The organism is Orbaceae bacterium lpD01, assembly GCA_036251705.1.
Taxonomy (GTDB): domain Bacteria; phylum Pseudomonadota; class Gammaproteobacteria; order Enterobacterales; family Orbaceae; genus Utexia; species Utexia brackfieldae.
Genome location: CP133959.1, coordinates 2,249,188 through 2,364,530 on the forward strand (window position 1 = coordinate 2,249,188; position 115,343 = coordinate 2,364,530).

At 40.7% G+C, this 115,343-nt stretch carries 98 protein-coding genes and 3 tRNA genes (2 of these 101 only partly in view); 51 read left to right on the top strand and 50 right to left on the bottom strand.

Annotation, left to right across the window (positions count from 1 at the left end; all coding sequences use genetic code 11):
- Both RHO15_10225 and RHO15_10230 read right to left on the bottom strand, forming a co-directional pair.
- A protein-coding gene (locus RHO15_10225) for a PFL family protein (protein WVD63824.1) crosses the window boundary here: on the bottom strand, positions 1 to 649 show its 5' end (the start). 707 nt of this gene lie to the left of the window's left edge; only the first 649 of its 1,356 coding nucleotides appear in the window; the start codon lies at positions 647 to 649; the stop codon falls past the left edge of the window.
- Positions 650 to 772: 123 nt separating this feature from the next.
- A complete protein-coding gene (locus RHO15_10230) occupies positions 773 to 1,042 on the bottom strand; it encodes an ACT domain-containing protein (GenBank protein WVD63825.1) in 270 nt (89 codons plus the stop codon).
- Between the two features lie 136 nt (positions 1,043 to 1,178).
- On the opposite strand from RHO15_10230, the gene RHO15_10235 reads away from it, so the two are divergent.
- The 4 genes from RHO15_10235 to RHO15_10250 all read left to right on the top strand — a co-directional run bounded on the left by RHO15_10235 (position 1,179) and on the right by RHO15_10250 (position 8,375).
- Positions 1,179 to 2,393, top strand: a complete 1,215-nt coding sequence (locus RHO15_10235; GenBank protein ID WVD63826.1) for a pyridoxal phosphate-dependent aminotransferase — start codon at positions 1,179 to 1,181, stop codon at positions 2,391 to 2,393.
- Positions 2,394 to 2,862: 469 nt separating this feature from the next.
- On the top strand, positions 2,863 to 5,145 hold the full coding sequence (gene nrdA, locus RHO15_10240; GenBank protein ID WVD63827.1) for a class 1a ribonucleoside-diphosphate reductase subunit alpha: 2,283 nt from the start codon (positions 2,863 to 2,865) through the stop codon (positions 5,143 to 5,145).
- Between the two features lie 104 nt (positions 5,146 to 5,249).
- The gene (gene nrdB, locus RHO15_10245) at positions 5,250 to 6,386 is read left to right on the top strand and encodes a class Ia ribonucleoside-diphosphate reductase subunit beta (GenBank protein ID WVD63828.1); all 1,137 of its coding nucleotides are present in this window, start codon (positions 5,250 to 5,252) and stop codon (positions 6,384 to 6,386) included.
- Between the two features lie 273 nt (positions 6,387 to 6,659).
- Positions 6,660 to 8,375 (top strand): thiamine pyrophosphate-binding protein, encoded by a 1,716-nt coding sequence (locus RHO15_10250; protein WVD63829.1) that lies wholly within the window; start codon positions 6,660 to 6,662, stop codon positions 8,373 to 8,375.
- Positions 8,376 to 8,454: 79 nt separating this feature from the next.
- On the opposite strand, the gene RHO15_10255 is transcribed toward RHO15_10250, so the two are convergent.
- The 3 genes from RHO15_10255 to RHO15_10265 form a co-directional block, all read right to left on the bottom strand.
- On the bottom strand, positions 8,455 to 10,605 hold the full coding sequence (locus RHO15_10255; protein ID WVD63830.1) for a carbon starvation CstA family protein: 2,151 nt from the start codon (positions 10,603 to 10,605) through the stop codon (positions 8,455 to 8,457).
- A gap of 389 nt (positions 10,606 to 10,994) precedes the next feature.
- Positions 10,995 to 11,717, bottom strand: coding sequence for a two-component system response regulator BtsR (btsR, locus tag RHO15_10260; protein ID WVD63831.1), 723 nt, complete (start codon positions 11,715 to 11,717; stop codon positions 10,995 to 10,997).
- Positions 11,718 to 11,720: 3 nt separating this feature from the next.
- A complete protein-coding gene (locus RHO15_10265; protein ID WVD63832.1) occupies positions 11,721 to 13,415 on the bottom strand; it encodes a sensor histidine kinase in 1,695 nt (564 codons plus the stop codon).
- 276 nt (positions 13,416 to 13,691) lie between these two features.
- On the opposite strand from RHO15_10265, the gene glnD reads away from it, so the two are divergent.
- The 3 genes from glnD to RHO15_10280 all read left to right on the top strand — a co-directional run bounded on the left by glnD (position 13,692) and on the right by RHO15_10280 (position 18,743).
- Entirely contained in the window at positions 13,692 to 16,385 is a 2,694-nt protein-coding gene (gene glnD / locus RHO15_10270; GenBank protein WVD63833.1) for a bifunctional uridylyltransferase/uridylyl-removing protein GlnD, read from the top strand.
- A complete protein-coding gene (locus RHO15_10275) occupies positions 16,382 to 17,305 on the top strand; it encodes an AEC family transporter (protein WVD63834.1) in 924 nt (307 codons plus the stop codon). Before glnD ends, RHO15_10275 begins: the two co-directional genes overlap by 4 nt.
- A 694-nt stretch (positions 17,306 to 17,999) precedes the next feature.
- Positions 18,000 to 18,743, top strand: coding sequence for a M20/M25/M40 family metallo-hydrolase (locus RHO15_10280; protein ID WVD63835.1), 744 nt, complete (start codon positions 18,000 to 18,002; stop codon positions 18,741 to 18,743).
- On the opposite strand, the gene RHO15_10285 is transcribed toward RHO15_10280, so the two are convergent.
- From RHO15_10285 to RHO15_10300, 4 genes are all read right to left on the bottom strand, one after another.
- Positions 18,700 to 19,509 (bottom strand): LysR family transcriptional regulator, encoded by an 810-nt coding sequence (locus tag RHO15_10285; protein WVD64999.1) that lies wholly within the window; start codon positions 19,507 to 19,509, stop codon positions 18,700 to 18,702. The genes RHO15_10280 and RHO15_10285 overlap by 44 nt on opposite strands.
- 42 nt (positions 19,510 to 19,551) lie before the next feature.
- Positions 19,552 to 20,295: a hypothetical protein gene (locus RHO15_10290; protein ID WVD63836.1), complete on the bottom strand. Its 744-nt coding sequence runs from the start codon at positions 20,293 to 20,295 to the stop codon at positions 19,552 to 19,554.
- Between the two features lie 120 nt (positions 20,296 to 20,415).
- Positions 20,416 to 20,784: an MFS transporter gene (locus tag RHO15_10295; GenBank protein ID WVD63837.1), complete on the bottom strand. Its 369-nt coding sequence runs from the start codon at positions 20,782 to 20,784 to the stop codon at positions 20,416 to 20,418.
- A 642-nt stretch (positions 20,785 to 21,426) separates the two neighbouring features.
- Complete coding sequence (locus RHO15_10300; GenBank protein ID WVD63838.1) at positions 21,427 to 22,269, bottom strand: aldo/keto reductase; 843 nt, start codon at positions 22,267 to 22,269, stop codon at positions 21,427 to 21,429.
- A gap of 402 nt (positions 22,270 to 22,671) precedes the next feature.
- On the opposite strand from RHO15_10300, the gene gstA reads away from it, so the two are divergent.
- On the top strand, positions 22,672 to 23,271 hold the full coding sequence (gene gstA, locus RHO15_10305; GenBank protein ID WVD63839.1) for a glutathione transferase GstA: 600 nt from the start codon (positions 22,672 to 22,674) through the stop codon (positions 23,269 to 23,271).
- Between the two features lie 116 nt (positions 23,272 to 23,387).
- Here gstA and RHO15_10310 read toward each other — a convergent pair whose 3' ends face one another.
- From RHO15_10310 to secG, 9 genes are all read right to left on the bottom strand, one after another.
- Positions 23,388 to 24,245, bottom strand: a complete 858-nt coding sequence (locus RHO15_10310; protein WVD63840.1) for an EamA family transporter — start codon at positions 24,243 to 24,245, stop codon at positions 23,388 to 23,390.
- A gap of 156 nt (positions 24,246 to 24,401) precedes the next feature.
- Complete coding sequence (truB, locus tag RHO15_10315) at positions 24,402 to 25,316, bottom strand: tRNA pseudouridine(55) synthase TruB (protein WVD63841.1); 915 nt, start codon at positions 25,314 to 25,316, stop codon at positions 24,402 to 24,404.
- A 90-nt stretch (positions 25,317 to 25,406) separates the two neighbouring features.
- Positions 25,407 to 25,787, bottom strand: a complete 381-nt coding sequence (rbfA, locus tag RHO15_10320; protein WVD63842.1) for a 30S ribosome-binding factor RbfA — start codon at positions 25,785 to 25,787, stop codon at positions 25,407 to 25,409.
- Between the two features lie 234 nt (positions 25,788 to 26,021).
- Positions 26,022 to 28,688: a translation initiation factor IF-2 gene (infB, locus tag RHO15_10325; protein ID WVD63843.1), complete on the bottom strand. Its 2,667-nt coding sequence runs from the start codon at positions 28,686 to 28,688 to the stop codon at positions 26,022 to 26,024.
- A 24-nt stretch (positions 28,689 to 28,712) separates the two neighbouring features.
- Positions 28,713 to 30,191: a transcription termination factor NusA gene (nusA, locus tag RHO15_10330; protein ID WVD63844.1), complete on the bottom strand. Its 1,479-nt coding sequence runs from the start codon at positions 30,189 to 30,191 to the stop codon at positions 28,713 to 28,715.
- Between the two features lie 19 nt (positions 30,192 to 30,210).
- On the bottom strand, positions 30,211 to 30,663 hold the full coding sequence (gene rimP / locus RHO15_10335) for a ribosome maturation factor RimP (protein ID WVD63845.1): 453 nt from the start codon (positions 30,661 to 30,663) through the stop codon (positions 30,211 to 30,213).
- Positions 30,664 to 30,807: 144 nt separating this feature from the next.
- Positions 30,808 to 30,884: transfer RNA gene (locus tag RHO15_10340), tRNA-Met, on the bottom strand.
- A gap of 206 nt (positions 30,885 to 31,090) precedes the next feature.
- Positions 31,091 to 31,177, bottom strand: a tRNA-Leu gene (locus RHO15_10345).
- A 14-nt stretch (positions 31,178 to 31,191) separates the two neighbouring features.
- On the bottom strand, positions 31,192 to 31,560 hold the full coding sequence (secG, locus tag RHO15_10350; GenBank protein WVD63846.1) for a preprotein translocase subunit SecG: 369 nt from the start codon (positions 31,558 to 31,560) through the stop codon (positions 31,192 to 31,194).
- Between the two features lie 222 nt (positions 31,561 to 31,782).
- Between secG and thiI the strand changes: the two genes are divergently transcribed.
- On the top strand, positions 31,783 to 33,234 hold the full coding sequence (gene thiI / locus RHO15_10355) for a tRNA uracil 4-sulfurtransferase ThiI (GenBank protein WVD63847.1): 1,452 nt from the start codon (positions 31,783 to 31,785) through the stop codon (positions 33,232 to 33,234).
- A gap of 71 nt (positions 33,235 to 33,305) precedes the next feature.
- Here thiI and RHO15_10360 read toward each other — a convergent pair whose 3' ends face one another.
- The 10 genes from RHO15_10360 to pepN form a co-directional block, all read right to left on the bottom strand.
- Entirely contained in the window at positions 33,306 to 33,881 is a 576-nt protein-coding gene (locus tag RHO15_10360; GenBank protein ID WVD63848.1) for a DJ-1/PfpI family protein, read from the bottom strand.
- Positions 33,882 to 34,116: 235 nt separating this feature from the next.
- A complete protein-coding gene (gene murA / locus RHO15_10365) occupies positions 34,117 to 35,370 on the bottom strand; it encodes a UDP-N-acetylglucosamine 1-carboxyvinyltransferase (GenBank protein ID WVD63849.1) in 1,254 nt (417 codons plus the stop codon).
- Between the two features lie 305 nt (positions 35,371 to 35,675).
- Positions 35,676 to 35,936 (bottom strand): BolA/IbaG family iron-sulfur metabolism protein, encoded by a 261-nt coding sequence (locus RHO15_10370; protein ID WVD63850.1) that lies wholly within the window; start codon positions 35,934 to 35,936, stop codon positions 35,676 to 35,678.
- Positions 35,936 to 36,205 carry a hypothetical protein gene (locus tag RHO15_10375; protein ID WVD63851.1) on the bottom strand — a complete coding sequence of 90 codons (270 nt, stop codon included), beginning with the start codon at positions 36,203 to 36,205 and terminating at the stop codon, positions 35,936 to 35,938. The genes RHO15_10370 and RHO15_10375 overlap by 1 nt, the downstream gene beginning before the upstream one ends.
- 13 nt (positions 36,206 to 36,218) lie before the next feature.
- Positions 36,219 to 36,854, bottom strand: coding sequence for a phospholipid-binding protein MlaC (gene mlaC, locus RHO15_10380; protein WVD63852.1), 636 nt, complete (start codon positions 36,852 to 36,854; stop codon positions 36,219 to 36,221).
- Between the two features lie 95 nt (positions 36,855 to 36,949).
- On the bottom strand, positions 36,950 to 37,525 hold the full coding sequence (gene mlaD / locus RHO15_10385) for an outer membrane lipid asymmetry maintenance protein MlaD (GenBank protein WVD63853.1): 576 nt from the start codon (positions 37,523 to 37,525) through the stop codon (positions 36,950 to 36,952).
- A gap of 9 nt (positions 37,526 to 37,534) precedes the next feature.
- Entirely contained in the window at positions 37,535 to 38,311 is a 777-nt protein-coding gene (mlaE, locus tag RHO15_10390; protein ID WVD63854.1) for a lipid asymmetry maintenance ABC transporter permease subunit MlaE, read from the bottom strand.
- Positions 38,304 to 39,149: a phospholipid ABC transporter ATP-binding protein MlaF gene (mlaF, locus tag RHO15_10395; GenBank protein ID WVD63855.1), complete on the bottom strand. Its 846-nt coding sequence runs from the start codon at positions 39,147 to 39,149 to the stop codon at positions 38,304 to 38,306. Before mlaF ends, mlaE begins: the two co-directional genes overlap by 8 nt.
- A gap of 210 nt (positions 39,150 to 39,359) precedes the next feature.
- Positions 39,360 to 39,701, bottom strand: a complete 342-nt coding sequence (locus RHO15_10400; protein WVD63856.1) for a rhodanese-like domain-containing protein — start codon at positions 39,699 to 39,701, stop codon at positions 39,360 to 39,362.
- A gap of 9 nt (positions 39,702 to 39,710) precedes the next feature.
- Complete coding sequence (gene pepN / locus RHO15_10405) at positions 39,711 to 42,332, bottom strand: aminopeptidase N (protein WVD63857.1); 2,622 nt, start codon at positions 42,330 to 42,332, stop codon at positions 39,711 to 39,713.
- Positions 42,333 to 42,472: 140 nt separating this feature from the next.
- Here pepN and pncB point away from each other — a divergent pair, with 140 nt between their 5' ends.
- The 9 genes from pncB (at position 42,473) to fba (ending at position 51,542) form a co-directional block, all read left to right on the top strand.
- Complete coding sequence (gene pncB / locus RHO15_10410; GenBank protein WVD63858.1) at positions 42,473 to 43,693, top strand: nicotinate phosphoribosyltransferase; 1,221 nt, start codon at positions 42,473 to 42,475, stop codon at positions 43,691 to 43,693.
- Positions 43,694 to 43,754: 61 nt separating this feature from the next.
- On the top strand, positions 43,755 to 45,155 hold the full coding sequence (gene asnS, locus RHO15_10415; protein ID WVD63859.1) for an asparagine--tRNA ligase: 1,401 nt from the start codon (positions 43,755 to 43,757) through the stop codon (positions 45,153 to 45,155).
- A 242-nt stretch (positions 45,156 to 45,397) separates the two neighbouring features.
- The gene (locus RHO15_10420; GenBank protein WVD63860.1) at positions 45,398 to 46,453 is read left to right on the top strand and encodes a porin; all 1,056 of its coding nucleotides are present in this window, start codon (positions 45,398 to 45,400) and stop codon (positions 46,451 to 46,453) included.
- 133 nt (positions 46,454 to 46,586) lie between these two features.
- Positions 46,587 to 47,048, top strand: coding sequence for a methylglyoxal synthase (locus RHO15_10425; protein ID WVD63861.1), 462 nt, complete (start codon positions 46,587 to 46,589; stop codon positions 47,046 to 47,048).
- A gap of 368 nt (positions 47,049 to 47,416) precedes the next feature.
- Positions 47,417 to 47,662 carry a PTS sugar transporter subunit IIA gene (locus tag RHO15_10430; GenBank protein ID WVD63862.1) on the top strand — a complete coding sequence of 82 codons (246 nt, stop codon included), beginning with the start codon at positions 47,417 to 47,419 and terminating at the stop codon, positions 47,660 to 47,662.
- 219 nt (positions 47,663 to 47,881) lie between these two features.
- A complete protein-coding gene (locus RHO15_10435) occupies positions 47,882 to 48,163 on the top strand; it encodes a PTS sugar transporter subunit IIB (GenBank protein WVD63863.1) in 282 nt (93 codons plus the stop codon).
- A gap of 26 nt (positions 48,164 to 48,189) precedes the next feature.
- Positions 48,190 to 49,575, top strand: coding sequence for a PTS ascorbate transporter subunit IIC (locus RHO15_10440; protein ID WVD63864.1), 1,386 nt, complete (start codon positions 48,190 to 48,192; stop codon positions 49,573 to 49,575).
- A gap of 99 nt (positions 49,576 to 49,674) precedes the next feature.
- Positions 49,675 to 50,631 carry a PfkB family carbohydrate kinase gene (locus RHO15_10445; GenBank protein WVD63865.1) on the top strand — a complete coding sequence of 319 codons (957 nt, stop codon included), beginning with the start codon at positions 49,675 to 49,677 and terminating at the stop codon, positions 50,629 to 50,631.
- Positions 50,632 to 50,681: 50 nt separating this feature from the next.
- Entirely contained in the window at positions 50,682 to 51,542 is an 861-nt protein-coding gene (fba, locus tag RHO15_10450; protein ID WVD63866.1) for a class II fructose-1,6-bisphosphate aldolase, read from the top strand.
- 152 nt (positions 51,543 to 51,694) lie between these two features.
- On the opposite strand, the gene RHO15_10455 is transcribed toward fba, so the two are convergent.
- Positions 51,695 to 52,462 carry a class II glutamine amidotransferase gene (locus tag RHO15_10455; protein ID WVD63867.1) on the bottom strand — a complete coding sequence of 256 codons (768 nt, stop codon included), beginning with the start codon at positions 52,460 to 52,462 and terminating at the stop codon, positions 51,695 to 51,697.
- Between the two features lie 21 nt (positions 52,463 to 52,483).
- Positions 52,484 to 53,062 carry a D-sedoheptulose 7-phosphate isomerase gene (gene lpcA / locus RHO15_10460; protein ID WVD63868.1) on the bottom strand — a complete coding sequence of 193 codons (579 nt, stop codon included), beginning with the start codon at positions 53,060 to 53,062 and terminating at the stop codon, positions 52,484 to 52,486.
- A gap of 108 nt (positions 53,063 to 53,170) precedes the next feature.
- On the opposite strand from lpcA, the gene chaA reads away from it, so the two are divergent.
- A complete protein-coding gene (gene chaA, locus RHO15_10465) occupies positions 53,171 to 54,262 on the top strand; it encodes a sodium-potassium/proton antiporter ChaA (GenBank protein ID WVD63869.1) in 1,092 nt (363 codons plus the stop codon).
- Between the two features lie 211 nt (positions 54,263 to 54,473).
- Here chaA and RHO15_10470 read toward each other — a convergent pair.
- From RHO15_10470 to proQ, 3 genes are all read right to left on the bottom strand, one after another.
- Positions 54,474 to 54,561, bottom strand: a tRNA-Ser gene (locus RHO15_10470).
- A 244-nt stretch (positions 54,562 to 54,805) separates the two neighbouring features.
- The gene (gene prc / locus RHO15_10475; GenBank protein WVD63870.1) at positions 54,806 to 56,830 is read right to left on the bottom strand and encodes a carboxy terminal-processing peptidase; all 2,025 of its coding nucleotides are present in this window, start codon (positions 56,828 to 56,830) and stop codon (positions 54,806 to 54,808) included.
- 43 nt (positions 56,831 to 56,873) lie between these two features.
- Positions 56,874 to 57,536 (bottom strand): RNA chaperone ProQ, encoded by a 663-nt coding sequence (proQ, locus tag RHO15_10480; protein WVD63871.1) that lies wholly within the window; start codon positions 57,534 to 57,536, stop codon positions 56,874 to 56,876.
- 624 nt (positions 57,537 to 58,160) lie between these two features.
- On the opposite strand from proQ, the gene RHO15_10485 reads away from it, so the two are divergent.
- Positions 58,161 to 58,721, top strand: coding sequence for an HdeD family acid-resistance protein (locus RHO15_10485; protein WVD63872.1), 561 nt, complete (start codon positions 58,161 to 58,163; stop codon positions 58,719 to 58,721).
- 136 nt (positions 58,722 to 58,857) lie between these two features.
- Here RHO15_10485 and rsgA read toward each other — a convergent pair whose 3' ends face one another.
- Positions 58,858 to 59,922 carry a small ribosomal subunit biogenesis GTPase RsgA gene (gene rsgA / locus RHO15_10490; GenBank protein ID WVD63873.1) on the bottom strand — a complete coding sequence of 355 codons (1,065 nt, stop codon included), beginning with the start codon at positions 59,920 to 59,922 and terminating at the stop codon, positions 58,858 to 58,860.
- Positions 59,923 to 60,014: 92 nt separating this feature from the next.
- Between rsgA and orn the strand changes: the two genes are divergently transcribed.
- From orn to hemH, 3 genes are read left to right on the top strand one after another with little or no spacing between them, the layout of a single operon-like run.
- Positions 60,015 to 60,572, top strand: coding sequence for an oligoribonuclease (gene orn / locus RHO15_10495; protein ID WVD63874.1), 558 nt, complete (start codon positions 60,015 to 60,017; stop codon positions 60,570 to 60,572).
- Between the two features lie 9 nt (positions 60,573 to 60,581).
- Positions 60,582 to 61,853, top strand: coding sequence for a lipid IV(A) 3-deoxy-D-manno-octulosonic acid transferase (gene waaA, locus RHO15_10500; GenBank protein WVD63875.1), 1,272 nt, complete (start codon positions 60,582 to 60,584; stop codon positions 61,851 to 61,853).
- Positions 61,846 to 62,826 (top strand): ferrochelatase, encoded by a 981-nt coding sequence (gene hemH, locus RHO15_10505; protein WVD63876.1) that lies wholly within the window; start codon positions 61,846 to 61,848, stop codon positions 62,824 to 62,826. The genes waaA and hemH overlap by 8 nt, the downstream gene beginning before the upstream one ends.
- Before the next feature lie 161 nt (positions 62,827 to 62,987).
- Here hemH and galU read toward each other — a convergent pair whose 3' ends face one another.
- The 4 genes from galU to RHO15_10525 all read right to left on the bottom strand — a co-directional run bounded on the left by galU (position 62,988) and on the right by RHO15_10525 (position 67,148).
- Positions 62,988 to 63,908 (bottom strand): UTP--glucose-1-phosphate uridylyltransferase GalU, encoded by a 921-nt coding sequence (galU, locus tag RHO15_10510; GenBank protein ID WVD63877.1) that lies wholly within the window; start codon positions 63,906 to 63,908, stop codon positions 62,988 to 62,990.
- Between the two features lie 123 nt (positions 63,909 to 64,031).
- The gene (locus RHO15_10515; GenBank protein WVD63878.1) at positions 64,032 to 64,559 is read right to left on the bottom strand and encodes a hypothetical protein; all 528 of its coding nucleotides are present in this window, start codon (positions 64,557 to 64,559) and stop codon (positions 64,032 to 64,034) included.
- 478 nt (positions 64,560 to 65,037) lie between these two features.
- Complete coding sequence (locus tag RHO15_10520) at positions 65,038 to 66,228, bottom strand: amino acid aminotransferase (protein WVD63879.1); 1,191 nt, start codon at positions 66,226 to 66,228, stop codon at positions 65,038 to 65,040.
- A gap of 257 nt (positions 66,229 to 66,485) precedes the next feature.
- The gene (locus tag RHO15_10525) at positions 66,486 to 67,148 is read right to left on the bottom strand and encodes an HD domain-containing protein (GenBank protein WVD63880.1); all 663 of its coding nucleotides are present in this window, start codon (positions 67,146 to 67,148) and stop codon (positions 66,486 to 66,488) included.
- A 216-nt stretch (positions 67,149 to 67,364) separates the two neighbouring features.
- Between RHO15_10525 and RHO15_10530 the strand changes: the two genes are divergently transcribed.
- Complete coding sequence (locus RHO15_10530; GenBank protein WVD63881.1) at positions 67,365 to 67,631, top strand: hypothetical protein; 267 nt, start codon at positions 67,365 to 67,367, stop codon at positions 67,629 to 67,631.
- Between the two features lie 283 nt (positions 67,632 to 67,914).
- Positions 67,915 to 68,796 (top strand): EamA family transporter RarD, encoded by an 882-nt coding sequence (rarD, locus tag RHO15_10535; GenBank protein ID WVD63882.1) that lies wholly within the window; start codon positions 67,915 to 67,917, stop codon positions 68,794 to 68,796.
- 165 nt (positions 68,797 to 68,961) lie between these two features.
- On the opposite strand, the gene mnmE is transcribed toward rarD, so the two are convergent.
- Positions 68,962 to 70,323, bottom strand: a complete 1,362-nt coding sequence (mnmE, locus tag RHO15_10540) for a tRNA uridine-5-carboxymethylaminomethyl(34) synthesis GTPase MnmE (GenBank protein ID WVD63883.1) — start codon at positions 70,321 to 70,323, stop codon at positions 68,962 to 68,964.
- A 151-nt stretch (positions 70,324 to 70,474) separates the two neighbouring features.
- Positions 70,475 to 71,023, bottom strand: a complete 549-nt coding sequence (locus RHO15_10545; protein ID WVD63884.1) for a DNA-3-methyladenine glycosylase I — start codon at positions 71,021 to 71,023, stop codon at positions 70,475 to 70,477.
- A 142-nt stretch (positions 71,024 to 71,165) separates the two neighbouring features.
- On the opposite strand from RHO15_10545, the gene glyQ reads away from it, so the two are divergent.
- The 15 genes from glyQ (at position 71,166) to RHO15_10620 (ending at position 89,017) form a co-directional block, all read left to right on the top strand.
- Positions 71,166 to 72,095, top strand: a complete 930-nt coding sequence (gene glyQ, locus RHO15_10550) for a glycine--tRNA ligase subunit alpha (GenBank protein ID WVD63885.1) — start codon at positions 71,166 to 71,168, stop codon at positions 72,093 to 72,095.
- A complete protein-coding gene (gene glyS / locus RHO15_10555; protein WVD63886.1) occupies positions 72,095 to 74,164 on the top strand; it encodes a glycine--tRNA ligase subunit beta in 2,070 nt (689 codons plus the stop codon). The genes glyQ and glyS overlap by 1 nt, the downstream gene beginning before the upstream one ends.
- An 84-nt stretch (positions 74,165 to 74,248) precedes the next feature.
- Complete coding sequence (locus RHO15_10560; protein WVD63887.1) at positions 74,249 to 75,082, top strand: YciC family protein; 834 nt, start codon at positions 74,249 to 74,251, stop codon at positions 75,080 to 75,082.
- On the top strand, positions 75,066 to 75,581 hold the full coding sequence (ybaK, locus tag RHO15_10565) for a Cys-tRNA(Pro) deacylase (GenBank protein WVD63888.1): 516 nt from the start codon (positions 75,066 to 75,068) through the stop codon (positions 75,579 to 75,581). Before RHO15_10560 ends, ybaK begins: the two co-directional genes overlap by 17 nt.
- 239 nt (positions 75,582 to 75,820) lie before the next feature.
- Positions 75,821 to 76,753: a Kdo(2)-lipid IV(A) acyltransferase gene (locus RHO15_10570; GenBank protein ID WVD63889.1), complete on the top strand. Its 933-nt coding sequence runs from the start codon at positions 75,821 to 75,823 to the stop codon at positions 76,751 to 76,753.
- 188 nt (positions 76,754 to 76,941) lie between these two features.
- Entirely contained in the window at positions 76,942 to 79,998 is a 3,057-nt protein-coding gene (fdnG, locus tag RHO15_10575; GenBank protein ID WVD63890.1) for a formate dehydrogenase-N subunit alpha, read from the top strand.
- Positions 79,999 to 80,016: 18 nt separating this feature from the next.
- Positions 80,017 to 80,976 (top strand): formate dehydrogenase subunit beta, encoded by a 960-nt coding sequence (gene fdxH / locus RHO15_10580; protein WVD63891.1) that lies wholly within the window; start codon positions 80,017 to 80,019, stop codon positions 80,974 to 80,976.
- A complete protein-coding gene (locus RHO15_10585) occupies positions 80,969 to 81,655 on the top strand; it encodes a formate dehydrogenase subunit gamma (GenBank protein ID WVD63892.1) in 687 nt (228 codons plus the stop codon). The genes fdxH and RHO15_10585 overlap by 8 nt, the downstream gene beginning before the upstream one ends.
- Positions 81,656 to 81,660: 5 nt before the next feature.
- Positions 81,661 to 82,590 (top strand): formate dehydrogenase accessory protein FdhE, encoded by a 930-nt coding sequence (gene fdhE, locus RHO15_10590; protein WVD63893.1) that lies wholly within the window; start codon positions 81,661 to 81,663, stop codon positions 82,588 to 82,590.
- A 333-nt stretch (positions 82,591 to 82,923) separates the two neighbouring features.
- Entirely contained in the window at positions 82,924 to 83,601 is a 678-nt protein-coding gene (locus tag RHO15_10595; GenBank protein WVD63894.1) for a tetratricopeptide repeat protein, read from the top strand.
- Positions 83,602 to 83,867: 266 nt separating this feature from the next.
- Positions 83,868 to 84,845 carry an ABC transporter substrate-binding protein gene (locus RHO15_10600; protein ID WVD63895.1) on the top strand — a complete coding sequence of 326 codons (978 nt, stop codon included), beginning with the start codon at positions 83,868 to 83,870 and terminating at the stop codon, positions 84,843 to 84,845.
- Positions 84,846 to 85,165: 320 nt separating this feature from the next.
- A complete protein-coding gene (locus RHO15_10605) occupies positions 85,166 to 86,134 on the top strand; it encodes an ABC transporter substrate-binding protein (protein WVD63896.1) in 969 nt (322 codons plus the stop codon).
- Positions 86,135 to 86,203: 69 nt separating this feature from the next.
- Positions 86,204 to 87,199, top strand: coding sequence for an ABC transporter substrate-binding protein (locus RHO15_10610; protein ID WVD63897.1), 996 nt, complete (start codon positions 86,204 to 86,206; stop codon positions 87,197 to 87,199).
- 73 nt (positions 87,200 to 87,272) lie between these two features.
- Positions 87,273 to 88,226, top strand: coding sequence for an ABC transporter permease (locus RHO15_10615; GenBank protein WVD63898.1), 954 nt, complete (start codon positions 87,273 to 87,275; stop codon positions 88,224 to 88,226).
- On the top strand, positions 88,223 to 89,017 hold the full coding sequence (locus tag RHO15_10620; GenBank protein WVD63899.1) for an ABC transporter ATP-binding protein: 795 nt from the start codon (positions 88,223 to 88,225) through the stop codon (positions 89,015 to 89,017). Before RHO15_10615 ends, RHO15_10620 begins: the two co-directional genes overlap by 4 nt.
- 82 nt (positions 89,018 to 89,099) lie before the next feature.
- On the opposite strand, the gene gltP is transcribed toward RHO15_10620, so the two are convergent.
- The 4 genes from gltP to dcd all read right to left on the bottom strand — a co-directional run bounded on the left by gltP (position 89,100) and on the right by dcd (position 96,254).
- Positions 89,100 to 90,425, bottom strand: a complete 1,326-nt coding sequence (gene gltP, locus RHO15_10625) for a glutamate/aspartate:proton symporter GltP (protein WVD63900.1) — start codon at positions 90,423 to 90,425, stop codon at positions 89,100 to 89,102.
- Between the two features lie 395 nt (positions 90,426 to 90,820).
- The gene (gyrA, locus tag RHO15_10630) at positions 90,821 to 93,433 is read right to left on the bottom strand and encodes a DNA topoisomerase (ATP-hydrolyzing) subunit A (GenBank protein WVD63901.1); all 2,613 of its coding nucleotides are present in this window, start codon (positions 93,431 to 93,433) and stop codon (positions 90,821 to 90,823) included.
- 321 nt (positions 93,434 to 93,754) lie between these two features.
- Positions 93,755 to 95,653, bottom strand: a complete 1,899-nt coding sequence (gene asmA, locus RHO15_10635; protein WVD63902.1) for an outer membrane assembly protein AsmA — start codon at positions 95,651 to 95,653, stop codon at positions 93,755 to 93,757.
- A 19-nt stretch (positions 95,654 to 95,672) separates the two neighbouring features.
- Positions 95,673 to 96,254, bottom strand: coding sequence for a dCTP deaminase (gene dcd / locus RHO15_10640; protein WVD63903.1), 582 nt, complete (start codon positions 96,252 to 96,254; stop codon positions 95,673 to 95,675).
- 216 nt (positions 96,255 to 96,470) lie between these two features.
- On the opposite strand from dcd, the gene RHO15_10645 reads away from it, so the two are divergent.
- Positions 96,471 to 96,824 carry a DMT family protein gene (locus RHO15_10645; protein ID WVD63904.1) on the top strand — a complete coding sequence of 118 codons (354 nt, stop codon included), beginning with the start codon at positions 96,471 to 96,473 and terminating at the stop codon, positions 96,822 to 96,824.
- 267 nt (positions 96,825 to 97,091) lie between these two features.
- Entirely contained in the window at positions 97,092 to 97,406 is a 315-nt protein-coding gene (sugE, locus tag RHO15_10650) for a quaternary ammonium compound efflux SMR transporter SugE (protein WVD63905.1), read from the top strand.
- A 100-nt stretch (positions 97,407 to 97,506) separates the two neighbouring features.
- Here the strand turns inward: sugE and apbC are convergent, their stop codons facing one another.
- Entirely contained in the window at positions 97,507 to 98,607 is a 1,101-nt protein-coding gene (apbC, locus tag RHO15_10655) for an iron-sulfur cluster carrier protein ApbC (GenBank protein WVD63906.1), read from the bottom strand.
- Between the two features lie 321 nt (positions 98,608 to 98,928).
- Here apbC and metG point away from each other — a divergent pair, with 321 nt between their 5' ends.
- From metG to RHO15_10670, 3 genes are all read left to right on the top strand, one after another.
- The gene (gene metG, locus RHO15_10660) at positions 98,929 to 100,971 is read left to right on the top strand and encodes a methionine--tRNA ligase (protein WVD63907.1); all 2,043 of its coding nucleotides are present in this window, start codon (positions 98,929 to 98,931) and stop codon (positions 100,969 to 100,971) included.
- Between the two features lie 288 nt (positions 100,972 to 101,259).
- Positions 101,260 to 101,898, top strand: a complete 639-nt coding sequence (locus tag RHO15_10665) for a DUF1007 family protein (protein ID WVD63908.1) — start codon at positions 101,260 to 101,262, stop codon at positions 101,896 to 101,898.
- Entirely contained in the window at positions 101,889 to 102,932 is a 1,044-nt protein-coding gene (locus RHO15_10670) for a nickel/cobalt transporter (GenBank protein ID WVD63909.1), read from the top strand. Before RHO15_10665 ends, RHO15_10670 begins: the two co-directional genes overlap by 10 nt.
- Before the next feature lie 110 nt (positions 102,933 to 103,042).
- On the opposite strand, the gene glnS is transcribed toward RHO15_10670, so the two are convergent.
- On the bottom strand, positions 103,043 to 104,713 hold the full coding sequence (gene glnS, locus RHO15_10675; protein WVD63910.1) for a glutamine--tRNA ligase: 1,671 nt from the start codon (positions 104,711 to 104,713) through the stop codon (positions 103,043 to 103,045).
- 374 nt (positions 104,714 to 105,087) lie between these two features.
- Here glnS and codB point away from each other — a divergent pair, with 374 nt between their 5' ends.
- Together codB and RHO15_10685 are read left to right on the top strand one after the other, a co-directional pair.
- Positions 105,088 to 106,332, top strand: a complete 1,245-nt coding sequence (gene codB, locus RHO15_10680) for a cytosine permease (protein ID WVD63911.1) — start codon at positions 105,088 to 105,090, stop codon at positions 106,330 to 106,332.
- On the top strand, positions 106,329 to 107,594 hold the full coding sequence (locus RHO15_10685) for a cytosine deaminase (protein ID WVD63912.1): 1,266 nt from the start codon (positions 106,329 to 106,331) through the stop codon (positions 107,592 to 107,594). Before codB ends, RHO15_10685 begins: the two co-directional genes overlap by 4 nt.
- A gap of 54 nt (positions 107,595 to 107,648) precedes the next feature.
- Here the strand turns inward: RHO15_10685 and RHO15_10690 are convergent, their stop codons facing one another.
- From RHO15_10690 to RHO15_10700, 3 genes are all read right to left on the bottom strand, one after another.
- The gene (locus RHO15_10690) at positions 107,649 to 108,680 is read right to left on the bottom strand and encodes an AI-2E family transporter (GenBank protein WVD63913.1); all 1,032 of its coding nucleotides are present in this window, start codon (positions 108,678 to 108,680) and stop codon (positions 107,649 to 107,651) included.
- An 87-nt stretch (positions 108,681 to 108,767) separates the two neighbouring features.
- A complete protein-coding gene (locus RHO15_10695; protein ID WVD63914.1) occupies positions 108,768 to 109,727 on the bottom strand; it encodes a sugar kinase in 960 nt (319 codons plus the stop codon).
- Positions 109,728 to 109,738: 11 nt separating this feature from the next.
- On the bottom strand, positions 109,739 to 110,554 hold the full coding sequence (locus RHO15_10700; GenBank protein WVD63915.1) for a DeoR/GlpR family DNA-binding transcription regulator: 816 nt from the start codon (positions 110,552 to 110,554) through the stop codon (positions 109,739 to 109,741).
- 517 nt (positions 110,555 to 111,071) lie between these two features.
- Here RHO15_10700 and RHO15_10705 point away from each other — a divergent pair.
- The 4 genes from RHO15_10705 to RHO15_10720 all read left to right on the top strand — a co-directional run bounded on the left by RHO15_10705 (position 111,072) and on the right by RHO15_10720 (position 115,156).
- Complete coding sequence (locus tag RHO15_10705; protein WVD63916.1) at positions 111,072 to 111,926, top strand: tagatose bisphosphate family class II aldolase; 855 nt, start codon at positions 111,072 to 111,074, stop codon at positions 111,924 to 111,926.
- Positions 111,927 to 111,937: 11 nt separating this feature from the next.
- Positions 111,938 to 112,855 carry a 1-phosphofructokinase gene (gene pfkB / locus RHO15_10710; protein WVD63917.1) on the top strand — a complete coding sequence of 306 codons (918 nt, stop codon included), beginning with the start codon at positions 111,938 to 111,940 and terminating at the stop codon, positions 112,853 to 112,855.
- An 11-nt stretch (positions 112,856 to 112,866) separates the two neighbouring features.
- Positions 112,867 to 114,303 carry a PTS fructose transporter subunit IIBC gene (locus RHO15_10715; protein ID WVD63918.1) on the top strand — a complete coding sequence of 479 codons (1,437 nt, stop codon included), beginning with the start codon at positions 112,867 to 112,869 and terminating at the stop codon, positions 114,301 to 114,303.
- A gap of 76 nt (positions 114,304 to 114,379) precedes the next feature.
- Complete coding sequence (locus tag RHO15_10720) at positions 114,380 to 115,156, top strand: HPr family phosphocarrier protein (protein WVD65000.1); 777 nt, start codon at positions 114,380 to 114,382, stop codon at positions 115,154 to 115,156.
- Positions 115,157 to 115,258: 102 nt separating this feature from the next.
- Here the strand turns inward: RHO15_10720 and RHO15_10725 are convergent, their stop codons facing one another.
- Positions 115,259 to 115,343 carry the 3' end of an MFS transporter gene (locus RHO15_10725; protein ID WVD63919.1) on the bottom strand. The gene runs 1,100 nt beyond the window's last position, so only the last 85 of its 1,185 coding nucleotides appear in the window; the start codon falls outside the window, past its right edge; the stop codon is at positions 115,259 to 115,261.

Below are 115,343 nucleotides of genomic sequence, written 5' to 3' on the forward strand. Positions count from 1 at the left end.
CGCCGACATTAATCACACAGTCAGCTTCACCCACACCATGGAATGCACCCGCCATAAAAGGGTTATCTTCAACCGCATTGGCAAAGACAACCAACTTGGCACAGCCCATACTTTGATTATCTTTGGTTAATTCAGCAGAGGCTTTAATCACTTCGCCCATCTTTCTCACGGCATCCATGTTGATACCTGTCTGCGTCGAACCAATATTGACTGAGGCACAAACACGCTCTGTTTCTGCCAGTGCCCTGGGAATTGAATCAATCAGAATTTCATCACCTTTATGATAGCCCTTCTGAACTAACGCAGAAAAACCACCAATAAAGTTTACGCCTACGGTTTTAGCCGCTGCATCCAGTGTTTTAGCAAATTCAACATAATCTTTATCATCGCTGGCACCGGCAATTAACGCAATTGGCGTGACTGAAATGCGTTTATTAATAATAGGGATACCAAATTCTGAGGTAATCTCTTCGCCTACTTTGACTAAATCTTTGGCTAAACGCGTTATTTTGTTATAAATTTTCTGACGGGCCTTAACACCATCGCTATCAATACAATCAAGTAGCGATATACCCATAGTAATTGTTCTAATATCGAGCTTTTCTTCCTCGATCATTTTGATTGTTTCAAGAATCTGTCTCGTTTCCATTGTAAATAACCTTTATCTAGTCATAATCATCATCATTAATACGAGGCGCCCAAAATCACTCAAACACGCATCAATCCATCATTTAATTTAATTTAATTTATCTTATTTCAATATTATTCAAGATTACAGACGATGCATCGCATCGAAAATTTCCTCTCGCTGAATATTCACCTTCACTTTTAATTTTTCCCCGGTTTGCACCAATTCAGCTTTAGTTTCTTCAAAAGAGGTTGTAATCTGCGAAAGATCAAGCAGCATAATCATCGTAAAATAGTCACCCATGATAGTTTGCGACACATCTAATATATTGATATTGAGTGCAAACAATTTTTGACTGATCCCAGCTATAATACCGGTTTTATCTTTGCCAATGACGGTAAGAATGGTTTTCATGTTAAGCTCCATTACGATATACAGAAATTTTTCTGATTGTTGATAATAACATCTTCAAAAATCATCGTAATAGGAGTAGATTAGATTATCAACAAATAATTATTAATATACTTATCATAAAAAGAGCTACTCATTCATGTTTAATATTGAAAAATCGAATAAATTAGAACACGTCTGTTATGACATCCGCGGCCCAATTCTCGATCATGCTAAACGTCTTGAAGATGAAGGCCAAAAAATTCTCAAGCTCAATATTGGTAATCCGGCACCTTTTGGCTTTGAAGCGCCCGATGAAATTGTGGTCGACATTATCCGTAACCTACCTACATCGCAAGGGTATTGTGATTCGAAAGGACTATTTTCTGCGCGTAAAGCGATTATGCAGTATTATCAGTCACTAGGTATTATGAGCATCGCGGTTGAAGATATTTATATCGGTAATGGTGTCTCTGAACTAATTGTTCAATCAATGCAAGCGCTAGTGAATACTGGTGATGAAATTTTAATCCCGATGCCAGACTATCCTCTTTGGACTGCGGCAGCGACACTGTCTGGCGGAACGCCCGTTCATTATCTTTGTGACGAGGAAGCCGACTGGTTCCCTGATCTTGACGATATTCGCAAAAAAATCACCTCAAGAACCAAAGCGATCGTCTTAATCAATCCTAATAATCCCACTGGTGCTGTTTATAGTAAGGATATTTTACTTCAAATCGCGCAAATCGCCCGTGAACATAATCTGATCATTTTTTCCGATGAGATCTATGACAAGATTTTATATGATGGCGCCGTTCACCACCCGATTGCCGGTTTAGCGGAGGACCTGTTTATTGTGACCTTCGGTGGACTCTCTAAAACCTATCGAGTCGCCGGATTTAGACAAGGCTGGATGGTCTTGAGTGGTCCGAAAAAACATGTTAAAGGTTATATTGAAGGCCTGAATATGTTAGCCTCCATGCGCTTATGTGCCAATGTACCGATGCAGCATGGTATTCAAACGGCATTAGGCGGATATCAAAGTATTAATGAATTTATTAAACCGGGTGGGCGCTTATACGATCAATGTCATCTGGCCTGGAAATTACTTAACGATATTCCGGGTGTATCTTGTGTAAAACCAAAAGGTGCACTCTACCTATTTCCAAAACTAGACGTGAAGAAGTTCAACTTACACAATGATCAAAAGCTGGTACTTGATTTCTTGCTACAGCAAAAAGTGTTATTGGTGCAAGGTAGTGGGTTTAACTGGCATAAGCCAGACCATGTCAGAATCGTTGCGCTCCCTTATACGGGTGAATTAGAAACGGCACTGGGACGATTTGCTCAATTTTTAGAAACTTATCGTCAGTAACCTTCCGATATTTAATAATGGACTGAAAATTGAGCTTGATAGGCTCAATTTTCATGATGACCAAAACGGCACGCGTGTTAACCTCGTATCTGGTTGTCTCATGTTCGGTGATATATTAACTGAGCCATAGCTTGAAAAAGTATCCATCCTCACAATCAAAAGACATTGAATCTGCGCTGCTACTCATTCGTGCCAGTAATTAAAATCAATCCATTTGAGATGAGCTTAACAATACATTTGGCGGATAGCTTGTCTACTTGATCTCAATTTAAGATCAGTTTATTTTTCCTGCATTTCGTCAGCAAAATTTAAAAATATTCTTGACAATAAAACACTACAGGTAGTTAATACGGCATGCTAATTACACAATATATAGTGCCTATATAATTAATAGGAACTATATATTGTATCTATTGGCAAAATTTCATTAGGATCTGCGCAGATAAATAAAATAAAAGGATTACCCCCAATGAATCAATCAATATTGGTGACTAAACGCGATGGAAGTAAAGAAACAATCAATCTGGATAAAATTCATCGAGTTATTACATGGGCTGCCGAAGGCTTAGAGAATGTCTCGGTTTCACAAGTTGAGCTGCGTTCTCATATTCAATTTTATGATGGTATAAAAACAGCGGATATTCACGAAACCATCATTCGAGCCGCCGCCGATCTTATTTCGCAAGACAGCCCAGACTATCAATATATGGCAGCAAGACTAGCCATTTTTCATCTGCGTAAAAAAGCCTATAATCAGTTTACCCCACCCAAGCTCTATGACCACGTCAAAAGAATGGTAGAGTCCGGTCGATATGATAAACATTTATTGGCTGATTACAGTGAACAAGATTTTATTGAGATGGACGGCTTTATCGATCACTGGCGCGATATGACCTTCTCCTATGCCGCAGTTAAACAGCTGGAAGGAAAATATCTGGTACAAAATCGCGTGACCGGTCAGATCTATGAGAGCGCTCAGTTCTTATATATTCTAGTTGCCGCCTGCTTATTTGCTAACTATCCAAAACATCACCGTTTAGATTACGTCAAACGTTTCTATGATGCTATTTCAACCTTTAAAATTTCGCTGCCGACGCCAATTATGGCTGGTGTACGCACACCGACACGCCAATTTAGCTCGTGTGTATTAATCGAATGTGATGATAGCCTTGATTCAATTAATGCGACGGCAAGCTCAATCGTTAAATATGTTTCTCAGCGTGCAGGTATCGGTATCAATGCCGGCCGTCTGCGCGCCTTAGGCAGTCCTATCCGCGGAGGTGAAGCCTTCCACACTGGCTGTATTCCATTTTATAAATACTTTCAAACAGCCGTTAAATCTTGCTCACAAGGTGGTGTTCGCGGCGGTGCAGCAACGGTTTTCTATCCTTTATGGCATCTGGAAGTCGAAAGTTTACTGGTTTTACGTAATAACCGTGGTATTGAAGAGAACCGCGTCAGACATTTAGATTATGGTGTGCAGATAAACAAACTGATGTATCAACGTCTGATTAAAAATGAGCAGATAACCCTGTTTAGTCCTTCAGATGTCCCAGGACTCTATGAAGCATTTTTTGCTGATCAAGATGAGTTTGAACGCCTTTACGTACAGTATGAAAATGATATCTCTATTCGTAAACGCGAAGTCAAAGCCATTGAACTATTTTCACTGTTGATGCAAGAGCGCGCGTCAACGGGTCGAATCTACATTCAAAATGTCGATCACTGTAATACGCATAGTCCATTTAATCCACTGGTTGCCCCCGTCAGACAATCTAACCTCTGTATGGAAATTGCGCTACCGACCAAACCGCTTTACAATATTAATGATGAGAATGGTGAAATCGCGCTTTGTACTCTTTCAGCCTTCAATTTAGGCGCTATCGAGAACCTCAGCGATCTTGAGTCACTCGCAGATTTAGCCGTCCGCGCACTCGATTCATTATTAGATTATCAGGATTATCCAATTCCTGCGGCACGTAATTCATCGCTTAACCGACGTACGTTAGGGATTGGTGTGATTAACTATGCCTACTATCTGGCAAAAAATGGCGTTCGTTACTCTGATGGTAGTGCGAATGGTCTGACCCATCGTACTTTTGAAGCGATTCAATACTATTTATTAAAAGCATCAAATAAGTTAGCTAAAGAGCAAGGTGCTTGCCCATTATTTAAAGAGACACGTTACGCTGAGGGTATTTTACCTATCGATAACTATAAAAAAGAAGTGGATGGCTTAACGCGTGAACCACTCCACCTTGATTGGGAGGCACTACGTCAATCGATCAAGACACATGGTCTGCGTAACTCAACGCTTTCCGCGTTGATGCCGTCAGAAACCTCTTCACAGATATCCAATGCGACCAATGGCATTGAGCCGCCACGTGGGTATGTCAGTGTAAAAGCCTCAAAAGATGGTATTTTGCGTCAGGTTGTGCCTGAGTATGAGAATCTCAAAGGCTTCTATGAGCTACTATGGCAGATGCCAAATAATACCGGTTATTTACAACTGGTCGGCATCATGCAAAAATTTGTTGATCAATCTATCTCGGCCAATACCAATTATGATCCGACTAAATTTGCCAATGATAAAGTTCCGATGAAGCAACTGTTAGCTGATCTATTAACGGCCTATAAATATGGTCTTAAAACGATTTATTATCATAATACTCGCGATGGTGCTGATGATAATCAATCCGATATTAGCACGCCAACTGATGATGGCTGTGAAGGCGGTGCATGTAAAATCTAATCCGTTTCACTGAATTAAAAACGGATCATCAGAGATCCGTTTTTAACGCTATCGCCGTCATTAATATGGCATATTTATCATGTCTGTATTTAGGAATAACATCAATGAGTAATACATATACCATCTTCTCTCAAAAACATAATAATCAATTAAAAGAACCGATGTTTTTGGGGCAACCTGTTAATGTCGCCCGTTATGATCAGCAAAAATATGAGCTGTTTGAGAAATTAATTGAGAAACAACTCTCTTTCTTTTGGCGCCCTGAAGAGGTCGATATTTCGAAAGATCGTATCGACTATCAGGCGCTACCTGAACATGAAAAACATATCTTTATCAGTAATCTAAAATATCAAACACTGCTTGACTCAATTCAAGGCCGCAGCCCAAATGTGGCGCTGTTACCTTTAATTTCGATTCCTGAGCTAGAGACTTGGGTTGAAACCTGGTCATTTTCTGAGACAATTCACTCGCGCTCTTATACGCATATCATTCGTAATATTGTCAACGATCCTTCGATTATTTTCGATGATATTATGAATAATCCAGAGATCAAAAAACGGGCCACCGATATCGCCAGTTATTATGATGATCTAATCTGTTATGCTAACTATTACCATCTTTTTGGTTATGGTATCCATACTATTAATGGCAAAGAGATCACGGTGGATAGACGTGAACTTAAGAAGAAACTCTATTTATGTTTAATGAGTGTGAATGCGCTGGAAGCGATTCGATTCTATGTGAGTTTTGCCTGCTCGTTTGCCTTTGCTGAGCGCGAACTGATGGAAGGTAACGCCAAAATTATTAAACTGATTGCGCGTGATGAAGCCCTACATTTAACCGGTACACAGTTTATGGTCAATACCCTGCGCAGTGGCGAAGATGATCCGGAAATGGCTGAAATTACGAAGGCTTGTGAACAAGAAGCCTATGACTTATTTGTCAAAGCGGCCAATCAAGAGAAAGAGTGGGCAGATTATCTCTTCTCGGGTGGTTCAATGATCGGCCTCAATCGTGAAATCCTGTGTCAATATGTGGAATATATCACTAACATTCGTATGCAAGCCGTTGGCCTACCGCTACCATTTGAAACCCGTTCAAATCCGATTCCTTGGATCAATAACTGGCTAGTCTCTGATAATGTTCAAGTGGCGCCGCAAGAAGCGGAAATGAGCTCTTACTTAGTCGGCCAAATTGATGCAGAAGTTAATGAAAGTGATCTGAGTAATTTTGAACTCTAAGCATATTGGCCATATCTTGCCTGTTTGCCATAATTAAATTCACGAATTCATCTGCAAAAAACGGATCTTCTGATCCGTTTTTTTACATATCGACTTTCGCGACGCTTTATCATTCTTTTAAACTCATCAATACTAAGTGCCTTATTGATGCCAGCTATCAGTTATAATTGTTTAAATTTTAACGGCTTACCTTGTCACCGCAGTAAAAATTAACCATAATAAAAGTGTTAATCAACATTTCTATTAACTACGCTGTGGTAAGTGAGGATCATTATGTCTAAAAACAAAAAAGTGGCTGACATCCTGGTTGAAGTGTTAACCAATGCTGGCGTCAAAAACTGCTATGGTATTGTGGGTGATACACTTAATTTCGTCAGTGAAGCAATTTATCAAAGTGATATCAACTGGGTACATATGCGTCATGAAGAGGCTGGCGCATTTGCGGCTGGCGCTGAAGCCTTTGTGACCGATCGGCTTACCGCCTGTGCCGGTTCGTGTGGTCCGGGTAGTTTACACTTTATTAATGGCCTTTATGAAGCTCAGCGTAATAATGCACCGGTGATTCTGATTGCCAGCCAACTGGCCAGCTCAAGTCTTGGCACCAATTTCCCGCAAGAAGTTGATTTTTTAGATGTCTACAAAAACTGTTCGGTATTTTGCCAACAACTCAATAATCCGCTGGAGGCAAGACGCGTTTTTACACAAGCAGCCCAGGCCGCCCTGAATAAGCGAGGTGTGGCAGTCGTCATTTTGCCTGCAGATATGAGTAAAGCCGAAATCGCCGATGATCATGTGTACCCGATCTGGGCACCTAAACCCATTTTGCGACCGAATGATGATGAGATCGCTCAAATCATCGAGCTGATTGCTGCTGGAAAAAAAATTGGCATTTATGCTGGCATCGGCTGTAAAGATGCACATGATGAATTAATTGAGCTGGCGAAATTACTCAATGCACCGATTGCGCATACCTCCAGGGCCAAGGATTTTGTTGAGTATAATAATCCTTTTAACGTCGGTATGACCGGTATGTTTGGGACCAAAGCCGGGTTTGAAATGATCAAACATTGCGATACCCTATTACTGTTAGGCTGTGGTTTTGCCTGGTCACAATTTTATCCAGACAAAGCGACGATTATTCAAATTGATCATGACGCCATGCAATTAGGTTTACGTCATCCGATTGATTTTGGCGCTGTCGGTGATATAAAAGCCACCCTCAAAGCCCTATTACCAAAATTAACGCCAAGAACGGATACAACCTTTCTAGATAAATATGTAGAGCTGCACCAAAAAGTGACGATCAAATTAGATAAGAAAGCGATTGCCGATCCTAAAAAACCGATACATCCTCAATATCTGATTGATTTAATCGATACTTATGCCTCTGCGCAAGCGCTCTTTACCGCTGATGTCGGTTCAGCGATGGTTTGGGCATGTCGACACTTGAAAACAAATGGTCAACGTCGATTACTGATCAGTTTAAAACACGGCACCATGGCCAATGCGATGCCACAAGCGCTCGGCTTGCAAAAAGCCTTTGCTGATAGGCAAGTTATCGCAATGTCAGGCGATGGGGGTTTAACCATGTTGTTAGGTGATCTATTAACGGCGGTTCAAGAAAAATTACCGATCAAAATCTTTGTTCTCAACAATGGCTCATTGAATTTTGTTGAACTAGAGCAGAAAGGTGAAGGTTTAGTGAATCGTTATACTGATCTACACAATGGTAATCTAGCGATGATGGCGCAGGCTATGGGATTTTTTGCTAAGAATATTAGTGATAGTGATGAGCTGGAAGAAGCGGTAAAAGCGTGCCTCCATCACGATGGACCTGCTCTGCTAAATGTTTACACTAGCCCTAATGAACTGATTATGCCACCCACGATTACGATGGATAATGTGGCCAGTATGACGCTCTACAGTGCCAAGGCCATATTAGAGGGTAAATCGCAAGACGTCATGAGCCTGATTAAAGATAATCTATAGTCATCATTATTATATATATCAATGAAATAGATAATAAAAAAAAAGCCTAATTTAATATTAGGCTTTTTGCTTTTTCAGATTAGTGAACTGAAGAGGTTTTAACGCCACCTTCAGGCACCGGCACATACGGCGCTTCTTCAGCCGTCGGCTTTGGATTTTTTCTGGCCTTTAAGCCAACTCGAATACCATAGAAGATAATACTATAAACAATAATGAAGAACAGGACACTCAAACCCGCATTAGTATAGTTATTGATCACAATATGGCTCATATCCGCACTCTGCTGCGCAGTCAGTCCACCAGCGGCAACCTTGTCTTTATAGAGATTTGCCATATAAAGGAAAGGCTCAAGCTCAGGATTACTACTAAACAGTTTAAGACCCAGGGCCCACGTCGTACAAATCAGCAACCAAATCGCCGGAATGACTGTGACCCAAATGTACTGTGCACGTTTCATCTTAATTAATACGACGGTTGCCAGAACGAGTGCTACTGCCGCTAACATTTGGTTTGAAATACCGAATAGTGGCCATAAGCTCTTGACGCCGCCCAGTGGATCAACAACACCTTGATAAAGCAAGTAACCCCATAAACCGACACAACCAACTGTACCAATGATACCGGCAATCGTTGAGTCTGTTCGTTTTAAGAATGGGATAAAGTTACCCAATAGATCTTGCAGCATGAAGCGACCCGAACGCGTACCGGCATCTAATGCAGTCAAAATAAATAGCGCTTCAAATAAAATTCCGAAGTGATACCAAAAGCCCATATCAGCGCCCGGAATAATTTGATGGAACACATGAGCAATACCGACCGCTAAGGTTGGCGCACCACCCGCACGATTTAATACCGAGGTTTCACCAATATCTTTGGCTGTCTGTAAAATCTCTTCAGGCGAGATAACAAATCCCCATGAACTCACTTTCGCCGCAGCAACAGCGGTGACCTCTTTGAGTGATTCTAAAATAGCCGGTGCAGCAGCGGCATCGGTTAAATTATGTAAATCAGGCATAGTAATACCTAATGCCGATGGTGGCGTATTCATCGCAAAATAGAGGCCTGGCTCAATGATTGAAGCCGCGACTAGCGCCATAATTGCAACAAATGACTCCATCAACATGGCACCATAACCAATAAAACGAGAATCTGTTTCTAAGGCAAGCAATTTTGGTGTTGTACCTGATGCAATTAAGGCATGAAAACCCGATACCGCACCACAAGCAATCGTGATAAAAAGGAATGGGAATAAAGCACCTTTCCAGACAGGTCCGGTGCCATTCACGAATTCAGTGACCGCTGGCATTTTTAAGATCGGATTCAAAATGACAATACCAATCGCTAATCCAACAATAACACCAATCTTTAGAAAGGTGGCCAGATAGTCACGCGGCGCCAGGATAAGCCAAACTGGTAACATTGCAGAAATGATTGAATAACCAATTAACACATAAGTAATGGTGGTTGCCTGGAAGGTTAAAGCCGGTCCCCAGTAAGCATCGTGAGCAATCACACCACCAAACCAGATGGCCAGAACAAGTAACACAATACCAATCACCGAGACCTCAGCCACACGACCCGGTCTTAGATAACGCATATAGACGCCCATAAATAAGGCAATTGGTACGGTTGAACAAACCGTAAAGACGCCCCAAGGGCTCTCTGCTAATGCTTTTACCACGATTAAGGCTAACACCGCCAGAATAATCAGCATAATCAGGAAACAACCAAATAGCGCAATGGTACCCGGAATACGACCCATCTCTTTTTTGATCATCTCGCCTAATGATGCTCCATTACGACGGGTTGATAAAAATAGCACCATAAAATCTTGTACCGCACCGGCAAAAACCACCCCGGCGAGTAGCCATAACGTGCCCGGTAAATAACCAATTTGTGCCGCTAAAACAGGACCGACTAATGGACCGGCACCGGCAATCGCCGCAAAATGATGGCCAAATAACACATTTTTATTGGTTGGGACAAAATTTAAACCATCATTGTTCACAACAGCGGGGGTTGCGCGATTAGGATCAAGTCGCAACACTTTGTTGGCGATATATAAACTGTAATAACGGTATGCCACCAAATAAACAGAAACGGCAGCAACAATAATCCATAGTGCACTTATCTGTTCACCGCGTCTGAGTGCGACAACGGCTAAACAACAAGCACCGATAAATGATAAAATAAGCCATGGAATATGCTTTAAAAAGGGCTTTATATTCATAAGAGTTCCTTTATCTGTAGCGATAAAGATAGGTGGCTACAGATTGATTAATTTTTTTAATAAAACGAACAGCTGAATTCAAGTTAATAAGCAAGAACTTATTTATAGGCATAATAAGTTCGGCGCTATAATAAACGAGCCTTTCATCTGAATATAGGGTATTTTGACTTAATGGCAATATAAATTACTGAGTGGTAGAATATTTGAGCTTAACGGCAAAGAAAAAGAAAATAAAGACATAAAATTGCCTCATTTTTAATAAAATGGGTCGATATACTCGGCTCATACAGCGATAATAGGTCGCAGACATCAGCAAACTCAGCGTGATGAGGACATGCTTAAGTAGCCAGTCAAAAATCCGTTCCCAATACAGCGGCTACTCATTCACATTACAAACTTAATAACGCTTTTAATGATTTAAAATAACGTCGACTGACGGGCACTGCGGCACCATTGGTTAAAATAATATCGATTTGCCCGGTAGTATTAAAGCGGATCTCTTTTAACTGCTGAATATTGACTAAATATTGCCGATGACAGCGCACTAAAGTGGTTCGTTCTTCTAATGTTCGCAGCGTTAATTCGGTAAAATATTCCGAGCTATCCAAACTGGTCACATAGTTACCGCTGGCTCGTGAGCTCACAAAGAGTACGTCATTCATATTCAGCAAATAAATTTTGCTATGGCCAACACAGGGAATATATTTGAGTTGATTGTCACTCAGTCCGGTTAACTGGGTAATATTTTGCTCTATACGTTGATGTTTCAGCCTGGCCATAGTTTTGTGCAAACGCTGCTCATCGATCGGTTTGAGCAGATAATCAAAAGCCTGTGCTTCAAATGCCTGTACAGCATAATGATCATAAGCGGTTAAAAAAACAATGTGCGGCATAAAGCTGGGATCGATCATGCTCAACATCTCAAGTCCACTGAGCCGCGGCATATGAATATCCAAAAAGATCACATCAGGACGTAAACGGTGAATGGCACTAATCGCTTCAATCGCATTAGGACACTCTGCGATAATCTCGATATCACTATGCTGCTGTAATAAACAGCGCAGGTTCTCTATCGCCAATGGCTCATCATCGACAAGGATAATTTTTAACATCATTTATTCTACACTCTGCGGTAATCGAATTCGAATGGTGGTCGATAGGTTTTCTTGACAAGCAACCTCAATTCCGTAATCCTCGCCATAACGAATCTTAATACGTTTATCGACAAGGTTCATACCAAGCCCCTGCTTTTTATTGAGTTCGCTCTGTTTGGCATCATAACGGCCAGCATTATCGGTCACCTCAATCATCACACTCGGTTCATACTGATAAGCACTAATGGTAATTTCTCCCGTCTCCAAAAGATGAGAGGTACCATGTTTTATGGCATTTTCAACGATCGGTTGTAACGAGAACGCTGGTAATTGCGTCATCATTAACGATTCCGGTATCGCAATATAGATTTGTAACCTTTCCATAAAACGGGCTTTCTCAATCTCAAGATAAGCGGTCACATGCTCGATTTCATCTTTCAATGAGACGACCTCTTCCGGTCTTTTAAGATTTTTGCGGAAAAACGTCGACATATTCTGTACCAGATAACTGGCCTGATCACCATTACGACGGATTACTGCTACTAAGGTATTTAAGGCATTAAAGAGGAAATGAGGATTCACCTGCGCATGCAGTAATTTAATTTCCGATTGAAATAGCAGCTGTTTATAACGCTCGTTCTGCCCGGCTAAAATTTGTGCTGAAAGCAGACTGGCAATACCTTCACCCAGTGTGCGATTAATTGAACTAAACAGCGTATTTTTTGCCTCATACAGTTTAATTGTGCCAATCACCTTTTGGTTTTCACCGCGCAGCGGAATCACCAGCGTCGATCCTAAACGACAGTTTTTATCGATAGAACAACAGTAAGGTTTATGGATACCATCGACATATTCAACATGATTATGCTCAATAACCTGTAGTGTTTGTGGCGATGAGATAGGCGTGCCGGAAAGATGATGGTCATCCCCAATGCCAATAAAAGCGAGTAGTTTTTCACAATCAGTGATGGCCACCGCGCCAATATCGAGTTCTTGATAAATAATCTGTGCCACTTTCAGACTATTTTCTTGATTGAAACCTTTTAATAAAATGCCCTCGGTACTAGCAGCAATCTTTAGGGCCTTCGCGGAGAAAGCCGAGGTATATTTTTCAAACATCGCGCGCCGATCAAGTAAGATGCGCATAAACATCGCCCCACCGATACTATTGGTGATGATCATCGGTGCAGCAATATTTTTGACCAGATTTAATGCTTCGGCATACGGCTGAGCGACCAGTAAAATAATCAACATCTGTAATATTTCTACAACCATAGTCAAACAGCCAACAGTAATCGGATTATAAAGTCGATCAATGCGGCCTTGACGCCTTAAGACGACATGTACAACACCACCAACCAAGCCAGCAAAAATAGTCGATAACATACAGCTTTCAGCCGTCATTCCTCCCAGCATATAGCGATGAATACCGCCAGTGAAGCCCACCGCAATACCGACTAATGGTCCGCCCAGTAAGCCACCGAGCACAGCACCAATCGCCCTCGTATTGGCAATAGAGTCTTGGAAGTGTAAACCGAGATAAGTCCCCATGATGCAGAAAATGGAGAAAATAACGTAGCAGAGTAACTTATGCGGCGCATGCACAGTTACTTGCATCAGCGGAATAAATATCGGTGTCTTACTGAGTAAGTAAGCAACCACCAGATAGATACACATTTGTTGTAACAGTTGAAAAACTAGCGTGATTTCATCCATATTATTATTTTATTCAATAAGATAGTTTTCAGTCATTCGTGCGTGCCATACCCAAAAACGTGTGGCAAAGGAAGACGATTGGCAGCGATATGATGAATCAACAGAATAAATAGTCAACCTATTTTCATCGAAAAGTATGAAAGACAAGCGATCCTTATTCATAAACAAACTAGTACTAAACTACAATGTGATCTTATTCCTGTCGGATAAAAACATTGACATACAACCAAAATAGATTAACGATATAGCTATTCATTTTCGTCCATATTGATGCCCATGAGCAAAGTTATTTCGATGCCTGTTTTAGACTTACCCTTTTCGCCGGTGTCATTAACCGATGCGCAGATCAATATCGTTGAGATGAAAAAACAACTGACTGATTTTACTCAGTGGAGTCTAACCCAGTTTAAACAAAAGACGCCTATCGATCAGCTGATTTTACTACGCAGTCAGTATATCGATGCTTTATTACAGCGGTTATGGCACTTCTATCAATTTGCCAACCAAACCGGACGATTATTCAATCGTAATCGCGTTGTGTTAATTGCCGTTGGTGGCTATGGGCGTGAAGAACTCCATCCCCTTTCTGACATTGATTTACTGTTTTTAACCGATAAACCCTTGAATCAGGAACAAGAAGATAAAATAGGCCAGATCGTCCGATTTTTATGGGATCTTCACTTAGAAGTAGGTCATAGTGTGCGAACCTTAAAAGGTTGCCTACAAGAAGCACAGAAGAATCTCAGCGTCATGACTAATCTGATTGAGTCTCGTATCGTCATTGGTCATGCTGGACTATTCAATGATCTCAGAAAACAGTTATTTACCGATAAAATTTGGCCTTCACCTGTTTTTTATCAAGCCAAGCGTGATGAGCAGCAGCAGCGTCACCAACAATATCACGGTACCAGCTATAATTTAGAGCCAGATATCAAAAATAGTCCGGGCGGCTTACGAGATATTCAGACGATTCAATGGATCGCGCTAAGGCACTTTGGTGGCATTTCCATGCAGGAGTTTAATCAGTTTAACTATTTGACCCCTGAAGAGATGGAAAAGCTAAAGCAGTGTCGACAATTTTTATGGCGCATCCGTTTCGCTTTACATTCAGTGATTACCCGTTACGACAATCGACTGCTATTTGAGCGTCAACTCAGTATTGCGCACTTATTAGGTTATGAAGGAGAAGGTAATCGGCCCGTCGAAAGAATGATGCTCGACTATTACCGCGTTGTTCATAATACCAATGAGCTTAATCAGATGTTATTGCAGCTCTTTGAAGAGTCTATTCTGGCACTTAATCCAAATAATAAACCGTATGATATTGATGAGTTCTTTCAAGTGCGGGACGGATTAATCGATATTAAAGATGAGCAGCTGTTTATTCGTGATTCCACCATGATTATGCAGCTCTTTCACACACTGGTTTGTCATCCGCATCTGCGCGGGATTTACTCAAATACTATCCGGCAGTTACGCTATGCCAGACGTAAACTCAAACATTTATTGTGCGAAGATCCAAAGTGTCGCGCCCATTTTATGGCGATAATTCAGCATCCTGATGCAATCGAAAAAGCGTTACTACCGATGCACCAATACAGTATTTTGGCCGCTTATATTCCCGGCTGGAAACATATTGCGGGCATGATGCAATTTGATCTGTTTCATGCCTATACGGTGGATGAACATACCATGCGCGTGCTAAAAGAGATTAATCAATATTTAACCGAAGAGGGTCAGCGCCGCCATCCTAATTCTTCGCATGTTTATCAAAAACTGTCGAAACCATACCTGTTAATTATTGCCGCTTTATTTCATGATATAGCCAAAGGCATGCATGGAGATCACTCAGAACTCGGCGCCAGCGCCTTGCAAATATTTTGCCAACTACATGATTTTTCAGAACGTGATACTGAACTGGTGGTCTGGTTAGTTCGTGATCACTTACTGATGTCGGTCACCGCGCAAGGCCGCGATATTCAAGACCCGTTGGTTATCCGCGAATTTGCCCAGCGGGTGAATACCAAACGAAGACTACAATATTTACTGTGCCTGACTGTTGCCGATGTGTGCGCAACCAATGAAACGCTATGGAATAGCTGGAAACAGAGTTTAATACGTGAACTCTATTTTTCCACTGAACGAGCGCTAGAGCTTGGCTTTCATCAATTACCGCAACATCGGGCCATCGTTAGACAACATAAACAAGCCGCATTAAAATTGCTAGCAGAGCAAAACATAACACAGGAACAGATAAAACTGCTCTGGGAACGTTGCCATTTTGATTACTTTTTACGCTACAGTGCCGAACAGATCGTTTGGCATACGGTCAATTTATGCCAGCATGATCTGACGCAGCCACTGGTTTTAATTACGCCCGACCCCGATCATGGCGGTACGGAGCTATTTATCTATTCGCCAGACCGACCTTTTCTATTTGCGGCGGTCAGTAATCAAATTGGTCACTATAATCTGAATATTCATGAAGCATTAATTATTACCACACGCGATGGTTATGCGTTAGACACCTTTATTGTGCTTGAACCCAATGGTCATATTCTCAATCCCGATAGATACACTACCTTAATCAATGGGCTGGAGAAAACGTTAGCACAAAAGACCTTTAAACGGCGTCGTATTCGAAAAATGAGTGCTAAACTTAAAAACTTTCATGTCCCCACACAAGTGAACTTTTTATCCGCCGTCGGCGATCGAAAAACCTACGTTGAACTGATCGCGCTCGATCGGCCGGGACTACTGGCTTATGTCGGCGAAATTTTTGCCAAGCTCCAGTTATCCTTAAGAAGTGCTAAAATTGCCACGATTGGGGAGCAAGTTAAAGATCTCTTTATCTTGACCGATAAAGAGGGCCATGCACTCTCTGATGAGACTTGCCTACAATTAAGATACTCATTAGTGACTGCAATTGATGAGATGGATTCAAACAACAACACTCAGGATATGCTATGAAGTTTTTTATAATCTTATTTCCTATTTTTTGTATTTTTATTGCCGGATTTATTGGCCAAAAAACCTTAAAATTTGATATTGCCAATCTGTCCAGAATGTCACTCTATCTTTTATCCCCTTTCCTAGCCTTTAAAACCTTCTATGTGCATACCTTAACCAGTGACTATTTTTACTATATTGTATATGTTGCCGCACTCTGTCTGATTCTGGTGGCGATGGTGAGCTTATGGGCAAAACTGATGGGATATAATCAAAAAGAGCGTTGTGCACTCATTTTATCGTCCTGTTTTATGAATAATGGTAATTATGGTACACCCGTGATTTTAGTATTTTTTGGTGCCACCGGTTTCGATTTAGCCGTGATTATGATGGTATTACAGCAATTTATCATGAGTACCATTGGCGTTTATTACGCCGCCAAAGGCAGTAATCATCTCGATAATATGAGTCAAAAGGACGTGCTTAAACGCGTTATTCGCATGCCCGTTGCTTATGGAGCCTTTTTAGGGATTATTTTTCAGTTACTGCACGTCCCGCTCAGTAAAGAGATCATCTTAGCGGTTAGCATGATCGGTGATGCTTCTGTCCCCATTATTATGCTGATTTTAGGTATGCAGCTTGCCACGATAAAGATCAAACATATCGATTATCCGAAAATCTCATTTGCGTTAATGATCAGAATGTTGATCTCACCGATATTGGCAGTAGGACTGGTCTACTTTATGCCTATTAGCCTGGCCTATAAAGAGGTATTAATCGTGCTCGCCGCGATGCCCTGTGCGGCTAACACGACGCTGTTATCAGTACAATTTAATACTAAACCGGAACTGGTCTCAAGTGCCACTTTTATCAGTACGCTGGTCAGTTTAATCACATTACCGATCATTTTATCTATGATCAATCCCCCTACTATTTTCTAAAGAAAGTGAAAAAAGCGAGCGTCACTTATCACGATATTCAGAGAGAGGTATCAATTGTCTGCAAAAGTGGTTTTTGCTAAGCCGCGCTGAGATATTTCTCTATTACGTTGGCTAACGATAAAGTCATTAGCCAACATTATCACGCCTGTTTTGCTAAACATATTCCCCCCACATCCAGCCAAACAATAGCTTATTTATGCCAGTCTCTGATATGTGCAGATCATGATATCCGACCCAAAAAATGGCGTATTACAACACAGATAGATGTATCGTTTCATTTAGTTATTTGATTTTTATACTTTTCTGCTTATACCCCTTGTTTACCAACACTTAGGTGTTCTACAAAATAGTACGCGACCTATTCTAAAATCAATCACTACTTTTTTTTGGTATATATTAGTATCAATCACAGCAATAGATATTAATTATTAAAATAAAAAGGAAGGAAATAATAAAAAATTATGCTGAATTAACAAAAACTTATGATAGTGTTATTGATAAACATGCCCAAGCGGCGCAAAAATTAAGCCTTTATCTTGCCCAGCATCCGGAAACCTCGGGTAAAGAAAAGAACGCCTCTGAGCAGCATATTCAATTTTTAACTGATCTTGGTCTGACTGTCACCAGAAATTTTTGCGATGTTCCCGACTCCTATTTTGCCAATGTCGTTAAAAAAGATAATGCCAAATATAAAATGGCAATCATCGCTGAGTATGATGCACTACCTGAAGTAGGTCATGCTTGTGGTCACTGTGCGAGTGGCGCAATCTCGCTCTTAACTGCCGCAACATATAAAGAAATTATCGACCAAATTGATGTAGATATCGATATTATCGGTACTCCTGATGAAGAGTACGATGGCTATAAAATTCCGATGGTACAAAAAGGTATTTTTGATAAATATGATTTTGCCATGATGATTCATATGGGCAGCGGCACCTCAACTGCAAACTATAAAATAGTATCACTCAGTGCATTCCGCGTTAAATTTAAAGGGGTCAGTTCTCATGCTGCTGCAGCGCCATTTAATGGTAGAAATGCCTTAGATGCTGCAACACTACTGATGACATCATGTGGACTATTACGTAAACAATTAAAACTGGGCGCAATCATGTCATATTATGTTGTTAATGGCGGCGCGGTGAGTAACTCTATTCCTGATTATACTGAACTTGAGTTCTGTCTTCGCCATGACAAAATTGCTTATCTTCAAGAAATGAAAGCCAAAGTAACCAATTGTATTGCCGGCGCTGCTTTGGCAACAGATACTAAATATGAAATGGAGTACATCGGTTACGAATTCTCTGATATGCCATATTTAAAAATCGGTACCGAACTCGTGACTGATGTGTTTAATGAATTAGGTCTAAAAAATGAACCGACCATGCCAATTACTATTTCAACCGATATGGGTTCGGTAAGACAAAATCGGCCTTGAATGGATTTAATTCGATAACCCGCATTTTTTCAAAACCAGGCACAGTTTGAAATAAATAGCTGGGGATAATTGCAATACAATTGGTGTTGTTCATCATGGTGTAACAATTAAAGGTATCAACTAACACAATAGAACGAGGCTTGGCAATACCTTGAGAATGAATACAGTTATCCACAAAATTATTGGCCTCATCAAATGATTCGACGGTAATAAGCCAATCATAATTGCTAATTGATTCAAGCGGATTATGATTGTTAAAAATGGGATGATCCGCTCTGGCCACAAAGCTATGTGAAACTTTAAACAACTCTTTTACGATGATCTGCCCTTTATCCCAGTGCCAGCCATCCATCAGTAATGCAATCGCATAGTCCATTTTAGCTGATTTTAACAGGGGGGTGATATTACTTAACAGACCATCTAAAAATTGTAACTGTACATTTTTAAAGCGCGAGCGAAACCAAAGATAGACATCAGGTAAAATGGTGGGGGCCACAATCGGCGTGATTCCCACTCTTAGCACACCAAAATCGCCTTTTTTGGTCTTGCTAATACTCTCTTTAGCCCAGGACATATTTAATTCAATTGAGCGAAAATAGGGTTCAATCAGCTTGCCAGCTTCGGTGAGCTCCACGCCGCCATTGGTCTTGCGCTCGATTAACTGACTACCGCACTCATCTTCAAGATCGCTTAATTCTTTACCAACTGAACTTTGTGAGATATCCAGTGCGCGAGATGCCGATCGTATGCCACCGTGCTCAATAATCGCTCAAAAATATAAAATATGATGCGTTTTCATAAAAATGTCCTATCCGTGCGATTTTACCTGATTTTTCCGCTTCATCGCTAATAGTATCAGACTCAATAAACCGGATAATAATGCCATGATAATCAGGCTTAAAAAGATAAAGTGATATTGATTGGTATCAGCAAAATAGCCAAACAGTGGCAGCATGATGGTATCTGGGGTATAAGAAAAAATAGAAACCAAACCAATTGCGGTGCCAGCCACAGCAATAGGAATTTGACATTCAGATAAAATCGAGAACATCGAGGCATAAATACTACAGACAAAAAAGGCAACCAGCATACTTAAGCCAATTTCAATCGAGCTAAAATCACGATCAGCACCAAGCAATATCACGGCAAATAAAATGAGCGCCACCACAGGACAGACAACTAAAAACCATTTTAGTGTTGATTTAAACAATCTATCGGTAATTAACCCCGTGATCGGTATAAAAGACATAAATACGTAAGAACGAATCAATGTCAGAGAACCCGATGCATCATCACTCAGACCAAAACTGCTGGTTAAATAGGGGGTAAAAAATGTCATACCGACATGTAGCGTATAAGTACAAAAAAGAATAATCGATATAATCCAAATCACCGCTAATTTAAGGACGTCAAAAGACTCTTTTAGGGTTGGTAGCTTTTCACAGTGATCATGACACGCTTTTTCCTTACCGAGTAAGAACCACAAACCACAGGCAACGCCGATATTGACCAGTGTCGATACCCATATCGCCCCGAAATAAGCATCAATCAAATGCGTTGCGGCTAACTGACTATAAACTTTAATGATAATATAACCAACCAGTGCCTCCGTGATGCCTGTAGCGGCATAATAGAGACTGTATGCGGTACTCTAGTTGTTACCACCAATTATTCAGATAGATTTAAAAATAGCCGGCCAGGCTAAAAAAAGCGACGTAAAAGCGAGTAGAAACCAAATGACTAAGGACGCCAGGCAGGAGGTATAGACAAAACTGTATATCGCTGTTAACAAAGCGGTCATTATTAATGACCCTAAGATACATTTACGGCTGGAAAATCTGTCCGCAATCATCCCGCCAGGTAACAGCACTATCATACTGGCAATACCAAACATCGTAACCAGAAAACCGAGTTGTTGACCAGATGCCCCTGTATTTTCAATCATTTGCTCATAAAAATAGTATTTCATATATGGCAGCAAATAAAGCGTTCCGCCAGCCATGCCTAATACAATTAATGAAATGATATCTTTAAATTTCATCTTTATTTTCCTAGCACTACATTCATCATAATTATCATGTAACGTCTTCAATTTTGTGATAATAACGATTCATCGGTACATAGTTTTATAAACAGTGCATGGATGTGTTATCAAGTTATACAGACGATTTAGGATGCTGAGTTTGCGACACAGCAGGAACCAATTATCAGTTTTAATACGTAGCATCAATGAATGAGAGATATGTTTATGGCTTAGCCAGCATAACTTGAGTATATTCACGCGCAAGTTATCTTGACAAAGGATATTGGATTGATGTTGGGTAGTTTTAGCTGACTTTTTCCTTTTTGGTCTTTCAGTCATATCTTACCCTGTTCAATTTTATTATTATTTTAGAAAGAAAATATTAACATTATTCTAACTTATATTTATCGTAAATTTAATACATTATTTGCGGTAATATCATAAAAAGGGACTGTATCATTGGAAGCTCATGCCATCAGTAAATCATCAAGTTGTGCGAGAAAAACTGAGTTTTATTTGATAGGGAAAATCAGTTGCGTAGGCTGGGTTGAATTAGTTTGATTGACGCTCTATTTTAGCTACAACATATCAGGCGGTTAATCGCTATAAATCTGAAAATAAGATGATGACGGCTCATCATCTTATTTGAGTGAACAGCTACTAAAATCCATCTTTTTCAAACACAACATCAGGATCAGGTCCAGTACGAAACCCTTCATCGAGGCTATTGATAAGATTCATATCATCTGCTGTTAATTGAAAATCATCAATTAAGCTATTTTCTATAATCCGCGCTGGCGTCGCTGATTTAGGAATAACAATATAGCCTTGTTGAATATGCCAACGTAACACAATTTGCGCAGGAGAACGCTGATATTTTTTTGCTAGCTTGATTAATCGCGGATCCTCATTAACGCTGGATCGTGCTAAAGGACTCCAGGCTTGAATAGCAATATCTTCATGCCGTAAATAATCGGTCAATGATTGCTGAATAAGGTAAGGATGTATTTCGATCTGATTCACCATCGGTTTAATATTGGCTTGCGTACTTAAAAGCTCAAAATGTGTCTGATGAAAATTACAGACACCAATCGCTCTGGCGCGTTTTTCTTCATAAATACGTTCAATCGCCTTCCAAGTTTGAAAAAAAGTGGTTTTTAAAGGCCAATGCATTAAAAAAAGATCAACATAATCGGTTTGCAGATCAGTTAAGGATTGTTCAAAAGCGGTCAAAGTTGTGTCATAACCCTGTTTATCATTGGCTATTTTGGTAGTAATAAAAAGTTCATCACGTTTAAGTGGATTTTCTTGAAAAACGCGCCCCAGTATTTTTTCATTACCATAAAGCTGCGCCGTATCAAAAGCGCGATAGCCATGTTCTATCGCACTATCAATAGCCTGTTTTGCTACCTCATATTCAGTAATTTTATAGGTACCGAAACCTAGTTGTGCAATCCCGATACCATTGGCTAGCAAAATATTCTGTTTGGTTAACGATAACATACTTTATCCTCTGATGATTTAAAAATGATAGGAATGAAATAATCTGCACTTTTAATGACTATAACCGATAACATAGGCTGATTGGCATCATCTAATTTTTTACCAGCAATCGCATGCTTATCGGTGATTTGATCACCATTAAAAGTCTTTAAAATAATTAAAAAAACATCTTGTAAAAAAATAAAATAAGCTCATTATTAATAAAGATTGCTATGTTCACGTCAGTCAGGCAATCATTACTTTAATCAATAACTCAATGATAAATCAGAATATGAAAATATTAAATGATGATTTTTATCAATTAAAAATCAACAAGTTACATCATTGACATAGATTTTTAAACAGCCGAATAAAAAAGAGCTGTTGTTTCATTTTTAATTATTTTGTAGCTAAGGAGCTTTGATGAAATTATATTATTCACCCGGCGCTTGTTCATTATCCGTTCATATTGCGCTACGAGAAGCGGGATTAAACTATAATTTAGAGAAAGTTGATCTCCGCAATAAAAAAACAGAATCTGGACATGATTATGTTCAAATCAATGATAAAGGACAAGTCCCTGCTTTGGAGACAAATAAGCAAGTTTTACTCACTGAAGCTGCCGCTATTTTACAGTATGTCGCTGATTTAGCACCAGAAAAAAACTTATTAGCGCCAGTGGGTGATGTTGAACGATATGAGATTGTTGCTTGGGTCAACTTTATTGCGACAGAACTACACAAAAATTTTGGACCCTTTTTCCATTTAAATGCATCAGATGACAGTAGAGAGAGTGCTAAAAAAGTTCTTGAAGCCAAATTAGATTATATCGAAAAACATCTAGTTAAACACCCATATATTGCCGGTAATCATTTTACCATCGCTGATTGCTATCTGTTCGTTGTGTTACGATGGTGTAAATTTGTACCAAACCTGTCAAGCCATCAAGAAATTAAAAAATTCATGGCGCGGATTCAAAATAGACCGGCTGTCGCCGCGGTTTTACAAGAAGAAGGCTTATAAAAACATAAAAACCACCTGACTGGTGGTTTTTTATTATCAACGCCGATTAATCGCCAGCAAACTTATCTGATCTGATCTAATCTCATCAAGCCATGCGTGATATGATCAATTCAGCACTATTTTTTTTGTGAAGCAAGTACAGTACCAATCGAAGAGATAACGATAAGTATAATCGCCAGCCACTGCACAAAGCTCAATTGTTCATGTAAAAAAATAAAACTAGACAGTGAGGCTAACACGGGAGATAAACTCATCAAGGCACTGAACAATTTTGCCGATAATCGCGGCAGTGCGATCATTTCCAGCCCATAAGGTAAGGTAGAGGCTAAGAATGCAACCAGAAAAGCCATCGGAATAATGCTGGTAGAAAACATGATATCATCACTGGTCACAACCCCAAGTGGAAAGATGATAATCGCTCCTAAAATCGAGCCGAGAGCCACACTGGAAGGGCCATGGATCGTTCCTGCTTTTTTACCAAAAAGAATATACAGCGCCCAGCCAATCCCGGCTACCGCAGCTAACAAAATACCAACAAGATCAATCTGTGAGTTCGCCTGACCTAAAGGCAAAAGCAGACATAAGCCAATGATGGCCAAACCTAACCATAAAAAATCACGCAAACTACGGGAAGAGAGTAGTGCAACTAAAATGGGTCCTGCAGCTAACTCAATGGCAACAGCAATACCAACCGGGATACGTTCAATAGCATTATAGAAAGCCAAATTCATCATTCCCAGCGCGATACCATATACAGCAATAGGTAAGCAGGCTTGGCGACTAATACGCTTTTTCCAGGGTTTAAAGATTAAAGACAACATACACGCCGAAAAAAATAGTCGCCATGCCGTCATACCTTCAGGGCCTAAAATGGGAAACAGATATTTAGCCAATGAGGCACTCGACTGCACAGATGACATAGAAACTAATAAAATTAAAATCGGCCACAGACGTGAAAATAGACTTTGACTCATTGGTTCATCCTAAGTGAAAATGATATTTCTTATTATAGTATGTTAATAGTGATTTGATTAATCAGGTGACCGAGCGGGCGATTATCTGCATTGATAAACTGCGAATAATCAAAGCGACGCTAACTTTAATCACCACATAATCAAACCAACTTGATATTATAGATTCACTAAACGCTTCGGCGCTAGTTGGTTAAGCGCGTGTAGACCGATACCTAAAAAGTGTGACTCGGACCCACTCCCGGCATAAATACGCACCAATCTCTCACTGGCAGCGCTGGCTAAGATACAAATAGTTCGCCCTAGCAAAATATCTGCACCTTGCACAGCAGAAATATGCAGTATTGGATAATCTTGAACCGGACTATCTATCGGCAATAAATGAGCCAGCAAACTATCCAGATCAGACTGCTGCTCCAGTAACTGCTCAAGGGTAATCATTTTTTGCTGCGGATAGTGTGAAACTTGTAAACGTCTTAAATAGATAACATGCGCACCGCAACCTAGTATTTCACCGAGATCATCGATAATAGTACGAATATAGGTCCCTTTCGAACAGTGGATTTCTAATTCTAATTCATCTTGCTCATGACGCAAAAAACAGAGTTCGTAGACAGTAATATCGCGCGCTTCACGGGGAACAGTCAGACCTTGACGAGCATATTCATAAAGAGGTCTACCTTGATATTTTAACGCTGAAAACATCGTCGGCACTTGTTTTAGCGGCCCTCGAAATTGATTCAAGGCCTCGCTGAGCTCAGCTTCAGTGAAATTTATCTGGCGCGTTTGGATCACTTGTCCATCGGCATCAGAGGTATCGGTACGCTGACCTAACTTGGCTATCACGCGATAACGTTTATCAGAATCAAGCAAATACTGGGAAAACTTGGTTGCCTCACCAAAACAAATAGGGAGCATACCCGTTGCTAAGGGATCTAAAGCGCCAGTATGACCGGCCTTATTCGCTTGATAAATGCGTTTTACTTTTTGTAAGATATCATTAGAGGTCATCCCTGTCGGTTTATCTAATAATAAAACGCCGTGAATATCACGGCCATTACGACGTCTTGCCACGTTACCAAATCCTGATATTGCCTGATTACAAAATTAATACTTTTTTGTCACGACTACATGAGCTTAATAGAGTACGGATACAATTATCCACTACTCTTCATGATGACGTTCATTATCTTTACGAATCACATCTGAAACCAGATTTGACATACGCATCCCATCAACTAATGAACTATCATAAACAAAAGTTAAATGGGGTACGATACGAAGACGCATCGCTTTACCAAGCAGAGAACGGATAAACCCATTGGCATCGTTGAGAATTTTAATTCCCATTTCTATCTCTTGAGGATCATTCACATTTAAAAATGTGACAAACACTTTCGCATACGCTAAATCACGCGAAACATCCACATCAGAAACGGTGATCATGCCTAACCGCGGATCTTTGATCTCGCGCTGTAAGATCATTGCGATCTCTTTTTGTAACTCTTGTGCCACACGTTGCGGGCGACCAAATGCTTTTGCCATAATCTTGCCTCACCATTATCATTGACAGTTAAACTGTTACCATTAGCATTTATCATTATCTGACTATTTGTCACACTTCCCCTATCAATCCATCTCATCCCGCGGAGCCAACTGATGGGAAACGTCGATGATGAAAAAAGACAAATTAATCTCAGATAATGAACTAAGCATAACAAAAAAATAAGGGACTGTCAGTGAAATGACGGTCCCTATTATCAAAATCGAATATAACGATTAAATCGTACGTTGGATAACAATCGTTTCGAAAACTTCGATCATGTCACCGACACGAACATCATTGTAGTTTTTAACGCCGATACCACATTCCATACCGTTACGAACTTCATTCACGTCATCTTTAAAGCGACGTAAAGACTCGAGCTCGCCTTCATAAATCACGATATTATCGCGTAATACGCGAATTTTATTATGACGTTTAACCATACCTTCAGTGACCATACAACCGGCAATAGCGCCAAATTTAGGTGAACGGAAGACATCACGAACTTCAGCTAGACCGATGATCTCTTGTTTGTATTCAGGCGATAACATACCACTCATCGCTTGCTTTACTTCGTCAATCAGGTCATAGATAACGGAATAATAACGTAAATCTAAGCTTTCAGCTTCAATAACTTTACGCGCAGAAGCATCAGCACGTACATTAAAACCAAGCACGATAGCATTAGATGCGGCAGCAAGTGTTGCATCCGTTTCAGTGATACCCCCCACGCCAGAACCAATAATCTTGACTTTGACTTCATCGGTTGAAAGTTTAAGTAGAGAATCAGAAATTGCCTGAACCGAACCTTGAACATCCGCTTTCAATACAATATTGAGTTCAGAAACTTCATTTTCGGTCATATCAGTAAACATGTTCTCAAGTTTAGCTTTCTGTTGACGCGCTAATTTCACTTCACGGAATTTACCTTGACGATATAAAGCCACTTCACGCGCTTTTTTCTCATCACGCACGACCGTCATTTCATCACCGGCAGCAGGTACACCAGAGAGACCCAAAATCTCAACAGGAATAGAGGGGCCTGCCTGCTCAACGTTTTTACCTAACTCATTGCGCATTGCTCTTACGCGGCCATATTCAAAACCACATAAAACGATATCACCACGATGTAAAGTACCCGATTGCACAAGCACGGTCGCGACAGGGCCGCGGCCTTTGTCTAAGAATGACTCAATAACGACACCATTGGCCATACCAGATTCAACTGCTGTAAGCTCTAACACTTCAGATTGAAGTAAGATGGCTTCAAGCAGATTATCGATACCGGCACCAGTTTTCGCCGAAACGTGAACAAATTGCGATTCACCGCCCCAATCTTCTGGCACAACACCGCGTTGAACGAGTTCATTTTTAACGCGATCAGGATCTGCTTCTGGTTTATCCGTTTTGTTGACAGCCACAACAATCGGCACATTCGCCGCTTTAGCATGCTGGATTGCTTCAACTGTTTGTGGCATTACGCCATCATCTGCGGCAACAACCAGCACAACAATATCGGTTGCTTGTGCACCACGTGCACGCATTGAAGTAAATGCCGCATGGCCTGGTGTATCTAAAAAGGTGATCATGCCGTTAGGTGTTTTGACGTGGTAAGCACCAATATGCTGAGTAATACCACCCGCTTCACCTGAAGCAATTTTTGTTTTACGAATATAATCAAGCAGTGATGTTTTACCATGGTCAACATGTCCCATGATAGTCACAACCGGAGCACGAGAAACACGTTCAGCACCCGTATCACGGTCACTCATCAGTGATTCTTCCAGCTCATTTTCACGGCGAAGGGTGACTTTATGTCCCATCTCTTCAGCAACAAGCTGAGCCGTTTCCTGATCAATAACCTGGTTAATGGTCACCATCGCACCCATTTTCATCATAGTTTTGATCACTTGTGATCCCTTCACCGCCATCTTATTGGCAAGCTCAGCTACCGTCACGGTTTCACCAAGTACAATATCACGATTCACGGCTTGAACTGGTTTATTAAAACCTTGTTGTAATGCGCTTTTGACTTTCTTCTTACCGCCACGCGTAATCGCTCTGGCTTCTTCACGATCAGCTTTATTTTCTGAAAGTTTATTACCCTTTTTCTGTTTGGTCACTTTAGCACTACGGCTATTGCGCGCTCTTCCGCCTTCAACTTCGCGATCAGATTCATCTTCAGCAGCACGCGCATGTAATGAAGTGGTTAAATGATAATCTTCATCTTCCTGACTTTTAGATGCATTTTCTTCTACGCTGTACTTATCCGCTAGCTGACGGGCTTCTTCAGCCATTCGTTTCGCTTCCTGTTCAAGTTTACGTTGACTTTCTTCTTCCGCTTTACGCTTAAGTTCAGCTGCTTCCGCTTCTAAACGAGCTTTTTCTGGATTCACTTCTTTTTGTGCACCTTTATGAGATTCTTTCTTTACTTTTGCTTCAGCGTTTTTAGCTTTTTCTGACTGCTTAACTTGTTCTGCTTCTTTTGCTTTTTGGGCTTTTTCTTCCGCCGCTTGCTGTGCCTTTCTTTCAGCTTCCAAACGTGCTTCTTCCTCTTCTTTTATTCGAGCTTGCTCTTCAGCTTCCTGGCGAGCCTTTTCAGCCTGAATTTGTTCAGCATCATGTTTTACAAAAGTCCGTTTTTTACGTACTTCAATTTTTACTTCTTTGTTTTTACCGCCAGAACTGTTCATACTCAAAGTAGACGGTTTCTTACGTTGTAAAGTTAATGTTGTCGCAGCCTGCTGAGGATCAATGTGGGCAAGCAAGGTCGCTTTTTCATCAGAGCTGACCTGATCAGTCGCTGATTTTTTAATTCCTGCATCGGCAAATTGCTGCAACAGGCGTTCTACTGGGATCTTAATCTCTTCAGCTAAAGCTTGAATTGATACTTTTGTCATACTATTCCTTCCCGTTACGATTAATTACTCTTCGCCACCGAACCAACAAATATTACGAGCAGCCATAATTAACTCTCCAGCTTGTTCAGTACTAAGCTCAGTAATATCGGTTAAATCATCAGTCCCTTGTTCAGCAAGTGCTTCGAGATCAGAGACACCGTTCTCAGCGAGTTTATAAGCTAATTCACGTGTCATACCTGGCATATCCAACAAATCCTGACTCGGATGAGTATCACCTGCATGTGCTAACGCTATGGTGGTTAAAGCGTCTTTTGCACGTTTTTGTAATGCTTCGACTAACTCTTCATCTAGTTCTTCAATTTCAAGTAACTCATTAACCGGAATATAGGCTAACTCTTCCAAAGAAGTGAATCCTTCCTCAACCAGCAGACGTGCTAAATCTTCATCAATCGCTAAATGAGTTACAAAGTTTTTGATGGCAGCAAAAGATTCTGCATGATGTTTCTCTTGCAAATCTTCTACTTTCATCACGTTTAACACCCAACCTGTCAGCTGTGAGGCTAAACGAACATTCTGGCCATTACGACCAATAGCTTGCGGTAAATTTTCTGCTTCAACCGCGATATCCATTATATGTTTATCTTCATCAACAACAATCGATACCACATCAGCAGGTGCCATTGCGTTGATAACATATTGTGCAGGATTATCATCCCAAAGCACGATATCAATACGTTCACCGCCAAATTCATTGGATACGGCTTGAACACGGGCACCACGCATACCCACACAAGCACCAACAGGATCAATACGGCGATCATTACTTTTAACCGCTATTTTAGCGCGTGAACCTGGATCACGAGCGACGCCCTTAATATCGATCATCTCTTCGCCGATTTCCGGCACTTCGATACGAAACAGCTCTTCCATCATATGGGGGCTAGAGCGGCTTACACAAAGCTGTGCCGGCTTATTTTCCGGTTCAACAATATATAAAATGCCGCGAATACGGTCACCAATACGAAAGTTCTCACGCGGTAACATATCATCACGTGACATCATCGCTTCAGCATTATTGCCTAAATCTAAAATGACACTTTCACGCGTCGTTTTTTTCGCAACGCCAGTGACAATTTCACCAATACGATTACGGAACTGATCGATAACCATCGCTCTTTCCGCTTCACGTACTTTTTGTACAATCACTTGTTTTGCCGTCTGCGTCGTAATACGGTCAAAAGCAATTGATTCGATTTGTTCTTGAACGAAGTCACCTAATTTAACCGAAGAATCATCGTATTGCGCAGCTTCTAGTGTAATTTCTTTGACTGGTTGTGTGACTTGCTCAACCACTAACCAACGACGAAACGTGTCATAATTACCGGTTTTACGATCAATATGAACAACAACATCAATATCCAAAGTCTGCTTCTTCTTTGTTGCAGTTGCGAGTGCGCTTTCAAGTGCTTCAAAAATTTTTTCTCGGGATAGTGCCTTTTCATTAGATACTGCTTCGACGACAGCTAAAATCTCTTTATTCATCCTTCATTACCTATTTAAGTTAAAATTTAGGCACAATATTCGCTTTTTGGATATTACAAAAAGCAAATACTTCATCTTTATTATCAACAATGAGTGTAATCATTTCGTCATCAATCTGCTTGATAACCCCTTGCCATTTTCGGCGATTGGCCATTGCAATCCGTAAACTTATCAGTACTTCTTGACCGACAAAACGCTGATAATGTTCAAGCGTAAATAGGGGTCTATCTAATCCCGGAGAAGAAACCTCTAAGATATAGGCGGCAGTAATTGGATCTTCAACATCCATTACGGCACTCACCTGTCGACTCACTTCTGCACAATCATCCACATTAATACCATTTTCGCTATCAATGTAAATGCGTAATACAGGATGACGACTACGAATAAACTCGATGCCAACTAATTCAAAGCCAAGTGCATTCACTGGCTCCTTAATAATCTGTGTTAATTGCTGTTCTAAGTTACTCAAGCAACGCCTCCGGAAATAAAAAAAGGGCTAACGCCCAATATTTTGTTATATCATGATTCTTGGTCTTAAAACGCAAATAATAAGCATTAAAAAACCTCGACAAGCGAGGCATCAATGAATTAAGCCTATAAGAACCATAAAAATTGGTTGCGGGGGCTGGATTTGAACCAACGACCTTCGGGTTATGAGCCCGACGAGCTACCAAGCTGCTCCACCCCGCGTCTAATGGAATAAATTATACACTTTATATAAAAAAAAGCAATAGTTTGTTGAGAGATTAATCTGATGACAACTTATTACAATCTATAGAGTTATATATCATTAATTAGAGGGTATATGAATAAAGACGCAATGCTTGTGCTATCGTTGATTTAGACAACGAATAAAATAAAAAAAGCTACTATCTCTAGCAGCTTTTTCACAAAAATGGTGCCGAAGACGGGACTTGAACCCGTAAGCCCTTTCGAGCACTACCACCTCAAGGTAGCGTGTCTACCAATTTCACCACCTCGGCACAAAATAGATTATTTATTCAGGAATATCTGACGTTGAACTACCGTTTAATACTGGACTCACCGGTTGAACTGAAGAGCCTGGTAAGACTGATTGTCCAATATGACTATCATCATACATTAAATCTGAAAAATCGGAACTTCTTGAGGCCGTGTAGCTGCTTAAATTAGCTAGTGCTAAACTCACAATGAAAAAGAGCAAACCGAGAATACTCGTTGATCTCGTTAAAAAATTACCTGTACCACTGGAACCAAATAATGTCGCCGATGCACCCGCACCAAATGACGCACCCATGTCAGCGCCTTTACCGTGCTGAACTAAGACGAGTGCGACAATCGCAACCGAGATGACCAAAAATATAACAAGCAATATTGTCTCAAACATTTTAACCTACAAATCGTTTTTTGTTTTATATAGCCACATAAAATGAACCGTGCAGCTAAACAATAAAATATTAATGGCGAATTCTATCGAAACATCGGAAAACAAGCAAGTACATTTTGTTTTTTTGGTCAAAAAATGCCTCGTTTATAAAATATATTCTAGGCATGAGCGATTAAATAAGTATAATGGCGCCTATTTTTATTTACACTACCTTATGTTGTTATGAAATTTATTATTAAGCTTTTTCCAGAAATTACCATTAAGAGTGATTCAGTACGTATCCGTTTTATTAAGATATTAACCAGCAATATCCGTAATATACTTAAGCAGCATATGAGTGAAGTCGCGGTGATTCGTCACTGGGATTTTATTGAAGTCAGGCCGAAAATTGCAGGCAGTGATGCGATGATTGCCGATCTGTTAACGCGTATTCCCGGTATCCATCATATTTTGGCGGTTGATGAACTCACATTTCAAAATATGCATGAGATTTTTGAACATGCCTTCCCTTACTACGCGCCACTGATTGAAAATAAAACATTTTGTGTCCGCGTTAAACGACGCGGTAAACATGATTTTACGTCGATTGATGTGGAACGTTACGTTGGCGGTGGTTTTAATCAACATGTTGCTTCTGCACAGGTGAAATTAACCAAACCTGATTTTATTATCAATATTGAAATTGAGAATGACAAACTGCTCTTAGTTAAACATCGATATGAAGGTATTGGGGGCTTCCCTATTGGCACACAAGAAGATGTTATCTCACTGATTTCCGGTGGATTTGATTCAGGTGTTTCGAGTCATATGTTGATGCGTCGTGGTTGCCGAGTACATTACTGCTTCTTTAATTTAGGCGGAAAAACCCACGAAATTGGCGTTAAACAGACCGCCCATTATCTTTGGAATCGCTTTAGTAGCTCGCATAAAGTCCGTTTTATTGCGATTGACTTTTCAGATGTTGTCGGTGAGATTCTTGAAAAAATCGATGATGGTCAAATGGGTGTGGTATTAAAACGTATGATGGTCAGAGCTGCCTCATCGATTGCCGAGCGCTATGGTGTTCAAGCACTCGTTACGGGTGAAGCCTTGGGCCAAGTCTCGAGCCAAACGCTCACTAATTTACGGTTGATCGATAATGCTAGTGATACGCTCATTTTAAGGCCGCTTATCACCCATGATAAAGAGACCATCATTAAACTTGCGCGAGAGATTGGTACCGAAGATATCGCTAAAACAATGCCTGAATTTTGTGGTGTCATTTCGAAAAATCCAACGGTCAAAGCGATTAAAGAGAAAATTGAAGCTGAGGAACAAAACTTTGATTTTACGATTTTAGAACGAGCTGTTGCTCAGGCAGAAAATATTGATATTCGTGAAATAGCCAAACAGACAGCAAGTCAGATTCAGGAAGTAGAAACCGTGACAGCCTTCAATGAGAAGGATGTCATCATTGATATCCGTGCGCCAGAAGAGCAGGAAGAGTGTCCTCTTTCATTGGCGAACGTCACCGTTAAAACAATCCCATTTTATAAATTAGCCAGTCAGTTTAGTCAACTTGACCAATCGAAACGTTATTTGCTTTACTGCGATAGAGGCGTGATGAGCAAACTACAAGCGCTCTATTTACTGGATAATGGATTTAATAATATTTGCGTATTCAGACTTAATTAGACAACATAACGGTCAAACCATCAGCTATGATCATTTGACCGTTAATTTCGCTTGTTTATAAATGATGCTGATTAATCCTGATAGTGCTTAATACCAGCAGGTAATACAAGATCAGCAGCAATCTCGGCAGCCTTATTTTTACCTAATAAAACCGCAATAATTTTCAACGCAAAATCAAGCGACGTTGCCGGCCCTTGACTGGTGATGAGCTTATTGCTTTCATCATAATAAACCCGATCATCTTTCCATAATTTAAAAGCTGGTTTGGTACTTGGATAGCCGGTCATATAAGCGGTTGGAAATAACTGATGATGCTGTAATACCATCGCTGGTGTTGCACAAATTGCGGCCACTAGGCTGCCATTTTGATGTGTTTGTTTGATCTTATCGATAACCGCTGTGGAGTCACGGAAATTTTCGGCGCCCTTGACTCCGCCCGGTAAAATAACCACATCATAATCAAGCATTTTCACTTGAGACAGGGTTTTCTGCGCTAAAATAATCACGCCTCGTGAACAGGTCACTTGATGATCTTCAGTAATACTGGCATAAGTCACCGCAATACCAGCACGTGTTAACAGATCAATTGTGGTGACCGCTTCAGTCTCTTCACAGCCATTTGAAAGCAAGATTAGTGCCGTTTTCATTTCTCTTTTCCTTAACTTATAGATGTTTTTATCTCAGGTAAGATAAATCAATCAGGTGAAAAATACAACGGGTAGATAATAGCATCACGTCAACCTCATCATAATCCAACGCTATTGACCGCATCAGATTCACTCATTCAAAATAAACAGCATAAAAAAAACACGCTGATTATTTTAAAATCAACGTGTTTTTGACGATAAAAAGAGTATGACTAAACTAAATCACGCAATCCAATTAGCTAATACGTTCGATATCAGCACCAATGCCATGCAATTTATCTTCAATTTTTTCGTATCCACGATCAATATGATAGATACGATCGATAACTGTTTTGCCGCTCGCGATACAACCAGCTATCACTAAACTTGCCGAAGCTCTTAAATCTGTAGCCATGACTTCAGCGCCTTTTAAGGTTTCAACACCGTGGGTGATAAGCGTGTTGCCTTCAATTTCAGCTTTAGCCCCCATCCGAATCAACTCTGGAATATGCATAAAGCGATTTTCGAAAATGGTCTCTTTGATCACACCGCTACCTTCCGCGACAATATTAAGTAGGGAAAATTGGGCTTGCATATCGGTTGGAAATCCAGGATAAGGCGCGGTATGGATATTAACCGCTTTGGCTCTTTTACCTTGCATATCCAGTGTAATCCAATCGTCTCCAGTTTCAATCTTCGCCCCAGCCTCAGTCAGTTTAGCTAAGACAGCATCAAGAAAATCAGGGCAAGTATGTCGGCAGGTAATCTTACCTCTCGATACCGCAGCAGCAATTAAAAAAGTACCCGTTTCGATTCTATCTGGCAGAACAGTATGCTCTCCACCGTGCAACGCTTCGACGCCTTCGATAGTAATACGGTCACTACCTGCACCTGAAATTTTTGCCCCTAAGGCATTAAGAAATTTAGCCGTATCAATAATCTCAGGTTCACAGGCAGCATTTTCGATGACAGTCTTACCTTCAGCGAGTGCTGCCGCACTCATTATCGTCACTGTGGCGCCGACACTGACTTTATCCATGAAAATATGTGCACCGGTCAAACGTCCTTTGACGGTCGCTTTGACATAGCCTTCATCCAGCGTGATGGTGGCACCTAATTTTTCAAGTCCGGAAATATGCAAATCCACCGGTCTTGCGCCAATAGCACAGCCACCAGGTAAAGCCACTTGCCCTTCACCAAAACGAGCAACTAAAGGACCTAAGGCCCAAATTGATGCGCGCATAGTCTTAACCAATTCATAAGGTGCACAATAATTATCAATTTGACTGGCATCAATATGAACAGAACCATTTTGTTGGATCTTAACCCCTAAACGGCTTAATAGTTCCAGGGTTGTATCGATATCCTTGAGTTTGGGTACATTTCGAATAGTAACGGGCTCTTGTGCTAATAAAGACGCAAACAAAATAGGTAAAGCGGCATTTTTTGCCCCAGAGATATTCACTTCACCACATAATGCAGCACGACCTTTTACCAGAAACTTATCCACAGATTGCTATCCTTATTGTTATAAAATATGCGTTCAAAAAAATAATAATATATCTACGTATTGTAACCAATTATAGCTACTGCGGAAACAGCAATCTAACAAATTAAGTGAATCTGATCGACGGTAATGAAGGAATCACGATTTTTTAGACATACTTGTCGTGAAATATTATGGATAAAGCAGAGGGACCTCGGTGACAACAAAATAGCTATAGTATAAAGCAACAGTGGTATATTTTAGATAATAAAAATGCACGATATTGATGATAAAATATCACTACCGTGCATCACAATGTCAGGGTTGAATTAAAAGCCCTGTAATTTTCTTTCACGCTGCCACTGAGCATTAGTATAGGTTTTAACGGATAATGCATGGATTCGATTGTCGGCAATAAACGCCGATAAAGGACCATAAATCGTCTGCTGCTTTTTAACCCGACTAAGATCAGCATAAATATCACTGACGGCGATAATCTGGAAATGACTACCATCATCGGTTAGTACTTTGATATCATCAAGTTCGATCGCAGCCTGTATTGCTGCGATAATATCTTCATTACTTATCATTATTCAATCACTTTTTCTAAATTATAAAGTTTTATCAATGTATTTAACTGCTCACTCACACCAACCAACTTGAGTTTAAAATGTAAGCAACAATAGACTAATAGTGCAAGTCCTGCCGAATCAACACGAGATAAGGAGGCCACATTTACCGCAGAAATCTGCTTAAACAGCGCAATTCGTTGACCCCAGATTAGCGCAACCGTCTGTCTGTCTAAAATACCATTAAGCAGTAATATATTGCCCTGTTGCTGCCAATCAATTAATGACATAACACACTCTCAATTATTTTGTTTGCAATTTAATCGGTTGATCAGCAGCTTGTTGTAGCTGTTTTGTTAAAGCGGCAATACCGTTTTGTCTTAAAGTTGTTGCCCACTCATTTTGTTTGGTTGAAACCATACTCACCCCTTCAGCAATCATATCGTAAGCTTTCCATTCACCTGAACGGGTATTCTTACGCCACTGGAAATCCAACCGAATTGGCTGCTGATTTTTATCATGACTGACCAATAAAATCCGAATCGAAACAATATCTTTACCGGTTAAATCTTTTGCACTTTCAATTTGATAATCCTGTCCATCATAAAGTGATAATGCCTGCGCTAATGCCTGGACTAAGTAGTTTTCAAAGGCAGTAAAATAAGCGTCTCTTTCCGGTTTAGTCGCCTTTTCATAGCTGCTACCTAAAATTAACGCACCCGCATATTTGACTTGAATATAGGGAATGAGATCCTTTCTGACCAAAGTTTTTAATAGTTCGGGGTTTCTAGCAATCTCCGCTTTTTCAGCATCAAATGAAGAGAATAGCTGTTTGGCTGCTTCTTGCATTTGCGCATAAGGATTTGTCACATCAGCTTTAGCTATTGCGGCAAATGAGGCAAAAAACAGGGCTAAAATAACGCATAGACGTTTTAACATGGTAGTGACTCCTTTTACTATGTGCACTTCATTATCATGATAACAAAGTGATTAATTAACAAATAGCTTATTTAAGCAATCTTTAAAGTTATCGTTTAATGTGACTCTTCTGCTGGTGTCGCGGTTGATGAATCAGATTTATATAAAAATTGACCAATCAGATCCTCAAGAACCAAAGCAGGTTTAGTGTTATGAATCACAAATCCAGCTTCAAAATACTCAGGCGTTTTTGTCTGATTATTATCTGCTTGCATGTCTCCAGTATCTGGCGCATCAAGTTCATCAATCTCATCAATCACACTTCGCTTAACCCCTAAATCAATGGCAATAAACTGCTCTCCGAGCAATCCTGAAGTCTTGATCGATAGTGCACTGCTGCTGGGTATTTGATTATAGCGACTATCAATATCCATCGTCACATAAGGTTTATACCCTTCACCATCAGTATTGGTCAATACCACATCACTCACACGACCAATAACCACACCGCCCACTTTAATCGGTGAACGGGCCTTTAAGCCACCAATATTATCGAAAACAGCATAAACACGATAAGAGGAGCCTTGACGAATTGAAGCCGTATCGGTCACTTTAAAACAGATAAAGAGTAGTGAAGCGATGACAATTAACATAAATAAACCGACCGTAATCTCGATTTTTCGATTTTCCATTACAAAACCTCAACTAAACATTAATGCGGTTAGAATAAAATCTAACCCTAAAATAACTAACGAAGAATAAACCACTGTACTGGTTGTCGCTTTACTAATCCCTTCTGACGTTGGCGTTGAGTCATAGCCATTAAATAACGCAATCCACGCGGTTGCAATGGCAAAGGCAAAACTTTTCACAAAGCAATTCACCGTATCATGCCACCAGTCGACATTACTTTGAATCGATGACCAGAAGAATCCTGAATCAATCCCTTTCCAGTCAACACCAACCAAAGCACCACCTAAAACACCTACAGCTATAAAAATAGCGGTTAAAAAAGGTAAACAGAAGAAACCCGCCCAAAAGCGAGGAGCGATAATACGTCTAAGGGGATCGACGGCCATCATCTCTAGACTTGATAACTGCTCTGTTGCTTTCATTAATCCTATTTCAGCCGTTAAAGCCGATCCTGCTCGACCGGCAAATAAGAGTCCTGCAACAACAGGACCTAGCTCTCGAAGTAAAGATAAGGCAACTAACATACCTAAACTAGCTTCCGCACCAAACGTAGTCAAAATGAAATAACCTTGTAACGCAAGAACCATACCAATAAATAGCCCGGATACAATGATGATAGTCAATGACTGAACACCAACAAAATAAAACTGTTTAACCAACAATGGAAACTGTTTTTTAAATTGCGGACGCCCCACTAATGCACCAAATAACATCATGCCTGATCGACCTAGCATTACGATAAAATTAATTACCGCACGGCCTAGTTTTTGCACAAAATTAATCATTAATTCGTCCCTCTATCGTCTCATTTAAAAGATCTGCTCGATAGTCGTTTGCTGGGTAATTAAAGGGCACAGGACCATCTGCAATGCCTTCCAAAAATTGTCTGACTCGCATATCGGAATTCGCCGCTATTTCGGCCGGTGTACCGCCAGCAATAATACGCTGTTCAGCAATAATATAGGCATAATCAGCAATGGAGAGAATTTCATTAACATCATGCGTCACCACAATACAGGTCAATCCCAAGGATTGATTAATTTCAGCAATCAGCTTGACAACCACGCCCATTGAAATCGGATCTTGACCTGCGAATGGTTCATCAAACATAATCAAATCAGGATCTAAAGCAATGGCTCTGGCTAATGCTGCACGTCTTGCCATACCACCGGAAAGCTCTGAAGGCATCATGGCCGCTGCACCGCGTAAACCAACAGCTTCAAGCTTCATCAAGACTAAATTGTGGAGTATGGGTTCAGGTAATTTGTAATGCTCTCTTAATGGATAAGCCACGTTATCAAAGACATTGAGATCAGTAAACAGCGCACCTGACTGAAATAGCATGCTCATTCTTTTTCTGATTTCATATAAGCGATGTCGAGATAATGAGACAATATTTTCACCATCAAATAGAATTTGCCCGAGCTGAGGCTTGAGTTGACCACCGATTAAGCGCAGTAAGGTGGTTTTCCCTATTCCAGAAGGCCCCATGATAGCAATCAACTTGCCACGTGGCACCACCAAATTCATATTTTTATAAATTGGCCGACTGCCTCGGGAGAAAGACATATCTCGAATCTCAATTAGATTGTCATTTTTTAAATTGGCCACGATTGACACCACATCCCTATCCTTAAAAATTGAACTCTATTCTACAAGAGTTTCTTCATGAAAGAAAATATCAATCTATCCTCAATACTCAGTTACACGACGGTTATTGTTAAGATAGTGTAACGTACAGATAAATAGTGCCGTATTCCTTAACCATAAAAAAGTTAAAGAGCGGTAATATCGATGATAAAATATCCGACTTTTCACTACAACCGATTAGCGCTAATAACGTCTCATCATCTTATCGATTTTTTTAGCCCATTCATCAATCCCACCTTCAAGATTAAATAGATGAGCTGACTCAAACCCTGTCTGTTGTAAATATTTAACAACCGTATAGCTGCGTATGCCGTGATGACAATAAACAATAATATCGATATCATCGGGAATCTGATCCAAATAGTTTGGGATCAGATTCATCGGTATATGTACGGCATCAGGTAAGCGACAAAGTTCGACTTCGTGAGGCTCTCTGACATCCAGTAACATGAGATTATCCCCTTGTTCTATTCGATGATTAAGTGCCTGTACCGTTATCGACTCAATCTCGTCCTGTTTTAACATAAATTATCCTTAATCAGCTAATGCTTTAGTGATTTTCTCATAGAGATCATTTGATAAGTGCGGCAGCGTTAATAATTGTTCTAAAGCGGCTTTCATTCGCTGCTGACGAGCCAGATCATAGCGTTTATAACGAATGAGTGGATCAATCAAACGCGCGGCAACTTGCGGATTTTTTTGATTCAGCTCAGTCAATATTTCAACTAAAAAATGATAGCCTTGTCCATTACTCGCATGAAATGCAACCGGATTATTCGAAACAAAAGCACCAATTAATGAACGAATGCGATTGGGATTGGCTAAGCTAAATGAACGGTGTGTTAATAACTGTTTAACTTGCTGTAAAGCATCCTTTGCAGGATTAGTTGCCTGTAACATAAACCACTTATCCATTACCAGACCATCTTGATGCCACTGCTGCTCAAAATCACGCATCAGTTCATGACGGCAACTTAGCTGCGCGCGCACAGCGGCACCCAGTGCCGCAATCGTATCGGTCATATTATTGGCTTGCGCATATTGCGCTTTAACTAGCCGCTGTGCACACTGATTATCAGTCAGATGCGCAATATAAAACAGACTCGCATTTTTTAATGCTCGCTTCGCGATATCGTGGTGTTCAATATGATAATCATGTGTTTGATGAGTATGATAAATAGCCAACCACTCGTCAGCCATCAGGTTTGCCATCTGTAAAATAATTTGCTGACGCGCCCAATGAATGGCATCTGGATTAACCACTTCAAATTGATTAGCGATCTCATTTTCGGATGGTGGCATGACAATCAACGCAATTAAAGCCGGATCTAATTGGGTGGAGAGAAGTATACCGCGGAAGGCATCAATCATCTCCTCAGAGAGTGCAATCGATTTACTCATATTAAAACGGGCAACATTTTCCTGGATATTTTGATTAAATAGCATCTGCGCCGCATCATAACGATTAAAATCATTTGTCGCATGCTGCATTAAGAAAATTAGATCTTCGGTACTATAGTTATAGTGTAGTTTCACTGGCGCAGAAAACTCTCTGAGCAGTGCAATAACTGGGTTATTTGGTACACAATCAAAAGTAAAAGTCTGCTCTGAAGCATTGACATCTAAAACCGAATGAAGTGAACGCCCTTGATATTGTAAAGGAATGATTTGACCATGTTGATCATAGAGCTCAATATCCAATGGAATGTGCAGTGGCTGCTTCTCTTTTTGATCTACCGTTGATGGCGTTAGCTGCTTTACGGTTAATTGATACGTTTGATCGCATTCATTATAAGTCGTTGTCACAAATAGTTCTGGCGTTCCCGATTGACTATACCAGCGTTTAAACTGAGTTAAATCAATCTGGGATGCATCGGCCATAGCCTGAATAAAATCATCACACGTTGCCGCGGTACCATCATGACATTCAAAATAGTAGCGCATACCCGCCTGAAACTGAGTCTCGCCCAATAAAGTATGTAACATCCGAATGACTTCAGAGCCTTTCTCATAAACCGTTACAGTATAAAAATTATTCATCTCAATCACTTGATCTGGTCGAATGGGATGCGACATTGGGCTCGCATCTTCGGTAAACTGGGGTCCACGAATAATTTTAACATTATTGATACGATTAACGGCTCTTGAACCTAAATCAGCACTAAACTCTTGATCACGAAAAACGGTTAAGCCCTCTTTTAAACTCAATTGAAACCAGTCTCGACAAGTGACGCGATTACCGGTCCAGTTATGAAAATATTCATGACCAATCACTGACTCAATGCCTAAATAATCATCATCAGTTGCCGTTTCTGCTTTGGCTAAAACAAACTTAGAATTAAAAATATTTAATCCTTTATTTTCCATAGCGCCCATATTAAAGAAATCAACTGCGACAATCATAAAAATATCTAAATCATATTCTAAGTTAAAGCGCTGCTCATCCCATCGCATTGCATTCTTTAAGCTTTCCATCGCCCACTGAGTTCTATCAAGATTCCCTCTATCGACATAAATCTCCAGAGTAATTTCACGCTGGCTTCGGGTAATGAATTTATCTTTTAGAATGTCAAAGTCACCGGCGACTAAGGCAAAAAGATAACTAGGTTTTGGAAAGGGATCATACCACTCAACCCAATGTTGGTTATTAGCCAGATCACCTTCAGCAATTCGGTTACCATTAGAGAGTAAAAAAGGATATTTTTCTTTATTGGCGGTGATTCGGGTTCTAAATCTAGCCAGTACATCGGGTCTATCTAAATAATAGGTAATATGTCTAAAGCCCTCCGCTTCACACTGCGTACAAAGTGCTCCCTCTGAGACATATAAACCTTCAAGTGCGGTGTTATCAATCGGTTTGATTTCATTCACAATCGTAAGCGTAAAATTATCTGGAACATCATGAATCCAGAGTTGCTGCGGCTTTACTTCAAAGTTAGACCACGGCTGCTCATCAATATTCACCGAAATTAAGGTGAGCGCTTCACCCTCTAACACTAACGTGTTGGCTTGTGCGTTTTGACGAATAACCTGACTTCTGGCTGTAACGGTGGTGACTTCAGCAGAGAGTTGAAAGTCCAAATCGATATCGGTAATGGTATAATTAGGTGCGGTATAATCTAAACGATACTTAGCTTTAGGTGAATGCTGACTCATAGAAAACCCTTTTTCCAAAATAAATGTGATTAATAACTAAATTATAGCTAAAATTGACCAGAATGGATGATAAATATTCGCGAAAAAAATTATTCTGCTATAATCGCCTGACAATTTTGATTATTTAAAATACATTATCCATGTTGAAAGAGCGCGCAAACCGGCCAGCAGATCCGATTTTAACGTCAATTTTAGATACTGATGCCTATAAATTACATATGCAGCAAGCTGTCTTTCATTACTATGGCGATGTCACCGTGGCCGCTGAGTTTCGCTGCCGTAATGATGACCAGCTGGGGCAATATCGAGATGAGATAGCCTATCAAATAAATCAAATGCAGCATCTCGCTTTGAGCCAAGATGAATACAATTATTTATCACAAATCTCTTTTTTTAAATCTGACTATCTCAACTGGTTAAAAAATTTTCGTTATAATCCCGCCTTGGTTAATATTCAAAATAGAGAGGGCGAATTAACGATTCGGATTGAAGGCCGGTGGCTAGAGGTGATTCTTTGGGAAGTTCCTTTGTTGGCTGTGATCAGTGAAATAGTCCACCGTCACAGAACACCACAGATAAATGAAGTGCAGGCGCTATTTCCGTTGCAGGAGAAACTCAATAGATTTGCACAAAATACTGTTGATTTAGATTTATCACAATTTAATCTGATTGATTTTGGTACCAGACGCCGTTATTCTGCCAAAGTCCAGCAAACAGTGGTCAATTATTTAAAAGCAAACTTTGACTATTTTCAGGGTACCAGTAACTATTTTCTGGCTTATCAGTTAGGGGAATTACCCTTGGGGACACAAGCACACGAATGGTTTCAAGCCCATCAGCAAATCAGTGATAATCTGGCCGATTGCCAGCATCAGGCCTTACAAGTTTGGTTAGATGAATATCCGCGTGATTTAGGCATTGCATTAACCGACTGCATTACGATGGATGCCTTTTTACGTGATTTTAATATTGATTTCGCTGAAAGTTACCAAGGATTACGTCATGATTCTGGCGATCCCATCATCTGGGGTGAAAAAGCGATTAAACACTATGTTTCATTGGGTATCGATCCCAAGCAAAAAACGCTAGTCTTTTCGGATAGTTTAAATTTAGATAAAGCACTGGCTATTTATCGCCATTTTTATCATCGCGTCAAATTAGCCTTCGGTGTCGGTGGACATTTAACCTGTGATCTACCGATTTCCTCGTTATCAAATACAAAAAGTTTAAATATCGTGATTAAGCTCGTTGAATGTAATGGTAAACCTGTGGCAAAATTATCAGATAGTCCTGGTAAAACAATTTCGCAAGATCGGGCATTTATCAATCAGTTGAAAAAAGCTTTTGATGTTTCGCCCTAATAACGATGTTTTTGATCAATCAACAATATAGATAGATTGTTAAAATAAAAGAGAGTTTTTTATGTCTATTGCAGCAGTAACAGAGGTACTACAAGGAAAAATAGCGGTGGGTAGTACCGTCACCGTTCAAGGATGGGTGAGAACGCGCCGCGATTCAAAAGCGGGCATGTCTTTTTTGAGTGTTTATGATGGCTCATGTTTTTCACCTATTCAAGCCGTTATTGATAATACTTTAGCCAATTATCAAAGTGAAGTATTACGCTTAACCACAGGTTGTTCTGTTCAAGTTACGGGTACAGTGGTTGAATCGCAAGGTCAAGGTCAACAGTTTGAATTACAGGCGACCCAAGTTGAAGTCGTTGGCTGGGTGGATGATCCTGATACTTATCCGATGGCGGCTAAACGCCACTCCATTGAATATCTTCGTGAAGTCGCCCATTTACGTGCCAGAACCAATATTATGGGTGCGATGACGCGCGTACGACATACATTAGCGCAAGCAATCCATCAGTTTTTTGATGAGCAAGGCTTTTTCTGGTTATCGACCCCACTCATTACTGCTTCTGATACAGAAGGTGCCGGGGAGATGTTCCGGGTCTCAACACTGGATTTAGTTAATTTGCCGAAGCATCAAAACGGCACTATTGACTTTAGTAAAGACTTTTTTGGTAAAGAAGCCTTTTTGACCGTATCGGGTCAACTTAATGGCGAAACGTATGCTTGTGCATTATCCAAAATTTATACCTTTGGTCCGACTTTTAGAGCTGAAAACTCAAACACCAGCCGACACCTTGCTGAATTTTGGATGATGGAGCCGGAAGTTGCGTTTGCAGATCTGAATGATATCGCTAAATTAGCAGAAAATATGTTGAAATATGTATTTAAAACCGTGCTTGAGCGCCGTGCAGACGATATGGCATTCTTTGCTGAACATGTTGATAAAGAAGCGATTACACGCTTAGAAAAATTCATTACCTCTGATTTTGCACAAGTTGATTATACTGATGCAATTAAGATTTTACAGGCTTGTGATCATAAGTTCGAAAATCCAGTCAGCTGGGGAATTGATTTATCCTCAGAGCATGAACGTTATTTAGCTGAACAACATTTTAAAGCACCGGTTGTCGTCAAAAACTATCCTAAAGATATTAAAGCATTTTATATGCGTATGAATGAAGATGGCAAAACGGTTGCCGCCATGGATGTGCTCGCGCCAGGCATTGGAGAAATCATTGGTGGTTCACAGCGTGAAGAACGCTTACCGCAACTCGATAAACGTATGGATGAAATGGGATTAAATAAAGAAGATTACTGGTGGTATCGTGATTTAAGACGTTATGGCACAGTACCTCACTCAGGTTTTGGACTCGGATTTGAGCGTTTAATTGCTTATGTTACTGGCATCCAAAATGTACGTGACGTCATCCCATTCCCAAGAACACCAAGGAATGCAGATTTTTAAAAAACAGACTGAAACAGCTCATTTTTTAACCAAAAGAACACTATTTTGTGGTTAGACAAACGCTTTTTCAAAAAGTTCGCTTGATTTTACATAAAAATCAATATAACTTGTAGGCCTGAAATAATTGATAATGACTGAGCACTCATATTTGGTTATTATCTACTATAACTGACACCAAACTCTCACGGTGTAAACCTAGAGCAGTGGCGGGTGTCTTAAATAAACACCAATGAGGGTACAAAATGAAACGTAATCTATTAGCTATCGCTATCCCAGCACTTTTAGTTGCTGGCGCAGCAAACGCTTCTATCGAAGTGTTCAACAAAGACGGTAACAAATTAAGCATCAATGGCCGTGTAAAAGCGATCAACTATATTTCTAAAAGCGACAATGAAAACAAAGGCGATCACACTGACGCACGTCTTGGCTTTACTGGCGAAACAAGAATCAGCGATTCTTTAATCGGTTATGGCCGTGCTGAATGGCAGACAAAACCAGGTAGTGTTGATAAAGATATCGAAACTCGTTATGCATTCGCTGGTTTAGATTTCGGTGATATCGGTGCTATCGACTACGGTAAAAATGCAGGTATCTTATTCGCTGTTGCGGATTATACTGACGTATTACCAGAGTTTGGTGGTGACGCTAAAAACAACAAATGGTACCTTCTTTCTGATCGTGCACAAGCTGTTGCAACTTACCACAACCAAAACTTCTTTGGTTTAGTTGATGGCTTAAACATGAATTTACAGTATGCTGATAATTCAAGTGATTTAGATCAGAGTTATACTAACGCTGCAGGCGAAGTGATTAATGATGATCGTGCACAAGCTTACGGTGCAAACTTTGAATACTCACTATTAGATACTGGTTTATCTTTAGCAGGTGCTTATGCACAAGCTTCTGGTCACCATGCACCTAAATCATGGGCAACTGGCTTAAAATATGATGCAAACGATTTATACGTTGCTGCAACTTATTTTGAATCACAACAAAAATTTGCTTCTGACGACAAACTTAAAGCACGCGGTTTTGAAGTTGTTGCTCAGTATGGTATCGACTTTGAAATCGGTCGTTTAACACCATCACTTGCTTATATCCAACATAAAGATAAATCAACTGGTACAAACAAAGATTTAGCTAAATATGTTGATGTTGGTGCAACTTATGACTTCAACAAAAACTTAAGCGCAATCATTGATTACAAAATCAACTTACTTGATGAAGACGCTGCACAAGGTATCACTAAAGGCGATACACGTGATATGGTTGCCGTTGGTCTAATCTATCAGTTCTAATTTAAATATAGCAATATATTTAGCTAGAATAAAAAAGGCACTTAGGTGCCTTTTTTATTCTCAGCTCTTTTCATCACAGAGCAATCTCCCAATAATCATCAATGATACTCCCAATATAACTTAGGACAAGAGCATGCGACAGACAACTCGAACCTTACCTTTCCCTAAAAATATTGCACTTGTCGCTCATGATCACTGTAAAGCGAATTTACTCGAGTGGTGCCGTAAAAATAGTGCCGAATTATCCAAACATCATCTGTACGCGACAGGCACCAGCGGTAATCTCATCAAGCAACAAGTCGGCCTGACCATCACGCCTATGCTGAGTGGCCCGATGGGCGGTGACCAACAAATTGGTGCGCTGATTGCAGAGGGAAAAATTGATATATTGATCTTTTTCTGGGATCCCCTCAATGCGGTTCCTCATGATCCGGATGTCAAAGCATTACTCAGATTAGCCACCGTCTGGAATATTCCCGTTGCAAACAATCTGGCGACGGCCGACGCGCTGATTTCATCGAAACTATTTAGCGAGACATTCACCATTGATATTCCTGACTATCAGGATTACCTTAATCAGCGAATCAGCCAATAATCCCAAATTAGCCTAACTTGCGCATGTTTATTCAGACCAAAAGTATTTTTGTAACGATAAAAACAGTATCATCTTTTAGCATAAAAGATACTTTTGTTGTCAAGAACATTATTCACTTTTACTAATAAAGTCAATTAAGACTGTTCAATCATTGTCTCTTTTAAAATATTCAATATTTTCATCGACTAGTCATCTCTAAATTAGCCGCTATTTTTATTCATCACATTTAATAAAATAATAAAAAATATTAATTAAATCTGTGATATAGATCCTTAATCTTTTTCCAAATAGCCAATTGCATCACAAAACTACAGCCCCAAACTCGCTAGAATTATCTCTCGTAGCTAAGCGATGATGGAGATCATTGAATGACGATAAAATTCAATTTAGACCTAATCACTTTAGATGCTCATTATACCAGCGCCAACGAAGCAATAGAGGCTGCTGGTAACCTTCTCCTGACTAATGAACTTTGTAATCAAAACTATGTCCACGCCATGCAAAACACCTATCAACAGTTCGGCAGCTATATTGTACTAGATAATGGCCTCGCCATGCCTCATGCCAGACCTGAACACGGCGCTTTAACGACCGGATTTTGTATCATTACATGATCCCAGCCACTCAACTTTGGTCACGAGGATTTTGATCCTATAAATGTTATTGTTGGCATTGCCACTCAAGCCGCGGAGGCGCATATTGAATTAATTCAATTAATCGTCACCTTGATTGAGGCCAATTTAGTCTCAGTCGCAACAAAAACAACCAGTAAAATCAGTTTATTGAATTTTATTACGCCTTTTATGACTAAACATCGTTAAATAGGAGAGGATATGTTAAAAATTAGAACGGTTTGTGGTAATGGCATCGGTAGCTCCTTAATGGCAGCTAATCATGTCAAAAATCTATGCCAAGAATTAGGTATCAAAGCAGATATCGCGTCGATTGATTTTGCCAATGCCGTTGGTGAGAAAGCTGATCTGTATATCACTATCAAAGATCTCGCTAATCAGTTTCCCGACCAATCCAAAGTGGCTGTGATTCGCAGCTATATCAACAAAAAACAGATTGCCGAAGATGTTACGGAAAAATTACAGCAATTAGCCCAGCACTAATTCTTTTGTTTACAGGAGTTTAATCTATGCAATCGATACTCTTATTTCTCACTGACATTCTTAATCAACCGGCATTTTTGATGGGACTGATTGCTTTTATTGGTCTTATTGCCCTTCACTCTCCATTTAATAAAGTCTTAACCGGTACCATCAAACCCATTTTGGGCTATTTAATGTTAAGTGCTGGTGCAGGGGTTATCGTGACTAACCTCAATCCACTAGGTGGTATTATCGAGGCCGGATTTAATATCCGTGGCGTCATTCCGAATAATGAAGCCATCGTCTCTGTTGCACAGCAATTATTAGGCGTTGAAACAATGAGTATTCTGGTACTGGGATTTGTCATCAATCTGATTATTGCCCGTTTTACCAAATATAAATATATCTTTCTGACGGGTCATCACTCTTTCTTTTTGGCCTGTCTATTTTCCGCGGTGCTGCAAGCAGCACATTTTAAAGACTGGCAACTTATTTTAGCGGGCGGCTTTTTCCTTGGCTCCTGGTCAGCGATCTCCCCCGCCATTGGTCAGCGCTACACAAAACAAGTCACTGAGGACGGCGGTATAGCGATGGGACATTTTGGTTCATTGGGCTACTATATATCGGCCTTTATCGCGAAAAAAGTGGGCAATAAAGCGGATTCATTTGCCGATACTGAAATTTCCGAAAAATGGGGTTTTTTACGTGATACCACCGTAACAACCGGGATTGTTATGGTGGTGATCTATCTTATCTGTAGTCTCGTTGCAGGTAACGAATATATGGCCACAATCACTGCATTAAATCCGGTGATTTATGCCATTCTCTGTGGTTTACAATTTGCCGTCGGGGTGGCGATTGTTTATAACGGCGTACGCCTGATCTTAGGTGATTTAGTGCCTGCCTTCCAGGGAATTAGCCAAAAATTAATTCCTAACTCAATTCCAGCGGTTGACTGTGCGGTCTTTTTTACCTTTAGTCCAACCGCCGTTGTCGTTGGCTTTATCGCCTCTTTTATGGGAGGCTTGGTTGGCATGCTAATGCTTGGAGGATTGGGTATGGCGCTGATTATTCCGGGCATGGTACCGCATTTTTTCTGTGGAGGTACATCAGGCGTATTTGCCGATAAATTGGGTGGAAAACGTGGCTGCATCATCGCATCATTTATTGGCGGCATTTTTCTCGCCTTTTTACCGGCATTGTTATTACCGGCATTAGGGGATTTGGGTTTCCAGCAAACCACCTTTTCTGATTTCGATTTTGCTGTTTGGGGTATTCTCATCGGTGACCTTTTCACGCAGTTTGGCCAAATCGCTATCTATGGTCTTTGCTTTATCATACTGATTGCGTTACTCATCCCTTACTGTTTCAAATCTATTAAGGTGGTTGGTGATACCAAAACTTATGCAGAGTTGGTTGAATCTGATAAATAATTATGGTGGGGCTTGATGCTATTAAGTCCTGTTCATCATAAACATATTAATGATTATCCTGTATCAACCATTGCATCACTACCATTAGGAGATAACTGTATGACAATACTCTCTGTCGGTTTTGCCTGTTACGATCAGTTCTTTTTTACGCCATCTTACCCCAAAGAAAATACTAAGGCAGTCAGTGTCGATTTTATTGAAAGCGGTGGCGGACCATGCGGTAATGCGGCCTACCTACTTGGATTATGGGGAGAAAAAGTGGTCTATTTGGGTCACTTAAATCAAGATATTTATGCGCAAAAAATTGTTTCAGAATTCAATCAAGTTGGCGTCAATACTGAACATATTATTTTTTCAGCTGAGATGCAAACTCCGTTAGCCGCAATAATTGTCAATAACCAAACAGGTGCAAGAACCATTGTCACCCGAAAATTAAATACGCCACCACGCTTGACTATTTTTGAAAAAGAAAAATTACAGGCCTGGATGAACAACATAAGCAATCATGCTGAAATCGCTATTTTAATTGATGGTCATGAACCCGAACTGAGTGAATATGTTATTCATCACTTTCCTGATGCCAAAGTGGTGATGGATGCCGGATCACTACGTGAAAGTAATCTTTATTTGGCCAAATACACTGACTATCTGGTCGCCAGTGAAAATTTTGCATTAGCCTATTCAGGACTGGACAAATTGACCAGTAAACAGGATCTCATGCAGATATTACAGAAAATGGCGCAGATAGCCAAAGGTCAGGTTTTTATTACCCTCGGTGAAAAAGGCTGTGCCTATTTGGCCGATAATAAAATAAACATCATACCCAGTTATTTATGCAAAGCAGTTGATACAACCGGGGCTGGCGATATTTTTCATGGTGCCTTTATTTATGGCGTGAGCTATGGCTGGGAGATTGAGACGATTATTGAATTTGCCAGTTTAACCGCCAGCCTCTCAATCGAACAAAGGGGCGTCAGAAACGCGATGCCCGATTTATGTGCAGTGAATAAAGCTAAACTACACTTTGAGAAGAATCTTCAGGCGTACTTTAAATAGAGATAACTAAATACGCTTCGTCTCATTTTAAATCAAGGAGATTAAATGATATGTTAGTATCAATGAAAGCGATGTTAAATGCCGCTTATCAAGCCCATTATGCGGTTGGCCAATTTAATATCAATAACCTAGAGTGGGTTACGACTGTTTTAATGACCGCTAAAGAGATGCGTTCACCCGCAATTTTAGGCGTTTCTGGCGGAACTATTAAACATATGCTCGGTTTTAAAACCATCTATCAAGTCGTCAAGGAGGGCATGGAGTACCTTGAAATTGATGTCCCTATCGCCCTACATTTAGATCATGGCCAAAGTTATGAATCCTGTATTGCGGCGATTCAAGCCGGTTTTAGCTCAGTTAGGTTTGATGGCTCACATCTCCCTTTTGATGAAAATTTAGCCATTACTAAACGGGTCACCGATTATGCCCACAAACGTGGTGTATCTGTTGAAGCAGAGTTAGGGACAATTGCCGGTAGTGAAGATGGTATTGTCAACTCTCAAGTTATTTATGCTGACCCTCAGCAATGTTTAACGCTGGTCAAGGAAACCAGTGTCGATTGTTTAGCTGCGGCGCTAGGATCGACACACGGTTTATATAAAGGTAAAGCGAAGCTTGGATTTGACGAAATGGCGCATATTGCTCAGCTGATTAAGATTCCCTTAGTGTTACATGGCGGTACGGGGATTAGTAACGAAGATATGTGTCATGCGATAAAACTCGGCACTGCTAAAATCAATGTGAATACTGAAAATATGTATGCCTGGTGTTTAGAAGTAAAGCGATTATTTGCCCAGCAAGGAGATAAAGCGATCAGCGATCCGCGTAAAGTGATTAATCAAGGATTAAAGCCGGTGGCGGAAAAAATAAAAGAACGAATGACACTATTCGGTTCAGCAAACCGCTATTAATCCATCATGGTATCCGTGAATAGCCGCCAATAAATACAATAAGCTGATGAATAAAATAATAAAACAATATCATCAGATGATCTGCCCAGAATCCGATTGAGCGCAATCTAAAGTTTAACCGCAAGCATGAGAAAACAGGCGTTTATCTGAACTTAATCACAAATCAATTCACCATACCGAAATACGACAAGTTGTCCGGGTTCAATTTTATACCATTGTTCATTCACGGTTAGAGGTTGCGTGGCAATAATGGTTACAATATCTGAGGGTGTCGTATGCTGATAAAAATCGATATCAATATCCTCATCAAGCAATTTTGCCTGTCCGAACGGCGCTTTTCGCGTAATCCAGTGTAAATGTGTGGCACAATAAGCAATAATATATTCGCCATCAGATAACAGCATATTAAATACCCCTTTTTCAGCTAACTGAGCAGCCTGTTTTTTTATCTCTGCCGATAGCTCACGCCATGCAGGCATAGTATGATAACGATGGTATAGCTGATTGAGCAGAAAACAGAATGCATACTCACTATCTGTTTGTCCCACGGGATAAAAAAAACCGGTATCGAGTTGCGCATAATCAGTTAATTGCCCATTATGGGCAAATGTCCAATAGCGACCCCATAACTCTCGCGTAAAAGGGTGGGTATTTTCAAGTGATATCCCACCTCGATTAGCCTGACGAATATGTGCAATAATGACCTGAGATTTGATTGGATAATCCTGAATCATTTTCGCAATAGGTGAATAGCTACTTGGCAGCGCATCCTTAAACGTTCGACATCCTTTACCTTCATAAAAAGTGATGCCCCAACCATCCCGATGGGGTCCTCGTTCACCACCGCGTTTAACTAAGCCAGTGAAACTAAAACAGATATCAGTTGGCACATTTGCGCTCATACCCAATAATTCGCACATATCAGCTCGACTCAGGCTTAGTTATTTAGCCATTTCCTGTTCAATTAACAAAATCAAAATATGAATCACTTTAATATGGATTTCCTGAATACGATCAGCATAGCCAAAGTGAGGTACATTAATTTCAATATCTGCCAGACCTGACATTTTACCGCCATCTTTACCGGTTAAGGTGATCACTTTCATACCTTTACTTCTGGCTGCTTCGATGGCTTTTATCACATTAGCTGAATTGCCTGAGGTCGAAATACCTAAAAGTACGTCACCAGCTTGCCCGACCCCCTCAACAAAACGAGAGAAGACATAATCGAAGCCAAAATCATTACTGACACAAGAGGTATGGCTTATATCAGAAATCGCTATCGCTGGATAAGCGGGACGGTTTTCGCGATACCGACCAGTTAGCTCTTCAGCAAAATGCATCGCATCACAATGTGAACCACCATTACCACAAGATAAAACTTTACCGCCACGTTTAAAGCTATCCGCTAATAAAATAGCCGCCTGCGCAATTGCATCTAGATGACATTTGTTGGCTAAAAAGGCATTTAGTACATCGTTGGCTTGATTTAATTCAGCTTTTATTACATCATAATACATAAACTAGTATTTCCTTTATTATTCGATATTCGTATTTTAATAGCAAAGATTGTTGTTTCAAAACGATATTATATAATTTTGTATATAACCATTCAGGATGAATACAATATGGCGTCAAAATCCCGACATAAAGAGTATGCTATCATACTAAGCTTAATTACCTTACCCATCCTTTTTGCTTTACAGCACTCACATAATTTATTGATCGTTATCTTACTGAATTTACTCTCCTTATGCGCCATTATCTTTAGTGCGTTTAGCGTAGTTCGGCATGCTGATGTATTAGCCCATCGCCTAGGTGAACCTTATGGTGCCTTAGTGCTCAGTTTATCTGTCGTGATACTTGAAGTCAGTCTGATTTCGGTGATTATGGCCTCCGGCGGCGCCGAACCAACCTTGATGCGCGACACAATTTATTCCATTATTATGATTGTGATTGGTGGATTAGTTGGCTTAGCCTTATTAATTGGTGGTCGTAAATTTGAGACCCAACGAGTTAATCTAGGCGGCATCAAACAGTATCTTATGGCCATTGTTCCGCTTGCCGTTATCGTCTTAGTACTTCCAGCGGCACTACCTGCACAAAACTTTTCAACCACACAGAAAATTATTGTCGCAGTTATCTCTGCTGCGATGTATGCCGTTTTTTTGATTATTCAAACTAAAACGCATCAGCAACTCTTTATCTATGAGGATGAGGATGAAGAGTGTGATGATAAAGGTAAGTCGACCAAAAAACGTTCTGGACACAGTAATTTATGGCATGCACTATTTTTGTTGATTCATCTGGTTTGTGTGATTGCAGTCACTAAAGCCAATTCAGCACCACTGGATTATTTGCTCCATAAACTCAACGCACCGGCGCCTTTTACTGGCTTCTTGGTTGCACTACTCATCCTGTCACCGGAAGGACTTGGTGCACTAAAAGCAGTCATTAAAAACCAAGTACAAAGAGCCATGAATATCTTTTTTGGTTCGGTGTTAGCCACTATTTCATTGACAGTACCAACAGTAAGCTTGATTGCTATTGTGACCGGTCAATCGATTGAGTTTGCGCTATCTATTCCCAATATTGTCATTATGGTAACAATGCTGATCTTATCGATTATTTCATTCGGTACAGGCAGAACAAACCAGCTCAATGGTACCGCACATTTAACTGTATTTGTGGTCTATATAATGATCTTATTAAATATATAAGTTTTAAAGGTCATTATGATTGCCATGCTAGGCTTGAGAGAAAAAAGGGTAAACGTATAAAATAAAAGTGGTATTGTTAATTATCACTTTTTATTTCATACACGGTAACCAACCAATATATATCATCATATGAAAAGCCCTTCAATCGTCAGTTTTGATTTGGTTATGAATATAAAAAAGGATCTCTTTTTCAAGAAATCCTTATTATAAATGGCGGTGAGAGAGGGATTCGAACCCTCGATACGTTGCCGTATACACACTTTCCAGGCGTGCTCCTTCAGCCACTCGGACATCTCACCTAATCTGGTTTACCGCTCATTGTATTAATGAACACATATTTTAGAGCGGCATACTATAATCAATTATCTGTACTTTGGTCAAGCTCTCTTTTTTATTAATGAAGAATAACTTGAGAACCAAATAGCACCATTAATACAATAAAACTGACCACAGTGATTAAGGCTAATTTAAGATTAGTAGACATTATCATGCACTCCTTTATAAACTGATTTAATTGAAAAACCACAACAATAGTAAAAACGATTAATTATTAGACTTATATCCTGCTTTTAAATCAAGTGCAATTTCTGCAGCTTCATTCAAAAATGCATCTGGTACTTTATAGTCTTTTGGCAGCTCATCTAAACTTTTCACTGGCTTTTGATGCATTCTCTCTAAACGTTCATTGGTTCGTGTCAGTTCACGTTTATCGTTTTCATCCTGCTCTAGCTCACGTTTAGCCTTATTTAATGAGATAACAAACTGTTTATCGCTCTCTTTATTCAATCGACTGATATCAGCATCAATATAGTTAAACTCAGGATCTTGTTTAATTCTCTGTTCATGTAACACGTTCAATTTAGGTAGAATCTTATCGACATTACCAAAAGAGCTATATCTTGCTGCTTTAATGCTATCCCAAGGCAGTGCATTATCTAAGAAACGTTCACCCGTTTCGTAATCAAGTTGCATATCAGTCATTTCAATATCCGGCACGACACCTTTTAGCTGAGTACTGCCACCATTGATACGATAAAATTTCTGAATTGTATACTGTACCCCACCTAAACTAGGCCAATCTGGATGTATCCTTTCATCAATCGGATAGGCAATATTGCGCGAAGTCTGCACAGTACCTTTGCCGAAGGTCGTTTCGCCCACAATCGCCGCACGATGATAATCTTGTAGCGCTGCCGAGAAAATTTCAGAAGCCGAGGCACTATAACGATTAACCAGAACAACTAAAGGCCCATTATAATAAACAAAACCATCATTATTATCATATTGAATGACGTTTTGTCTATCATCTCTGACTTGTACAACAGGGCCGGATTCAATAAACAGTCCAGTCAAACCAATCGCCTCAGAGAGTGATCCCCCGCCATTATTTCTTAAATCGATAACCACACTATCTACATTTTCTTTATTAAATTCAGCTAATAAGGTCTTGGTCTTATTGGTTAATCCAATATAGAAGCTCGGCACTTCTAATACGCCCACTTTACCTCTCGGCGTTTGAATAATCGAGGATTTCACTTCACGATCTTCAAAACGAATCGTATCTCGTTTAAGCTCGATAGTCTTTGGTTTGGTATTCGCCCCAGCCGGCAGTATTTCTAAATTAACCGTTGTGCCTTTAGGACCGCGAATCAAATCGACAATATCATCAAGGCGCCAGCCAATCACATCTTGAATCTGTTTACCTTTCTGGCCTACCCCAATAATTTTATCGCCAATCGCTAATTGATTACTTTTTTCAGCTGGTCCGCCTTTGACGAAAGAAACAATACTGGTATAGTCATCTTCCATGTTTAACGTCGCACCAATCCCCTCAAATGAGAGACTCATTTCAGAATCAAAATCACGTTTTTTTCGGGGCGCTAAATAGCTGGTATGTGGATCAATTTCTCTCGCAAAAGCATTCATGAAAACCTGAAAAGCATCTTCACTATTGGTCTGAATTAAAATCTTCAGCACTTGACGATAGCGTTTCGAGAGAATCTCTCTAATCTCATCTTCTTTTTTATCGGTCAACGCTAAACTTAACTCATCAAATTTAACCCGTTTTTGCCAATACTCATCAAGCTCTTTTTCTGAGGTTGGCCAAGGCATTTTATCGCGTTCAAAATCAATTGACTCATCGCTATCAAAATTCATTGGCTGAGCGAGTACAGACAGGGCATATTGATAACGCATAAAGCGCTTTTTCAGCGCAAAATTATAAATATCAAAAGCCACAGATAGATCACCGGTTTTCAGCTCTTGAGCAAAAACGGTCTTTTGAGGTTCAAATTGAGCAATATCGTCCGCAGTAAATAAGCCTTTATTTGAATCCAGCAGCTTAAAATAGCGGTCAAAAATTTTTTCAGAAAAAGCATCATCTAACTGAATATGATGATAATGCGCTTGGGTGAAATAGTTAGTCACCCGTTTTGATACTGTTTGATGTATCGGGTCTTGTGTTAACTGAGGAAGTTGTTCCATGGTATATTCTTTTGCCTGGCCAACACCAAGCAATAAGAATAAACTCACCACACCAATGATAATTTGTACTAATTTTTGCTTCATTCAACTTCTCAAATTAATAAATATGATTAATATCCGTCCGAGGTTACTCAATCAGATATTCAGATCTGACAGTCAACTCCATACCTGATGGAATCTTCACTCGAACATTCTCTTTTTCGATGGCAATTAATACCGCTTCTACGGGCTTACTACTTAATGTGATTCTCACTTGATCACCCGCTTTCAGTGTCGATAAATCAACAGGTTTTCTATCCGCATTAACGGATTTGGTCGTTTGCGCTATTTGATTATTTTTGATATTTTTTCTTGCCCCATCGACTGGTTTTTTATTGACAAATGTTTTTGCTCCATTGGGCACACGTACTTCTTTATTATTAACGGTTTTCGTCTCTTTTTGTTGAAGTCTTTTCGCTTTGACTTTAGCTTTTGCTTCATCCAATTGCTGCTTCGCATGTTCAACGTGTTCAGCAGTTAACTTTTCACATGGCATACCATTTAAGTCGACACGATCAGCCCCCTCTTTAATACTATGCAAATAACGCCAGCTCAGCGTATATGTCCTCAAGGCTGCTCTCAGTTTGACTTTACTGATATTTTCACTGCTATCAATAGAGGCAACTAAATCTTGAAAAATACCGATTTTAAGGGGCTTAGCCTCACCTTCAACAGAAAAGCATTGAGGAAATTGGGCTGCTAAATAGGCGATAATATCTTTACTAGTACTAAATTTAGGTTGGTTTTCCATGTAAAATTCCAAAAACAACGAACGATAAAAAGCATTGACTATTATAATAATTCAAATGCTAAAGTATATATATGAATTCAAGTTATTTAAGAATTATCTCAAATAACGATGATTTAATGAGATATCTCAATGTCTTATTCAATAAAAATAATCTCATCACGACACACTATTTTGAACATTAAAACATATTATTACATTATGTTTTTAATATAGCGACCATTCTACTTCAAACTGAAGAGCAGAAGCGAAGCCTAAAACATAAGCTCGATAATGACCCCGCATTCAAATCAAAACCTGAATGATTCTATTTAATTAACCATAACTATACAGCAAAGTCACAACACTGTGAAATAAGAAACGTTAATCGCCACAAATACATTTGTTGGAGTCGTTAATGACCGGCTTTATCAATAAAATATGCACAATCGCGCAGGATTGTTTTAAACCTCGCCAAAGCGGACAGCAATAATAACCGATAATATTATTTAGCATAGACAATTTATCTGATTATTTTATGTTATTTTTCATTTGTCGCCTTAGCTTTATATTTAAATTAAAAAACAATCAGCGTAAAATAAAAATACCAGCAGGTCTAATACCTGCTCAATCAAAAGGATCATTAAAATGAAAGATATCGCATCATCAGTTAAGAGTTTATCTGCGCAACTGAAACATAAATGGGGTTGGTTTGTATTGATTGGTATTGTACTTGTTATTCTGGGTATGTTTGCTTTGGGCTATCAATTTATGGCAACGGTATTTTCAGTTTACTATATTGCTATACTGATTATTTTTGCTGGTGTTGCCCAAATGTTCCAAGCATTTCAGGTCAAAGGATTTGAGCAGAGTGCGCTATCTTCGGTCATGGGGGTTATCTATCTTGTTGCAGGTATCGTTTCTCTTTATAGTCCAATCGCCGCATCATCAGCTATTACGCTAGTTATCGCGATGTTATTTTTAATCAGTGGTCTGACGCAAATTATCCGAGCATTTCAGCATCGTGGTCTAGCTAACTGGGGCTGGTTACTGTTTTCCGCTGTTATCTCTCTGTTGTTAGGTATTATCATTTTAATCGGCTGGCCAACCAATAGCTTGTGGTTACTCGGTTTATTCTTAGGTATTGACTTGATTTTCCAAGGCTGGGCTTATATTAGTATTGGATTTGCGATTAAAACCTCTAAATAGTCGCAAACTAACTAATGACGTATTAGCGGTATCAATCTATACCGCTAATTGCCTTAAAATAGAGATAGCAGCAGAGATTCGGCGTGATGCAATTTACCGAGCGAATTCAGCCTTTTACTCTTAACCGCGTAATCCGTTACTTATATTCGCGATTACTTTTCGCTTTTACTTCTGCCATTGACTGTAAAATACGGTGATAGTTATCAAAGCGCGACTGAGCAATAAGACCTTTTTCAACAGCGGCTTTTATGGCACATCCAGGATCATTTTTATGCTTACAATCACGATACTGGCAAGTCCCTAAATAATCGGCAAACTCAATAAAGCCATCACTGATTTTATTGCCCTCTAAATGCCATAGTCCAAATTCGCGCACACCCGGTGAGTCAATAATCGCACCGCCTTCAACTAAATGATAAAATTTAGTGGTGGTTGTGGTATGTTGACCCAATCCCGATGTTTCAGAGACATCGCCAGTGCTTGCTTGCGCAAATGAATCTGGTAATAACAAATTGATTAAACTTGATTTACCCACCCCTGACTGCCCAACAAAAATAGAGGTGCGATCTTTAAGCAACGCTTTTAGTGCCGGGAATCCTTCTTGTGTTTTTTGCGAAATCAATAAGACCTGATAACCAATCTGATGGTAGAGCTCCAATTGAGCTAAAACTTGCTCGCGCTGCTCAGCCGTTAACAGATCAACTTTATTGAGTATAATTATGGGCTTGATATCAATGGTCTCACAGGCTACTAAATAGCGATCAATAATATTGAGCGAAAGCTCAGGCACCACCGCTGAGACGATAATAATTTGATCAACATTGGCCGCGACGACTTTAACACCGTCATAAAAATCAGGACGCACAAACTGACTCTGCCGTTCATGCACGGCTTCAATCACGCCTTTAGCTTGCGGGTCAAGGCTTGGCCGCCATACAACACGATCGCCCGTGACCAAAGCCGGCACGGTACGACGAATATTACAGCGATAGACACATCGCTGGGCATCCTCAACATCCGCTAACTTGCCATAACGGCTGATCACAAGCCCCTCTTGAGGCTCAGCAAATAGCGCATCCATATCTTCTGCTTCAGCTTGTGGCTTATCAAATTCAGCCACTGATTGAGTCAATTTGCGGCGTTGTTGATGATTCACATCAACGCGCCGCTTTTGATTTTTCGATAACTTATTTTTACTCACAATATTTATCTGGCGTTAAACTTTTCATAGAATTTGATAGATATGCTACACTAGTTATCGTAAAAAAGATAATTTCTATTATGGTTACTGATATGACAAATTTACCTGTAACAAGCAAAAATAATCTGGTTTGGGTTGACCTTGAAATGACCGGACTAAACCCAGATAACGATCGGATTATTGAGATCGCAACGATAGTCACAGACTCAGATCTCAACATTCTAGCTGAAGGCCCTGTATTTGCTATTCGTCAATCAGCGGAGCAACTTGCCAAAATGGATGAGTGGAATGTAACAACACATACTCAAACCGGCCTGGTTGATCGTGTTAAGCAGAGCCTGATTTCAGAGCAAGATGCCGAACAACGAACTATCGAGTTTTTAAAACAGTGGGTACCAGAGAATTGTTCGCCGATTTGTGGCAACAGTATCGGTCAGGATCGTCGCTTTCTTTATCGTTATATGCCCAAGCTGGAAGCTTATTTTCATTATCGCTATCTGGATGTCAGTACCTTAAAAGAGCTAGCAAAACGCTGGAAACCAGAAATTTTAGCCGGTTTTACCAAAAAAGGCACCCATCAAGCCTTAGACGATATCAAAGATTCGATTGCCGAACTGGCCTATTATCGACAACATTTCATTCAGCCCTAATTGAATATCATGCAATATTTTTATACTTTTTTGTTATATCTTATTCAGCCTTTCGTCTGGATTCGTTTACTTTGCCGAAGCATCAAAGCGCCCGCTTATCGTCATCGTTGGCTTGAACGATACGGCTTTTGTCGCCATAAAGTCCAATCTAATGGTATTTTAATACATGCCGTTTCTGTGGGAGAAACCGCTGCGGCAGTACCGCTGATCAAAGCCCTGAAGAAACAGTATCCTGACATGCCGATTACCGTCACAACCATGACACCAACAGGTTCTGAGCGTGTCACAACATTATTGGGTCAAAATGTTAGCCATGTTTATTTACCTTATGATTTACCCGGCGCAGTCAATCGTTTTATCAATACCTTAAAGCCCCAGCTTGTCATTATTATTGAGACTGAATTGTGGCCGAACTTTATCACAGCTTTATATCAAAAGCAGATACCACTGATTATTGCCAATGCCCGTCTATCTGAACGTTCAGCAAAAGGTTATGCCAAATTTGCGCATTTTACGCAAACCATTCTCAGTCGAATTACCTTAATCGCCGCTCAAAATGAGCAAGATGGACAACGTTTTATTGATTTAGGTCTACCAACATCGCATCTGACGGTCACCGGTAGTATTAAATATGACATCTCATTACAGGCGGCAGAACAAGATAAAATCGCCCAGCGACGTGATAAATGGCAACTCAACAGGCCGGTATGGATTGCCGCAAGCACCCACTCAGGCGAAGATGAGATTATTTTAAGTGTTCACCAAAAGCTATTACATCAGCATCCAGATCTTTTGCTCATTCTTGTGCCTCGCCATCCTGAACGCTTTAAAGAGGTAGAGAAACAGGTTATTAATAAGTCGCTGGACTATGTTTTACTCAGTCAGCAAAGCATGCCTACAGCGGAAACAGCCGTTTTGCTTGGCGATACCATGGGCGAACTGGTCACATTATATGGTTTATCCGATATCGCTTTTATCGGCGGTAGTTTAGTTGAAAGAGGCGGACATAACCCTTTAGAAGCCGCATTACACAAAATTCCGATTATCACTGGTCCATATACCTTTAATTTTAAACTGATTTTTCAACAACTCCAGCAAGCGGGGGGCGTATTAGTTGCGAATAAGAACCCCGATGAGTTGTATCATCTGGTGCTTAACTTAATTGATGACAAAACAGCCGCACAGCAAATGGGCGAGTGCGCTTATCAGGTATTAAGACAAAACCAAGGTGCACTTGGACGTTTACTCAAATTAATTCAGGGATACATCACACATGCATAAACCAGAAAAGTCAGGCGTTATCTTGGTTAATTTAGGGACACCTGATGAGCCAACATCTGAAGCGGTAAAGCGTTATCTGACTGAATTCTTGCTTGACCGCCATGTTGTCGATTTACCCAAGCTGTTCTGGTCCCCGCTGTTAAGATGGATCATTTTGCCTAAAAAAGCACCAAGCAGTGCAAAAAACTATGCCAAAATTTGGACTGACAAAGGCTCACCGCTGATGGTGTACAGTCAAAGACTGGTCACAAGACTGGCATCTCAATTACCAGACATGAATATAGCCCTGGCCATGACCTATGGTAAGCCAGATTTAAAGCAAGCGCTGTATCAACTTCGTCATTGCCAGACCATAAAAATTATTCCGCTCTATCCACAGTATTCAACCACAACAACGCTAGCCATTCTGAATAAAGTCCGCGGTCTGGTCAACCGTTGGTCAGACAAACCCGCTATCAGTTATCTGCACGATTATGCTGATCATCCAATGTATATTACCGCGTTGGTTTATCACATTGAGGCCGCTTTTGAGACTCAAGGGATCCCCGATACACTCGTGCTCTCTTATCATGGAATTCCGATGAACTACATCAAAAAGCGTCAGGATGAGTATGCCGATCGCTGCGCTTTAACCACTTCACTCATAAGCGCTGCACTACATAAAAAAAATATTCATCTCGATATTCAAGCCGCTTTTCAATCTCGTTTTGGCAAGGGGGAATGGACCAAACCTGATACCACCATGGTATTAAAAGCGTTAGCGAATAAAGGACAGCATCATGTCCAAGTCATCTGCCCTGGATTTTCTGTTGATTGTATAGAAACGTTAGAAGAAATAGCGATGTTTAATCGTACACAATTTTTAACTGCTGGCGGAAAAATCTTTCATTACATCCCAGCACTCAACGACTCAGAAGAACAGGTAAAACTGATGCATCAGATCATTACAGAAAGTGAGCTCAATCCACTTTAGTTCGGTCAGGTGATTTGTTATTCATCAGCAGAATAATAGCCACTGACAATGATGATATCGCCAGAAGAGATAAACCTCGAATCAATCAAGATAATACATCATTCGAGGTTTAAATGTTGATGTGTTAGAACACAAAAGAGATGAGATTCCCACCTTAGGCGTTAGCGTTTAAGGTGTTTTAACCAATCAGTCACATCAGCACCTAACTCATGATGGCGCATCGCATATTGAATAAAAGCTTGAATATAACCGAGTTTGTTACCGCAGTCATGGCTAAAACCTTTAATACAATAAGCATCAATTTCTTCATGCTCAAGTAACATCGCAATCGCATCGGTCAATTGGATTTCATCACCTGCACCCGGCGGAGTTTTGGCTAACAGTGGCCATATTTTTTCAGATAAAACATAACGACCGACAATAGACTGATTAGATGGCGCATCTTCAATCGCGGGTTTCTCTACTACACCATACATTTGCGTACTCTTACCACTCAAAATTTCATTCCCTTTGCAATCAACAATACCATAAGAAGAGACTTTATCTTTCGGTACTGGTTCAACCATGATTTGGCTTCGTTTAGTTTGATGAAAATGATCAATCATCGCTGCCAAATTCTCTGTTTTCAGATCACAATGGTATTCATCTAAAATCACATCCGGTAATACAACGGCAAAAGGCTGCTGACCAATCAGTGGATAAGCACATAAAATTGCGTGACCGAGTCCCTTAGCTAAACCTTGACGAACACTCGAGATCGTTACCGTTTTTGGACAAATCGATTGTACTTCAGCCAATATCTGACGTTTAACGCGTCTTTCTAACATCGCCTCTAATTCAAAGCTCGTATCAAAATGGTTCTCGATAGAGTTTTTGGATGAGTGCGTCACAAAAATAATTTCAGTGATGCCGGCAGCCACGCATTCATTTACCACATATTGAATCAATGGCTTATCAACCAGTGGCAACATCTCTTTTGGTATCGCTTTAGTTGCAGGCAGCATTCGCGTACCGAGTCCAGCAACAGGAATAACAGCTTTAGTGACTTGTCCAGATGTAGATTGTGTTAAATTAGAAAACATAGCGTTACCTTACTTATATGAAATCCATCGTTTTTATTATTGATAGTTATTAAATCACTTCCAGCTTTATTTACATAGAACTATTTTTAGTATCATTAAAAATTAACGATAGCTTGAGGTAATTCAGTCATGGGACTGAGATATAACCTCAAGTCCAGCCGCGTTAATCAGAGAAGGGGCTAAATAGTTATCACTTAACGGATCAAGGCGAATGTAAACCACCTCACAATTGGATAAAATAGCTTGTCTCACCAGAAAGGTAGATATTCTTATCTGCTTTTCTTGTTGTGCCTTGGAAAGATGGCGAGGTAGATTGAATTCTGCATCACAATCATTAATTACGCTACAGTGTCGATCATATTGACCACTAACGGGCATATGAGGATAATCTCGTGTTATTAACTTATCGGTCAATTTACCTTTTAAACCTTGGTAGTATGAGGGTAACGTAGAACTTTGACGACTAACATCAGAATAGATGAGATTATAACTATGGCTTTGCTGCAATTCAGATAATGGCATAAAGATAAACTCATCGCCAGATAACTTTTTATACTGACAATCAGAAAGAACTTGTGGTGCATCCATATGCTTGAGGGCACAGCCAGAAATGATAAAGATAAGCGCGGTGAATAAAAATCGTTTTATCATACAAATTGATGTCTTAAAAATAAACGGAATGAGTTTATCTATCATAACACTGTGAGTTTATTTTTATACACCAAGTGAAGCATTTAAAGCAGATAAATTAAAAAACAAAATAGACTGATCCTATTAAACAATTATATCCATATAAATTATTAAATAAAATCAGACTATTTATAACGTAGCTTTTATTCTCTAAGCACAGTCCTGAAAACGTCTATTATTCCTTTACTAACAACACTTCAATCATAAAAGCTTAAACAAATATTACTATTTTATAACCCTGAAAGGGTCTATATTTCTACTTCCTTGTATACGGATAATATCCCATCAAAATAGACAAAAAATATCTATTCTAAAATCCGCAAGATAACTCATTTCAGTTAAGTCATTACGTTATCTAAACTAAGTATATATTATGATAAAAAAATAAGCAAATTCAGTAAATTATATCTTTATTATTTAAAGAAGCTTTCAATTTTAGCTAAATTTTAGAAAAAGCCTCAGCAACATGCTGAACATTTTGATGATTGAGACCAGCCACACACATGCGTCCACTACCAACTAAATAGATACCCTCTCTTTCACGCAGCAAATTAACTTGTTCTGGACTAAAGCCGGTATAACTAAACATCCCTCTTTGCTTTAACAGATACGCGAAATCATAATCAGGTAAAGCTGTTTTCAAGGTTTGCACTAAAACTTTACGCATATCGATAATTCGCTCTCGCTTCTGCAGTAGTTCTTGCTGCCATTGCTGTCGTAAAACCGGATCGGTTAACACAATCTCAACCAATCTTGCACCATAACTTGGTGGACTTGAATAGATACGACGAATCGTAGCTTTTAATTGTCCTAATACATGCTCTTTTTCTTGCGTGGTCTGGCACACAATCGATAAGCCACCAACTCGCTCACCATAGAGTGAAAAAATCTTCGAAAATGAATTACTCACGACACAAGGCAATCCGGCAGAAGCCATGCAACGAATAGCATAAGTATCTTCCACTAATCCGTCACCAAATCCTTGGTAAGCGATGTCTAAAAAAGGAATAAGATCTTGCTCAAGCAGCACTTTGGTCAATTCATCCCACTGCGCATTCGTTAAATCAGAACCGGTTGGATTGTGACAACATGGATGTAACAAGACAATGCTTTTTGGCGGGAGCTGTTTCATGGTCTCGCGCATTTGTTCAAACAGTACACCTTTAGTGACCGGATCAAAATAGGGATAGGTGTTGACCTGAAAACCCGCGCCATTAAAAATGGCCACATGATTTTCCCAGGTCGGGTCACTGACCCAAACCGCCGAATCAGGAAAATATCGTTTTAAGAAGTCAGCACCCACTTTGAGTGCGCCTGAACCACCCAAAGTCTGAATCGCCGCAATAAGATCTTGTTTTAATACTGGATGATCATCACCAAATAATAAGCTGGCAATCGCTTGACGATAGGGAACAAGGCCTTCCATAGGGAGATAAAGCGATGCCCCGGTTGATGTTTGACTTAATCTTTTTTCTGCTTCTTTAATCACATTTAATTTCGGCACTACGCCATTTTCATCATAATATAAACCAATACTAAGATTGACTTTATTCGGTCTTGAATCGGCTTTAAATTTTTCGACCAATGATAAAATAGGATCACCCGCGTACATCTCAACGTTTTCAAACATCTTCCATCCCTCTTTATAATTATCCTGATGCTAAAGATACAATATCGCCATATTGATCATTTTTATGATGCATTACAATATTCTCAAAAATATACGACAATCACTGATTAATCGCAAACAGATTTAACATCAAGAGAGAACATTATATACGTTGGCTTATTGCTTACCGATAAGCTGATATTGAATTGAGTCAAATGATAGGATGACATTGATTGTCGCAATGTCGATATCATAAAAAAATCGACAAGCGACTTTGTCTATTGATCATCACCTAACCACTCTTTCTCAAATCGCGCAACAAAATCCAGCATAAACTGATGACGCTCTTGAGCAAGCTGTTTAGCGGCTTCTGTATTCATTTGCGCTTGCAGTAAAAACAGTTTCTCATAAAAATGATTAATGACCGTATTTGAATGGCGATAATCAACTTCAGTTAAGTCAGCTCTTGCCGCCTGATTGAGATCATGCATTTGATTTTTTTTATTACCGCCATAATAAAAAGTACGCCCAATACCAATCGCCCCTATCGCATCGAGTCTGTCAGCATCTTGTACTATCATCCCTTCCAACGATAACGCTTGTTTTTGGGTCAAGTTTTTACAATAAGACATTTTCTCGATAATCTCGAGGATGGCGATTTGTTCATCCGGTAATATCGACAATTCTTGCAGGAAGAGTAGCAGCTCATTTTTGGCAGCAAGACTATTTTCAACGACTTTATCATCAATCACATCATGTAAATAAGCACTCATTAAGACCACAAAATCATTCGCGGTTGGCTCGGTGGGTAAAATTCGGTGGCAAAGATTAACGACTCTTTCAATATGACTAAAATCATGCCCGGAATAGTCATGAGCTAATTTTTGTTGGGTATATTGGCGAACCCGACTGATCTTAATTGTCTGTTCATCATTAAGCATATTATTCATCCTTAATCAATTCAAATCGTTATCAAATCACGGTATAAGTATAGCATAAAGATTGTGTCGTGTTGATAAAGCCACCATCCTGGCGATGTTAGCCGGCATTATAATCAACTTCAGTAGAGGGCTATTTTCCAGCCGATTTGATTGCACATACGATGAATAAATGCTAATCTTAATACTGTTTATTTATACAGCAAAAGAGTGAATTATATGCAGCGAAAACAAGAAAATAGTATGCTTCATCTGTATCCCATCCCTAGCCCGGAACTCAAGCCTCGTAATCAAATGTTGACGCTTTTTGAAGAGCCTATATTTTATGAGGTGAACTTATCGCACAATTTAAACAATGAAGAGTTAGTTGAACAATGTGTGGCATTAGTGCAAGCGATGATCGAGACAAACAAATCTGGGATTCGCGAATCACTCATGTTTATTCTGGCTGAAAAATTGCACTGCTTGCAACAACGATATCCCTAAAATAGCAACAGATAAGCGATAGTCAACAATAAAAACTTATCATGATCACGTTTCGTCTCATATCACGAAAGAACCTATTTCAATCTGTGCAAATACGGTGTCACTTAAAACAGGTGACCCGTCATCAATATAAAAAATAGTATAAAAAAATTAATATGTTAACTTCTAACGCCGGGTTTAACTGACAGCATTAGATAAAAGAATTATCGATAATTGATAGTATTTACTACGCGAGCACGCTACAATCGTTAGCATTTTATCATACTTAATTCATTTCACGCTTATGTCTAAAGTTACTGCATTTTTTCTCGGTATTACCGCTTATGTTATTTGGGGTTTGTCGCCCATTTATTTTAAAAGTATTCAAGCCTTACCGGCGACTGAAATTATCTTACACCGTATTATCTGGTCAGCAATTTGCTGCCTGTTAGTCCTATTTTTTATCACGCAAAAATCACAATGGTTACTGTTACTCAAGCATCCTAAATATATTGTTATCTTGATGTGTACAGGATTAATATTATCGGGAAACTGGTTACTTTATGTTTGGGCGATTAATAACGGTTATATGTTTGAAACCAGTTTGGGCTACTACATTAATCCCCTCATTTCTGTTTTTCTGGGAATGGTCGTTCTGAAAGAAAAACTGCAAAAATTGCAATGGTTAGCGATTATTTTAGCCGCCACAGGGGTGCTGATACAAATCATTCTTTTAGGGTCACTACCGTGGATTTCACTCTTACTCGGTCTCTCCTTTGCTTTTTATGGCTTGATTCGCAAGATCGTCCCTGTGCAAGTCTTCACTGGTATGTTTATTGAGACCTGGATCTTAGTACCGGTTGCGTTATTTTGGCTATGGTATCATCCGACAGCTGAGACGTTACAACCCTATTTTTGGGGAGATCATCTGTGGTTATTATGTATGTTAGCGGGTCCGCTCACACTCGTACCGCTGATTTTATTTAATTTAGCCGCTAAAAATCTACCTTATTCAACGATTGGCTTTTTACAATATACCTCGCCGACATTAGTCTTTTTGCTCGCAACGTTTTACTTTAAAGAGCATCTCAATTTATATACTTTAATTACCTTTGCGTTTATCTGGGCTGCACTGATCATCTTTAGCATTAATAGCTATATGATGGTACGTAAAAATAGACATTGAGCCATCTCTAAAAATGAGCCTCATAGTGTTCAAAATAAAAGCATTCACGGACATAAAATGGTCAGTGAATTCTAATAAATGGTTATAGAGCAATTTAAATAAAAAAGGCATAACAATATGTTATGCCTTAAATGTACAAATTAATGCACCTAAGTAAATCTGAACTTACTTACCAATACAAAAAGAGCTAAAAATCTTACCGAGTAAATCATCCGCGGTAAATTCACCGGTAATTTGACTGAGACTCTCCTGCGCGAGTCGCAGCTCCTCAGCTAATAGTTCACCTGCATGGAAATGAACTAGTTGTTGATGACCTTGTTCCAGATGCATAGCGGCAGTCTCCAGCGCTTGCAAATGACGACGGCGCGCTAAAAAGCCGCCCTCTGTGCTACTGGTGAATCCAATGCTTGATTTAAGATGTTCGCGTAATACATCGATCCCCTGACCGGTACGCGCAGAGAGTCGAATAAGTGAGTAACCATTCACTTCACTTGCCCCTAAGGTTTCATCGGTCAAGTCGGCTTTATTGCGCACCACAGTTATAGGTAATTTTTTCGGTAGCCGCTGCATAAACTCAGGCCACAGCTCATCAGGTTCACTGGCCTGTGTAGTCGTACCATCAACCATAAATAATACCCGATCAGCTTGTTCAATCTCCTGCCAGGCTCTCTCAATCCCAATCCGTTCAACTTCATCACTGGCATCACGTAAACCGGCGGTATCAATAATATGCAGAGGCATCCCATCAATATGGATATGTTCACGCAGAACATCGCGTGTGGTACCGGCTATATCGGTTACTATCGCCGCGTCCCGGCCCGCTAAGGCATTGAGCAGACTCGACTTACCAGCATTAGGACGACCCGCGATAACGACTTTCATCCCTTCCCGCAATAAAGACCCCTGTTTGGCCTCTTTACGTACATCAGTTAAGTGTGCCATGACATGATTGAGCTGCGCCTCAATCTTACCATCGGAAAGAAAATCGATCTCTTCTTCAGGAAAATCAATCGCGGCTTCAACAAAAATACGTAAATGGATAAGTTCATCAACCAAACTATTGATTTTGGCTGAAAATACACCTTGCAGAGAAGACATCGCTGATTTGGCGGCTTGCTCAGAACTGGCATCAATCAGATCGGCTATCGCTTCTGCTTGCACTAAGTCTAATTTATCATTTAAAAAGGCACGCTCAGAAAATTCACCGGGACGCGCAATTCGCACTTTCTCAACCTGCAGTACAGCCTTGAGTAACAGATCTAAAATGACCGGCCCGCCATGTCCTTGCAGTTCGAGCACATCTTCACCGGTAAAAGAGTGTGGATTGGGGAAAAACAGCGCGATACCTTGATCTAAAATCTGACCATCCTCACCATAAAAGGGGAGATACTCAGCATATCTCGGTTTAGGTACTTTGCGCAAAATAGCTTGTGCCACTATTTTGGCCTCTGGCCCTGAGATGCGAAGGATACCCACCCCGCCTCGACCTGGTGGCGTTGCTTGTGCGACAATTGTGTCTAAATTCATGATACTCTGCTATAAATGACGATATGATTAATCATAAACAGAATGATATCACGATAACGTTCGCATAAAAACAAGCTATTTTAATCGTTATACTTTTCTGATTTATCACAAAAAGTCATCATCATTCTCTTACTGCGCATTTTATTTTCAGCTAGATTCTAAAATCACACGAGAGCAAGTGATCATTCACCAGTCCCATCGATTGCATAAAGGCGTAACAGATAGTCGATCCCACAAAGGTAAAACCCCGCTTTTTTAACGCTTTCGACATATTATCGCTAATATCGGTACTCGCGGGTATCTCAGACAAATGGGCATAGTGATTAATCAGCGGCTTTCCATCGACGAAAGACCAGATAAACTCAGCAAAATCCTCCTCCTGATTTTGCATCGCTAAATAGGCATGAGCATTTTTAATAATGGCATTGAGCTTTAAACGATTGCGAATTAAGCCTTTATTTTCTAGCAGGGGTTCGATCGTTTGTAAGGTAATAATTTTATGCGGATCAAAATCAAAAAAGCAGCGGCGATACTCGGCGCGCTTTTTTAATACGGTAATCCATGATAAACCCGCTTGCTGTCCTTCCAAACAAATCTTCTCAAATAGTTTTTGACTCTCTTTCACCGCTTTGCCCCATTCGTTATCGTGGTAATCGATATAGAGCGGGTCTTGTGACACCCAACCACAGCGTGTTTTCATTCTCTCTTCACCTGTTTATTATTCAATTTATTCTTAATTTGCAAGATTAACACTTCCACTCTGATTAATAAACAGGATAGAATAGCAGATTATTATCGTTTTTCTATTTTTCAATAACCTATAATTTAAATAGACAATCATCATGCAAAAGTTCGATGTTAAGACCTTTCAAGGGTTAATTCTTACATTACAAGACTACTGGGCAAATCAAGGCTGTACGATTATTCAACCACTTGATATGGAAGTTGGTGCCGGTACCTCTCATCCCATGACCAGCTTACGCGCTTTAGGTCCAGAGCCAATTAGAGCGGCTTATGTTCAGCCATCGCGCCGTCCAACTGATGGCCGTTATGGTGAAAATCCCAATCGTTTACAGCACTATTATCAATTCCAGGTGATTTTAAAACCATCACCCGAGAATATTCAAGATCTCTATCTTGGGTCATTAAAAGAGCTTGGTCTTGATCCAACGATTAATGATATTCGATTTGTGGAAGATAACTGGGAAAACCCAACGCTCGGTGCCTGGGGACTCGGCTGGGAAGTATGGCTAAATGGGATGGAAGTCACCCAATTCACCTATTTCCAACAAGTCGGTGGGCTTGAATGTAATCCTGTTACGGGTGAAATCACCTATGGTCTTGAACGTTTAGCGATGTACATTCAAGGTGTTGATAGCGTCTATGATCTTGTTTGGAATAAATCATCGACGGGTCTGGTCACCACTTATGGTGATGTTTTTCATCAGAATGAAGTTGAACAATCAACCTATAATTTTGAATATGCCAATATCGATTTCTTATTCTATAGTTTTGAACAGCATGAAAAAGAAGCTAAATATCTATTAGAATTAGAAAAACCATTACCATTACCGGCTTATGAACGTATTTTAAAAGCCGCTCACTGTTTTAACCTACTTGATGCACGGAAAGCCATCTCGGTAACAGAGCGCCAACGTTATATATTACGTATCCGAACGCTAACTAAAATGGTCGCTGAAGCCTATTATGCTTCCCGAGAAGCACTAGGATTCCCGATGTGTCAACGCACAAAAAATCAGGGAGATAAGTAATGCAACAAACATTTTTAGTTGAATTAGGGACTGAAGAGCTACCCCCTAAATCACTGCGCCTTTTTGCCGAAAGTTTTGCCGCGAATATGATTGACCAACTCAATAACCATAGTATCGAGCATGGTCAGGTTATGTGGTATGCATCACCAAGACGTTTAGCCTTAAAAGTACTTAACTTAAATGATACTCAGCCGGATACGGAAACCGTCAAACGCGGTCCAGCGATTGCGCAGGCCTTTGATGCACAAGGTAACCCAACCAAAGCGGCCGAAGGTTGGGCGAAAGGTTGTGGCATTACTGTCGCACAAGCAGAGCGCGTCGTCACCGATAAAGGCGAATGGTTGTCTTACACCTTAAAACAGCAGGGTAAACCAGTTGTTGAACTACTCTCTGTGATGGTGGATGCCGCTTTAGCCAAACTGCCCATTCCCAAACCAATGCGCTGGGCAGATAAAAAGACCCAGTTTGTTCGACCGACACATACATTAACCATGTTATACGGTAATCAACTGGTTGATGGCACAATTCTGGGCGTAAAATCCGACCGTATTATCCATGGTCATCGTTTTATGGGCGAACAAGCATTCACCATTGATCATGCTGACGAGTATCCACAAATCCTTGAAGAAAGAGGAAAGGTGATCGCCGATTATGAAAAACGTAAATCAATCATTCGCGAACAAGCAAAATTAGCTGCTAAAGCCCTAAATGGTGAAGCGGACTTGACAGAAAGCCTGCTTGAGGAAGTCACCTCATTGGTTGAGTGGCCTGTCGTGCTAACAGCCAAATTTGAAGAGAAATATCTCGATGTGCCGCCAGAAGCATTGGTTTATACCATGAAAGGCGACCAAAAATATTTTCCTGTTTATGACAAACACAGTAAATTGTTACCTAACTTTATTTTTGTCACCAATATAGAGTCTAAAGATCCACAAGTTATTATCAGTGGTAACGAAAAAGTGGTTCGCCCACGACTTGCCGATGCTGAGTTTTTCTATAAAACAGATTTAAAACAGCGTTTAGATGCACGTTTACCCCAGTTGGAAAATATCCTCTTTCAGCAACAATTGGGGACAATTCGAGATAAAGTGACTCGAATTGAAGCGCTATCAGGTTATATTGCCGAGCAAGTTGGCGCTGATATCAGTAAAGCACAACGAGCAGGTCTGCTCTCAAAATGTGACTTAATGACGAATGTTGTCTTTGAGTTTCCTGAAACGCAAGGCGTCACAGGGATGTATCTGGCATTAAACGATAATGAAGATGCAACTGTCGCAACAGCCATTAATGAACAGTATATGCCGCGTTTTGCGGGCGATGAGCTACCCGGTTCGTTAGAAGCCTGTTCAGTCGCCATTGCCGACAAAATGGATACACTGGTGGGTATTTTTGGTATCGGTCAACATCCCAAAGGGGATAAAGATCCCTTTGCCCTGCGTCGTGCTGCAATTGGTGCGTTACGTATCATTGTCGAAAAATCATTACCGCTTGATCTGGTGGAGCTGGCAGAAAAAGCCACTGCCTTATTTGGCAATAAGCTGACTAATCAACAAGTCGTGCAAGATGTGGTTAACTTTATGCAAGGTCGCTTTAGAGCTTGGTATCAAGAACAAAGTTATACTGTTGACGTCATCCAAGCAGTATTAGCACGCAATCCAACGCGCCCAATTGACTTTGATGCGCGGGTAAAAGCAGTATCGCACTTTAGAACATTAGAGGCGGCATCCTCATTAGCCGCGGCAAACAAACGCGTTGCGAATATTCTATCGAAAGCAGATGCGGATATTCCAGAAAAAGTGAATGCCTCACTACTCGCCAGTGGCGCCGAAGGTGAACTGGCCAAGCAAATTATTGTGTTAAGAGATAAACTTGAACCTTACTTTGCTCAAGGGAAATATCAAGAAGCCTTAATTGAACTGGCCACACTGCGTGAAGCTGTTGATCAATTTTTTACCGACGTGATGGTGATGGATGAGAATCTTGAAATAAGATCAAACCGTCTGGCACTGCTCAGTCATTTACAAAAATTATTTCTACAAGTTGCGGATATTTCACTTCTACAGTCCTAAGCTACGGTTATAAACTATAGTCCTAACTATTATCGATGGGCTACAGGCCCATCGATATTAAACCATCACAAAGGGTGATAAGTCATGAAAATCTCTTTTTCGTCTCTTTTCTCGGATAGCAAAAACTTTATGGCAAATCATATACTGACTATTTTTTGCGTATTAGTTATTGTTGCGGCCATCACTGAAACACTACTGATGATTTTCTTACCCAGTATTGAGACATTAACACCAATTCAACAGATCATCGGTAATTCAGGCAGTATTTATGGCGATAACTCGATGCAAGCCTTGCAAATGGCAATCAGTCGAATGTCCGTCAGCCAACAACAAGAGCTATTGTCGGTCATGTTTGGTTATTTTATCCAAGTGTTTATGGTGTTACTGATTAACAGTTTGATTACCACAACCATCACCTTAGCGCTGATCTGGCAAATATCAAATTCACAACAGTTTTCGGTTAATAGCCTAGTATTAAAAGCGCTATCACTACTTAAACCGATCGTGTTCTTTTTCTTATGGAGTATCCCCTATTTCATTATCCTATCACTATTAATATTACTGGCTATGCCAATTGCGCCAATTATTATTATGATCGGTGCGCTATTTTTTGTTGCCATTTATACGCTCTTTCTGGGTTATGTTATTAGTGAAAAACCGACTAAAACGACTACCGCAATCAGAACCTGTTGGCACATATTAAAAAAACAATATTTATTAATTTTACCGATGTTAGGGCTTTGGATCATCATCAGCCTGCTTATCAACTACATTTTAACGTCCTTTATTCTACAATCGAACATTGTGATCAATATTATTGAATCGCTTATTGGCTTACTGATTAACTTTTTTCTGATTGCTTACTTCTATAGACTTTGGCAACTCATTCAGGTACCTGTTGATGACGCCGGCGATTAATCTATTAAAGAAACATCGGATTGATTTTAAGGTTCATCAATATCAGCATGATCCTAATGAAACTCACTTTGGTGATGAAGCGGTGGCTAAGCTCAATACTGGGCTTGAGGTAACCGCTGACCAAGTGTTTAAGACGCTGGTTATTACGCTCAATGGTCATGAAAAAGAGCTGGCCGTTGTTGTGTTACCGGTTAATACCCAGTTAAGCATGAAGCTTACCGCGCAAGCACTTAACTGTAAAAAAGTGGATTTAGCTGACCCAGTTATTGCCCAAAAAACAACCGGTTATCTGATTGGTGGCATCAGCCCATTAGGACAAAAAAAATGCCTGAAAACATTAATTGATGCGAGTGCATTATCACACAAAACGATCTTTGTCTCAGCTGGGCGCCGTGGGCTTGAAATAGAATTAGCCCCTAATCAGTTAGCGACATTACTCTCAGCAAGCTTTAATCTGATTACCACGTCAGCAAATGAGCATAAACTAGAAATTGAATAGAAATCCTGAAATAAGTATAATAACTGGCTAAAGGGGTTGATGCCTATCTGACGAACATAAGTGATTGAATGATACTTATTGACGATCTAACAGTAAGCGTCTGACGTTCGATCGTATTTATTCTTATCAAGATAAAACCCAATAGCTCAAAAAAGACTAAAATTACCAAGAAGTCTTAACTGAATCAACCTGTAGAAAAATACTATACCAGCGTAAAAAAACTGATATTGATGACCTGAATGAAAAAAAATCAAGAAATACAAGCCATTTTTTCACTATCCCTATTACATCCTCGTTATTGGCTAACCTGGTTTGGATTGGGGGTATTGTATATTCTCGTGCTACTGCCATATCCAGTTATTGTCTGGTTGGGTAAAATATTGGGATTGCTCTCAATGAAATTAATGCAGCGACGCGTGACCATTGCCAAACGAAATCTTGAACTCTGTTTTCCTGAGTTAAGCCAATCAGAACGCGATAAATTATTAAGAGAAAATTTTATTTCCACCGGAATTGCCGTGTTTGAAACCGGTATGGCCTGGTTTTGGCCAGACAGACGCATTCGGCGCCATGCCACCATTTCGGGTATTGAACATATCCAGCAGGCAAAAGACAAAAAACAGGGTGTACTTTTTATCGGTATCCATTTTTTAACATTGGAGTTAGGGGCCAGAATCATCGGTTTAAATCATCCCGGCGTTGGCGTCTACCGACCAAACGACAATCCAGTTATGGACTATATCCAAATAAAAGGCCGCTTAAAATCGAACAAATATATGTTAGATAGAAAGAATCTTAAAGGAATGATTAGAGCACTAAAACAGGGAGAAGTACTCTGGTATGCACCTGATCATGATTATGGTCCTAAAAACAGTGTTTTTGTCCCATTTTTTGCGGTAGAAAAAGCGGCAACGACTATCGGTACCTCGATTTTGGTCAGAATGGCAGATCCAGCGATTATTCCTTTTATTCCTAAACGGATAAAAAATGGTTATCACATGATCTTTGAATCCGCATTAGTCGGCTTCCCTAAAGAAGATGAAACCGCCGCTGCCGCTTTTATAAACAAAGCAATTGAGAAAGAGATCTTAATGGCCCCGGAACAGTATATGTGGCTACATCGACGTTTTAAAACTCGCCCTGACGCTGAAAAATCTTATTACGAGCAATAATATGCAGGCTCAGGTTCCGAGCCTCGCTGCTTTTCAATATTTTGATGTAAATCAAATTTCACACTTTTTTTACGCTTAATTCTTTATTTAATCCTTAATTCCGATTATTATTGTCCCATAATAATTATGGGTAATGCCCGTGAACATAAAAAACAATGAAATCAATGTCAGCCTTTTAAGGAGTCCTTATGCTATTTAACCGTAGGCAGTTCTTCAAGATCTGCGCTGGTGGTATGGCAGGAACCACTGTTGCAGCACTAGGTTTAGCCCCTAATGTTGCGTTAGCCCAAACTCGCGAATACAAGTTACTTAAATCTAAAGAAACCAGAAATAACTGTACTTACTGTTCAGTTGGTTGCGGTATGTTACTGTATAGTCGCGGTGATGAGGCTAAAAACGTCGTTTCTTCTATTTTTCACGTTGAAGGCGATCCCGATCATCCAGTCAGCCGTGGCTCTTTATGTCCAAAAGGCGCGGGTGTCCTCGATTATATTAAAAGCGAAACACGCTTAAAATATCCTGAATATCGTGCGCCTGGTTCAGATAAATGGCAACGTATTAGTTGGGATGAAGCCGTTGATCGTATTGCGCGGTTAATGAAAGAAGACCGTGATAAAAACTTTGTAGAAAAGAATAAACAAGGTAATACGGTCAATCGTTGGACGACAACGGGTTGGTTGGTCACTTCAGCGGCCAGTAATGAGACTGGCTGGTTAGCCTTTAAGATTGCCCGTGCGCTCGGTATGCTCTCTTTAGAAACACAAGCTCGTGTCTGTCATGGGCCCTCAGTTTCCAGTTTAGCGGCTACATTCGGACGCGGCGCCATGACCAATAACTGGAATGACATCAAAAACGCCAATGTTATTATCGTCATGGGCGGCAATGCAGCTGAAGCCCATCCAGTCGGTTTTAAATGGGCAATGGAAGCCAAAGTTAATAATGGCGCCGAGCTGATTGCTATCGATCCACGTTATCAACGTACCGCATCAGTATCAGATTTATATGTACCGATTCGTACAGGTTCTGATATCACATTTTTGTTAGGCGTGATTAACTATCTGATTACGCATAATGAAGTCAACTTTGACTACTTGATTCAAAACAGTAACGCCAGTTTACTAATTAAAGATGAATTCACCTTTAATGATGGGCTATTTAGCGGATTTGATGAGAATTCACATAAATATGACCAATCTAGCTGGACCTACCAAACCGATGCAAATGGTTTTGCATTGCGTGATAATACACTTACGCATCCACGCTGTGTCTGGAACTTATTAAAAGAGCACGTAAAACGTTATACACCGGAAGTGGTAAATAATATTACCGGTACCTCTATCGATCACTTTTTACATGTTTGTCGTTCATTAGCCAGTACCAAAACTAACGATCGTGCTGCCACATTTCTGTATGCACTCGGTTGGACACAGCACTCTTACGGCACGCAAATTATTCGTTCAGCGGCTATGATCCAATTAATCTTGGGTAATATTGGTGTGATGGGCGGTGGTATCAATGCCTTACGTGGTCACTCAAATATACAAGGTTTAACCGATGTCGGTTTACTCTCAAACCGATTACCAGCCTATCTTGATCTCCCGAAAGAGTCGCAGATTTCACTAGAACAGTACTTAGCAGAAAAAACACCCAAACCGTTTGGTCCAACAGAAGTCAACTACTGGGGAAATTATCCTAAATTCTTTGTGAGCTTTATGAAGTCAATGTATGGCGATAAAGCGACCAAAGAGAATGCCTTTAGATTTGACTGGCTACCAAAATGGGATAAAACGTACGATGTCTTACAATTTGCTAAAATGATGCGTGACGGTGATGCCAATGGCTTTATCTGTCAAGGTTTTAATCCTTTGGCCTCATTCCCAGATAAAAATACCGTCCGTGAAGGGCTATCTAAACTGAAATTCTTAGTCAGTATTGATCCACTTCTGACTGAAACAGCTGAGTTCTGGCAAAATCATGGCGAATCCAATGATGTTGATCCAAGTACGATTCAAACTGAAGTCTTTAAGCTCCCCTCTAACTGCTTTGCTGAAGAAAATGGTACGATTGTCAACTCTTCACGCTGGCTACAGTGGCACTGGGCAGCAGCCAAAGCCCCGTTTGATGCCTTAAATGATCCTGAGATCCTTGCGCGAATCTTCTTAAGAATGAAAGAACTGTATCAAGAAGAGGGCGGCGTTTTTGATGCACCAATTCAAAATCTGGTGTGGGATTACAAAATTGCTGAAGACCCATCAGCTGAAGAGTTGGCGAAAGATTATAATGGTAAAGCCTTGGAAGATCTCACCGATGCTACGGGTAATGTTATCCTCAAAAAAGGCCAACAGTTAAGTAGTTTTGCACAATTAACTGCCGATGGTAAAACAGCCTGTGGCATTTGGATATTCTGTGGTAGCTGGACTGAAGCAGGTAACCAAATGGCTCGCCGTGATCCAAGTGATCCATCAGGAAAAGGCGTACACTCAGGTTGGGCTTGGTCATGGCCGCTTAATCGTCGCGTACTCTATAATCGCGCCTCAGCGGATGCCAATGGTCAACCACTCGACCCGAATCGTGTTTTAGTTAAGTGGGATGGTAGTAGCTGGGTCGGTAATGATATTCCTGACTTTACGGCGACCTTACCACCAAGTAAGGGCGCTGGTGCATTTATCATGAATAATGATGGTTTAGGTGGGCTATTCTGTCTCAATCGTTTAGTGGATGGGCCTTTCCCTGAACATTATGAACCATTTGAATCACCCATTGGGACTAATCCACTCCATCCAAATCAGGTGACCAATCCGGCAACACGCGTTTTCCCGGAAGACTTGGCTAGATTAGGTAAAGCAGATAAGTTCCCTTATGTCGCAACAACCTATAGCCTGACTGAACATTTCCATTTTTGGACGCAGCATTCACTGATTAACGTGATTGCTCAGCCAGAGCAGTTTATCGAAATTAGTGAAAGTTTGGCCAAACAAAAAGGTATTGCGCTGGGTGATTTAGTTGAAGTGAGTTCAAACCGAGGATCGATTAAAGCGAAAGCCGTGGTCACGAAGCGAATTCCAACGCTCACCATCAATGGTCAAGAAGTAGAAACGGTCGGTGTTCCTATCACATGGGGATTTACTGGTTTAATCAAGAAAGGTTTTTTAATCAATGCATTAACACCATCCTTAGGTGACGCGAATTCGCAGACACCTGAGTATAAATCTTTCTTAGTTAATATTGAAAAAATCTCTGCGTAGTGAATAGGAGACAACATTATGTCATTACAAACTCAAGATATTATTAGACGGTCAGCGACTAATAGCTTAACGCCGGCACCACGTGCCAGAGATTTTCAGCAAGAAGTAGCAAAACTGATTGACGTGACCACCTGCATTGGTTGTAAAGCGTGTCAGGTCGGCTGTAGCGAATGGAATGACATTCGCGCAGAACCTGGTCATAACGTCGGTGTTTATGATAATCCAGCAGATCTCGGCCCGGAAGCCTGGACCGTTATGCGTTTTTCAGAAGTTGAAATTGATGGCCGATTTGAATGGCTCATTCGTAAAGATGGCTGCATGCATTGTAGTGATCCAGGCTGTTTAAAATCCTGTCCATCAGAAGGGGCGATTATACAATACGCTAATGGTATTGTTGATTTCCAATCTGAACACTGTATTGGTTGTGGTTACTGCGTCGCGGGATGTCCGTTTAATATTCCACGTGTCAGTAAAGAAGATAATCACGCTTATAAATGTACTTTATGCGTTGATCGCGTTTCAGTCGGACAAGAACCTGCTTGTGTAAAAACTTGTCCAACCGGTGCGATTCGTTTCGGTACCAAAGCAGAAATGATTGAATATGCAGATAGACGTATTACAGATCTTCATGCTCGTGGCTATGAACATGCTGGTTTGTATAATCCTCAAGGAGTGAATGGTACGCATGTCATGTATGTTTTACATCATGCGGATCAACCTGAGCTATATCACGGTCTGCCTAAAGATCCGAAAATTAGCGAGACCGTCAGTTTCTGGAAAGGTGCATTAAAACCGATCTCAGCTGCTGCTTTTGTGGCGACCTTTGCCGGCTTAGTGTTCCACTATATGGCTGTGGGTCCAATTGAAGTAGACGAAGAAGATATTGAGAACGAAAAAGAACAAGAGATTAAAGATCGTGAGCAATATCGTAAAGTAAAAACCTTATCGTCACAAGACAAGGAGAACCACCATGGATAAGAAAAATATGATTTATCGCGTGCCGTTATCGGTACGCTTTTGCCATGTTTTTATCGTGATTTGTTTTCTGCTTGCCGCGTTATCAGGATTATCTCTATTCTTTCCTTCGCTTCATATTCTCGGATCTGTTCTTGGTACACCACAACTAGTGCGGGTATTACATCCATTTATGGGACTCACCGTATTTATCTTACTGATATTTATGCTGATTAAACTGGTTAAACACAATATTCCTAACAAAGATGATATTCGCTGGCTTAAAAATATCGACAAGGTGATTGCCGGTAAAGAGCCAGAAGATATTCCTATCGGTAAATATAATGCCGGCCAGAAATTTTTATTCTGGTGTATTATGAGCCTCATCTCTGTTCTGGTCATTACCGGTTTAATCATGTGGCGTCGATATTTTGCGGATTACTTCCCGATTCCCGTTGTTCGTATTGCGATCATGTTCCACTCTATCGCTGCGATTGCCTTAATGCTACTCATCATTGGTCATGCTTATATGGCTATTTGGGTGAAAGGTTCAATCAAAGGCATGATTGTCGGCTATGTTTCTCGTGCCTGGGCGCGTAAAAACCACTCTCAATGGTATGCTGAAGAGATGGAAAAAGTGTACGCTAAAGAAGCTAAAGAGCTTGAAAAAGATAAACCAATTGATACAAAAGACGGAATTTAACCGATATGACCATTCGAATTGTGCCTAAAGAACAGCTTGAATCTAATTATGCACAAAAAACCAGTGTAGTGGGTCATACCCCACTACTCTTTCTTCCGCATATAAAAAGTCTTTATATCACTCGAACGAGTCGCTTGAAGCAGTTAGGTAAAGATTCCCCATTAGCCGATTATATTGCATTTTGCACCCAAATCAGTGAGCTGCAAAATGAGCTGGTTAAATCAATGCCCGTTAAGCCGTCGACAGATTTACGCGATCTGATTGTCAATGTCCAAAAACAGGGATGTGCGCCACTCTCATTGACTAACTTTCCACTCAATACGCTATGGCAGTCCTATTTAGATTATCTGATTGAGCGATTATTGGGTCATAATAAGCAAATTGATCAAGCTATTGTTGAGCTCAAAGCAAAAACCATGCAGGAAAAACAAGATCTCGCCACTCATCTTCTCAACGGTGAATTTGATCAGGTACCCAAAACGGATTCACTCTTCATTTGGTCTGCGCTTTCTTGTTACTATGCCCAGCTAGCAGCACAATTACCGGCAACAGCAGAAGCTGATTTGGGTGAAACGCGTCAATTTTGTCCTATTTGTCATAGTCATCCAACAGCCAGCATTGTTCATCTGGGTGGACAAGCCAGTTTTCGTTATTTGCACTGCAGTTTATGTGAAAGTGAGTGGTATGTACCACGTGTTAAATGTACAAACTGTGAAGAGAGTTCGGGTGTTCACTATTACTCTTTGGATAAAGAGTTAGCGGCGATCAAAACCGAGTGCTGTGATAATTGTCAGAGCTATCTAAAAATAGGCTATCAGGATCAAGACCCTGAACTAGAAATCATTGCTGATGATCTCGCCTCATTACTGTTAGATGAAGAGACAGAAAAAGCCGGTTTCGCTAAAACCGGGTTAAATCCGTTCTTATTACCCTAATCTTCCGAAAATAAGACTTGAACGTCTCAATCACAATGATGCCAATTAAAGGTGATAGTCACATCACCTTTAATTTTACGCTGTGATAAGCAAACAGACATATTGATATCCACCATGATCGACTACTGGCGCTAAAAATCAATATTCAGTCTAATTATTGCTGTAAATGAACTAGCGCAGCAACGCACAAGCGTATAAACTACACGACATAATTACTGATCACGATTAATTGAGGAAAGCGTCGCTGATAATAGTCGAATCCCCCTCCTCACCGAAACTGATTAGACACATACAGTTCGCTTTGAATATTTAAAAAATTAAAGGATTAATGCAATGGGAAAACATTATTTTAAATATCTGACTCTGTTTATTTTATCGATATGCTTTACGATGTCACTTCCCGTTTATGCTGAATCAATAGAAAGTAGTGATATTAAATTTGTTCGTATTGCCGCAGAAAAAGGTGATAGCGAAGCGCAGTATCATCTTGCACTAGCTTATGATTCAGGACAAGGTGTAGCCGTTAACCATGAAACTGCAGTTTATTGGTACCAAAAAGCGGCTGAAAATGGTTATCTCGATGCGATGTTTAATCTTGCAGTGAGCTATGATGATGGTGATGGTATTAAGCAGGATAAAGCGCAAGCTATTTTCTGGTACACCAAAGCGGCCGAACAGGGAGATCCCGACGCTCAAAATAACTTAGCCATTATATATGAAGAGGGTGATGGTACTGATATTGATTATGATAAAGCCCATGATTGGTATTTAAAATCAGCCAAACAAGCCAATTCATTAGCACAATTTAATTTAGCCGACTTTTACTATAGCGGGCTCAATCAAGATCAACCTAATTATGTAGAAGCTTATGCCTGGTATACGACAGCCGCAAAAAATAATGAAATCGGCGCCGAACAGCATCAACAAGCGGTATTCGCGCTACTCAGTGATAGTCAAAAAGTGGAAGCACAGCAGCTTGCTGAGCATTATCTCAAGCTTTATACCAAATAATCTTAACTGTATATCCTGATCTGAAACACGTGATAGTCATCAGATTGTCGCGTGTGCTGTTTTTTAACGTACCATGTTTATCTTCTCTATCGGGCAAATAATTTCATAAGCTCAATCAGATCATAATTTTAAAAAAAATCGCATCAGAATCTACCCGTGTTTATCCTGCCTATCGTACTCATTTGAAATCATCCGCAAAATTTTACTTAACTTTTTGATAAAGTCGCGTACAATGAATATATCAACGTACTAGTTAAGAGATATATATGTTATACCGTAAAACGTCCGCAGTGGTCATCGCTTTAATGGTTTTATTGAGCAGTACAACTCAGGCTGATGAAGTCAAACATGTTGCCATTACGGCGATTGTTGAGCACCCTTCACTCGATAATATTCGTCGTGGGATTATTGATGAACTCGCCGCCCAAGGTTATGTGATGGGTCAAAATTTAATAATCGACTTTAAAAGTGCACAAGGCAGCAGCGCAACTGCGGCGCAAATTGCCAAACAATTTGCGGCCAGTAAACCGGATGTCATTGTCCCTATTTCGACCCCAAGTGCCCAAGCCGTAGCCGCCACCACAAAAACTATTCCTATCGTGTTTGCGGGCATCACAGATCCTGTCGCCGCTAAATTAGTCAAAGATTGGAATCCCAGTAAAACCAATATTACCGGTGTGTCTGATGCACTTAATTTAGCCCCACAGATTGCCTTGATGTTAAAGCTAAAACCTAATTTAAAAACAGTCGGATATGTCTATAGCCCCGGCGAAATCAACTCAACTGCCGTATTAAACAATTTACAGCAAGCTCTCAGCCAACATAATATCCAAGTGTTAGCGGTACCGGCACAAAAAACCTCAGATGTTGCCCCAGCGGCACGCAGCCTAAAAGGTAAAGCAGACCTGATTTATACGACAACCGATAACAATGTGGTTTCGGCTTATGAAGCCTTGGTTAAAACAGCCATTGAAGGCAAAATTCCTTTAATTGCTTCCGATCCAGATTCGGTTGAACGCGGTGCCGCCGTTGCGCTGGCCATCGGTTATTATAATTTTGGCCGCCAAACAGGCAAAGTGGTTGTGCGTATTTTACAAGGTGAAAAACCAGGAGATATTGCACCAACGATAAGTAGCAGTACTGAGCTGGTCGTTAATCCGAACGCTGCAAAGCTAGAAAATCTCAGCTTATCGGACGAATTTATCCAATCCGCCGATCGTGTTATTAATCAAGCGCCACGTTAATATCACTCAAGTATCACAGGATATAGAAACTATATCCTGTGATACGCTTTTTAATTAAATCAATCACTGACTCTCAGCCACAACCGAGGTATTGCTCGTCAATTTCAACATATTCACTTCAGTTTTCGCCTATTTTGATTAACCAATAGTGGGCATCAGCCTCATGATTTGATAGTCATTTGATAAAAAAACCATAAATGTACAATATACGTTACAGCTTACAGATTATGACCATATTTAAGTATAGTATTTGCATATAGGTCGATTCAGAGATAATATACTCCACATAATTGTAATGTTAGATTTACAAAGGGACCAAAATGAATCGTATTTATACCAAAATTCTTACTGTCGGATTATTCATCATCACACCGCTATTGTGTTTTGCACAAGATGACATGAAATTTGTGGCAATTACCGCAATAGTCGAACATCCGGCCTTAGATAGTGTTCGCCAGGGTGTGGAAGATGAATTAAAAGAGCAGGGATATATTCAAGGTAAAAACCTTAAACTGCAATTTCAAAGTGCTCAAGGTAGCAGTGCCAATGCGGCGCAGATAGCCAAACAGTTTGCCGCAGCTAAGCCGGATGTGATTGTGGCTATCGCTACACCAAGCGCACAAGCTTTAGCTGCAACGTCAAAATCGATTCCAATTGTATTTACTGCTGTAACTGATCCCGTTGCGGCGCGTCTGGTTAAAAGCTGGCAAGCGAATGGCACTAATGTAACTGGCGTATCAGATGCACTCTCTTTGGATAAACAAATTGATCTTATGCTGAAAATTAAACCTGATCTGAAAACGGTTGGTTCGGTATATAGCCCTGGTGAGGTCAACTCAACCACCATATTAAGAGAATTGGAAACCGCATTAGCGGCCAAAGGTATTCGCTTAATTTCAGTACCTGCTCAGCGCACCTCAGACATCCCAACTGCAGCCAGAAGCTTAAAAGGTAAAGTGGATTTAATTTATACCACAACAGACAATAATGTGGTTTCGGCTTATGAATCATTAGTCAAAGTGGCTAATGAGAGTAAAATTCCATTAGTTGCGTCGAATCCAGATGCAGTTGATCGCGGCGCCGTTGCGGCTTTAGGTATGAGCTACTACGAACTGGGTCGCCAGACCGGTAGAATGGCCATTCGTATTTTAAAAGGTGAATTACCGGGCAATATTGGGCCAGAAGTCGGCGACATTACCGAGTTAGTGGTCAATCAAGTTGCGGCAGATAATCAAGGCGTGACATTATCGCAACCATTACTTCAATCAGCACAAAAAATAATTAAATAATCACAATAAAAATGCGCGAGTTAGGACGATTTAATCAACCTAATCTAAAATGAATTATTCTTGGCTCAAATGAGTCAATGTTCTCAGGGAAAACCGATTATGCATCACTTTTGCCGTCATGCTTTAATGCTGATATTTATCCCCTTCGCTTTTTTCTGCGCTGCGGCGGAAAACATACCCTATGTTGCCGTTACGGCGATCGTCGAACACCCGGCACTCGATAGCGTGCGTGACGGTATTTTGGCAGAGCTACAAGAAAACGGCTATATTCAAGATGAAAATCTAAAATTTCAATATCAAAGTGCCCAAGGGAGTAGTGCCAATGCGGCGCAAATCGCCAAACAATTTGTCGCCAGTAAACCTGATGTGATTGTGGCGATTGCCACGCCAAGCGCACAAGCACTTGCCGCGACAACTAAAGCGATACCGATCGTGTTTACGGCGGTGACTGATCCGGTTGCCTCTAAGTTAACCAAAAGCTGGGATGCCAGCGGCACCAATGTGACTGGGGTTTCGGATGCTTTAGCCTTAGATAAACAGATCGATTTAATGCTAAATATTAAGCCAGCATTAAAATCAGTGGGTTATATCTATAGTCCGGGTGAAGTCAACTCAACCACCATACTCAATCAGTTACAACAGAAACTGGCGCCCAAAGGTATTAAGATCATTGCCGTACCCGCCCAACGTACTGCCGATATTCCTGCCGCAGCCCGTAGTTTAAAAGGGAGTGTCGATTTAATTTATACGACAACGGATAATAACGTGGTTTCGGCCTATGAATCACTGGCTAAAGTGGCGAATGAAAGTAAAATACCTTTAATTGCCTCTGATCCCGCCGTCGTGCCGCGCGGCGCAGTCGCTGCATTAGGTATGAGTTATTATGATCTTGGCCGCCAGGCAGGTAAGATGGTCATCCGCATCCTTAACGGTGAAAAACCGGGCACCATGCCAATTGAGATAGGTAATGTGACGCAACTGGTTATCAATAAGTCAGCTGCTGCTCGTCAAGGGGTTATATTCTCTGATAAAATAGTGCACTCAGCTAACAAAATCATTGATTAATTTAATATATACAAAAGCAGTGATAAAGCATATTATGCTCTGCTTTTATCAATAAAGTTATGGATTTGATGTAATGTCATTTGAAATCGCATTTGGAACACTCGAAATAGGTCTTATCTATGCGCTAGTCAGCCTTGGCGTGTTAATCTCATTTAGGATGCTCGACTTCCCTGATTTAACTGCCGATGGTAGTTTTCCTTTAGGAGGTGCAGTCTGTGGTCTCTGTCTTTATATGGGGGTTAATCCTTGGCTTGCGACCCTATATGGAGCATTAGCAGGGGCCTGTGCGGGTATGATTACCGCCTGGTTATATGTTCGACTTAATATCTTACAATTGCTAGCCAGTATTATCGTCATGATTGGCTTATACTCAATTAATCTGCGTATTTTAGGACTCGCCCCATTCTTAAAACATGAGACCCCAAGAATGGCGGGTTCACCTAATTTGCCCTTATTAGATGCCGATACGATTTTTAAACCTTTCATCAATAGCGACTACAGTAATCAGTATTTCGTCCAGCCGTTAATGGTACTTGGTTTTGTGATTGTTTGTTGGTTATTACTTAATGCCTTTTTAAATACACAGCAAGGGCTTGCCCTTCGCGCCACCGGCGCCAACGCGCGCATGGCTAGATCACAAGGGATTGCCACTGGTCGCACTATTATTATTGGCATGGCTATTTCGAATGCACTGATTGCGCTTGGCGGTGCTATCTTTGTCCAAACCCAAGGTAATGCGGATATCTCTATTGGCGTTGGTACGATTGTGATTGGTTTAGCTGCCGTCATTATCGGTGAAAGCTTATTCCCGGCAAAACGCATGTGGTTAATCACCCTGTCGGTTATTTTTGGTTCACTCATTTATCGCTTCTTCATCGCCGTCGCTTTGGGGAATGAAACCTTACAAAATATTGGTATCGGTACAGAAGATCTTAATATGATTACGGCCATATTGGTAACACTGGCACTCATCTTACCTAAACAGATTAAAAAGTGGCTAAAACGCCGTAAAGGAGCAACAACATGATCAAAGTAGAAGCGTTGCAACTTACCTTTAACCCGGGTACGCCCATTGAGAATCATGTTCTACGCAACTTAAACCTCAATATTCAAGAAGGTGAATTTGTCACTGTCATTGGCAGTAATGGTGCAGGTAAAAGTTCATTACTCAATGTGATTAGTGGCGATCTGACTGCCGACTCAGGCTATGTACTGATCAATCAACGTGATGTGACTCGCCTGCCCACCTGGAAAAGAGCCGATATGGTTGCCCGCGTGTTTCAAGACCCTATGGCCGGCACCTGTGAAAAATTGACCATTGAAGAAAATTTGGCGTTGGCTTATAGTCGTGGAAAAATACGAACATTAAAACCAGCGTTAAATAGTCATGTTAGAACCCTCTTTAAAGATAAGTTAGCAACGCTTAACTTAGGCTTAGAAAATCGTCTTAACGATATGATGGGGTTACTATCCGGTGGACAGCGCCAGGCAATAAGTCTATTAATGTCATCACTGCAGCCATCAAAAATTTTACTGCTGGATGAACATACTGCCGCACTCGATCCTAAGACGGCTGAGTTTGTTTTAACATTGACCAATCAAATTGTGACAGAAAATCATTTAACCACCATGATGGTCACACACTCCATGAAGCAAGCACTAGAGTACGGTACGCGCACAATTATGCTACATCAAGGACAAGTGGTATTAGATGTATCTGGAGAGCAGCGCAGTAAAATGGGCGTAACAGATTTACTCAATATGTTTGAACAAACCCGCGGTGAAAAAATTAGCGATGATGCCCTACTACTTGGCTAGTCATTACTCATCATCAAATTAATCGATGATATAAAAAATGCGGGCTTAGCCCGCATTTTTATTGATCATGAATCATCGATGGTTATTGATCTAAATATTGCGCCTCATAAGCTTGCGCTTTTTGATCATCAAAAACATTTTCCCAACGTGCAATCACAATCGCCGCCAGTGCATTACCGACCACATTAACGGCCGTTCTTCCCATATCTAAAATACGCTCAACACCCATAATGTAGCCAATTCCTTCTAGTGGAATACCGACACTGCCCAGTGTCGCTGACAGAACCAAAATTGAGGCACCTGGTATACCTGCAATCCCTTTAGAGGCAATCATTAAGGTGATCACAATGATAATCTGATCAACAATTGACAGATCCATCCCAAATAGCTGTGCCAGAAAAATTACCGTGATACTCTGATATAACGTTGAACCATCTAAATTAAATGAATAACCGGTGGGAATGACAAAACTAGTAATCGATTTTGGTGCACCATAGGCTTCCATTTTTTCAATAATTCTTGGTAACGCAGTTTCGGAACTCGCCGTTGAGAAAGCGACAATCAGTTCTTCCTTTAAAATTCGCAGCAGCTTAAAAATGTTAAATTTACAAATTTTACAAACCAGACCTAATACCACAATAGTAAAAACAATCATCGCAACATAAACCACCATGACCAATTTTAACAGCGGTAATAAGGACTCAAAACCATATTTCGCCACCGTAATCGTAATTAGTGCAAATACTCCAATAGGCGCATATCGCATGATGATATTGGTCACCTTGAACATGGTGTCTGAGATAGTTTTAAGAAAGTTGGTAAATGGCAGACGCTGTTCATCAGAGAGCTGAATCAGCCCTAAACCGAAAAATACGCAGAAGAAAATGACCGGCAGAATAGCGCCATTGGTCATCGCTTCAAAAATATTAGCCGGAATCATATCCAAAATCATCACAATCAAACCGTGCGGTTTATCACTGAGCTCCTGACTGGCCACAATATATTTAGTGACATCCGCATGACCTAACTTTGACGCATCAACGCCAACACCCGGTGTAAACACATTCGCAAATAAAAGACCAAGCAAAATGGCAATCGTGGTAATTACTTCAAAATAAAGGATGGTTTTAAAGCCTAAGGTACCTAAGCGTTTAGATGCACCGAGTCCAGCAATCCCTAAGGTTAAGGTACTAAGAATGATCGGTAAAACAATCATTTTGATCAGACGTATAAAGATATCACCAGCGGGCTGAAGAATATTCACAACCATAAAGTGATAATAGGTATAGAGTACATGATCCGGATTAGCAATTTTATGCAAAAAAGCCCCCGCAACAATACCAAAAATTAGTGCAAAAAGTATCTGCCAAGCTAAGTTACGACAAAAACCTCGTAAAATTGACGACATAGTAATCCCTTTTTAAAAACAGTAATAACAGTAGTAAAATAATATAAAACTAAACGATGAGTGGCTACCATCATGGCAATATGAATACGCGTTTAATAATCGAGCAATAAACAGGCGATAATATTAAAAATCTCAAAACAATATAGCATCGCAATACGCTTACTAGATTAATTCGGATCAAATAGGTAGTGCTTATCACTAGATAAAACGTTTCAAAAGCGAATCAAATCAATTTAATCTAGTACATGACAAAAAATTTCGTCACGGCTCATCATTTAACAACTCAAAAAACTTATCGCTTCCTGGACTCAACGAACCTATTCGCAAAAAACAATAGTCGGTCAAGATAAAAAAGGATTAGTGTTGACTAATCCTTTTTTATCAATAGATTTGAACTACACTTCGGGTGAGACCGCGCTCTCATCACTGAATTCAGCTTGATCATCGCCTTCATCAGTCTCGGCAACACGCTGTAAACCAACAACATGTTCCGTTTCAGCCGTACGAATCAAGGTTACACCTTGCGTATTACGACCAATCACACTCACTTCAGAGACGCGGGTTCTAACCAACGTACCCGCATCAGTAATTAACATGATCTGATCGGTAGCTTCAACTTGCACCGCACCAACCACCTGACCATTACGCTCGCTGACTTTAATCGAAATAACCCCTTGTGTCGCACGAGATTTGGTTGGATATTCATCTTGGCCGGTACGTTTACCGTAGCCATTTTGAGTCACGGTTAAAATTGCACCGTCACCACGAGGGATGATGAGTGAAACGACTCGGTCATCATCAGCTAATTTAATCCCTCTAACACCTGATGCGGTTCGGCCAACGGCACGGACCCCTTTCACCGTACCATCTTCAAGTTCTTCTCCCTCATGGAAACGGACCACTTTACCACTGGCTGAGAATAGCATAATCTCATTACTACCATCGGTTAAATCAACACCGATCAGCTCATCGCCTTCACGTAGATTGATGGCAATAATGCCGCCAGAACGTGGACGACTAAACTCAGATAAGGCAGTTTTTTTCACGGTGCCACTAGCGGTTGCCATAAAGACATAGTGCTCAGCACTAAACTCTTTGACCGGCAAAATAGCCGTAATACGTTCATCGGCTTCTAAAGGCAGTAAGTTAATGATTGGGCGACCACGCGCTCCGCGGCTTGCTTCTGGTAATTGATAAACTTTTAACCAATATAAACGGCCACGGCTTGAGAAACAAAGGATCGTGTCATGGGTATTAGCCACTAATAGCTTCTCAATAAAATCTTCTTCTTTAATGCGTGCAGCTGATTTACCTTTACCACCACGACGCTGGGCTTCATAGTCAGTTAAAGGTTGGTATTTAACATAGCCTTGATGTGATAGCGTAACAACAACATCTTCTTGTGCAATTAAATCTTCAAGATTAATATCAGCACTACTTGCGGTAATTTCAGTGCGGCGCTTATCACTAAACTGCTCACGCACCGCTTCAAGCTCTTCACGAATGACTTCAGTTAATCGTTCAGGGCTTTCAAGAATAAAGATCAGCGCAGCAATCTGCTCTAATAGATCTTTATATTCATCAAGAATTTTTTCGTGCTCAAGACCGGTTAATTTTTGTAGACGAAGATCTAAAATTGCCTGGGCCTGAGCATCAGATAAATAGTAGTGATTATCACGAATACCTAATTCAGGATCTAAATCTTCAGGACGCGCGGCATCATTACCCGCTTTCTCCAGCATAGCGGAGACATTACCCAGTTCCCAAGGACGTGCTAATAACCCGGCTTTCGCTTCAGCCGGCGTTGCCGCGTGACGAATCAGTTCAATAATCGGATCAATATTGGCTAATGCGATAGCAAGGCCTTCTAATAGATGAGCTCTCTCACGTGCTTTACGCAGTTCAAATAGGGTCCGACGGGTGACAACTTCGCGACGGTGCAGCACAAAGGCGCGCAGCATATCTTTCAAATTGAGTAATTTTGGCTGGCCGCGATCGAGTGCGACCATATTAATACCAAATGACGTTTGTAATTGAGTTTGAGCGTATAAATTGTTTAATACAATCTCGCCCACTGCGTCACGTTTAATTTCAATGACAATACGCATACCATCTTTATCAGACTCATCGCGTAACGCCGAAATACCTTCAACTTTCTTATCTTTAACGAGTTCAGCAATTTTTTCGATTAAACGCGCTTTATTGACCTGATAGGGAATTTCCGTCACGATAATAGTTTCGCGACCATTTTTTTCATCTACTTCAATCTCAGCCAATGAGCGAACATAAATTTTACCGCGACCAGTACGATAAGCATCTTCAATCCCTTTACGGCCATTGATAATCGCCGCGGTCGGAAAATCAGGACCAGGAATATGTTCCATCAGTCCCTCAATCGAAATATGCTCATCATCCATGTAGGCTAAACAGCCGTTGATGACTTCATTTAAATTATGTGGCGGAATATTGGTTGCCATGCCCACCGCAATACCCGATGAGCCATTGACTAATAAGTTAGGAATGCGAGTGGGTAAAACGTCGGGAATCTGCTCGGTGCCGTCGTAGTTAGGCGAGAAATTAACCGTCTCTTTTTCTAAGTCCGCTAACAACTCATGCGCAATTTTTGACATGCGAATTTCGGTATAACGCATCGCCGCCGGTGAGTCGCCATCAACCGAGCCAAAGTTACCCTGACCATCAACAAGCATATAACGTAAAGAGAAGGGCTGTGCCATACGGACAATCGTATCGTAAACTGCCGTATCACCGTGTGGATGGTATTTACCGATCACATCACCGACAACTCGAGCAGACTTTTTATAGGCTTTATTCCAGTCATTACCCAGTACATTCATCGCAAACAACACGCGACGATGAACCGGTTTTAAACCATCGCGAACATCCGGTAACGCACGTCCCACAATGACAGACATCGCATAATCTAAATAGGAATTCTTGAGTTCTTCTTCGATATTTATCGGGGTTATCTCTTTGGCTAAATCGGTCATAAAACCATATTCTCTCTAGTTCAAAATTAATCTCAGTTTTTATGCAGAAAAACCGAAAAACAGTGGTTAGCAATCAGCGAATTTATCCATTCTGTCGGTAAAGCGAAACGCAAACATTAACACTCTACACAATTTCTATGACGCCCGTATTGTTAACGTTATTTCGATGAAAACGAAGTTAATTATTCATCTAAAAATGGGGGGATTAATCATACCATGTTTTGAGATAATTTGCAGCGTTATTATCACAATTAATAATAGCATCAAAACGATAAGAGGGACTCAAAGTCCCTCTTAAAAATGCCTAAAATAACTCGCGTATTATTTAATGCTGTTGAGTAATTGATTTAATTTATCTCGGGTACTCTCTTTTGGCGCCTCTTGTGGCTGCTCTGATGAACTATTAGATTGATTTGTACCATTCAAAAAACGATCTTTCAATTTATCGAGACCATTTTGCAAGTTATCCTTCAGTTCATCTTTGAATAGTTTAGCTACATCAAGCTGATAATGAAGTTTATCAAACTGACCATAAATTCTAAATGGAATCACCAGTTTCTGTAAGCCAGCTATCGTTTGACTACTGCCATTCCAGCCACCCAGCACTTTCACATTCAAATTCATATCCAGATCTTTTTGAACTAAATTCACATTGCCGGCACCATTAATATCTAACGTTTCCGAATCAGCCACTAATGAAGATAAATTCAGATTTCCATTAACTAAATGCCCTTTTGCCGACAAGGTTTGTAGCGAGGTATACTGTTGCTGCTGCGCAGTTGATACGGTGCTTTTTGAGAATTGTGAAACAGCGAGTTGAATCACCTGCTGAATATTCATATTGTTCAATCGGGCATTACTCATCACAATATTCATGTCGCCGCTGAGTGATGGCAAAATCGCCTCAGGTCTGATGGTATTAAATTTAAAGTCACCCTGCGCATTAAGTAGTCCTTCGAAATTCTGCGTAATATCGAATTGAGACAGTAGCTCACCCAACTGAATCTGTTTTATATCAGCTTTTAAAGCAACTGCTGCTTGGGCTAATCGACCATTAGCACTACCGGTCGCAGACACTTTACCCTGACCAATATCCAATGAGAACTGATTAATATTGGCTAATCCGGCTTTATTATCCAGATCGGCTATTAAATTTTGCGCGGAGAATTTATCCGCCGTCAGCGCCTTCACTTGCAGATTGAGTTTAGCATCAAAATCATTCAAGAACGCTAACTCATTGCCTTTTGCCGACGCAGTGACTACCGGCGCTGAATTAGTCGGCGCCGCAGTGTTATTCTGTTTAGTTGACGACATAAATGGCGTTAGATTCAATGCTGGAGAGCTCATTGACACCGTGATATTGGGTTTGTTATTGGTTTCAGTATAAATAAATTGAGTCTTTAACTGATTATCGTTCAACGTCAGTAAAAGATCATCACTGCGTAAGGTCCGAGGCGTCGCCTGATATTCAAAGTTACCGGTGATATTCCCAGTTAAACCACCAGCCGGAATATCAGTACCCGTAATGTTATAATTCAATTTATTAATATTCAGACCAATCTGATTTGGATATTGGCTTAAATCCGCTAACGCATTGAGATTATAGGCGAGTTCACGTTGATTGCGATTAATACGCCCACTGAAATCAAGTTCAGCATGCTGATTTGTTTTTTGATACAGCGCGATATTAATATCACTAAACTTGACCATATCCTGATTGGTTTGCAGTAGCACGGTACTATCAGCAATTTCAAGTTTATCCAAAGAGAATGACCAGCTTGAATTCGCTGGCTTTGCAGTCGACTGGTTTTGTCCTTGATTATCCGCTGCCGGTGCAGATGGCTTACGCTGTGCAACCTCGCCTTGACTCTCATCGGTAATATTAATGACGGCTGATTTAACAAAGACATTCTCAATCGATAATTTCTTAGAAAAAAGCGGGAATAGTGCGACATCAAGGCGCATATTATCAGCTGACAAGATCGGTTTTGTCGCCCCTTCATCTTGTAGACGAACAGGACCCGATAAAATACTGATTTGTGGCCAAACATGCCAGCGTAAATCACCTTCAATGGTTAATTCATAGCCAGTTTTATCTTTCACCGTTTGAGAAATAAAACCACGAAAATTATTTGGATCGACAAATAAAACCAAACAGACTAAGCCAATAATGACTAAAATAATCAGCACTAATAGGGTTAACAGTATCTTCTTGATCATCTTTGCATACTCCTTTGCGTTAATCTTTATCAATTCGGCTGGCAACAGCCCCTTGTTGATCTTTATATTTGGCATCTTTTCGACAATGATAGGGTCTTATCGCTGGACGCGTCAATAATTCAAAACTTAAGGCGCCGATCGTCATCCCCGGGCGAAGCGCTAAAGGGAGCTTGCCGGAATTATAAAACTCAAGCACAATCGCCCCTTGCCAACCTGGATCGATACGATGTGCCGTCACATGCACCATCAAGCCTAAACGGGCCAGTGAAGAACGTCCATCCAGCCAGCCAACTAAATCGTCAGGAATAGAGACCGATTCAAGCGTGACCGCTAAAGCCAGTTCACCAGGATGAAGATAAAAAGCCTCATCTTCGGCCAGTATAATCTCATCACTCATAATGCGATCGAGGGTGGCTGAAACGTGATCTTTAGGACCACTTAAATCAATAAAAGGCACCGTGTGGGCATTAAAGGTTCTAAATTGATTACCTAAACGAACATCAACAGTGGCACCATTGATGCTCTCAACTGGGGGTTGTGGTGTTATTTTAAGTTTACCCTCTGCAAGATAAGCCTCAATATCACTATCACATAATCTCATTTATCTCTTCTCCGAGAAGCATATTAAACTTATTACTGGCGCTATTTTAACAGGTAAAGCAAGATTGATAAATTTAATTCCACTTTAAACAGGCTTTTTTTATCCAATCCGGCATAGGCAATGCTAAAAATATTTTAACCCAATAAACTTGAGACATGATTTGGCTTTAGTATAAAATAGCAGCACAGAAATTAAAACCCATCAATTGACTTAATTATGCCACCATTACTCATTACTGTTTGTATGTTAACACTAAGCAATGTTTTTATGACTTTTGCCTGGTATGGTCACCTGAAATATTTTCATCATAAAGCCTGGATTATTGCCGCTTTCGTCAGCTGGGGAATTGCATTATTTGAGTACTTATTACAAGTGCCCGCTAATCGTATCGGTTATGAGGTTGCCTCTGCCGGCCAGCTCAAAATTATTCAAGAAGTACTGAGTTTATCGGTGTTTATTCCATTTTCTCTCTTTATACTAAAAGAGCCGTTTAAAATGGATTATGTTTGGGCTGGTTTATGTCTGCTCGGTGCGGTGTTTTTTATGTTTCGAGATAAAATCATGGGATAGCCAGAATAGACTATTGCTTGATGGATAAAACAAACAATTCAGCTCAAATCATTTGGCGGCAGTTAAGCAATACAAAACGCGATTAATCGTCAATGATAGATCTGACAAATCACTGTAATCAGTTGTAATATCAAGCCTGAACCTTGCTCAACATTTTTTTTGATGATAACCTGACTAAGAATTTTTATCTGGCTCATTAGGACGACCTAACGACGCCTTATTTAACGCGGGACGACCTGCAACATTAAAAGAGACAGGAAACATTTTATGGCATGGATATCGCTATTTATTGCAGGTTTATTTGAAATTGTTTGGGCAATTGGACTCAAATATAGCGAAGGGTTTACCAAACTGATTCCCAGCATGATTACTGCTGTGGCGATGATAGTTAGTTTTTTAATGCTCTCATTAGCCCTCAAAACGTTACCGATCGGTACCGCCTACGCTATCTGGACAGGCATTGGGGCCGTGGGTGCGGCGATTGTTGGTATTCTTGTTTTTCAGGAGCCGGCTACCGCAGTAAGAATCATCAGTCTTACGCTGATTATATTAGGTATTTTAGGTCTTAAATTGAGCGCCTGATCACTTAAATACGTCGATTTATCTTATCCAGCAGGAAATTAGTCAACAGGAAGCCAGCGGTTGCTAGCTTCCTGTTGTTTTTTCAATATTAACTGATCGATTATCCGAGCACTTTTATCGCAATATCATCGCCAATCACATTCCCCTGCCAATAGAGCTGGGCCGCGATACGATCGGCAATATCACAATAAATCTGAGTGAACTCACTGTCAGGACGGCTAATCACAGTCGGTTTGCCACTATCCAGATCTTGTCTTAATGAGCGGTGCAGTGGTACTTGTCCTAAGAGTCTGGTCTGGTATTTTTCCGCCATCTGCTTGGCACCATCCTCACCAAAAATGGCCTCATGGTGACCACAGTGCTCACAAATATGATAGCTCATATTTTCAACAATACCGATGGTTGGGATGTTCACTTTATTAAACATCATTAATCCTTTTATCGCATCAATCAACGCTATATCTTGCGGCGTCGTCACAATCACGGCACCGGTGACCGGAATACTTTGTGATAAGGTTAATTGAATATCACCCGTACCTGGCGGCATATCGATAACTAAATAGTCGAGTTCGGGCCATAAGGTATCATTGACAATTTGCAGCAGTGCTTTACTGGCAACCGGTCCACGCCAAACCATCGCATTATCGGGATCGACTAAATAACCAATTGAATTACTTGCCATGCCATACGCCATAATCGGCGTCATATGTTGATTATCTGGCGAAAGCGGCTTTTCATCTGGCGTGCCAAGCATGGTTGGGATCGAGGGACCATAAATATCCGCGTCGAGTAAACCGACGCGGGCGCCCTCTTTTTGTAGTGCCAGCGCGAGATTCACTGCGGTACTCGACTTACCGACGCCACCTTTGCCAGAACTCACCGCGATAATATTTTTAATATTTTTGATCGCAGGCTGTTTATTCGCCCGTGCTAAAGTCGCAATACGGTACTCAATCGCCCAGTCGATTGAATTGACTGACGGCAATTGAAGTAAGGCCGGCGTCAGCTGCTGTTTTAATTGGTGAAATACTGATTGCCACACAAAGGGCATTTGCAATGAAATCGTCAAAACACCACCACTGAGCTGGCACGATTTTAACGCGTTTAACGTTATCAGATCTTGCTCTAATGTCACATGCTCAAAGGTTGCTAATAATGATTTAACATCAGGTAATAGTTTATTATAAGGCTCACAACGCATAGTTTATCTCTAAAAACTGATTATAATTGTATGACGAAAATAGTGACAAATTATGACACAAATCTGGCGATAATCCCATATTTGATGTACCATTTGCGTTTGAATAAATTGATAGATGAATCATGCTTATTAAAGGTCACCTCTGCTCATCCTACTGCTATTTTTAATTCGATAAAAGCATTCGTTACACTATCGATAAAATAGCTATCAACATTAGAGCAGCTGGCTAAATGACAGTATAAAATCTAACATTTTGATTTTATTATACAAATAAGTTTATTGATTGATTTATCATCGATCATATTATTAAGGTAAATTCTCATGGCAACAGCGAAACACGATAAAAGACAGATACTGGTTACTTGCGCACTTCCTTATGCAAATGGCGCCATTCATCTTGGCCATATGCTTGAACATATCCAGGCCGATGTTTGGGTTAGATATCAGCGAATGCGAGGACATGAAATCTATTTTATCTGTGCCGATGATGCACATGGTACGCCAGTGATGTTAAAAGCTCAGCAGCTCGGCATCACACCAGAAGCGATGATCGACGCAGTCAAAGCCGAACATGAAAAAGATTTTGCCGGTTTTAATATCAGTTTTGATAATTATCACTCAACTCATAGTGAAGAAAATCGTCAGCTTTCTGAACAAATCTATTTACGCTTAAAACAGAATGACCATATCAAGACCAAAATTATTGAACAACTGTTTGATGCTGAAAAACAGATGTTTTTACCCGATCGTTTTGTTAGAGGAACTTGCCCTCGCTGTAAAGCACCGGATCAGTACGGTGATAACTGCGAGGTTTGTAGCGCAACATATAGTCCGATTGAACTGATTGAACCGAAATCGGTACTCTCTGGATCAACACCGGTCCTCAAAGAGTCCGAGCACTACTTTTTCGACTTACCCGCTTTTGAGTCAATGCTCAAAACCTGGATTCGCTCAGGTTCGCTACAAGAACAAGTCGCCAACAAGATGCAAGAGTGGTTCGAGTCAGGTCTGCAGCCATGGGATATTAGTCGTGATTCGCCCTATTTTGGTTTCGAAATTCCAGATGCACCCGGTAAATACTTTTACGTCTGGCTGGATGCACCAATCGGTTATATGGGTTCCTTTAAAAACTATTGTGATAAAGCACAACAGGTTGACTTTAATCATTTTTGGCATAAAGACTCACCGACAGAGCTGTATCATTTCATCGGTAAAGATATTGTCTATTTTCACAGCTTATTCTGGCCCGCCATGCTAGACGGCAGTGATTACCGTAAACCGAGCAATATTTTTGCTCACGGCTATGTCACGGTAAATGGCGCGAAAATGTCAAAATCACGCGGTACGTTTATTCAGGCAAGTACTTATCTGTCACACCTTGATCCAGACTGCCTGCGCTATTATTACACCGCTAAATTATCACCACGCATTGATGATATCGACCTGAATCTGGAAGATTTTGTCCAGCGCGTCAATAGTGATATTGTTAACAAGGTGGTCAATCTCGCCTCACGTAGTGCAGGTTTTATTACTAAACGTTTTGAAGGTCAATTAGCTGATCGGCTGGATGATCAAGCGTTATATGACAGCTTTATCGGTAAAGCTGAGTTGATTGCCCAATATTATGAAGATAGAGAAAGTGGCAAAGCGATTCGCGAAATCATGGCGTTGGCCGATGAGGCGAATCGCTATATTGATGAGAAAGCGCCTTGGGTTATCGCAAAACAAGCCGAACAGTCACAACAATTACAAGCGGTATGCTCAATGGGCCTTAACCTCTTTAGAGTCCTGATGACTTATTTAAAACCAGTAGTTCCGGCGCTGGCTGAACGGACCGAAAACTTCTTAAATATAACGCTGCAGTGGGATGATATCCAGACGCCACTACTGGCCAAAACGATCAATCCGTTTAAGGCACTATTTAATCGTATTGAAATGGATAAGGTAAACACGATGATTGAAGACTCAAAAGCATTAGCCGAGCAAGCCAACAAATCACAGCTAAGCGGACCGCTGGCTGATGAACCCCTTCTTGAAACAGTGAAATTTGATGATTTTGCCAAGGTTGATTTACGGGTAGCCTTAATCAAGCAAGCCGATATTGTTGAGGGTTCAGATAAACTGCTACAACTGACCTTAGATTTAGGCGGCGAAATCCGCAATGTGTTCTCTGGCATTCGCAGCGCCTACCCAGATCCGAAAAAACTGGAAGGACGCCTAACGGTGATGGTCGCTAATCTTGCGCCACGTAAAATGCGTTTTGGCCTATCTGAAGGCATGGTACTAGCCGCAGGTGGCGGTGAAAGTGAAATATTCCTGTTGTCACCTGATAGTGGTGCATTACCGGGGATGGCGGTGCGATAAACGCAGCGTTATACAGTCAAAAAGGCGGCCTGAGGTCGCCTTTTTTATCTCCTTACAACGGATATATCCAGAGCCGTTACTCACTAAATGGGTAAATGGATATTGATGGATAAATAGCAAAAATTATCGTCATGCATGCGACACTATCTCTAAAAATGACTGCGTTAAATCAACCGATTGCGCTGATTTTGCGTATTGAGATAACGATGGCATCATTAGCCTTGCCTCAAAAACTATTCTTCGCTAACATCTTGCCAGAACGAGATTAATCAGTCGATAAAAGAGCGTATGAATATGGGTCTACGGCATTACTGGAAATTATTTTTTTTGTGGACGGTGAGCACTGCGGTAATAGCACATCCCCACTCCTATATTGATCTTAAAGCCAAATGGCTGGTGACGGATAATCAACTGACTGGCATTGCCTTCGACTGGCAACTCGATGAAATCACGTCATTAACACTGACTTATGATATATTTCAGCAAATGCCTTATCCGCAGGCGATGAAACAGATTGCAGAAGAACTCACCCAAAATATGCAATCCAGCACATTTTTTACCCATCTTGAACAGGATAGACAACCACGAGTGCTATATCTTCAACCCAACAGTAGTCAAGCCGAGCAAAATAAGCTAAAAACCAAGTTCTCGTTTATTTTGAATCTGGATCAACCCATCACTTTAGCCAATACTGAATTAACCCTCACCACTTATGAACCAAGTTACTATGTCAGTATGGCTTTTCAGAATCACACAGATATCGATGCGGCACAATTACCGCCTAACTGTCAGACACAACTTATCGAACCCAACTATAATCAAGTGCTGCAGGATTATGCCATGTCACTCGATCTGGGTGAGACCGCTGACGAAGACCTCAATTTGGGTAAACAGTTTTCACAAAAAGTGATATTGAAATGCCAGTAAAAACAGCCCGCTTGACTCAGTTGATCGTTTTATTGCTAATCCTCATCGTCTTGTCTGGCTTAGCTTATCAGTCCTGGCCACGTTTAATCTTTGAGGCACAAATTTGGCAAAAAACACTGCATCAACAATTAACTGCTTTGCTGATTGCGATCAAGCAACATGAACATCGTGCCGGTTTCATGCTAATTGGCTTTAGCTTTCTGTATGGCGTGATACATTCAGCCGGTCCCGGGCATGGTAAGATGATCATCACCACGTATTTGACGACTCAGCCAACCTATTACCGTCAGGCGCTGATGATTACGCTGCTGTCATCATTACTACAAGGCTTTGTCGCGATTATCTTTATCATGCTGGCCATCAACCTATTTTCGCTGACACGGCATGAATTAGGTTTAGGCGAATACTGGCTAACGCAGATGAGTTATAGTCTGATTTTACTATTGGGTGTTGTACTCTGTTTACGCACGCTTTATCAATACTTTAAGCCGATAACCAAACAGACATTGATATTCGGCCATATCAGACCTTTACCCGCCAAATTATTAACTCGTCCCGCCATTGGCTACTCAATTACACCATCTAGCCTAACCCAGCCAGTTTATGCGTGTCGCTGTGGTCATTCACATCTGCCTTCTACCGCTAAATTGCGTCAAGCCAATACGCTATGGTCACGTCTGGTGATGATACTGGCGATGGGGATTCGGCCCTGTTCAGGGGCTATTTTGGTGTTAATCTTTGCCAAGATGTTAGCGATTTTTAACTGGGGCATGCTGGCGGTTTTAGCCATGTCAGTGGGTACGGCATTAACCATTTCGATCATCGCGATACTGGTACTAACTTTTCGTCAACTCGCTTTAAGATTAACACGCGAAAATCGGCTATCCCCCCAATGGTTCAAGGGAATGGGTTTATCCTTAAAACTCATCGGTGGCATTATACTGGTCATTTTTAGTTTACTGCTACTGCTCAGTGAGCCCAGCTATAATCCGATCTTGTTCGGCGGCGCGAGTCATTCATCACCGATGAGATGAAAGTAACCGTTTTCCAAGCACGACATCTCAACAAACTATTTTTAATCATATAAAAAAAGCGAAGTGAAAACACGTCGCTTTTTATATTACACGATAGCCTAAAGCAGTGATTACTCCGCTGTAGTTTCACTCCAGGTATCACGCAAACCGACCGTACGGTTGAAGACTAAATGATCTTTGCTGCTATGCTTATAGTCTAAGCAGAAATAACCTTCGCGCTCAAATTGATAAGCATGTGAAGTGTCTGCGCTACTTAAACTGGCCTCAACAAAGCCGCGTTTGACCACTAACGATTCGGCGTTAATCGTCGATAAGAAATCATCCACTGAACCAGGTATCGGAGTATTAAACAGACGATCATAAAGATGGAAATCAGCCGGTAAAGCAAATTTTGTTGAAACCCAATGAATTACGCCTTTAACTTTGCGGCCATCTTCCGGATTTTTATTTAAAGTGCCCGCGTCATAACTACAATAGATCGTTTTGATTTCACCTTGTGAATCTTTTTCAACACGTCCCGCTTTAATCACATAAGCATTACGCAGACGAACCTCTTTACCTAATACTAAGCGTTTATAATTCTTATTGGCCTCTTCACGAAAATCGGCACGATCAATATATAATTCACGGCTAAACATCACTTCACGTTGACCGAGCTCTGGACGATTTGGATGATTCGGCATCGTCAGTATTTCATTGAGCCCCTCGCTCATATTTTCGATCACAACACGAACGGGATCAATCACCGCCATTGCGCGCGGTGCATTTTGGTTTAGATCTTCCCGAATACAGAACTCAAGCGTTGACATTTCAACCAGATTTTCCTGTTTTGTCACCCCGATACGTTGGCAGAAATCCCGCAGCGAAGCCGGCGTATAACCACGGCGACGTAATCCGGATATCGTTGGCATGCGTGGATCATCCCAACCATCGACAATTTTCTCGGTCACAAGCAGATTGAGCTTACGTTTTGACGTAATCGCATAAGCCAGATTCAGGCGAGAGAACTCATACTGATGCGGACGAGCGGCAATCGTAATATTATCCAGCACCCAATCATATAAACGACGGTTATCCTGAAACTCTAAAGTACACAGTGAATGAGTGATATTTTCCAGTGCATCCGAAATACAGTGGGTAAAGTCATACATCGGATAGATACACCATTTATTACCTGTTTGATGATGATGGGCAAATTTAATCCGATATAACACCGGATCACGCATCACAATAAAAGGCGATGTCATATCAATTTTAGCCCGTAAACAGGCCTTACCTTCGCCAAACTCACCATCACGCATTTTGGTGAACAGTACAAGATTCTCAGCAACGGAGCGATCACGATAAGGACTATTCTTACCAGGTTGGGTCAATGTACCGCGATATTCACGAATCTCATCAGCCGAAAGTTCATCAACATAAGCTAAGCCTTTATTAATGAGCTCAATGGCATATTGATAAAGTTGATCAAAATAATCGGATGAATAACATACTTCACCATCCCAATGAAAACCTAACCATTCAACGTCGCGTTTGATCGACTCAACATATTCGATATCTTCTTTGGCAGGATTTGTATCATCAAAACGTAAATTACATTTCCCCTGGTAATCCTGAGCGATACCAAAATTGAGGCAAATGGATTTCGCGTGCCCAATATGCAAATAGCCATTAGGTTCGGGTGGAAAACGCGTATGCACTGTTTTATATTTGCCTTCAGCCAAATCGTTATCAATGATCTGCCGAATAAAGTTTGTTGGACGAACTACCGCTTCAGTCATAAAAAATCCCTAATCAATCGTTAATTATGTGCGACGACACCTAACCACACTGAATTAATATATAACTGATTAATATAACAAACTTTTGGCTGTTCGTGAATGGTTGATGAATGAGTAATTACGGATTATATGATTAAGCCCTTGATCACTAACGAGACTTAATTCATCTGGTCGTCAATATTGATTAAAAATGTATCCCCAATAGCCTGAATTCAGGCTGAAATCGTCAGTCTCAAAAATAATACTATTTATTTTTCAAGTAATTAAATTATAAAGGATTTTTTTTGATAGCAGGAAATTTTAAAATCACTATAATGTCCGCCGATTTGTTCACTCCTGAATAATATAATCGTTTTTGCGTAAGGGTTTTTGGTATGTCAAAAAAAGATGATAATTATAGTCATGAAGCAGTTCCTCACTCAGAGAAAAAAGGTATCCTCTCTCTTTCAATTATTATGTTAAGCCTCACGTTCTTCTCTGCCAGTATGTGGGCCGGTGGTACACTCGGTACCGGACTCAGTTTTAATCACTTCTTTTTAGCCCTGCTTATCGGTAATCTGTTATTGGGTCTTTACAGTGCCAGTTTAGGCTATATCGGCGCTAAAACCGGTTTTACAACCCATCTGTTAGCACGCTTCTCTTTTGGTTTAAAGGGCTCATGGATCCCCTCCTTCCTGCTCAGCATCACACAAATTGGCTGGTTCGGCGTTGGACTAGCGATGTTTGCCTTTCCCGTCAGTAAAGCCACCGGTCTTAATGTCTATCTGCTGATTGCGCTGTTTGGTGGCGCGATGACATTGACTGTCGCCTTTGAGGGGATTAAAGCGCTACTTTATCTTTCTATCATTGCCGTGCCCGCTATCGCCATTTTAGGGTGTTATTCGGTCTGGATTGCCGTCAATAGCATCGGTGGGTTATCGTCACTGATGGCGATTACGCCAAAAGAACCTATCGATTTTACTACGGCGCTCACCATTGTCATCGGCTCATTTATCAGTGCCGGTACATTAACCGCTGACTTTGTCAGATTTGGCAAGAGAGCCATGAGCGTGTTTATCATCACCATGGTCGCCTTTTTGATTGGTAACTCCTTAATGTTTATCTTTGGTGCTGCTGGCGCCGCCTCGGTAGGCCAGTCCGATATTTCGGATATCATGATAGCGCAAGGTCTGCTGATTCCGGCTATTTTGGTACTAGGCTTAAATATCTGGACAACCAATGATAATGCCCTGTATGCCTCAGGGCTGGGGATGGCGAATATTACCGGTTTATCCAGTAAAACGATGTCTATTCTCAATGGACTACTCGGTACCCTTTGTGCCATCTGGTTATACAATAACTTTGTAGGTTGGTTAACCTTCTTGTCTACCGCCATCCCGCCAATTGGCGGCGTCATTATTGCCGATTACTTATTCAATAGGCAAGCCTATAAAAATTTAGCCAACGGTAGTAAACAGCAAATCAATATCCATGCGATTATCGCGATTATTGTCGGTATATTAGCCGCGCAGTTTTTACCAGGTATCGTGCCGATAAATTCGGTACTGGGCAGCGCATTCTGTTATATTGTGCTCACACAATTATCAAAACAATATAGTTCTTCTCGAGGTAAAAAATGACCCTTATCAACACGATCAATAATGTCAAACTGGCTAATCAACCAGACCTTTATCAAATCAAGATTGCTCAGGACAAATTGAGTTCGATTAGTAAGCAAATTACGCCCGATCCGATGGGACTCGATGCACAAGGCGGACTGGCGATAGCCCCTTTTATTGAGCCACATATCCACCTTGATACCACCCAAACTGCTGGGCAGCCTGCCTGGAATCAGTCAGGGACACTATTTGAAGGCATAGAGCGGTGGGCGGAACGTAAAGCAACCCTTACCCATGATGATGTGAAAGCGCGCGCGTTGAAAACCTTAAAATGGCAAATTGCCAATGGGATTCAATTTGTCCGCACGCACGTTGACGTCTCCGATCCGTCGTTAACCGCGTTAAAAGCCATGCTGGAAGTCAAGCAAGAGATCGCTCCTTGGGTTGATTTGCAAATCGTCGCTTTTCCCCAAGAAGGGATTCTCTCTTATCCAAACGGAGAAAAACTACTTGAGCAAGCGGTCGAGATGGGCGCCGATGTGATTGGAGCCATTCCCCATTTTGAATTTACCCGTGAATATGGGGTTGAATCACTGCATACCATCTTTAAACTGGCCAAAAAATATCAACGTTTAATTGATGTACATTGTGATGAAATTGATGATGAACAATCCCGCTTTGTCGAGACCGTTGCCGCACTGGCTTATAAAGAAGAGATAGGAGAACAGGTGACCGCCAGTCATACAACAGCGATGCACTCATATAATGGCGCTTATACCTCAAGACTGTTTCGACTGCTCAAACTCTCCGGGATTAATTTTGTTGCCAATCCGCTGGTCAATATCCATTTACAAGGTCGTTTCGATAGCTATCCAAAGCGACGCGGTATTACGCGCGTAAAAGAGTTACAAGAGGCGGGGATTAACGTCTGCTTCGGTCATGATGATGTGTTCGATCCTTGGTATCCACTTGGCACAGCCAATATGCTACAAGTATTACATATGGGACTACATGTTTGCCAAATGATGGGTTATGAACAAATTAATCAAGGACTGGATCTAATTACCCATAATAGCGCCAGAACGCTTCATCTCAAAGATTATGGTCTTAAAGCAGGCAACAGCGCTAATTTGCTAATACTACCGGCAGAAAATGGCTTTGATGCGGTACGTCGTCAAGTGCCAGTGCGCTACTCTATTCGCCAAGGCAGGGTGATTGCAGAGACTAAGCCGGCACAAACGCAAATACATTTAGCGCAAACTGAATCGGTAAAATATCAGTAATCCATCCATTCAAACCACGCTATATTGATGATTAGCGTGGTTTGAATAAAATAGTTAAATGAGCTTTAACTGTTTGAGTGAGAGTTTAATAAACGCATAGAAGATAGGCGCAAAAATCAGTCCTATCATACCAAACAGCGTTTCTAAAAAAAGCATAGCAATCAGCAACTCACAAATGCCCGCTTGTACTTTCGTCCCAACAATCTTAGCGTTGAGCACATACTCTGCTTTATGGATGATAATCAGATAAACAATCACCACAATCGCGACCCCAAAAGAGACGGTAAAAGCCACTAAGAACATTAGCACATTGACAATTAAATTACCGATGATCGGAATCAGACCGAACACAAAAGTGGCCAATACTAAGCTTTTACTAAAGGGTAAATGGACATCAAAGATCGGCAAAATAATGAATAAAAAGATAGCCGTCATCAGCGTATTAAATAACGAAATCACGACCTGTGAAATCGCGACATATTGAAACACCAATACCAACCGACGCATACTATCACTAAACGCCGCCATTAAGCGAGTCTGTTGCTGATTTTTCTCTTCAATATTACGCTTATTCTCCTGAAAACCTAAAATCAAACCAATAATCATACCGACAATGACAATCAGTAAGATATGAAATACATTTTTCACAATCGACTGCAGATAGAGTAGATGCTCTTTAAAATAACTCGTCAGATTTTTTAGAATCTCATCCATATCTTCCGGCAAATAGTCACGCAGATTTTGTGGTAAGGTATTGGAGACGTTATCAATAATCATTTTGGCATTATCCATCGTCTCGGTGGGATTTTTGGCCATATGCAAAAACTTAGTGAAAATATACCAAGCACCGCCCATAAAGATAGCCATAATCAAGATGGACAGTATCAGGACAGAGATCAGTTTTGACTTATTACTCAGCTTAACCGATGTCTTAGAGAGTAATGCATCGAGTTTCAGCGTCAAGGTGTAAGTCAGCAGCCCCGCCAAGACGCCACCCATCAGATGGACATTCATCAAAATAATAAAAAAAACCGAGAACAACGCTACACAAAACAGGCCTAATTTTTGATCGCTACTGAGTAACATAGACGACTTTTCCTTATAATATCATGCTGATTAGCTATCACTGTACTTGCGCCTTACGCAAGCGTTATCCTACTTAAAACGCGATGATTACGACGGATTCACTAATCGTTCTAATTCAGCCAGCGTCGATGTACCCTCCATTGGGCCGAGTTTTGCCACCGCCAAAGCGCCGCTGGCATTGGCATAACGCAATGCTTTTTCAACTGGATAACCGGCCAATAATAAACTGACAAAGGTTGCCCCGAAGCAATCGCCGGCGCCAGTAGGGTCGATAAGGGTCGATGGATAGCTGTCGACATGCAAGGTGACCATTTGACCTTGTGCATCTCGCCCATAATAATTCGCCCCCTGCTGACCACATTTGACCGCAATATGTTTAATACCTTTATCTAGTAGTTGCTGAGCAGTTTCAGCCTGCGATGCCTGAGGCTGCCGGGCAAAATAGCTGACTTCGCTTTCACTGGGTAAAAAGATATCGGTGAACTCCATAATATATTCGAACGATTGCACCATCTCCGGAATATTGAGCATCTCTTTGCGTAAATTTGGGTCAAAAGAGATTGTCCCACCATTACCTTTAATGATATCAATCGCTTTGCGCATCGCATCAATAACTCTAAATGAGTAAAGCGACGATCCCATGACATGCAAATGCGAACACCCTTCCAAGAGCTTTTCATCAACATGGTCAAATGAGAGTAATCCACACGCGCTATTGGGAATATTAAAAATAAAATCACGATCGTGTTGTCCACGATAAGAGACAAAAGCACTACCGGTATTGGCTTTGCTATGTGAAGCAATTCCCTGTGTAATCACGCCATCTTGCTTTAAGCGTGCCACACACATCTTACCAAAGGCGTCTCGGCCCACGCAGCTAAAAAAGACCACCGAAAAACCCAGTTTAGCAACTTGATCAGCAAAGATAGCCGGTGCCCCACTCGGGTAAGGACCCACAAATTCACCGGTTTCATCAAAACGTTGGTTGGCTTTTTTAGCCAAAAATTCAACCAGTAACTCACCAATCGTACATATCTTTATTGCCATGATATCTATCTCTAAGTTCTTTGATAAATAATACTTTTCTTATGTGCCGCCCACTGTATAAACTGATTATCTAAAAATTGTTGATGATATTCAGTCATCGCCGAGCGGGATAAAATTGCTAAATTAACATCCTGTAACAACCCAACAGCACTGTTTTCATCTTGTACCATCCGCTGCGGTAGCATCACCAGATTACGAGACGAACGCATAAACAGATCCTGATAGAACTTGCCTAAGTGATGTTCACTGATCATCAGCTGGTTATCCGAACTGATAAAACTGATTTCGACAATCGATAAGTTGACCGGATAACGCTTGAGTAAGTAGCCCAGACAGGCTGGATCATTGGCTACACCTATCTCATCAACGCTGCCGCCCAATACGATCACATCACTTTGTGGTAAGAAGGTTTTGATGAGCGATACATGATTTAAATCATTGACTAACAGGGTTAAATTTTTAAACGTGAACAGATAAGGGATCAATTTTCGGATCAGTGAGCCATGACCTAAAAACAGACAATCACCATCCTGAATAAAGCTGAGCGTTTGTTGAACCAGTTCAATATCGCTATTTTCCTGATTGAATAATTGGCTATTATCCGAACTCTTAGTACTAGTCGCACTTTCGGGTGATAAATAGATAGCACCACCAAATGAGCGTTTCAGATAACCTTGCTCTTCCAGATAGTTCAAATCCTGCCGAATCGTCACGCCGGAGACACTGAGCAATTCACAAAGCTCATCGACTTTGACCTCTCTCTTTTTGCGCACAATCTCAGCAATATCAAGCCGGCGTTTTAATAATGAAGCAGACGCTTTAGCCAATTTACTTTCCTTTTGCTTATTTTAATGTCTTTTTTAACCACAACGAAGTTAGGTGCTGTTTAATTTCATCCCGATGATAACTTATCATTATTATACGCAAAGCGCGTCGGCTTACCAGCATTAAGATGAAAGCGACATGGGATAATCAGGCTTTCAAATCCACCCGCTCGTACCGTAACATCGAAAACTATCGTTACCCTTATCCATCGTGACTCAATATTTGCAAATGTCGATAAATAAACAGCTTACCATTTCGATTGGCGCTTATCGATCCATCCTACCTTGCCAAGTATTACACTTGATGACTGTACGATTTTCACTCTTTAAACTTCAAATTTTAAACAAAAAACCACATTTAACTTTCATTTTTAAAGTTAAAGGGCATTTTTGCGATCTTAATCACAGCTTTATTTGATACTAACCTATATTTTATAAGCGAAATTACAGCTAATAACTTTCAAAATTAAAGTTATAAAAGAAAAATCATCTATTGAGTCAACTATCTGAGGAGAGATCGATGTCTATTATTTCCAGCCACAATATGTTAAAAAAAGCCCAGGCAGAACAGTATGCGGTGCCCGCCTTTAATATTCATAATTTGGAAACCATGCAAGTTGTCATCGAGACGGTTGCCGAACTACAATCACCGGTGATTCTGGCCGGAACGCCGGGCACCTACAGTTATGCCGGTACTGAAAACATTATCGCCATAGCCCAAGCGCTGGCCAAAAAACATCGCATTCCTTTCGCTGTCCATCTTGATCATCATGAGGATTATGCTGATATCGTCAATAAAATCCATCAAGGCGTCAGATCAGTGATGATCGATGGCTCTCACCACAGTTTTGAAGAGAATATTGCCATCGTAAAACGGGTTGTTGACTATGCGCATCGTTATGACGTGAGTGTTGAAGCTGAACTGGGTCGCCTTGGCGGTGTGGAAGATGATTTAGTGGTAGATGCTAAAGATGCCCTCTATACCTCACCAACTCAGGCGGCTGAATTTATTGAACGAACCGGTATCGACTCGTTAGCCGTCGCGATTGGAACCGCCCATGGTCTCTATAAATCGGAGCCTAAGCTAGATTTTGACCGCTTAGCTGAAATTCGTAAAACCGTTGCGATTCCACTTGTACTACATGGCGCATCGGGATTATCACAACAAGATGTACAAACTTGTATCGCCCGTGGTATCTGTAAAGTCAACGTCGCCACAGAACTTAAAATCGCTTTTTCTGATGCCTTAAAAGACTATATGAATCAGCATCCTGATGCTAACGATCCACGACATTATATGCAACCAGCAAAGCAAGCCATGAAAGAGATTGTTACTAAGATCATCCATACCTGCGGCTGTGCTGGCAAACTATAATTGAGGTCATCATGATCCATACTTTAACACTCAATACGGCTATCGATATGAATATTCATAGCCAAGGATTGTTACCGAATGTTGTTAATCGAACTACCCACACCGAGTACAGTCCTAATGGTAAGGCCGTTAATGTCACGCTAGTGCTGAAAAAATTTGCGATTGAATCGGTGGCTATCGGCTTTTTCGGTGGTTTTTCTGGCCAGTATATTTATGACGCGCTGGTCGAACGCCAGATTAAGACGATACCTTGCTGGATAGATGATATGACGCGGATTAACGTCTTTATCAATGATGGTGAGCAAGAGTATAAGCTGGTCGGTAAAGGCCCTTATGTCACAGTATCACAACAAGCAGAAATGCTCGCGATAATTGAAGCACTGACGGACTGTAGCCATCTGGTGATTAGTGGTAGCTTACCGAATAATATCGACGCTGACTATTACGACCGTATTCTATCGCTTTGCCAGCAAAAGCAGATTCAAGTGATATTAGATATCAGTCATCCCAAACTACAAGCCTTACTGCCGTATCAACCCTTACTGATCAAACCCAATAATGAGGAAGTCAAAGCGATCTTTGGTTTATCCACCGAGACACCCGCAGAGATTATGGCTGCGATGACTGAGCTTCATCAACTTGGCGCACAAAATATTCTCCTCACCATGGGAGAACAAGGGATGTACTTCTCTAATGGTCAACATCTTTGGTTTTGCGATGCCATTAGCATCAATTTAGTCAGTTCAGCTTGCGCGGGTGACGCGGCCTTAGCGGCATTTTTAAGTGAATGGTTGATCCATCAAGATGTCGAAGCAGCACTCAAAAAAGCCTCGGCAACCGGCGCCAATGTGGCCGAATCAGATGGTCTTGGTTTACTAGATAAAGTCGATGAATATCTACTTCAGCTGACGGTCACCCAAATTATATAAAAAGGACTCACATGAAAAAGATTTTAGCTGTTACCGGATGCCCAACCGGTATCGCTCACACTTATATGGCCGAAGAGGCGCTAAAAGCCGCCGCACAAAAATTAGGCGTCGATATTAAAGTTGAAACCAACGGTGCAAGTGGTATTGATAATCAGATTAGTGCAGATGAAATAGCCCAAGCGGACGGGATTATCATTGCCGCGGATAAAGATGTGAATATAGACCGTTTTAATGGTAAACCGGTCATTGAAGTGCCAGTAAAAGAGGGCATTCATAAAGCGACTGCTTTAATTGAACAGATCTTAGCGGGTAATGTTCCGATTCGTCAGGGAGCGCGCACGTCTCAGTCGCAGCCGCAAACAACCGCAAACAGTACTAGCATCCACCCCCCCTCATTCGGTCGGCAAGTTTACAAACATCTAATGAATGGCGTATCAAATATGTTGCCATTTGTGGTCGCCGGTGGCGTATTGATTGCGTTGTCTTTCCTTTGGGGCATCTATTCCGCTAATCCGCAGAGTGAGCAATACAACGCTTTCGCCGCGCTGTTAATGAATATCGGTGGACAAGCCTTTGGCATTATGGTGCCGGTATTTACGGCATTTATTGCTGCATCGATTGCCGGTCGGCCGGGTATGGTGGCAGGTTTTGTCGGTGGACTGATTGCTAATGTCACTGGCGCCGGATTTTTAGGCGGGATTATCGCCGGCTTTGCGGCGGGTTATTTGATGCTGTATCTAAAAAAATGGCTGGATCATCTGCCTCGTCAATTCGAAGGCCTAAAATCGATCTTTATCTTGCCACTGATTGGCGTATTTGTTATCGGTGCCGGCATATTTTTACTCGGTGAACCGATTGCGACCATTAACACCGGTATGCAAAGCTGGTTAAGTTCACTGCAGAGTGCTAACCCTATCCTGTTAGGGATTGTGATTGGTGCCATGTGTTCATTTGACTTTGGCGGTCCGGTTAATAAAGCCGCTTACGTGACTGGTACGGTGCTGTTAGCCTCGGGGAATTTTTACTTTATGGCGGGTGTCTCAGCAGCGTGTATCGTCCCACCTTTTGTGATTGCTTTTTCAACCACTATCTTTAGGAAAAAAGCCTTTACTGAGGATGAACGAGCGGCGGGACTGGTCAACTATATCCTCGGCGCAACCCATATTACCGAAGGCGCCATTCCTTTTGCCGCGAAAGATCCATTACGCGTTATTCCGATCATGATGATTGCTTCTTCAATTGCTGCGGTACTGACTTTTTTATCAGGCATTGAAGTACCGGCACCTCATGGCGGTTTTTTAGTGCTGCCATTAGTCAATAAACCGTTAACCTGGGTGATGTGTATCTTTGCTGGTGCGTTAGTTGGTGCCCTATTATTGGGCTTCTCCCGTATGGCCGAGATACGTAAACATACCGGACCTTTAGCTGATACATCAGCTTTAGATTAAGTTATATCACTTGTTTAGCTCAACATCACCGCGTCAAGGTGATGTTGATTGACCTTTAGAAGGAACCCTTATGAGTATGTCACTAACCCTAAATGATATTACCCTGTTAGAAAGCATGTTAACTAAATCACAAGCGATACAGCGCGTCGCTGATAACATGATCGCGGCCGGTTTGGTTAAAGCCGATTATGCTACAGCGATGTTTGATCGTGAAACACAAATCTCGACCTTTTTAGGTAACGGTATTGCGATTCCCCATGGCACAACCGAAAAACGGGATAGCGTGCTGAGCACGGGATTAAAAATATTATACAGTCCACAAGGTATCCGCTGGGATGATGACAATATCGCTCATGTCGTTATCGGTATTGCAGCCAAATCGAATGAACATTTGGCCATACTTCGTCAATTAACTCGGGTTATCATTGATGAATCGGCACTCGATCGCATCAAAGCGGTCAAATCGGCTGAAGATCTGCTGGCAATTTTAACTGGTCAGCCCGTCGTCTCAGAAGAAACAACGACCGTGAGTGTGGATCGTGAATTTACCGTCAGCATAGATAATCCACATGGTTTACATACTCGTCCGGCCTCCATGCTGGCTAAAGTGATCAAACCGTTTGTCAGTGATATTCAGGTCACTAATCTGGATGGCTCAAATCATATTGTTAATGCCAAAAGTTTGATGAAACTCGTCAGTCTAGGGGTAAAATCGACACATCGTCTTAAATTTATGATTAGCGGTGCCGATGCAGCAGAAGCGGAGCAACAAATTAAACAAGCGATTGCGCAAGGACTGGGAGAAGATATTCGCCAATTCAAACACTCAACGTTTATAGCAGAAAATCAGTAAAACAGGGATATACTCAACGCGCATCATCGTGTTGATTCAATGAGCGCGCTGACTAATCAGTCACAGAATCGGCCGGTGGATACCACCGGCCTGATTGATCCATCAAGCAATCTTGTGGGTTTTAGCGCCTTGCCACTCTTGATATACGGCGATGATTGCGGTCAGTACCATAAAGAGTGCCGCACTC

Excerpts from the sequence above, each read along its gene's own strand:
- RHO15_10230 (WVD63825.1), bottom strand. The coding sequence starts at position 1,042 with ATGAAAACCATTCTTACCGTCATTGGCAAAGATAAAACCGGTATTATA.
- RHO15_10235 (WVD63826.1), top strand. The coding sequence starts at position 1,179 with ATGTTTAATATTGAAAAATCGAATAAATTAGAACACGTCTGTTATGAC.
- nrdA (WVD63827.1), top strand. The coding sequence starts at position 2,863 with ATGAATCAATCAATATTGGTGACTAAACGCGATGGAAGTAAAGAAACA.
- nrdB (WVD63828.1), top strand. The coding sequence starts at position 5,250 with ATGAGTAATACATATACCATCTTCTCTCAAAAACATAATAATCAATTA.
- RHO15_10250 (WVD63829.1), top strand. The coding sequence starts at position 6,660 with ATGTCTAAAAACAAAAAAGTGGCTGACATCCTGGTTGAAGTGTTAACC.
- RHO15_10255 (WVD63830.1), bottom strand. The coding sequence starts at position 10,605 with ATGAATATAAAGCCCTTTTTAAAGCATATTCCATGGCTTATTTTATCA.
- btsR (WVD63831.1), bottom strand. The coding sequence starts at position 11,717 with ATGTTAAAAATTATCCTTGTCGATGATGAGCCATTGGCGATAGAGAAC.
- RHO15_10265 (WVD63832.1), bottom strand. The coding sequence starts at position 13,415 with ATGGATGAAATCACGCTAGTTTTTCAACTGTTACAACAAATGTGTATC.
- glnD (WVD63833.1), top strand. The coding sequence starts at position 13,692 with ATGAGCAAAGTTATTTCGATGCCTGTTTTAGACTTACCCTTTTCGCCG.
- RHO15_10275 (WVD63834.1), top strand. The coding sequence starts at position 16,382 with ATGAAGTTTTTTATAATCTTATTTCCTATTTTTTGTATTTTTATTGCC.
- RHO15_10280 (WVD63835.1), top strand. The coding sequence starts at position 18,000 with ATGGCAATCATCGCTGAGTATGATGCACTACCTGAAGTAGGTCATGCT.
- RHO15_10295 (WVD63837.1), bottom strand. The coding sequence starts at position 20,784 with ATGAAATTTAAAGATATCATTTCATTAATTGTATTAGGCATGGCTGGC.
- RHO15_10300 (WVD63838.1), bottom strand. The coding sequence starts at position 22,269 with ATGTTATCGTTAACCAAACAGAATATTTTGCTAGCCAATGGTATCGGG.
- gstA (WVD63839.1), top strand. The coding sequence starts at position 22,672 with ATGAAATTATATTATTCACCCGGCGCTTGTTCATTATCCGTTCATATT.
- RHO15_10310 (WVD63840.1), bottom strand. The coding sequence starts at position 24,245 with ATGAGTCAAAGTCTATTTTCACGTCTGTGGCCGATTTTAATTTTATTA.
- rbfA (WVD63842.1), bottom strand. The coding sequence starts at position 25,787 with ATGGCAAAAGCATTTGGTCGCCCGCAACGTGTGGCACAAGAGTTACAA.
- infB (WVD63843.1), bottom strand. The coding sequence starts at position 28,688 with ATGACAAAAGTATCAATTCAAGCTTTAGCTGAAGAGATTAAGATCCCA.
- nusA (WVD63844.1), bottom strand. The coding sequence starts at position 30,191 with ATGAATAAAGAGATTTTAGCTGTCGTCGAAGCAGTATCTAATGAAAAG.
- secG (WVD63846.1), bottom strand. The coding sequence starts at position 31,560 with ATGTTTGAGACAATATTGCTTGTTATATTTTTGGTCATCTCGGTTGCG.
- thiI (WVD63847.1), top strand. The coding sequence starts at position 31,783 with ATGAAATTTATTATTAAGCTTTTTCCAGAAATTACCATTAAGAGTGAT.
- RHO15_10360 (WVD63848.1), bottom strand. The coding sequence starts at position 33,881 with ATGAAAACGGCACTAATCTTGCTTTCAAATGGCTGTGAAGAGACTGAA.
- RHO15_10370 (WVD63850.1), bottom strand. The coding sequence starts at position 35,936 with ATGATAAGTAATGAAGATATTATCGCAGCAATACAGGCTGCGATCGAA.
- RHO15_10375 (WVD63851.1), bottom strand. The coding sequence starts at position 36,205 with ATGTCATTAATTGATTGGCAGCAACAGGGCAATATATTACTGCTTAAT.
- mlaC (WVD63852.1), bottom strand. The coding sequence starts at position 36,854 with ATGTTAAAACGTCTATGCGTTATTTTAGCCCTGTTTTTTGCCTCATTT.
- mlaD (WVD63853.1), bottom strand. The coding sequence starts at position 37,525 with ATGGAAAATCGAAAAATCGAGATTACGGTCGGTTTATTTATGTTAATT.
- mlaE (WVD63854.1), bottom strand. The coding sequence starts at position 38,311 with ATGATTAATTTTGTGCAAAAACTAGGCCGTGCGGTAATTAATTTTATC.
- RHO15_10400 (WVD63856.1), bottom strand. The coding sequence starts at position 39,701 with ATGTTAAAACAGGACGAGATTGAGTCGATAACGGTACAGGCACTTAAT.
- pepN (WVD63857.1), bottom strand. The coding sequence starts at position 42,332 with ATGAGTCAGCATTCACCTAAAGCTAAGTATCGTTTAGATTATACCGCA.
- pncB (WVD63858.1), top strand. The coding sequence starts at position 42,473 with ATGTTGAAAGAGCGCGCAAACCGGCCAGCAGATCCGATTTTAACGTCA.
- asnS (WVD63859.1), top strand. The coding sequence starts at position 43,755 with ATGTCTATTGCAGCAGTAACAGAGGTACTACAAGGAAAAATAGCGGTG.
- RHO15_10420 (WVD63860.1), top strand. The coding sequence starts at position 45,398 with ATGAAACGTAATCTATTAGCTATCGCTATCCCAGCACTTTTAGTTGCT.
- RHO15_10425 (WVD63861.1), top strand. The coding sequence starts at position 46,587 with ATGCGACAGACAACTCGAACCTTACCTTTCCCTAAAAATATTGCACTT.
- RHO15_10430 (WVD63862.1), top strand. The coding sequence starts at position 47,417 with ATGACGATAAAATTCAATTTAGACCTAATCACTTTAGATGCTCATTAT.
- RHO15_10435 (WVD63863.1), top strand. The coding sequence starts at position 47,882 with ATGTTAAAAATTAGAACGGTTTGTGGTAATGGCATCGGTAGCTCCTTA.
- RHO15_10440 (WVD63864.1), top strand. The coding sequence starts at position 48,190 with ATGCAATCGATACTCTTATTTCTCACTGACATTCTTAATCAACCGGCA.
- RHO15_10445 (WVD63865.1), top strand. The coding sequence starts at position 49,675 with ATGACAATACTCTCTGTCGGTTTTGCCTGTTACGATCAGTTCTTTTTT.
- fba (WVD63866.1), top strand. The coding sequence starts at position 50,682 with ATGTTAGTATCAATGAAAGCGATGTTAAATGCCGCTTATCAAGCCCAT.
- RHO15_10455 (WVD63867.1), bottom strand. The coding sequence starts at position 52,462 with ATGTGCGAATTATTGGGTATGAGCGCAAATGTGCCAACTGATATCTGT.
- lpcA (WVD63868.1), bottom strand. The coding sequence starts at position 53,062 with ATGTATTATGATGTAATAAAAGCTGAATTAAATCAAGCCAACGATGTA.
- chaA (WVD63869.1), top strand. The coding sequence starts at position 53,171 with ATGGCGTCAAAATCCCGACATAAAGAGTATGCTATCATACTAAGCTTA.
- prc (WVD63870.1), bottom strand. The coding sequence starts at position 56,830 with ATGAAGCAAAAATTAGTACAAATTATCATTGGTGTGGTGAGTTTATTC.
- proQ (WVD63871.1), bottom strand. The coding sequence starts at position 57,536 with ATGGAAAACCAACCTAAATTTAGTACTAGTAAAGATATTATCGCCTAT.
- RHO15_10485 (WVD63872.1), top strand. The coding sequence starts at position 58,161 with ATGAAAGATATCGCATCATCAGTTAAGAGTTTATCTGCGCAACTGAAA.
- orn (WVD63874.1), top strand. The coding sequence starts at position 60,015 with ATGACAAATTTACCTGTAACAAGCAAAAATAATCTGGTTTGGGTTGAC.
- waaA (WVD63875.1), top strand. The coding sequence starts at position 60,582 with ATGCAATATTTTTATACTTTTTTGTTATATCTTATTCAGCCTTTCGTC.
- hemH (WVD63876.1), top strand. The coding sequence starts at position 61,846 with ATGCATAAACCAGAAAAGTCAGGCGTTATCTTGGTTAATTTAGGGACA.
- galU (WVD63877.1), bottom strand. The coding sequence starts at position 63,908 with ATGTTTTCTAATTTAACACAATCTACATCTGGACAAGTCACTAAAGCT.
- RHO15_10515 (WVD63878.1), bottom strand. The coding sequence starts at position 64,559 with ATGATAAAACGATTTTTATTCACCGCGCTTATCTTTATCATTTCTGGC.
- RHO15_10520 (WVD63879.1), bottom strand. The coding sequence starts at position 66,228 with ATGTTTGAAAACGTTGAGATGTACGCGGGTGATCCTATTTTATCATTG.
- RHO15_10525 (WVD63880.1), bottom strand. The coding sequence starts at position 67,148 with ATGCTTAATGATGAACAGACAATTAAGATCAGTCGGGTTCGCCAATAT.
- RHO15_10530 (WVD63881.1), top strand. The coding sequence starts at position 67,365 with ATGCAGCGAAAACAAGAAAATAGTATGCTTCATCTGTATCCCATCCCT.
- rarD (WVD63882.1), top strand. The coding sequence starts at position 67,915 with ATGTCTAAAGTTACTGCATTTTTTCTCGGTATTACCGCTTATGTTATT.
- mnmE (WVD63883.1), bottom strand. The coding sequence starts at position 70,323 with ATGAATTTAGACACAATTGTCGCACAAGCAACGCCACCAGGTCGAGGC.
- RHO15_10545 (WVD63884.1), bottom strand. The coding sequence starts at position 71,023 with ATGAAAACACGCTGTGGTTGGGTGTCACAAGACCCGCTCTATATCGAT.
- glyQ (WVD63885.1), top strand. The coding sequence starts at position 71,166 with ATGCAAAAGTTCGATGTTAAGACCTTTCAAGGGTTAATTCTTACATTA.
- glyS (WVD63886.1), top strand. The coding sequence starts at position 72,095 with ATGCAACAAACATTTTTAGTTGAATTAGGGACTGAAGAGCTACCCCCT.
- RHO15_10560 (WVD63887.1), top strand. The coding sequence starts at position 74,249 with ATGAAAATCTCTTTTTCGTCTCTTTTCTCGGATAGCAAAAACTTTATG.
- ybaK (WVD63888.1), top strand. The coding sequence starts at position 75,066 with ATGACGCCGGCGATTAATCTATTAAAGAAACATCGGATTGATTTTAAG.
- RHO15_10570 (WVD63889.1), top strand. The coding sequence starts at position 75,821 with ATGAAAAAAAATCAAGAAATACAAGCCATTTTTTCACTATCCCTATTA.
- fdnG (WVD63890.1), top strand. The coding sequence starts at position 76,942 with ATGCTATTTAACCGTAGGCAGTTCTTCAAGATCTGCGCTGGTGGTATG.
- fdxH (WVD63891.1), top strand. The coding sequence starts at position 80,017 with ATGTCATTACAAACTCAAGATATTATTAGACGGTCAGCGACTAATAGC.
- RHO15_10585 (WVD63892.1), top strand. The coding sequence starts at position 80,969 with ATGGATAAGAAAAATATGATTTATCGCGTGCCGTTATCGGTACGCTTT.
- fdhE (WVD63893.1), top strand. The coding sequence starts at position 81,661 with ATGACCATTCGAATTGTGCCTAAAGAACAGCTTGAATCTAATTATGCA.
- RHO15_10595 (WVD63894.1), top strand. The coding sequence starts at position 82,924 with ATGGGAAAACATTATTTTAAATATCTGACTCTGTTTATTTTATCGATA.
- RHO15_10600 (WVD63895.1), top strand. The coding sequence starts at position 83,868 with ATGTTATACCGTAAAACGTCCGCAGTGGTCATCGCTTTAATGGTTTTA.
- RHO15_10605 (WVD63896.1), top strand. The coding sequence starts at position 85,166 with ATGAATCGTATTTATACCAAAATTCTTACTGTCGGATTATTCATCATC.
- RHO15_10610 (WVD63897.1), top strand. The coding sequence starts at position 86,204 with ATGAGTCAATGTTCTCAGGGAAAACCGATTATGCATCACTTTTGCCGT.
- RHO15_10615 (WVD63898.1), top strand. The coding sequence starts at position 87,273 with ATGTCATTTGAAATCGCATTTGGAACACTCGAAATAGGTCTTATCTAT.
- RHO15_10620 (WVD63899.1), top strand. The coding sequence starts at position 88,223 with ATGATCAAAGTAGAAGCGTTGCAACTTACCTTTAACCCGGGTACGCCC.
- gltP (WVD63900.1), bottom strand. The coding sequence starts at position 90,425 with ATGTCGTCAATTTTACGAGGTTTTTGTCGTAACTTAGCTTGGCAGATA.
- gyrA (WVD63901.1), bottom strand. The coding sequence starts at position 93,433 with ATGACCGATTTAGCCAAAGAGATAACCCCGATAAATATCGAAGAAGAA.
- asmA (WVD63902.1), bottom strand. The coding sequence starts at position 95,653 with ATGATCAAGAAGATACTGTTAACCCTATTAGTGCTGATTATTTTAGTC.
- dcd (WVD63903.1), bottom strand. The coding sequence starts at position 96,254 with ATGAGATTATGTGATAGTGATATTGAGGCTTATCTTGCAGAGGGTAAA.
- RHO15_10645 (WVD63904.1), top strand. The coding sequence starts at position 96,471 with ATGCCACCATTACTCATTACTGTTTGTATGTTAACACTAAGCAATGTT.
- sugE (WVD63905.1), top strand. The coding sequence starts at position 97,092 with ATGGCATGGATATCGCTATTTATTGCAGGTTTATTTGAAATTGTTTGG.
- apbC (WVD63906.1), bottom strand. The coding sequence starts at position 98,607 with ATGCGTTGTGAGCCTTATAATAAACTATTACCTGATGTTAAATCATTA.
- metG (WVD63907.1), top strand. The coding sequence starts at position 98,929 with ATGGCAACAGCGAAACACGATAAAAGACAGATACTGGTTACTTGCGCA.
- RHO15_10665 (WVD63908.1), top strand. The coding sequence starts at position 101,260 with ATGAATATGGGTCTACGGCATTACTGGAAATTATTTTTTTTGTGGACG.
- RHO15_10670 (WVD63909.1), top strand. The coding sequence starts at position 101,889 with ATGCCAGTAAAAACAGCCCGCTTGACTCAGTTGATCGTTTTATTGCTA.
- glnS (WVD63910.1), bottom strand. The coding sequence starts at position 104,713 with ATGACTGAAGCGGTAGTTCGTCCAACAAACTTTATTCGGCAGATCATT.
- codB (WVD63911.1), top strand. The coding sequence starts at position 105,088 with ATGTCAAAAAAAGATGATAATTATAGTCATGAAGCAGTTCCTCACTCA.
- RHO15_10685 (WVD63912.1), top strand. The coding sequence starts at position 106,329 with ATGACCCTTATCAACACGATCAATAATGTCAAACTGGCTAATCAACCA.
- RHO15_10690 (WVD63913.1), bottom strand. The coding sequence starts at position 108,680 with ATGTTACTCAGTAGCGATCAAAAATTAGGCCTGTTTTGTGTAGCGTTG.
- RHO15_10695 (WVD63914.1), bottom strand. The coding sequence starts at position 109,727 with ATGGCAATAAAGATATGTACGATTGGTGAGTTACTGGTTGAATTTTTG.
- RHO15_10705 (WVD63916.1), top strand. The coding sequence starts at position 111,072 with ATGTCTATTATTTCCAGCCACAATATGTTAAAAAAAGCCCAGGCAGAA.
- pfkB (WVD63917.1), top strand. The coding sequence starts at position 111,938 with ATGATCCATACTTTAACACTCAATACGGCTATCGATATGAATATTCAT.
- RHO15_10715 (WVD63918.1), top strand. The coding sequence starts at position 112,867 with ATGAAAAAGATTTTAGCTGTTACCGGATGCCCAACCGGTATCGCTCAC.
- RHO15_10720 (WVD65000.1), top strand. The coding sequence starts at position 114,380 with ATGTCACTAACCCTAAATGATATTACCCTGTTAGAAAGCATGTTAACT.